This is a genomic window from Pseudoalteromonas sp. SR41-8 (assembly GCF_014163915.1).
Taxonomy (GTDB): domain Bacteria; phylum Pseudomonadota; class Gammaproteobacteria; order Enterobacterales; family Alteromonadaceae; genus Pseudoalteromonas; species Pseudoalteromonas rhizosphaerae.
The window spans coordinates 57,672-152,146 of record NZ_JACJEE010000012.1; the positions used below are offsets into that span (position 1 = coordinate 57,672).

Here is a 94,475-nt window from a genome sequence, read left to right on the forward strand (position 1 = left end):
AACCGGCTTCAAAGCGTGGTAAATCGCGTTCTTGATAGCCAGATTCACGTTCGCTATCAGGTTTTTGTTGCTCATAAGCTAGGCGATATAAGCTACGTGCGGTACTGATCATTTGTGAGCGGTGCACATAGCCAAGCATACGATCACGCTCATTGTGCTGTTGCGATTGAGCGACTAACGCCGACAATTCATTTAACACTTTACCGTATTGTTTTTTACGCTTACGGTCACTGTTTATCCACGCGGTTAGATCTTGTTCAAATTGCTTTTTACGTTCATACATCGTGCCTTTATTAAAGCTTTCGATCATTGAACCGTAGTTTTTAATATAGTTATTGTAGCCCGCTATAGTACTTTCGTAGGCGATGCGCGCTTTGCTGCCATCTTCTGAATTTTCTTCAATCAAAGCGACATATTTTGAATTATGCTCGCGTGATTTTGGATAGCTGGTATTAAATACATAATCAACTTCAGCAGCAATGCGGTAACGGTTAGTGCGCCCAGGATAGCCTGCTACCATAACAAAGTCGCCATCTTGGACCCCTTTGGCGCTGACACTTAGATATGAATCAGGCACATAAGGTACATTGTCTTCGCTAAATTCAGCCGGTTTGCCGTCTTTACCTACATATGCACGATAAAATGAAAAGTCGCCGGTATGGCGCGGCCACATCCAGTTATCGATATCGCCACCATACTTACCTACGCCCATAGCAGGCGCATATGCTAAGCGTACATCTTTAATTTCTAGTGATTTGATCAAATAAAACTCTAAACCACCGTGGAATGAATACACATTACAGCGATAATTGTCGTCAGCTTCACATGCTGACACTAACGCTTTTTCATTTTTTTCTAGCGCGTCGTAGCGCGCTTTTGCGCTGAGTTTTTCAGTGCCTTTTATTACTTTTTTGGTCACATCGGTAACTGTTTCAGTTACATACACTCTAGAGCCGGGTGCCGCTGGTAAGTCTTCAGCCGGTGTTGTTGCTAAAAAACCGTTTTCTAAAATATTGTTCTCTGGTGTTGAGTTATATTGAATCGAACCATAAGCACAGTGATGATTGGTAACCACCAGCCCTTTTGGCGATACGAAGGATGCGGTACAGCCACCAAGGCTTATCACAGCATTCATTGGGAACTCGGTTAATTTAGAAATCGATTTTGCGTCAATTTCTAGTCCTTTGGCTTTTAGAATTGATTCTAGATCAGGAAGTTGGTGTGGTTGCCACATGCCTTCATCAGCAAATGTTGTGCCCGATACTACAATAGCAAGTGATGCTATGAGTGGTTTTAAACGCATTTTTTTATCCTTTTTATTGTTTCTATAACAGGTTACGCGTGCAGCCTTAGCAAGGTCAATATTTCTGCGACAAAATAGCTGCACTATTGTGTAACAAAATACTGAAAACAAATACTTCTTCGAGCTCTATTGGCAATAAAAACAACACAACGATGCAATCATTTGGTCATTTTCAATAGCTAGGATTTAAATATTATTAATAATGCACGGCCTAATTATGACTGCTATTTTTTTGATCAACCTCGCTCGTTCAACGGAGCGATTAGCAAACAGCCAGCGACAATTAGCTGCACATGGGCTAAGTTTTGAGCGTATAGATGCAATTGATGGCGCCATGCTTTCACAAGCGCAAAAAGAAATTAATTACAGTCCTAGCCTCAACAAACAAAAATACCATTACCCGCTCAGTGCTGGGCAGATTGGCTGTTACTTGAGCCATCGCAAAGCATGGCAAACCATTGTCGATAGAAAACTTGATTACGCAATTGTGCTCGAAGATGACTTTATCTTAGATACGAGTATTAATAGTGCAATTAAAAATATTGAACAATTACCGCTCACTTGGCAACTGATAAAACTCTCAGCTTATCAAAACCGTACTCGCAAAATCGCCTATCAAGTGCCGTTGCAGTTTGAGCAAAAATTAGTGATCCATAAAAAGTTGATGACAGGATGTTGTGCTTCTGCAATCAGTTATCAAGGTGCGAAACAATTATTAGCAGCTACTAAGACATTTGCCCGCCCTATTGATTGTGACCTACAACATATATGGGAAACTCAAGTAACAGGCTATTCATTACTGCCGTATCCAGTCTCTCAAGATTGTGAGCAAGTAAGTGATATAAAGTCGCGTAGCAATGCCCGCGTAAAAAAATCGTTTTTAGCCCGTAAAGGTCAGCAACTCAGTAGCGCGGTAAATAATCACTTTGCAACGGCGGCATTTATCAAAAAGACTAAGCGTGCTTTACCCACTACTCCTAAATGCAAAAAAGGAGCCGCAGCTCCTTTTTACTCATAACCTAGAATCATTAAATAGTATTTATTTTTTAGCGAGGTTTGGGTGTTCTACACCCATCCATGCTTTAAATAATGCCATTTGCTGTGCAGTTGCCTGTTTGTCAGCAACCAGCTTTTTATCTTTATCAAAGCTTTGTGCTAGCGTTATCGTGGTGCTTTGCAGTGCATCACGGCGGATAAAATCAATGGTTACTTTATCCCCTGCTTTAAATGTTTCTAAGCTTGATTTTAAATCTTTACCAACATGCTTTTTGTTAATTGCCACAATTTTGTCATCGCTGGTCAAACCCGCTTGCCATGCAGCGCCATCGCGACGCACATGAGTTAAAGTTAATAACTCACCAGTATTTTTTGCCATCGCATCAACACTGGCAACGGCTTTTGCATCTTTTGGACGCTCTAACATTAAGCCTACTTTTTTAAACAGTGCGTCAAAATCAATATCTGCTGGTGCATCAACATTATTTGCCCACCACTGGCTGTAATCGCGGCCCGTTAACTGTTTTAAAATAGTTTTCACGTCTTTAACAGTGAAGCCATGCGGCATTTTATATTGATTGTAAAGTGCACGATGAACATCACGGTAGCTTTGCTTACCTTGGCTGTTCTCAAGTAAATCAATATCAAGAGCCATCGAAATCAATGAGCCTTCGGAGTAAATATTAGTACTGTAGTTACGTGCATGGTCACCACCTTGATTTATCCATTTATCAAAACTGGTTTCGCTGGCACTTTGTACTTCGCGCCCTGGCGATAATAAATGACGGTTGACGGTTTTCGTTAACACGTTTAAAAATTCATCAGTCGTGGCAATCCCTGACCGCACCATTAAATGATCTTCAAAATAACTGGTTGAGCCTTCAGCTATCCATAATAGTTTATCGTAATTAATATGCGTGTAATCGTAAGGAACTAAACCTTCAGGTCTATATGCTTTTACATTCCAAGTATGGATAAATTCATGTGCCGCGGTGCTAATAAAAGCAAGGTAATCTTCACGTGAACCAAAACGATCTCGCGGACGTTGGATAATCGTTGAGTTTAAATGCTCGGTGGCGCCACCTGCTCCTGAGGTTGCATGTACCATAAATACATAACGTTGATACGGGTAAGCATCCCAAATAATATTACCAGTAGCGACTAATTTTTTCAGATCGATAAGCATTTGCTCAACATCATAGTTGCCCTCTCCCCAAATCACTAATTCATAATCGCGGCCATCAACTGCAAAGGTGTGGTGTTGATTAATACCCGTTTCGATCGGCGAATCAATTAATACATCGTAATCTGCGGCTTTAAAACTATGCTTTGAGCCCGCACTATCCATACCTGATATTGAGCGCCATGCTTTCGGCACATCTAGCTTGACCGTTACTGGCTCTTGGCGAAATGATTCACTAAACATAAAAAAGCCTGATGCATCTATAAATGCGTGACTATCATCGATATGACGTGCGCGTTTACCTAACTCATTGGCATACACTTGATAATCAATTTTAACTTCCGTTGGTTTATCTAAATGTACTCGCCATGTACTAGCATCAATTTTTTCCCATCTTAATGCTTTGCCATTCTCACCTGTTGCTTCGAAAAAACGCACACCGTTTGCAAGGTTCAAAATTTCGTAACGGCCTGTTCGCCAAGCTGGCAACTTTACATCTAAATGTGCTTGTGCCGTTTGTGGGAATTCTACGCTAACGTTGCCTAAATGATGTTCAGGTTGAGTAACAGCGAGCGAATAATTAACATCGGCCCATGCCGAGTGAGATAATGCGGCTAATACCGATAATGCTAAAAACTTTTTCATTGCGGCTCTTAATTCATATATCAACTAATTTTATTGTGCCTGAGCGTAACAATGATGATAGAAAATGTGAATTAAAAGCGATAAATACACGTGCAGATAGGTTCAATGAATAAAAATCATCAACAAATGCTAAGTTTTTGACTTACTGACTACATTTGTGCGATTTTTGTTGTAAACTTACAGCAATGAAAGATTTAATCAATGGCGGTAACTATTAGTGTCACAACAGCTCGAAGTTTTAAACAAAAAACTTAAACAAGCCATTGATACTCGCATGGTCGTTGAACATGCACGTAAACATCAGGTAGACACATTGACACACTTTGCAGCTAAGTTATCGTTAAGCTGTAAAGGGATGGATATTGAACTTGATAATCGCTTAGCTAAGTTTCGTAGTGCACTGGCTAAAGGGGTGGATTTTGAGTTATTCGCGCCACTCATAGACGAGATTCTCACACTACTAAAAAACCAAGAAGCACAACAGGCTACACATCAGCGTGAACTTCATAACAGTGTGCTCGATGCTGGCAAGTTACTACAAAAAACCAAAGGGTTACCGGATGATGCACGCCGAACGTTGCGTCATTTACTAGACCATGAACTGAATAATGTGCAATCGACACGGGATTTTATTCCGCTACTTAATCGTTTAGTGACTATTTATCATCAAGCATTACAAGTAAAACTAACTGTTGCAGATGGTCAACAAAGTGCTGTACAACCCAGTTTAGCAAAAGAGTTATTAAATTTAGCTAATGATCTAGTGTTTGAAGATGAATCCGCAGATCAAGTAAAAACTATCAAAAATAATATCTCTGAAACAGATTCAGTTGATGATTTATTGACCTCAGCAATCGATATTATTCGCATCATTGCCAGTAATATCAGTAAAGAGCGACAATCAGCACAAAGTTTTTTAGTGTCATTGAACCAAACGCTCGAAGAATTACATCACTCGATTGTCTCTACAAGTAAACATTCAGAAGCAATGGGAGCTGAATTTACAGCATTAAATAAGCGCATTGAAGGTAAAATTAATAATCTGACGGCACAAACCCAAAATGCCACTTCAATCTCATCATTAAAAGCCTTAGTTGATAACGAATTAAAATCGTTAAGCGAAGACTTAATTGAAAAAGAGCGCCTTGAACAGCAAGACCGTGAAATGCTATTAAGCAGTTTCCAAGAAATAAATCAACGTATTGGCAGCCTCGAAACAAAATTATCTAAATACAAAAAACGCCTGCATGAGCAACGTTTTAAAAGTTTGCTTGATGGACTTACAAAACTGCCAAATCGAGCTGCATTTGACGAACGTTTTCATCACGAGTTTCATTTGTTTGCAGTACAAGAATCAGATGTCACCTTAGTGGTGATTGATGTTGATCACTTTAAGTCTATCAACGACAAATACGGTCACAGCGCTGGAGATAAAACGTTACAAGTGATTGCTAAAGCATTGCAAATGTCAATCCGAAAATCTGATTTCATTGCTCGCTACGGCGGTGAAGAATTCGTTTTATTAATGCCAGGTATGCCCTTAGAGCATGCTAAAAGACCCCTTGAAAAACTAAGAAGAGCGGTGAAAGGAATTCCGTTCAAGTTCAGAGATAAACAAGTAGAGATAACGGTTTCTATCGGTGCCACTCAGTTTAAAAAAGGTGATACCCCATTGGGCGCTTTTGACCGCGCCGATGATGCCCTCTACAAAGCAAAAAATACCGGTCGTGATCGCTTGTGTATCAATGAATAACTACGACCGACCCAGTGCTTTTTATAGCAAGGAGAACGCCTATGTTAATACAGTTAAACCCGACAGGTGTGTTAGATTTACTGTCGCAGCTCGAAGTTGATTTATTAGAACAATCGTCTAACAGTGAACGCTATAAGTTATTTAGAAACTGTGCGCTAGCTGTTCTTAATGTTGGCAGTCATACTGACTCAAGCTCAGAGATTTACAATAAATATCAAGATTTTGATATTCGCTTACTAAGCCGTGAGCGAGGCATAAAAATTGAGCTACTGAACCCTCCGACTACCGCTTTTGTTGATGGTGAAATAATCACCGGAATTCATGAACATATTTTCTCAGTTATACGTGATATTTTATTTATTTGTCAAAAATACGAAAAAGATTTAACCGAACAAAAAGCCATTACACATATGGTTTTTGATATGTTGCGTAATGCCGCAGCGCTTCGCGTAAATAGCGATCCAAGTATGATTGTCTGCTGGGGTGGTCATTCAATTAATGAAAACGAATATAAATACACTAAACAAGTAGGCTACGAGCTTGGTTTACGAGGCTTAAATATTTGTACTGGCTGTGGCCCCGGTGCCATGAAAGGCCCGATGAAAGGCGCAACCATTGGACATGCAAAACAGCGCAACACCAACAACCGTTATTTAGGTTTAACAGAGCCTAGTATTATTGCCGCAGAGCCACCAAATCCGATCGTCAATGAACTAGTTATTTTACCAGACATTGAAAAACGCCTTGAAGCCTTTGTACGCACCGCCCACGCTATAATTATTTTTCCTGGCGGCGCTGGCACTGCCGAAGAGTTATTGTATTTACTTGGCATTTTACTTCACCCTGATAATGCCAAACAGTCGTTACCGGTTATTTTAACTGGGCCGAAAGAAAGTGAAAATTACTTTAGCGAATTATGCCAGTTCATTGAAATGACGTTAGGTAAAGAGGCGCTTGATAAATTTGAAGTTATTATTGATAACCCAGAATTAGTTGGGATCAAACTCAAATCTGCAATGGCAAATGTGCGTGATTACCGCAAGAGTCAGGGCGATGCATATTACTTCAACTGGACGTTAAAAATTGAAAATGAATTTCAGCAACCTTTCGCGCCAACTCATGCCAATATGGCTGGGCTTGATTTACATTTAGACCAAGAAAAGCAATTACTAGCCGCTAATTTACGCCGTGCATTTTCTGGTATTGTTGCTGGTAATGTCAAAGACGAAGGCATTCAAGCCATTAAACAACATGGCCGGTTTATCATCAGCGGTGAGCCGACTTTAATGAACGCCATGGATAAACTGCTGCAAGCATTTGTTGAGCAAGGAAGAATGAAACTCCCAGGCAGTCAATATGTTCCATGTTATGAAGTCAAAGCATAAGGGTTAATGTATTCGTGTCAGGTCAGTTACTTTTAATCGATGCGCTTAATTTAATTAGGCGCATTTATGCAGTTGATAGTAATCAAAATAAAGGCAGTGATGAGCAAATGATAAATACCTGCTGCGCGCGGGTAGCTCACGCTTGTGAAAAACTTATAAAGATCACCCAAGCAACACATGCTATTGCTGTATTTGATGGTGATAAAAGCTGGCGTTATCATTATTACGCTCAATATAAAAGCAGCCGTGCCCCCATGCCTGAAACTCTGAAAAATTCATTAGATAAATTTAAACAGGCAATTGAGCAAACGGGTATTGTGGTGTTTGCCCCAGTAAATGATGAAGCTGATGATATTATCGCCACGTTAGCCCATAAAATGGCGCAAAATCAGTTGTATTGTACAATTGTTTCCACTGATAAAGGGTTTCTACCTAGCTTAAATAATTATATTAATGTGTATGATTATTTTAAAAAAGAATATTTAGATCATCACTCTATCGTACAACGTTTTGGTGTTGAGCAAGCTCGATTAATTGATTTTTGGGCAATGGCTGGTGATAAAACTAATGATATCCCTGGTATTAAGGGAATTGGTACTAAAACAGCACAAGAGATTATTAGTAAGCACGCAGATATAACATTCGCAATAGAGGATGAAACGCTCTCTGCAGCAGTACGTAAAAAGTTAGCAACAGGAATGGCTGACTATATTACCTCGAAACATTTGGTTGGTTTACGTACAGATATTAACTTAGGCTTTAGTTTAAAGCAGTTAAGACTCAATTAATCGCATTCACGTAGCACTGAATTTGAACTATGCGTATACTGAATTTAAGTCTCAGCGTAAGAGTGCACAATGTTTAAGAAGTTTTTTCGCTATCTCATATTAGGTTTAGGTGTATATGCCTTAATCGCTACTTTGGTCATTACTTTTTATAAAGATGATCCGCAAGCGATGATATGGCAGGACCGAGAAGCGTTCAATAAACGTTATATCGCTAAATTAAGTATCGAAACACCGACTAACTTAAACACTGTATTAGAGTATTTAGGCAGTCCAGATCTAACATTCGCTAAACGTGATAACGAAGAGGTATGGCAAATTATTTTTTACCGTACTCAACATATCAAATCAGATGGGATCACGACTATGGATGAGTGTACTGGTTTACTGTTTAAAAATGGCGAATTGATTTTGTGGGGACCAAGTGCATTTGATGCATTTGAGCAACGCGGGTAATTGATTATTTATGGATGAACTCTGCGCACAAGATCTTGCCAGCCTATTTGAAAAGACTGACAAATTATTAAGGTTTTATCATAATAGAAGTCAGTGGCCACAAATTTATCCGCTGTTAACACAACTGGCTGAGCAATATTATAAACTCTATGATTCACATCCAAATGCAATGCAAGCCCAACTTACTCTATATGCAGAAACACAAGGTTATACAACCAACTTAGTAGTCAATCAATGTGTCATTGTCGCCGCATTTTGTCGCAGTTTAAGTTACGACAGTAAAATCAGCCAATTGCTTATTTGTGTGTGTTTAACTAACTATTTATGTGTGCAAACACAAACCAATAAGTTGGCCCTGCGCCAACCTCTTACCCAACAAGAAAAAAAGCAATGGCAGTCGCGTCATCAGCTAGCAGTTAAGTTACTGCAATCAGCTAACATTGCCACTGATCATATTGCGGGTATTTTAGCGCGCTTAAATAAGTATAAGCAGGCCTTGCTAAGCACGCCAAAAATCATGATCTATGATGGACCAACGACGTTAGTTGCGTTAGCAAATATTATTGCGATGAACATTACTTATCGTACCCAAAATGATCATATCGACATCTATAAAGCAGTGGCTGATATTTATATCCGTACTCCCAACCTGTTTGCCCAACAAGCATTAAAAGCATTAATCGGTCATTTTGGCCCTTACCTGCCAGGCTCTTTAGTTAATTATAGCGATCAGCAGCTTACGTATATTGGTAAAAACCACCAGCAACGGGATTTATTAATTGCGTTGCATGAGCAGCAAAAAACCAAATGGTATAGTGTTAAGGCAAAGCTAGAATCGCATTCAAAACAACGCCCAAGTAAAGACAAGCGATTATTGTTTAGCGTATGGTTCAATGAACACATAGCTCCCGCTATTGAAATTGTAAACGTTGAAAAACAACAGTTACTAATGTTGATAAGCCAAGTTAAAATACAAAAGGAATACTCATACAGTGCCCTTGCTAAATTACTCAACAATCATCCAGCGACAATAGAGTTACTTCGTGAAGCAGTGAAGCCTTATAATAAAGAGCAGCTAGCAGGCAAAGATTTACGCCATTGTTTATCAATGGTCGGCTTATATAATGCGCCAGCAATCATTCAACGGGTGCTCTTTGAGCAATTAGTAAGCCACCAAGCGCATCCATTAATGCAACATATACAATTACGTTTACAGGCAATAATAAGTTTATTAAACCAACTGGTAAGTCGTGATCAACACAACCAGTTCGAGCACCTAGCTCTGCCTATTTATGGTTACGTTAATTATTTGATTGAATACTGTAGCACCACAATTAGCCGTAAGACAGTGTATGAACACTCACCTAAAAGTGATGTAAGTATGCCCTTTGCGTGGCTATTTGGTGTCACGGTTCATGACAGTGGGCATTTATCGGCTTATTTACTTGAATTGCTTGGTGACAACCCATGGACACAAGCGCTTTTAGATGCTGAGCAGCAAAAAAAACAACACTTATCTGCAGAAGCACAATTATGGGTTGCAATAAAACTCGTCGTTATTAAGGTATATCAACCCAACGCAATACAAAGTAGTTGGCAAACACACACTTTTGACCAAGTATTAAAACGCTTAGATTGGCAGTCCAGCGAGGATTTTTATGCGCAGCTTCCAAGCCTAGGTTTAAGCAATAGCGTATGAATATTTATTAGACATAGTGACTAATTTAGTGCGTTTTCGTGGGTTTTACTGGCAAAAAGTTGAATAAATTGCTATAAAAGCCGCTTGTATTTTCAAACTCATTCACGTAAATAATCTAACAAGTTATCGCAGTTTAATAATGCGTCACATTTACGTGCATTTCTAACTCGTAATAGGAAAAGTTCATGGCCAAACAAACCATCACAGTGATCAAAGGCGACGGCATCGGTCCGAGTATTATTGATTCAGCCCTTGAGATCTTAACAGCCGCAGGGTGCGATTTTGATTATGAATTCGTTGATGCAGGTCTTGCTGCCTTAGAAAAAACCGGTGAATTATTACCACAAGATACCATTGATACTATTGCGCGTAATAAAATCACTCTTAAAGGCCCACTAACAACTCCTGTTGGTGAAGGTTTTACTTCAATCAATGTAACATTACGAAAGCAGTTTGGTTTATACGCCAATGTGCGCCCAGTAAAATCATTTGTTGGCACCAAAGCTCGTTATGAAGACATTGATATCATCACGGTACGTGAAAATACGCAAGGTATGTATTCAGGTTTAGGCCAAGTGACATCAGAAGATGGCAACGAAGCACAAGCAATGTCTATGATCACCCGTGAAGGTGCTGAAAAAATTGTTACTTTTGCCTACGAACTAGCCGTGCGTGAAGGCCGTAAAAAAGTGACAGCGGTTCACAAAGCTAACATCTTAAAATCAACTTCAGGTTTATTCTTAAAAGTAGCTCGTGAAGTTGCGGAACGTTATCCTGAAATTGAATCAACTGAAATGATTGTTGATGCAACCTGTATGAAACTGGTAATGAGCCCTGAAGAGTTTGACGTTATCGTTACGACAAACCTGTTTGGTGATATTTTATCTGATCTATGTGCTGGTCTAGTAGGCGGCTTAGGTATGGCACCTGGCGCTAACATCGGTGAAGATGCAGCAATCTTTGAAGCAGTTCATGGCAGCGCACCTGATATTGCTGGTAAAAACTTAGCAAATCCAACCTCTGTTATTTTGGCATCTATTCAAATGTTAGAGCATTTAGAAATGGGCGAAACTGCAGAGCGTATTCGCAGTGCTGTAGCTGACGTAATTAAATCGGGTGATCGTACCACTCGCGATTTAGGTGGCAGTCACGGTACTACTGACTTCACACAAGCTGTTATCGACCGTTTATAAACCAAATCTAGATTATTAGCATTATAATAAAAGCCAGTATTTACTGGCTTTTTTGTCACTTAGTTTATGCTTGCCTCTTTGTTCGAAAACTGAGCGGTAGCAGTAACAATAACCAAAATAGACTTCCACCGCTGGAGCCTGAACTGGCAACTTGTTTTTGCACTGTTACAGTAAGCTTGCTAGCAGGTAAGGTGTTTTTTATGCCATTTTCAGAGGTATCAGTCACGATCAGTGTCACTGTATAACTTCCCGCTTGGCTATAAGTGTGTGTAGGATTAGCCTGTTGGCTTACAGCATTGCCATCTCCAAAATCCCAGCTGTAAGTGTAATTATTAAACCCGCCTTTGGTATCACTGTTAAAATTAACCAGCAAATCTTTTGCACTGTAACTGGCCTGTGTTGTAAGTAATACATCTGCCGACACTTGGGTTGCAAAAGACTGCATAGCGCCATTTGCATCAGTTACAATAACGCTCAAGGTATAATCGCCACTGTATTCATAGCGGTGGTTAATGCTCTGCCCTTTCGCAGTTGAGCCATCACCTAATTGCCATGCATAGTCATAAGGTGCTTGACCACCTGATACAGTGACTTTTGCAGTTACATTGCCTTTCTCTATATTGGTATCCACACTGGAAATTGATAGCGGCGCAGTAAGCACAAAAGTCATCGATTCTTGAAACTGCTGCCCTTGTTCATTAGTACGAGTAAAACCCACAGTGTAACTACCATAATCGGCAAATGTATGACTTGGATTCAATTCATCACTGCTTTGGCCATCCCCAAACTGCCAGTTAAAACTATCGGTTGGGGTCAACGCCATTCCTTTAATTTCAAAACTCGCTTCGAGATCATTAGTAATTACATTGATCCCAGACTGTGGTGTATAGCCTAAATTCAATTCAATTGAGCTATTATTAATCGCTTGCTCAACAATAGAAAAATTAAAACCAAACGTTGAAACTTTTACACCAGAGGCCGGTTGCGTGGCAAAACTGTAATCATTATTATCATTAAACTCAGTGATTGCTGTTAACTGCGTATCGCCTAAACCTTGGCGCTGATCATAAAGACTAAAAGCAGCATCTCTTAACTGAATCGTAGTACTGGCAGGTGCGCTGCTATTACCTTTTGCAATGGCATTTTGATCGGCATCAACAACCAATATAAACCCTTCACCAATATGCTCAGGAGTATTATTATCTGTATACTGTTCATTAGCAGACCAAAGTAATAAACCCGGTGAATACTGCTCAACTTGTAAACCACTATCTATTCCTAAATAACTACGTAACTGTAAATAGTAATTGTGTGGTTTTGCATAGATGTGATCCCCCACTCGGCTAAAGCCATCAAGTTGTGCTTGTGTTGACTGCTCTGCGTTATCTTGCCAAACGAAAGTATCACCTTGGCTAATGGTCATATCATCAACCACTAGACCAAAATAATGAGTATAAGTGTCCGTTTTATAGTTAAAACTAAGTGTGATTGTTTGACCAGCATAAGCTGATAAGTCAAAACGATGCCGTAAATAATTATTCGGCTGCTGAGCGTCATTTACTGAACTTGAAGACCCTGTTATATATGGACCAATGTCTCCATAAAATGGATTAACCGCTTGGGTATATTGCGACGCAATAGGTTGGGCGTTTACTAATACTTGAGCATAATCATAATCCGTTTCAATGCTGTAATAAGCACTTAAATCAAGATAAGTAGGCTGCGTACTTGCAGGTATATTAACTGTAAATGTCATACTTTGTGAAACATTATCGCCACTGCCAGAGTAATATTGCAAGTGCCCTTCTACCGCTTGATAAAACGGCTGTAAATTAGTTGGCAGGGTGATTTTCAACTGGTTTAATTCAGTTGATACCCCACTACTATGGCGAAGTATTTGCTGTTGATTGGTATCGATTTCGTCTAACGATATCGTCGTTTGATTAAGCCAGTTTCCTTGATAACGGTTTTGTAAATATTCGAGTGCATAAGGACTGAACATCACCGGCTGTGAACCGCTAGGTGAGCCTGCCCAACTACCACCAGACATAACTGACCATAATGCCACAGGCTCACCAAGCGCACTGCCGGTTAAATCATATTCATCAGGCAAACCTAAGTCGTGACCAAACTCATGTACCACCACGCCAATACCAGCGTCGATAGGATTGATAGTATAACCAAATAAACGAATACTACTGCCATCAACCGCACTTGGCTGATTGTTTTGATCGTACACATAAAAACGATGTGACCAAATTGCATCAGTACCCAATATACCACCGCCGGCTTCCTCACCTATACTCGAGTGGAAAATCATAACATGGTCAATAATGCCATCAGGTTCATTGGTGATCCCATCACCATCACGATCATCCAAATCTGTTAAATCATAATCGGCTAAATTAATATTAAATTTGGCTACGGCTTTTTCTACCGCTTCATGCACTAAACTTGGTGCATCAATATCATTATTTCCCCCTTGGCGAGCCCCATAACTTTTCGCATCATTATCGGCTGTTACCCAGCCATAAACTTGACCCGTAAATGCTAAGCTTTCCCCTGAGGCTTGCTGATAATATTGATATGCTGTTTGCAAAGTTTGCTGCTGAGGTCCTGAGTAACCATCAGTAGCGAATAACATTTGTTGGTAATGCTGCTGACTATAGCTTGAGTAGTACATATCGCTGTCAGCTGCGGCTAAGCCATTATCATCATGAGGTAAGTCAGGAAAATCAACCAATATAGCCAACACTTTTACGGTATTTTTTTTCGAATTAGGTAACTGCGAAGACACACTCGCTAAGCGCTGAGCCATTTTTCGTTGTTGAGTTAAAACTTGAGGGTTTAGTTGCCGACGTGAATGCACTGATCCACCACGGCCAATATAATCAGATAATAATTTGTCATTCGCTATTTTATCGTCAAGCTGCCCGCGTTTATCTAACCAATATAAAATTCGCTCTTTATTAACGACACCAATATCAGTTGGGCTACTATTTTGTGGTATTGCCACACTATGTTGACTTAACAATACCAAAGTCAGTGCACATAACAATTGTGAGTATTTCACAGGATCACCTATCAACAACTTCATAAAGATAATAATAGCTAATAATTTATATACTTACATTACAGTTATAGGTACACCTTGAATACCCCAACAAATCAAAAAGCATAATTTCTTTATTTTCCACGGCTAATAATGCGATTTAAAGCAATTTTTAAGTAGAAAAACAATTAATTTGGAATTTTAATGCAACATTGCCGTTTTGGCTGTTGACATTAGCTGGCAAAACCTTTAAAAATAAGGCTATTGAATTAGTAGACTTAGTGTGTATTTGGCTATTACGGCGCAATAACTCATTAAAATTTACATAACAAATACCGAGAAGAAAAATAACATTATGAAATATCAATTTCACCTAGTCACTGTACTCGTACTGGTCTTAGTTTTAAGCCCAGCGGGGATGTATTAGAAGGTGAAGTAGCTTTTTAAAAACCCCCGCCCTAAGCGGGGGTTTTTTTATGCATTTAAATTATACGGTAATTGCACAAAATAAATGGGGAGTGCGTGCAATAGCACATTATTACTCATGATAATAATCAATCGGTAACTGGCACACAGAGGAATGAGGATGAGTACACAACAATATAATGGCTCCGAACTAGTTGTTCAGGCATTAAAGGCATTGAAGGTAAAATATATATTTGGCTACCCCGGTGGCTCAGTATTAGATCTTTATGACGCATTATTTCAGCAAGATGATGTTGAGCATATTTTAGTTCGTCATGAGCAAGCAGCAACCCATATGGCTGATGGTTATGCACGTGCCACAGGTGAAGTGGGCGTAGTATTAGCAACATCAGGTCCAGGTGCGACAAACTGTATAACGGGGATCGCTACAGCCTATATGGATTCTATCCCTATGGTAGTGCTATCCGGTCAAGTGCCGACTAACTTAATTGGTGATGATGCATTTCAAGAAACCGATATTGTTGGTTGCTCTCGGCCAATCGTAAAACACAGTTTTAACTGTCGTAGCGCAAAAGATATTCCTAAAATTTTGGCTAAAGCATTTTATATTGCAAGTACTGGACGCCCAGGTCCTGTGGTCGTAGAACTGCCAAAAGATATGTTAAACCCTGCACTTAAATTTGATTTTGAGTTTCCAGCAACCACAGAGCTGAGAACCTATAGTCCAAATACCAAAGGCCACCCAAAGCAAATTCGCAAAGCCGTTGCCGCTATTTTAGAAGCTAAAAAACTGGTCATTTACTCAGGCGGCGGGATTATTATTTCTAACACTTCAGAGCAACTGACTCATTTGGTTGAATCACTCAATGCACCAATAACTAATACCTTAATGGGATTGGGGGGTATTTCCGGTGTTCACCCTAATTTCGTTGGTATGCTAGGTATGCACGGGAGCCTTGAAGCAAATAAGGCGATGGCAAATGCCGATGTGATCTTAGCTCTGGGCGCCAGATTTGATGACAGGGTAACCAATAACGTGAAGAAATTCTGTCCCAATGCGACGATTGTTCATGTTGATGTTGATCCAACCTCTATTTCAAAGACGATCAAAGCTCACATTCCAGTCGTCGGTTGTTTATCAACCGTACTTGAGCAATTACAAACAGCCATAGATAAAAGTCCAATCAAAATTGATCGTAGTGCTCAAGAAGATTGGTGGCGTCAGATCATTAGCTGGCGTGAACAAAAATGTTTAAGCTACAGCACTGCGGGCGATAAAATAAAACCTCAGGCCGTCATTGAAGCAATTTATAAAGCCACCAATGGTGATGCCTATATAAGCTCTGATGTAGGTCAGCATCAGATGTTTGCGGCGCAGTACTACCCGTTTAAAAACCCGCGCCAATGGATCAACTCAGGGGGTCTTGGCACTATGGGCTTTGGTCTGCCAGCGGCAATGGGAGTGAAACTTGCGTTCCCGGATAAAGAATCAGTGTGTGTCACCGGTGATGGTTCGATTCAAATGAACATTCAAGAACTTTCGACATGTTTACAATATAACTTGGCTGTAAAAGTGGTGTCACTGAATAATCGCTCTCTGGGTATGGTGCGTCAATGGCAAGATATGGTCTATGGCGGTCGTCACTCATCGTCGTATATGGAATCGTTACCTGATTTCGTCAAACTTGCTGAAAGTTATGGCCATGTCGGTATTCGCGTTAATACTCTTGATGAACTACAGCCCGCAATCGATAAAGCCATGTCGATCACTGACCGTTTAGTGTTTTTAGATATTCTTGTTGATGAAAATGAACATGTATACCCAATGCAAATTAAGCTTGGAGCAGTTGATGAAATGTGGTTACGTAAAGGAGTGAAAGCATAATGCGTCGTATATTATCTATTTTACTTGAGAATGAACCAGGGTCATTATCGCGTATTGTTGGCCTATTCTCACAACGAGCTTATAACATTGATAGTTTAACAGTTGGCACAACAGACGATCATTCTTTATCACGTATTACTATCACTACCATGGGTGATGACCGTGTGGTTGAGCAAATCACTAAACAGGTAAATAAATTAGTTGATGTATTAAAAATTATTGATCTAACTGAAATGGCGCATATTGAACGTGAGCTGCTATTAGTAAAAGTATTCGCTCAAGATGAAGCTAAGCGAGCTGCAGTAACACGGGTGGTAGATGTATTCCAAGGTGCTATTTTAGACATGGGTCGCAACAGCTACACATTGCAGCTTGTTAGTAGCACAGATAAAATTGAATCGTTTTTAGATACCTTACGCCATGAGACTGACATAATTGAAGTTGTACGCTCTGGTGCGGTAGGTATTGGCCGCGGTGATAAAGCACTAAAAGCTTAAACCTTAGATTAATGAGCAGATACAAAAAAAGGGCTAATCAGCCCTTTTTTATTTAACCAATCTAATTGATTAAGGATTAACTTGATCTTTAAGACCTTTACCTGCTTTAAAGCTTGGGATAGTTGCCGCTGAAATTTGGATTTCGGCACCAGTTTGTGGATTACGGCCAGTACGTGCAGCACGCTCTTTTACAGAGAAAGTTCCAAAACCAACTAGTGCAACTGAATTACCTTCTTTTAAAGAAGAAGTAACAGCACCAGTGAATGCGTCAAGTGCGCGTGTAGCTGCTGCTTTAGAGATTTCTGCATCAGTAGCGATTTTTTCAACTAATTGAGCTTTATTCATTTGTTAAATTCCTATTCGTTATTATTTTGCCTTCGCAAAACCTATCTTTATGCATTTTTTAAGTATTGGCAACAGCAAAATGCTTTTTTCACGTAAATTCTTAAAAAATGAGTAAATTTTAAATAATTGCCGAAATAAATATTGATTTAAAGATTAACCAACAATGAACTTAAGCACTATTTAGTAAATCAATATGGTAATTTGTTGATCAATCAACTTTTTCGATAACTAAGGTTACTTCCCCAACCTCAATGCCAAACTTATCAATTGCTGTACGGTTAATCAAGCGTGATTGTGTTACCAGATACATCCAATCATCTAAATTAACTTCAATGGTGTCATCTCCATAAGGTAGTTTTAGGGTATATTGCCAATGAAAAACACTGCCATTACTTTTCCCTTTCGCGATACCTATGACATCACCTGCAGTGCCAGTTAAAGTATTGTCTGCATTGAGTGTTATGTTCCACACTCGACGTTGAGTTTCACCGTCATCGTAAACAAAATCTTCCTCTATAACACCGTTATTGCCATCCCAGCTCGCATTCATGTCAACAACCATCTTACGGGTTAATTCACCTTTATAATCTTGGACAACGCCGTAGGCTTTCAATTTGCCACTAAAAAATTGTTTAAAATTAAATTCTGGCTGACTTCCTTGGTAATACTCAACATCTGGCGCAGCACAACTGCTTAATAAAAATGTGCAACTAAGTAAAAATAATGTAGTAATTCGCTTCATGTTATTGCCCTATTAGTTGTTTTCGCATTTGTGGCTCAGAGGTATCGGCGTCAAGCCAAATAGCTAAGAAGTTATCCGCAAAACCATTTTGCTCTATAGCCCCTAACTTTTTACCATTAAAATAAAATGTGCCAATACCATTTTCATCCGTAATGAACGATAGCGATTCACCTTTTTTGATATCTGGCCAAAGCGCAGCTAACTGTGCATCGTATTTACTAATAATCTCTTTTTTACCCAAATGCTGCCATTGTTCGTTTGTCGCTTTGATTATGTCCTTTGCAGCAAAATCGCGTAAATAGGTCAATGTCAGTTTAGTGGGGTGATTACCAAACTGATAGGTCCCAGATGGGGTTGCTAACTGCGCCTGATAGACATCCCAAAATAGATACTCAAAACGAGCCTCACCGACCACTTTAAAATCAGCTGCAAAGCTTCGGCTGCATATCAATACAATTAAAATGATTAGCCCTTTAGTTAATCTTGCTATCATTACCGGACTCCAAATTTCTAAGTTAAATAGTTACACCTGTATGCTCATTTGTGTTCAGAAACTAACAGGTACTTTTTGCTATATGTGTTTATCATCCTGATAAAATTGAACATAAGCGACCAAGCAAAACCATATATAAGCCAAAATTGCCAAACTACAGGATGAACCTCTAACGCCCCAAAGCGTGCACCAGCAATATAACTTGCGGGGGCAAAAACAGCACAGAGCAACATCGCTAAATACCAAGGCGTGCGATGCAAAAATTGCATTGACGTATTGATGGTTAAGAGTAAGGCACACCAAAGTAATATAAACCACAATGGAAAAGGGGATATACTAAAAGATAAAAAGCCAACCTCAACCATCAAATATTCAAAGCTTAACGAGATCATTAAGCCATAGCACAATAACAGCATATCTTGTTGCTTTTGCTGCGACAGGCATAGCATTAGTATGATGATTAATAAAATCGGTATAATAGCGCGCTGCTCAAGGAATAATGCTAAAAACCACACTCCTTGAAACAGCAAAAAATTAATAACTGAGCGCAATGTCATCACTTGAATGGTTAAAACGCGGTTTACGAGCAACTAAATGCACTGTACTGGTTACTCGCGCCCTAAATGCGCCTTCACAGTAAGCTAAGTAAAATAACCACAATCGATAAAAACGCTGGTCGAACTTAACTTTGTCGATTTCTGGCCAGCTTGCAATAAACCGTGTGCGCCAATCAGCTAAGGTTCTTGCATAATGAACGCCGATATCGCTAATACTGTGTACCACCATGTCTGATTGATTTTTTATTTGCTTATTCATTTCATCAATACACGGTAAACAACCACCAGGGAAAATATACTGCTGAATAAAATCAGAATTTTTCAGGTAATGTTGATAGCGTTGATCAGCAATTGTGATTGCTTGGATCAGCATTGCACCACTGTCTTTGAGTAAGTCATTACATTTTTTGAAAAAGCTGGGTAGGTATTCATGACCAACCGCTTCTATCATTTCTATTGACACGAGCTTATCGTAACTGCCTTCGAGTAAACGATAATCTTGTTTCAATAAGGTTATCTTATCTTCAAGCCCCAACTGGGTAATTTTTTCTGCCACAAACGCATGTTGCTCATCAGAAATAGTTGTAGTAGTAACGTGGCAGTCATAATGTGTTGCAGCATGAATGGCAAACGCTCCCCACCCTGTGCCAATTTCAATAACCGTTTCACCGGGTTGTAAATCTACTTGTTGGCAGATTAAATCAAGCTTATGGCTTTGTGCTTGCTCAAGAGAAGCATCTTTTGATGGGTAGACAGCACTTGAGTAAAGCATTTCAGTGCTTAAAAATGATGAATACAACTCATTGCCTAAATCGTAATGAGCAACAATGTTTTTCTTTGAACCTTGCTCAGAATTTTTGTTTTTACGGTGGTTTATTCGATTGTAAAGATTACTAATAAACGCAAACTTACGTTCAAATTGGTCCAGTTGAGCCTGATTAATGGCAAAAATTTCAATCAACTGAGTTAAGTTAGTACATTCCCACTGGCCTAAAATATAAGCTTCGCCAGCTCCGACACTGCCAGAGAGCGCAAATGCTTTATACATTGCCGGATTATTAACAACTACTTTAGCCTGCAAGTGACTTTGAGGATCACCAAAGTGTTGAACGTCGTTACCATCAACTAGGGTAATCGCGCCGACTTCAATGCTATCAAACGCACCAATGACTAACTTTTTATACAGCTTACTTAACAAGCTACTTGATGCGTTATCAGCTAAACTGGATACTTTTTCCATCTCATGACCTTCATTATTTTAGCTTATCAATTCTTGCCTGAGTGACCTAAAAAAGGCACTCGCTTACAAAATAGTTTAAACGCCTGTACGTAAATTCCTTTCATCACAGTGATTGTCATAGCAGGAAAACGTTTCAGTAACGCAGTAACCGCAGCACGACTGAGTGACTGGCGTTGTAAACGCAAACTGGCAGTAAATAATAGCGTATTATCTTTTTTATTTTCTATATGGATCATAGTATTGTGCTTTGTTAAACGCACTTTCCAGTGGTAATCCATATCTAAATTCATAAATGGTGATACGGAGAAAGCCTTTTTAAAGTTCACTTTCTTGTGTAAATCAACCAAGTAATAGTGTCGCTCGTTCCAGGGGGTATTACTCACTTCAGCGACCATATAGGGAAAATCGCCATCAGCCGTTTCATAGAAGAAAAAGTTAACTGGGCTAAAATACACCCCAAAACAGCGCAGCTGTCCGAGCATATAAACATTACTAAACGGAGCAGTAATCCCCAGCTCGACAATTTTATCAATTGCTCGTTGTTTGATTGGTTGTTGAGTATCTAAATCACGATTAAGATAATCTGATTGTTTAAATTTAAGTGCTTTAAAGCCTGTTGTTCCAAGCCAAGGGTGAACACCATCAAGTTGCTGAGGAGCATTAAGATCAACCCACATCATGTACAACTGATAATTAAAGCTATGCGCTTTAATTGCTAATCGGTGATGACGAACATCACCGATTAAAAGTGCACTATTCAAATTCAACCCCAAGTTTGCGAGCAACATCTACAGCGCTTTTCACGCCGTCTTCGTGAAATCCGTTATACCAATAAGCGCCACAAAAATAACTGTTGTTGGCTCCATCAATAAGCTGTTTCTGTTGCTGAGCAGCAATAGACGTTTTATTGAATACTGGATGATGATACGTAAATTCTCGGAGTATTTTAGTTTTATCAATTCCCTCACGGTGATTAAGCGTGACACAAAATTGCGTTTTACTTGTTATGCCTTGCAAAATATTCATTTGATAAGTCACAACAGCAGCTTTATCAAGATTATCGGTAAGTAGATAATTCCAACTGGCCCATGCGGCTTTACGTTTTGGCAGCAAAGCAGTGTCAGTATGCAAAATCACTGAATTTTCAGTGTAGGGAATGGCTGATAAAATTGCTTTTTCATCAGTGCTTGGGTTTTCAAGTAAAGCGAGAGCTTGATCAGAATGACAAGCAAAAATAACTTTATCAAATTGCTCAACGGTACCATTTTTCAATCGGATCAACACCTGCTCTGGGGTGCGAAAAATAGACTGTATATCCGTGTTCAATTTTATTTTATCTTTAAAACCACTGATCAATGGATTGATATATTCCCTTGAACCACCGGGAATAACATACCACTGCGGACGATTAGTAATATCTAATAAGCCATGATTGAAAAAGAATTTTACAAAAAACTCAACCCCTACATTACTCATTTCTTTAATACTTGTTGACCAGATAGCCGCGCCCATTGGCAAAATATAATGGTAACGAAAAAAATCATTAAAACCGTGTTGGTCGAGCAACTGACCTAACATCTGCTCACTTTGGTAGTCGTTGTCATGATATAGTTTTTTACACAACGTGTTAAAACGCACAATATCACTGAGTAACTTCCAAAAGCGCGGACGAAATATATTGCGCTTTTGAGCAAACAAACTGGCAAAAGTGTGGCCATTGTATTCAAAACCAGTTTGCTGATTATGCACACTAAAACTCATTTCTGTCGGTTGTCGTTCAACGCCGATGCGCTTTAACAGCTTTTCAAAATAAGGGTAAGTGCGATCATTAAAAACAATAAAGCCAGTATCAATAGCATGCTTAACACCATCAACCTGTATATCTATCGTTGCGGTGTGCCCACCAATGTAGTTGTTTTTTTCAAATACCGTAATATCATACTTTTTGTGCAACAAATGCGCGCAGCTTAATCCTGCAATTCCAGAACCTATAATTGCTATTTTTTTCAACGACTTAATCCTTTTGCAAGCATGAGCCAAATTGGCAGCGGCAACATGCGTAAACATTTTAAAATAAGGGTGAAACGATAAGGAAAATGCACCTCTTTGCGGCGCTTAGCGACACCTTTGATAATATAATTTGCCGCTTTTTCTGCAGTAACTGCCATTGGCATTGGAAAATCGTTTTTTTGAGTCAACGGTGTTTTAACAAAGCCTGGGTGCACTAAGGTTACGTCAATATCAGCTAAATCAATGGCTAAACTTTTTGCTAAGTAACTGACCCCAGCTTTTGATGCGCCATATGCTTCAGAGCGCGGTAACGGTAAATAAGTTACGCTTGAACTGACAATCACCAACTGACCACCGGACTTTATCCTCGGTAGTAAAGCCTCAAGACAATAACCCATCGAAAGCAAATTAGTAGTAACAACGCGGGTAAACAATGCACTGTCAAAATTATGCGCATCATCGATATACTCACAATTGCCAGCATTAAGAATAACGCGATCAAATTGCGTATAAGCAACAGTGCTACTTCGTATTGCTTGTAAATCAGTAGCGTCAAACTGACAACTTTCAATATTCGTTAGTTGCGCAAGTTCGTTTAGTTTTTCTTGGTTACGCCCACAAGCGATCACTGTATCCCCGGCTTGCGCATACAGTTTCGCAAGTTGTTCACCAATACCTGATGTTGCACCTGTTATAAGCGTGATCATTATTCCGCTGCCTTATTATCTATGTATTTAATAATTGAACCGAGAATAGGGATATGTCGATAAAGTAATGCACCAGCATCAAAGTAGTCTTTATGAAGGCTGATTTTGTCACCAGTAAATGTTAACTTGCTATGGCCTGCTACGGCTATTTGCTGGCCATTGCTAAGCTTTGGATGGCGATAATACATAGTCCAGTAAACAAAAGCATTATCGCCTACACTAACAGTGTCACTGATATCAAACGTGCATTCAATAACATTACTATAAAGTTTAGCAAAATATTGATGTAAGTCAGCTAAACCATCGACTTCATGCAATGGATCAGAAAAGTGAATGTCTGCAGCATAAATATCACTCAGTAAATGTAGATTTTCTTTACTTAGCTTTTGGTATATCGCGATAAATTTATCTGTTCTGTGGTTGCTCATATCATACCTTAAATGCATCAAGCGCTCGTAAGCGAGCCGTTTTATGATCAACGATTGCTGGCCAATAAACCGCTTTTGCTTTGCCGCTTTTCGCTAAATATTCATGTGGAAAATGAATTTGCTTATTCGGCACATTTTCCAACTCCGGTATATACTTACGAATAAAATGACCATCAGGATCAAATCGCTCACTTTGAGTAATCGGGTTGAATATTCTAAAGTATGGCTGGGCATCGCAGCCGGTACTTGCAGCCCATTGCCAACCGCCATTGTTAGACGCTAAATCGCCATCGATCAAATGCTGCATAAAGAAACGTTCACCTTTACGCCAATCAATTAACAAGTGTTTGGTAAGAAAACTGGCAACCACCATTCGTAAGCGATTATGCATCCAGCCAGTTTGAATAAGTTGCCTCATAGCGGCATCAACAAGCGGGTAGCCTGTTTTACCTTCACACCAAGCAGTAAAATCAGCCTCATCAGTTCGCCACTTTACTGGGTCATATTTCTCATTAAAGTTGTTATATTTATTAAGTTTTGGATAAGCCACAATTAAATGACGATAAAACTCACGCCACACTAACTCGTTGACCCAAGTAAATAAATTGCTTTTAGAGCTACTTAAAGCATCGACATATTGTTGCTGTACAAGAGCAATTAATTGCTGAACGCTGACAATTCCTAAAGCTAAATACGGACTTAAGCCTGATGTGCCTTTAATACTTGGAATATCTCGCTGATCTTTATAGCTGAGTAATTTATCGCTGATAAAACGGGCACAGATTTGACTTAATGACGCATCATCAACTGGCCACTTATGTGAGGAATCGTCACCGGTAAGTAACGCTGAACCTTGCCAAGGTATTGGGCTAAACATTGTCGGGGGGGCTTGAAAATAAAAATGAGTATCTTGATATTGCTTTAGCCAGGCATTTTTAAAAGGGGTGAACACCTTAAACATCTCACCACTTTGATTCAGTACCGTTCCAGGCGGTGCAACCACGTCACCATCAAACAAGGTAACTGATACTTTAAGTTTATCAGCATGATGTAAAAATGCGTTATCGCGCTCAACTTCATTAATTTCATATTCTTTATTGGCAAATAACTGCGTTACTGAATGTCGCTGGCAGAACTCGCTTAACTGCTGCACACATCCTGCGTAATTACCCGCTTCAATGATATGCAAGGTGATGCCATTATCAGCTAGTAACTGACCTAAGAAGTTTAACCTTCGTTTTAGCAAATCAATTTGTATTGAAGCAACACCATGGCGTTGCCATTGTTGCTCAGTGATAAAAAATATAGCGTCTTTACAACCATTGTCGATTGCTTGATAAAGGGCATGATTATTAAAAAGGCGCAAATCGCGCCTAAACCAAAATACAGTGTTCATTAAATTCCGTAGCGTAATTTTAGTTCGTGAGGATAAGGGTTGAAGTAAACTTGCTTTGCTAAGTATTCGTTTGGATGTACTTTCAAATGATGTTTTAAGAGTGTCAGCGGTACATACAGCGGCACTAAACCTGAGCGATATTCATCAATTGCATCTCGTAGCTCTTCTTTTTCAATTTTGGATAAATGTTTTTTAAAGTAGCCTTGTAAGTGCATTAAAGTATTGCTGTTATTTTTGCGTGATGCAGGTCTTTTCAGCGCTCCCATTAAACCTGCAATATAATCGTCAGCAAGCTGCTCAAAATCATCGCCAACATAGGTGCCCAGTAAATTACCAAGATCTTTATATGCCTGATAATTGTGAGCCATTAACAAATACTTATATTGCGCATGAAACTGCGTTAACCTATGCAGGGTTGCTGGTTGTTGACGCAACAATTGCCAGTTTTTATAAGTAAACACTCGCATCACAAAGTTTTCACGCAAGTGCATATCATTTAAACGACCATTTTCTTCACACGGTAACAATGGGTTGTGAGCCATAATTTGCGCAGCAAAAAAACCCACGCCTTCAGATGTATTACCTGTGCCTGCTTCATTATATATTTTGATCCGTTCCATGCCGCAGCTTGGACTTTTAGCACAAAAAACAAAGCCGCTTAATTGTGCAGCCTGCTCTGTGGCAACTTTTTTACCATATTCTGTCAATTGTGGGCCAACATCACCACTGCCGTCAGGACGGCACACTTTAATAGTTGTGCCTACTTTAACTTGTCTAATTGTCGGTCTTGGGATCGGTAGACCTACCGCCACTTCGGGACAAAAGCGTTTATATTCAACATGTTTTGCGAATTCATCCATGCAAAAATTTGATTTTTTATGGCCACTATCAAACCGAACTTTCTCACCTGCAAGGCATGCACTTATGCCTATTTGAATAGTCGATTGCTGCATATACACTCCTAGTAAATCAAATTGCCAATTGGATTGAGTAACTTACTCAGTCCCTTCTTAAAGTGTAGAGCACTACTGACTACTGTGTAACATAAACAACCTTTTTCTGTGATCGGGGTATGTTGATGACGACCGTCGAGCCACATAAAGTCGCCAGGCACATATTGACCCTCTTCATCACTAAACTCGCCATCAAGTAATAAAGTCAATTCGAAACCAGTGTGAGTATGTTCAGGGATTTCTCCACCAGCATCAATGTGCAATAAGCTAGAACGTAACGCACCATCATCTAGATCGATACGAGAACGTGATAATTTCCCCATTTGCATAAATTTGCTATGTGAAATACGGGCAAGAGCACGGGGCAATTGATAATTTTGCTGATTAACAAGGATAGTTTGAGGCGCGACCTTGTATACCTCATCAGCAGTTACATCTGCTGTAATTGCATCAATTAATGATAATTCATCAATAGCTAAATCTGTAGTTTGAGGATGCTCATCATCAGTGCCAAACACATCTACGGCATTGTTTGCTTCAATGCGTTGCACTTTTTCTTTACAGCAACTACACATATCAAGATGAATAGCGACGGCGACGTTTATACTTGCCGGTAATGACGCATTACAATACTGCGCTAATAGCGCATCGCTTGGGTGATGTTTAATCATTGCGGTCTCCCATTTCATTGCGTAATTTTTGTAACGCTAAACGTAAACGTGACTTCACGGTACCAATTGGAATGTTCAATTGTTCTGCAAGTTGCTCTTGTGACATATCTTGAAAATAAACGCCTTTAACCACATCGCGTTGAGCTTGGGGTAATTTATCTAGGTAATTTTTTATTTGTTGATTTTCAAGATGATCACTAAATTCATAGTCAGCATTATCATGTTGCTCAACTAGCGGCCAAATATCTTCGCTAATATTATCTTCTTTATTACTTTTCATTTTTCTGAGCATATCAAATGATGCGTTTCGCATTACGGTATATACCCACGTTGTAGCAGCGCCTTTATCATTATTATAGAGATGTGCTTTTCGCCACACGGAAGTTAGCGTGTCTTGTACTAATTCCATCGCTTGTGCTTCTGAGTTAAATTGCTTGATACCAAAGCGTTTTATTTTTGGTGAAAAGTACGCAAATAAATAAGCGAATGCTTGTTTATCGCGATTAGCTGCAACCGCAGATAATGCATCAGCAAGTTCTTTGCTTGGCGTTTGTGGCATGGCAGTGTAATTACCTGTGTTAGGTTCACAACGTGTTGAAAGTTGTTGACTCACCATCATAATATTCCCATTAGTGTTCTTGCTTATTCAATACGCAGGGCAACTAAATTAAGATCATATTAATTAGGAAAATTCGTTATTAATCACAGTATGAAGGAAAGAGTGAATATTCGCAAAGTCTGATTTAAAGGCAAGCTGTTGTTTTTTATCAATTGAAATAGGTAATAATTCAAGCCATCTAGCAATAACCCAGTTCAAATCATCAAAGTGTGTCTGGCGATATAAATCGGTTAATTCTGTATTAACATCAAACAACTGCTCTAAAGCAGTTACTAAATATGTATCATCGCGATCTAAATTATGGGGTTGTTCAAACCAAAAAGGCATTGTAGGTGCTGATAGCTGACCGAAACGTAGCTGCTGCTTATCTTCAGTTACATCAGTTAACTCAACTACAGATTTAGCTACCACATCAATCAGTAATTGCCCTTGTTGATCTTGTGAAAAGTCAATAATATCCACTAAGCATCCATACTTAGGAACGTTGAGATGACTATCAACATCATACTGGCAAAGAACAAATCCATGATCATTTTTAAGTGATTCTTTTACCATATCAAGATAACGAGGTTCGAAAATTCTTAACCGCGTATACCCACTTGGTAAAATAAATACAGGTAATGGAAAGATTGCACGTTTCATAAGGCTCACTACATCAGTTTAACTATGCATTACGTTACGTGCACTGCAGCAAACAAGATCAATGTTACTGATTATTACTTATCGGTATCCCCTTAGCCTATGTTTAGCCACTGCCCTACATTACGTAACAATTCAACTGATGCATACGCACTTAACAAGCTTACAACGGGTGCTAACATTAAAGCTAATAATCCTAATTCGCTGCTCATTACTTTAACCCTCAACTTTTACTGCATTGCTAGTTGCAACGAGTTGTGATGTATTTTCAGCTACACCTACTTCAGCTGATTGCTCGCTTTGCTGAGAAAACAGTTCGGTTAACATTTTTTGCGAATCACTAAACAATGACTGTTTTAATTTGCTTTGTAATTCATTACTCGTACTTTCAATGTATTGTGCAATGCTGCTTGATAGCGTTTGAGTAATATCTAATTGACCGTCATTTGCACTTGCTTGTGTAGAACCAACAACCAAAAGTGCTGCAACAGATAGTTTAATAATGCTTTTCATGATGGTATTCCCTATTGTGTTATTAAGTTAGTCGCTATTACTTAATCAAAGGTTGTGCCAACCACGAAATAAATTTTAACTAATTGTTTTTTATGCACTTTAAATCACACAAGTGCATAACCTATTGATGATGTGAATTTTAAAACCATTCAAATTGGTTAAAAAAACCAAAATATAGTCAATAAATAAGCATTGAAAGTTTCAGCGTACACTTGTACACTCAAATCCAAATTAATGTTTTATGATGAGTATGTCATGTCGGTTGAACCCGCTTATTCTAAAAAAGAAGAGCAACTTAATAGCCTGTCTCACGGCGCAGGCGTTATATTTTCATTGTTTGTATTGTGGGAGCTGATCAGCAAGACACACACGATTGAAGCAACGGTCAGTGCAATTGTTTATGGCGGTAGTTTATTGTTGCTGTTTTTATCATCTACGCTTTATCACAGCAGTAGCAGCATAGGTGCGCGGGCTTTTTATAAAAAATGTGACCACTGTGCTATTTATATTTTGATTGCAGGCACTTACACCCCTTTTTTAGTACTCTCATTAACCGGAATTTGGTCGATTTTAACGCTGGTATTTATATGGTCTTTAGCACTTGGCGGAGTGTGCTATAAATTAATGGTGAAAAAACAAAACAAAAAGGTGTCTTTATCAACATATTTATTAATGGGTTGGTTTGCAGTTGCAATTGTCTACCCGCTTTATTTAAATGTGCCAGTAAACGCACTATGGTGGTTACTCAGTGGAGGGATTTTGTATAGTCTCGGCACACTCTTTTATAGTGCTAAAAGTCGTCAATATAGCCACGCACTTTGGCATGTATTTGTGATTGCAGGCTGTGTTTGTCACTATATTGCAATCAGCCGCTATATTATTACGGTCGGTTAAATTTTTTAATTAGTCCCACTGAAATTGACGCATATTAACACGACCATTTTTAAAAATTACGCCTTCACTTTGCAGTAATTGATATTGCTTTTGGTACTGCGCTGTCCCTTCAGGAAAAGAAATTTTACCTTGGCTGTTGATCACTCTATGCCAAGGTATGCTTGAATCTTTTGGCATTAACTTTAATAACCGCCCTACTAGCCGAGCATTATTTAGCAATCCTGCCATTGCCGCTACTTGTCCATAACTGGCTACTTTTCCTGGCGGTATATTCGCCATCACAGTATAAATTTTGTCTTCTTTACTGGCTTGCATTTACGACCCTAAAAACGTTTTACTTAACTGCTTAAAATCTTGCCACACGGCTCTTGCCACGGGTCCATGATGAGTGGCATTTTGTCGGAATACTCTGATCTGTGCGCTAAAAGTATTTTCTCTGTCTAGTATTTTAATTTGTTGTAATACACCACTTTCAAGTTCATTTTGACAATGCGCTAAACTCATCATTGCCCAGCCAGCTCCCGATAATAAAAACGATTTTAAAGTTGATATATCATCAATTTTCATCATGGTAGAGCCTTTTGAATACGATAAACGATCAGAGTCAAAACTCATATCACTTTCAAACATCGCTAAACAAGGAAAGTTCTGTAATTGTTGATAAGTTACTTTATCTGGCACTAATCCTGTCACACTAACAATACCAATATCGAGCTTGCCAATCGGTAAACTTTCTAAATCGCCTGTAGCATGAAACAAATCAAACCACGGACCAATCCCTAAGTCTGCTTGTCCTTTATTAACTTGCTCAAGAGAAACAAAGCGTTTTCCGCTGGTTACACTAAACTCGGTGCTGGTATGTTTAACAAAAGCATTGCAAATAATATCGTTATACAGTGCTTGGTGACATAACTGCTCATAACAAATTTTGTAATTTGCTTCATTACCAAGTGCAAGTTCACTGGCCAGTTGTGCTAAATGTGCCTGAGCATCTAATAATAATGCTGCTTCGCGATGATAAATACGACCCTTTTCAGTTAATTGCAATCGATAATGGCTACGATCTAACAATTCAAAACCAAGCTCAGCTTCAAGTTTCTTAATAGCTAACGTTAAAGCTGGTTGCGATTTATACAGTGCTAAAGCAGCTTGCGACAAGCTTTGAGTGCGAACAATGGCATCAAGCATTTTTAACTGCACTAAGTTCATAATGGTCCAACTTAAAATCATAAATTTTATTTATGATCTTTTTAAAATTTAATAATTTTTATTTTATATGTTCGCGGCGTATGCTGCATCTAATTTATGTTTTCATAGCCACGGAGAAGACCATGAAACTGTCGCCAGTTTTAATTATATCAACATTAATACTGAGTTTAGTCGCCTGTAAAGAATCAAATACCGACACTCACGTCGAACAAGCTATTCGTCCAGTAAAACTATTTGAAATTGATACTAACTCAGATCAGACAATACGCAGTTTTCCGGCAGAAGTAGTGGCAAATCAAGGCTCTTATTTGGCGTTTAGAGTTAACGGTGAGTTATTAGAGTTCCCGGCATTGGCGGGTCAACATGTTGAAAAAGATCAACTCCTTGCCAAGTTAGACCCTGAAGATTTTCAACTGCAATATGATGAGCGAAAAGCACGTTTTGAATTGGCGCACTCGCAACTTGAACGCGTACAAAAACTATTTAATAAATCAATTACCAGTCAATCCGAACTTGATCAGGCACTTGCCAATAAACAGGTAGCTGAGTCGGCATTAAAAATTGCAAAAACCAACTTAGATAATAGCGAATTACGTGCCCCTTTTAGCGGCACCGTTTCCAAAGTGTTTGTTAAAAACTTTGAGAATATCCAAGCAAAACAAAACATTCTTCGCTTAGAAACCCGTGATTTAATGGATGTGATCATTCAAGTACCCGAAAAACTAATCGCCCGTATTGATAAAGACATTGACTATCAGCCAAGCGTGGTTTTTGACGGTTTTCCAAATAAATCATATACCTTAATGATTAAAGAATTCGACACCCAAGCAGATCCAGCCACATTAACTTACAAGGTGGTATTTTCATTACCAGTGCCTAAAGATTTTAACCTGTTGGCAGGCATGACCGGCAGTGTAGATATTGATCTAAGTAAAGTTACTCACTCGCAATCACACTATATTTTACTCCCTGTTGAAGCTGTGTTCTCTGAACCAACACAGCCTACTAATAACAGCTATGTCTGGCTATACGATCCACAGACTGGCAAGGTGAAAAAGCAAGCTGTTGAAGTTGGCCAATTACATCGACGTGGTATTGAAGTGCTTGCTGGTTTAGAGCAAGGTCAAACTGTGGTCGTCGCTGGTGTTCACTACCTTAAAGAAGGCATGCAAGTACGTCCGTGGCAAAAAGAGCGAGGCTTATAAAATGAGCATTGCTGAACTTGCCATAAAACAAAAGGTCGTCAGTTGGATGTGCGCGCTATTACTATTAATCGGTGGCGTAGTATCTTATTTAGGACTTGGTCAGCTTGAGGACCCTGAATTTACAATAAAAAAAGCCATGGTGATCACCTTATATCCTGGCGCTTCACCACAACAGGTAGAAGATGAAGTTACTTTTCCGATTGAAAATGCAATTCAACAATTGCCGTATGTGGATTACGTAACCAGCATTTCATCTCCAGGGAAATCACAAATTACCGTTGAAATGAAAAGCAACTATCGCAAACAAGACTTACGACAAATTTGGGATGAGCTACGGCGCAAGATTAACGATAACGCTTCATCACTGCCAAGTGGTGTATACCCAAGTACCATTTTAGATGATTTTGGCGACGTATACGGCGTAATGTATGCCGTCACTGGCGATGGTTACTCTTATGACGAACTAAAAAACTATGTTGATTACTTAAAGCGCGAACTGGTACTCGTTGACGGCGTAGGTAAAGTGACCGTCAGTGGTGAACAACAAGCACAGGTGATGGTTGAAATATCGACGCGTAAGCTGGCGCAGCTTGGTATTGCACCAACTAGAATTTATCAATTATTGCAATCACAAAATACCGTATCGAATGCAGGTAAAATACGCGTAGGCGATGAATCAATTAGACTGCACCCAACAGGCGAATTCAAAGACGTAAAAGAGCTCGAAAATCTACTGATCTCAAAACCAGGTGAAAATGAACTGATTTACCTCGGTGACGTTGCAACGGTGTTTCGTGAATACGCCGAAGTACCTAATAATGTAATCCGTTTTAACCAGCAGCAAGCCTTGCTCGTTGGCGTATCGTTTAGCAGTGGTGTAAACGTTGTGGATATAGGCGATAACATTAAAGCGCATTTAGCATCGCTTGAATATCAGCGCCCCCATGGCATGGAAATAAATACCGTTTATAACCAACCTGTTGAAGTCGAAAAATCAGTCAATGGCTTTATCATCAGCTTACTCGAAGCTGTCGCTATCGTTATTGTTGTCCTGCTTGTCTTTATGGGCTTTAAAAGTGGCGTACTGATCGGGGCAATTTTATTGCTGACCGTATTAGGTACATTCATTTTCATGAAACTGTTTGCGATTGATTTACAACGTATCTCTTTAGGTGCACTGATCATTGCATTAGGAATGTTGGTTGATAACGCCATCGTAGTCACTGAAGGTATTTTAATAAACCTAAAGCGAGGGCAAACAAAGATAAAAGCAGCGGCTAATATAGTGGAGCAAACAAAGTGGCCTTTACTTGGCGCAACCGTGATTGCTATTACTGCATTTGCGCCAATTGGCTTAAGCTCTGACGCTAGTGGGGAATTTGCCGGCAGCTTATTTTGGGTATTATTTATCTCATTATTATTAAGCTGGATCACTGCCATCACCTTAACTCCTTTCTTTGCTGACTTAATGTTTAAAGAAACAGAGCTCAAGCAGCAAAGCCATGATGAAGACCCATATCAAGGTGTGATCTTTAATCTATATAAAAGTTTATTAAGCACCTCGATGCGTTTTCGTAAAACCACTTTATTGTTGATGGTCGTTTTATTAGCTAGCTCTGTTTTTGGCTTTAAGTTTATTAAACAAGCGTTTTTTCCAGCTTCTAACACGCCAATGTTTTACGTAGATTATTGGCATACACAAGGAGCTGATATTCATGCCACTTTAGATGGCGTCGCCAAACTCGAAGCATTCTTACAAAAAGATGAGCTGGTCGAAGAAGTAACATCAACGATAGGCCAAGGCGCACCACGGTTTATGTTGACCTACGCACCTGAAAAATCATACCCAGCTTATGGTCAATTAATTATCCGTGTAAAAGACCGCGAAGCAGTGGCGACGATGATTGCAAAAGTTCGCGACTATGAATACAACCATGTATTTGATGCCAAGCTTAAAATAAAACGTATGGAAATAGGCCCTTCTACTGATGCTAAAATAGAAGCGCGTTTTTCGGGGGCTGATCCAGTAGTGCTTCGCCAATTAGCTAAACAAGCAAAAGAAGTGTTAGCAAAAGATGCCGGTGCTTATAATATTCGTGATGATTGGCGTGAACGCTCAAAACTCATTCGCCCGCAACTTAACGAACAAAAAGCACGGCGTCTGGGTATCGCTAAAACAGACTTGGACCAACTATTATTAACCAGTTTTTCCGGTAAAAAAGTCGGCATTTACAAAGATGGTACTCAACAGATCCCCATTATTGCCCGCTCACCTGCACAAGAGCGTCTTAATGTTGAAAGCCTCCGTGACCTACAAATATACAGCCCAGTATTAGGCGTATTCGTGCCAATTACTCAAGTGGTGGATGAGTTTGTTGTACAGTGGGAAGACAGCCTAATAATGCGCCGCGATCGCAAACGTACTATTACAGTAATGGCCGATCATGACGTAATAGGCGATGAAACACCCGCTAAACTATTTTCAAGAGTCAGGCCAGGTATTGAAGCAATTAAACTCCCTAATGGCTATGAATTACAATGGGGCGGTGAGTTTGAATCATCAACAAAGGCAAAAAAAGCTATTTTTGGCTCGTTACCTTTGGGCTATTTAGCGATGTTTGCAGTCACTGTGTTGCTATTTAACTCAGTAAAAAAACCACTGGTTATTTGGGCCACAGTACCTTTAGCAATCATCGGTGTCAGCGCCGGCTTGCTAGTGATGAACGCCGCATTTAGTTTTATGGCGCTACTTGGGTTATTAAGCTTAAGCGGTATGTTGATTAAAAATGGCATTGTGTTGGTAGATCAGATCAACCTTGAGCTCAGTGAAGGCAAAGAGCCTTATCAAGCAGTATTTGATTCCGGTGTAAGCCGTGTGCGCCCCGTTGCGATGGCAGCAATCACCACCATTTTAGGAATGATCCCATTATTATTTGATGTGTTCTTCCAATCAATGGCGGTGACGATTATGTTTGGTTTAGGCTTTGCAACCGTGTTGACATTAATCGTAGTGCCGGTGCTTTATACCGTGCTATTTAAAATTGAGGTGCCAAAAGCAAAATAACTGAGGTTTAAATAAAACCAGGAGCACAATTTATGTTGTTCCTGGTTTTACAATTTGATCTTATTTTTTAAGGCTTAATGTGCCTGTGCGAGTGGTGCTATTTCTTCTTGCAGGTTTGGCGTTAGTTTGGTCATTTTTAGAATCAAAACGGCCTTGTTTGACATGCTTAGCAAAATCACGCTTTTTATCGTTTTCTTTGTAAGGCGTGCGTGCTTGTTTCGGCTTGCTGATATTCGCAGATTGTTTGTTCTCATCCACTGATAACTCTTCGGTTTTGCCCGAGTCGGCAATCGAATTATTAATCTCAGCCATTTCTTGCTCAGTTAAATGGCGCCACTGGCCAACATTTAAGCCTTTTAACGTGACATTCATAATACGTACGCGTTTTAAGGTGACCACTTCATAGCCCAAGTACTCGCACATACGACGAATTTGACGATTCAAACCTTGCGTTAATACAATAGTAAATTGTTGCGGTCCTGTTTGTGTAACTTTGCATTTTTTCGTGACTGTATCTAAAATTGGTAAACCACCTGCCATCTTATTCACAAACTGACGATTTAATGGCTTGTCGACTGTAACAACATATTCTTTTTCATGATTATTGCCAGCACGAAGAATTTTATTGACGATATCCCCTTCATTTGTCAGAAATATCAACCCTTCTGATGGCCGATCTAAGCGACCAATTGGAAAAATACGATCTGGGTAGTTAACCGCTTTGACGATATTACTTTGAATTTTACGCTCAGTTGTACAGGTTATACCAACGGGTTTGTTGTAAGCGATGTACGCCCGTTTCGGCACTTTCTTCAGCGGCTTACCATCAATCAGTACCGTGTCAGACAATGCTACTTTGACACCCATTTCCGGTCGTATACCATTGACAGTAACACGACCATCTTCAATATATTTATCCGCTTCGCGTCGTGAACAAAAACCGGTGTCACTAATAAATTTATTTAATCGTTTTAAGTCTGTCATGAGCCAAATTCACATTAATTTTAAAGGCCGATATTGTATACCCAAACCACCTTAAGATGCGAGCGCAGTTGAATTTAAAAGCGATTTAGACAAGGCACAGATTGCAAACAATAGAAGCCACTTGTTAAAATTAATCACGCAGTATAAAGCGCTGTTAAACCAACTATTAGCCTTTTCACAGCAAGCACCTAATTGGTTTGTTTATACTTAAACGATTGCTCTGTTTTACGGTATGTAGGTTTGCGCTAATTTTAACCTACAGTGACAGAGAAAAAATTACCACACTATTTACAGTAGCTTCAACTCAAGCAGCATTTGTATACTTTCGCCAAATAAATTCCATTGGACCTTGCTTAAAATAACGCGAATAAATCACACTAAAGCTAAGTTGAAAAATGACTAAACCACTCACTAATACGTAATATTCTAAATGATTAAAGCTGAGCACCCAGTGCGGATAAAAAACTTTAAACAACACTAACAAGCAAATAGTTTGCATTAGATATAAAGTTAATGCGAGCCTTCCTGCACGCTGCAATGCAATAAAGTGAAAGTCATGTTTTGTCGTCAGCCTTACCACAAAATGAATAATTAATAGGGCTGTGAATAATGCTGCAAACCAGCTTACGGGTTCTTTTAATGCACTAATAAATAAGCTAGATTGATATTCAAAACTGATCCTAATCGCACTTAACAGTAGCGCAATTGCCAATACTCTGATTTTGCTTAATTTAGTTAAACCAGTCTCAAACAGTTTATTTTTATAGCCATAAATACCGAATAGCATTAATCCTGCAGCCATCCACAAAGTGATCAGCGGAAGTGCAATGAGCATCACGATAAACATCACACTATTATTGACAAAAATAGTTAATGCCGATCCTCGTGAAGCATTATAACTTGCTAAAAAATCGGCCGAATCTCGATAGATAGTCAGTGTGGGGTCAACTAAGGCTATCAAAAACGTTATCGCTGCGGCTAGTGATAGAAATTGCCAACCGCGTTTTAATAACATCTCGTCACTCGCATCAAGGTATTGTATGACCAACCACCCTGCGCATGCATAGATAAACAAAATATCACCAGCCCACAACAAAAAGCCATGTAGTAAACCAAACACGGCTAATACTTTTAAGCGTTTTTGCAATTGCTCAACCTGCTGGTAACGCTGCCACTGAATATATAATCCAGCACCAAAGAGTAAGCAAAATAAGCTGCGAAAGCGGCCGTCAATAACACTAAGGCTCACCCATTGAATAACATGATCCGAAAAAGGCGGGGACTGTAATGGTACGTAACCAAATTCAAATAAACCGAAGGAATAGGCATTCATGTACATTAAGCCGAGCACAGCAACACCACGAATAACATCCATATTTTGATTACGCATTATTGAGCTCGACTTGTTAGTTGTGCTTATGTATGTTTGACCAGTCTAGCGCATCTCTATAAAACTTCGGTAGTAAATCACTATTTATGTTAATAAATACAACTGCTTGCTCCATAGCCCACCAGCTACCTGATTCATACGCTTTTACTGTTGCAAGGATATAATACAGGGTGTTTTTTTCTTCCATTAGAGCGTCTTTGATTGGTTCTGGAAATGGTAAACGAAGGAGTAATTGCTCCATTGGGCGATCTAATATTGCATCCAACAACGAAAAAAGACCGGTTAAAAAGGCACTATTCGCTTGCGAAGGCGCTATCTTTTTCGCTATCAGCTCACAAAATCGGGCCCGAATGATACACATTTTGATCAATTCGTTAGGTTTCGTTTGTGCAACGTGAGCGGTGATAATCAAGCTAACAAACTTCTTTATATGATCATGACCTAAATAAACTAAAGCCTGTTTGAGTGACTCTATTTCTTTTTGGACAGGAAACACACCGCTGTTGATCAATCTTAATAACTTAAATGCTAACGCTGTATCTAATTGAAACAATCGCGCAATCGCATTGATATCAGGATGCTCTTTCATAACTTGTGCATAGATGGTCAAGGCTAATGCATAGTTTATATCAATGTCTCTTTGTTGAATGACTACCGGCTTGGCAAAAAAATAACCCTGAAAATAATCAAAGCCCATCTTATGAGCTATTTTAAAATCATCAATAGTTTCGACTTTTTCGGCAAGCAACTTTAGCTTTTTGTATTTTTGCAGCCGTCGAATAAGCGGTTCAATTTGCTGCAAAGGAGTTATTTGAATATCAAATTTGATTAATTTAACAAGTTTTAAAAACCTTTCCCACTTAGGCTCATATACAAAATCGTCAAGTGCTAACACAAAGTTTTTATGAAACAGCGCACGACATAGCTGGTAGTTTTCTTCAGTCGGCTCAATTGTTTCGAGCAACTCAAGTACCACATCTTGCGAAGGCAAAAATGCACATAAATCCATTTTTAAAGAATCAGGACCGATATTTATCAGTGCTTTTTTACCAGAAGTAATATGTCGAGTGCCAAAATTAAGCTGATTTTCCATGATCAGTTTCGCCGTTGCGACACTTTCTTCAATATCCGGAAAATAATTATCACTACTATTACGAAACAACAATTCGTAGGCAACTACATGTTGACGACGATTGAATATTGCTTGGCGCGCAACAAATACTTGCACTTTTTCACCCTTAAACTCGACTATTGATGGTTAGTTACAAAATAAAAAACAATACTAAGTAACTAAATCATAATGTTATTACAATCCATTATAGCTAGTAAGATGATAAATAGCAGTATTAATTATAAAGTTTACTAATATAGTCCTTTGCTACGTGGGACCATGTAAAGCGAGCAGCCTTTGCATTGCTGACAATTTCGACCCATTGTTTAGGTTGTTCTTGTTTCAGAGTAAGAGTATTAGCAAAGCACGTTACTAGCGCCTCGCTTTGTGTTTGTAATGTGTCACCACTAAAACTAAAACCATTTTCCATATGTGTAATGGTATCCTTTAAGCCACCAACTTGGTGCACTAAACAAGGCTGTCCAGCTCGCATAGCTAGCATTTGGCTAATACCGCACGGTTCAAAGGAGCTTGGCATCAAGAATAAGTCTCCTAACTCATACAGTAATTCGCCAACGTAATTACCATAACCCTTTAAAAACAATAGGTTACTATTACGCGCCATGGCGGCTGTCATGACATCTTCAAGAGCCGTGTCACCGGAACCTAAAATTATCATACGTCCTTGCTGTTCATTTAACTTTTCACACAATGCATCAAGCACTTGCTGGTTTTCGTAGGGTTGGCGCAGTAACAAAGCTTTTTGATCGGTTAGGCGTCCAACACTGGTGACTAAAGGCCCTTTAACTGGCTGCTCAATAAACTGCTGTAACCGCTGATGAGCTATATAGTAACTGCTTTGCAGGTTAACTTCTTTAGCCATCCAAGCAAACAATGCCTGCTCTATTTCAAAGTATAATTGTGATAACGTACTGCTTATCTGCGCATTTTGATTGTGCTCAGTGTACTCACAGCCATTTAATATTCCGACGACTTTATTGTTTGCCATCGCATTATTCAAATCGCGCTCTAAACCTTCGCCACCAAAAAAGCCGTTATGCGGTTCACTGGCTTGCAATACTTCTAGTGCGTAGCTTGGAGATACTAAATGTATCTTATCAACTAAATTGATAGCGCTGCGCATCGGATTAAAGCAATGAGGATAACGCGGATCGCATAATACCTCGCCGTTATAACTTAACGCCGGAAACCATGCTTCTAAACTTGAATCATCTCCTTTGAATGGGCGGATCCCTTGCAGTGCAATATTGTGTACTGTAAATATACTACGCAAAGAAGAAAAAGATGCAAACCGATGATCAAACTTTAACAATACCGCCACACACGCACTGTGCCAATCATGCAAATGCAACACATCGGGACGGGTGATAACACCTTGCAATAGCGCTTCACACACTGCAGCATTAAATAATGCAAACTTAGTGGCATCAGTGGCAAAAGGTCGGTCACCATCATCATTACAGTATACAGCGCCATGGTGCTGGCTAAATAACGGATGTGACATTACTAATTGCCTGACTTGCTGCTGATCTACATATACTTGCGACACTTGAACATCATAAATATATCCTGCAAAGGGCACATGGAGCGTGCCTAATTGCACACGCTCTAACGCGGTAAAACCATAATCTGGAATAACCACGTCAACGGTTAAGCCAAGCTCCGCTAATGCTTTGGGACAATCTCGTAGTACATCTGCAACACCACCCACTTTGGCATTTGGTAAAGCGTCATTTTCGGCCGCAACCATTAATACATGCATCTTTTTCTTACTTCCTACAACTGTATGATATTTAAGCTAACTGTTTACTCTCACGCTCTTGGCGCTCAAGCTTTTTGGAAAGTTCTGTGAGCATTTCACGAGTCACTAATACTATGCCCTTTTTAGACACTCTAAAACCATTTTCCTCGTCGACTTTACGATCAAAACCGATTTCAACACCCGCAGGCACTTCACAACCGCGGTCGATAATAGCACGACGAATGCGACAATTACGTTGAATAATTGCACCTGGTAATATCACCGACTCTTCAATTTCACAGTATGAACGAATGTGTACATTAGAAAATAACAGTGATTTACGAACCACCGAGCCTGAAATGATACAGCCGCCTGATACGGTTGAATCTACAGCCATGCCACGTCTGTCGTCATTATCAAAAATAAACTTAGCGGGTGGCAGTTGTTCTTGGTAGGTCCAAATAGGCCAAGTTGGATCGTATAAATCCAGCTGTGGTTCTGGCATCACCAGCTCCATGTTTGCTTCCCAAAATGAGTCCAGTGTACCCACATCGCGCCAATAAGGTTGGCCGTCATGACCAGGCTCTCGAAATGGAAAAGCAAATACATTATGCTCTTCAATAATTGCCGGAATAATATCATGGCCAAAATCACGGCCTGAACCTTCGTTTTCTGCGTCTTTTTTTAGTTGTTCAAATAAGAACTCAGTATTAAATACATAATTACCCATTGATGCTAAGCAAGTCCCCGGACGACCAGGAATTGAACTTGGCATTTTCGGTTTTTCGTCAAAACGACGCACTCGCTTTTCTTCATCTACCGTCATCACACCAAATGTTTCTGCAGCTTCCTCGCAGGGAACTTCTATACAGCACACTGTCATGTCCGCACCAGTTTCTACATGTTTTGCCAATAAGCCACCGTAATCCATACGGTAAACATGATCGCCAGATAAAATCATTACATATTTAGGTAACTCATGACGGATAATATCCATATTTTGGAACACCGCATCAGCAGTGCCGCAATACCATTCGTCACCATAACGCTGTGATGCAGGTAATATCTCTACAGATTCACCCAGTTCCTTTTTAAAATGACCCCATGCACGGTTAACATGGCGGATCAGCGAGTGCGATTTATATTGTGTTGCAATCCCAACACGACGAATACCTGAATTAATACAGTTTGATAGCGGGAAATCGATAATACGATGTTTGCCACCAAAATAAACCGCCGGTTTGGCCCGCCAATTTGTTAATTCATGTAAGCGTGAACCTCTGCCCCCTGCTAAAATCAGTGCGTAGGTTTCTCGTGTCAGACTACTTATGTAGCGATTTGCATAACTTGGCATAATTTATCTCCGTATTAATCTTTGCTATTGCTTACGGCTGTGTCGGCCGAACTAGATGTTGTTAATGCTTCTAAATGCCAAATATCATCACTGTATTGGCTGATCGTTCTATCACTTGAAAAAGTACCACTGGCCGCAGTATTTAAAATACTCATTTGCGTCCAATGCTGTTGATCTTGATAAGCGTGTTCAACAGCTTTTTGAGCTTGTACAAAACTATCAAAATCGTGGGCAACCAACCAAGGATCATGAGGACTTTTGATTGCACCAATAATGTCGTCAAATAAACCAGGTTCGAATAAATTAAAGTGCCCACTTTCAAGTAATTGCATAACATTCAGTAAGTCAGGTGTATTATGAATAATATGTAATGGGTTATAGCTTTGTTTTATTCCTTCAATTTGCTCAGCTTGTGCACCGAATAAGAAGAAGTTATCAGCTCCTACTGCATCGCGAATTTCTATGTTAGCACCATCTAAAGTGCCAATTGTCAGCGCACCATTCATCATAAACTTCATATTACCAGTACCAGATGCTTCTTTACCTGCGGTTGAAATTTGTTCAGACAAGTCTGTTGCGGGGCAAATAGTTTCCATTGCTGTAACATTATAATTTGGTAAAAATGCCACCCGTAAATAAGGCTGAGCAAGTGGATCTTTGTTGATCACATCTGCAACATTATTAATTAGCTTAATAATGCGCTTAGCCATGTAATACCCCGGTGCTGCTTTGCCTCCTAGTAATACACAGCGTGGCACTAAATTGGCGGTATCGCCACGACGAATACGGTCATATAGGTGAATAATGTGTAATACATTCAGTAATTGGCGCTTATACTCATGAATTCGTTTAACTTGCACATCAAATAGCATGCTAGTATCAAATTCAACACCACAACGTGCTTTGACTAAATCAACTAGCCGTTGTTTGTTTTCAAGTTTGACGCTTTGCCATTGTTTATGGAATTTAACATCATCATAATAGCGACGCAGCTGGCTAATTTGCGCAAAATCCCTCACCCAATCTTGACCAATTTTTTCACCAATCAACTGGGTTAGTTTAGGGTTACAATGAGCTATCCACCGCCTTGGCGTTACACCATTAGTTTTATTGTTGAATTTTTCAGGCCACAATTCATAAAAAGTTTTAAACAAACCTTCTTTAAGTAATTCTGTGTGCAATGCTGCTACGCCATTAACTGAAAAACTGCCAACAATGGCTAAATACGCCATTCTTACTTGTGGATCTGAGCCTTCTTCAATTAAAGACAACGCTTGTTGTTTTGCAACATCACCCGGCCATGCCAACGCAACTTGAGCAAGAAAGCGCGCATTTATTTCATAAATTATTTCAAGAATACGCGGTAATAAACGCGCAAATAATGACACAGACCACTTTTCGAGCGCTTCTGGAAGCAACGTATGATTGGTATAAGCCATGGTTTTTGTGGTGATCTGCCATGCAGCATCCCAATCCAAGTCATAATCATCAATCAGCAATCGCATTAACTCTGCAACAGCAATACTTGGGTGGGTGTCATTAAGTTGAAAAACATGAAAATCAGCAAAATCACTAAACTTTTCACCATGCTGTGATACCCATAGACCAACAATATCTTGTAAGCTCGCCGACGATAAAAAGTATTGCTGCCTTAAACGTAGCTCTTTACCATTTTCGCTGCTGTCATTAGGATAAAGTACCATGGTGATTTGTTCGGCAAGGTTTTTATGCGCGACGGCTTCTGAGTAACTACCGGCGTTAAACTCACCTAAATCAAACTCATCAGTGGCTTCTGATTTCCAGAGTCTGAGGGTGTTAACTATGTCATTTTTATAGCCAGGGATCGGCACATCATAAGGGACAGCTAATACATCTTCAGTGTCTAACCATTGTCGATGAATGCGTCCGTTCTTATCAGTATAACTTTCAACATGGCCAAAAAACTTAACACGCTTGGCTTGCTCTGGTGCGCTCAACTCCCATGGATGCCCTTCACGTAACCAATTATCAGGCTGCTCTATTTGATGGCCATTTTCGATTGACTGGTTAAACATGCCGTATTCATAACGAATACCATAACCGGTTACAGGTAATGCTAAACTCGCACAACTATCTAGAAAACACGCAGCTAAGCGGCCTAAACCACCATTACCTAACCCAGCGTCATGCTCTGCTTGCGCAACATGTTCAATGTGAGCGCAATAATTATTAAGTGCAAGTTTGACTTGCTCTTCTAAATCTAAATTTAAAATGGCATTACCTAGTGCTCGGCCCATTAAAAACTCAAGTGATATATAAGCCGTTTTACGACGCTTTTCACTGTGCATTTGCTGTTTTGTTGCTCGACAACGAGCGACTAATCGATCGCGAATTGTCAACGCTAGTGCGTTATACAAATACAGTTGAGACTTTCCGACCTTATCGCGCCCAAGGGTATAATAGAAATGGCGTGATAAATCATCTTCAAGCGTACTTTCATCTATTAAAGGGGCATCTTGCCAACCTTTAGCAACACACATTTGTTCACCATTATTCGCCATTACATTCGTCCTCTAAATTGGCTGTAAAAACCCAACTGCTTTGTGCAGCAACCTCAAACTGTTCTGTATTTTTAACCATTGCTTGATCAACACTGCTAAGCGCTAAACGCCATACCGATAAATCGTGATTAGCAGGTAATTGACATTTAACTGCCACATTACTGGCATTCAAAATAATGAGTAATGCCGTATTTAGTTGTGTATCTTTTAAGCTATACATCAAAAACTGTTTTGAACCATCATGCCAGTCACTTTCTTGCATGGCTTGGCTTTGCTCGGTATACCAATCAACACTAAATCGCTTATCGCTATCGTGTAAAAATACACTGTGTTTAAACACACAGTGTTGCTTTCGTAAGGTCAATACATCGTCAATAAAACGAATGAGGCTGTGGCTACGCTGCGAGTCTTTCCATGCCAGCCAACTAGTGCGGTTATTTTGACAATAAGCATTGTTATTCCCTCCTTGCGAGTGCCCCATTTCACTGCCTGATGACAGCATAGGCACCCCTTTGGAAAGTAGTAAGGTAAGTAAAAAGTTTTTTTGTTGTTGTAACCGCATGGAGGTAACTTTTAAATCATCAGTAAAGCCTTCAACACCGCAATTAAACGAATAATTAGCACTGTGCCCATCGCGGTTTTGTTCACCATTTGCTTCGTTATGCTTTTGTTCGTAACTCACTAAATCGGTTAAAGTAAAGCCATCATGACTGGTTATAAAATTAATACTATTTAATGGCCCACGGTGATTATGATCAAACAAATCAAAAGAGCCATGTAAACGTTTTGCAAGATCAGCCAGCATATTGTGCTGCCCTTGCCAAAAGCGCCTAACAACATCACGGTATTTATCATTCCACTCACGCCAAGGCGCAGGAAATGCTCCCAATTGATAACCACCAGGGCCTATGTCCCAAGGCTCAGCAATTAATTTCACTTGGCTTAACACTGGATCTTGATTGATTGCTTGTAAAAAACTATGGGTTTGGCTAAAGCCATGCGGCGTCCGTCCAAGAATAGTTGCTAAATCAAACCTAAAACCATCAACACCCATTATTTCTACCCAATAACGTAAGCTATCGAGTACCATTTTCAAGCTAAATGGGTCGTCTATATTTAAGGTATTACCACACCCAGTGTCATTGATATAAACTTCAGGGTTATCGTTAACACTACGGTAATAACCAGGGTTATTTAGGCCGCGCCAAGATAACAAAGGACCGTCGCTACCAGCCTCTGCGGTGTGGTTGTAAACCACATCTAAAATCACTTCAATACCCGCTTGATGAAGTTTAGTAACCATTTGTTGAAATTCACCAATTTCATCAGTTACTAAGTAATCTTTATTTGGTGTAAAAAAATTTAATGTATTGTAACCCCAGTAGTTTTGCAGGCCTTTGGCGGTTAAAAACTGTTCGCTAATAAAACTATGTACCGGTAACAATTCTAAAGTGGTTACGCCAAGTGTACGTAAATGCTCTATAAAACTGGGATGGCTCAAGCCCAAATAGGTACCTTGTAGCTGACTTGGAATAGAGGGATGTCGTGCTGTGGCGCCTTTAACGTGACATTCATAAATAACCGTTTCTCCCCAACTATGGCCCGGTTTTTTACCTTGATAAGGCTGCAGCTGTGTGACTTTAGATTTAGGGATATCAATGGCGTTATTTACCGTACTCAAAGTACCTTTAGGCATTTGCCCATAGTGGCGTTCACTCCAGGTAAACTCACCAAATAAATCTTTTGCATAGGGATCAATTAACAATTTTTGGCTATTAAAAAACAATCCTTTTTTAGGTTGATATTCACCTTCTGCGCGATAACCATATAAAGTGCCCATAGCCAGTGGGGTTATATGTAAACTCCATATCCCCCCTTCATTATTATTCATTGCTAACTTTAAAACTTCGGTATGACCACTGGCATCAAATAAACACACATACAACTGTTTAGCCAATGGCGCATAAACGGCAAAATTTACACCGTTTGTTAATACACTGGCTCCCAGCGGAAAAGTTTGCCCTTTATTTAATTCAATCGATAAACTCATCAGCCACCCTTTTTAAATAAACCGTCGCAAGCGCTGGCAGTGAGAGTTTAATACTATGTTGATGCCCGTGGCATGGAGTTGCTGTACTAGTTGTTTTAGCTGATTGCCCACACACTTGTACTCCAGAACCAAATAACTGTTCATCATCGGTATTTAAAATTACTTCAAATTCACCTGAGCTTGGCACACCAATACAATAATCATGATAAACCGTTGGTGTGAGGTTACTTACCACAACCACGTAATTACTGGCTTTCTTAGCAAAGCGAATAAAACTAAAAATACTCTGTTGAGCATTTTGATTATCGATCCAGCTAAAACCTGACGGTTCAGTATCTAGCTGATGTAAAGCTGGAACTTCGCGATATACTTTATTGAGCTGCGCGATAGTTCGTTGCACACCTTGATGCGATAGATGCTCAAGCAAATGCCAATCAATTGATTGATCATGATTCCACTCGCTACGCTGGGCAATCTCACCGCCCATGAACAGTAATTTTTTGCCCGGATGCGCCCACATAAATGCATAGTACGCGCGTAAATTTGCAAATTTTTGCCAATCATCACCAGGCATTTTTTCAATTAATGAGCCTTTACCGTGCACCACTTCATCGTGGCTCAAAGGTAAAATATAATTTTCACTATAGGCATACACCATCGAAAAAGTTAATTCATGATGATGATGTTGGCGATATAATGGATCGCGTTGCATATAGTGAAGGCTGTCGTTCATCCAGCCCATATTCCACTTGTAGCCAAATCCTAAGCCATCATGATTCACCTGACGGGTAACACCAGGCCACGCTGTTGACTCTTCAGCCACCATCATAATGCCGGGGTTATTAGCATAACAACGTAAGTTAACTTGCTTTAAACACTCAATAGCACCAAGATTCTCGCGCCCGCCAAACTTATTCGGGATCCACTGTCCATCTTCACGACTGTAATCAAGGTACAGCATTGAGGCAACAGCATCGACACGTAATCCATCAATGGCAAATTCTTCTAACCAATACATTGCATTAGCAACTAAAAAGCTGCGGACCTCTGGGCGATCATAGTTGTAGATATAGGTATTCCAATCTGGATGGAAACCTTGACGCACATCGGCATGTTCAAATAAATGTGTGCCATCAAAACGATGCAAGCCATGCGGATCACTTGGGAAGTGGCCTGGAACCCAATCAATGAGTAAACCAATGTTAGCTTGGTGACATTGCTCTACAAAATAACGAAAATCATCCAAACCGCCAAACCGACTCGTTGGTGCAAATAAGCCAACTGGCTGATACCCCCAAGAACCATCAAATGGAAATTCACTGATCGGCATAAGTTGGATATGCGAAAAGCCTTGTTCAGTGACATAATTAATTAACCGCTGTGCTAATTCTTGATAAGTTAAATAACGATCTCCCTCTTCTCGCTGCCAAGAACCTAAATGCACTTCATAGATAGAGATAGGTGCATCAATCGCGTTGCGTTTAACACGCTGACGTTGCATTTTATCAGTTAGTTTAATTGCTGCGGGCCGAGTTTCAAGTACTGAAGCAGTGCCTGGTGCTTGCTGCATTTTAAATGCAAATGGATCAGCCTTTTCGAGCACTTCGCCACTGAGAGTTGTTATAGAAAACTTATAACACTGACCTTCACTGAGCTCTGGAATAAATAAGTCCCAGACTCCAGACGCAGGGTTAAAACGCATAAAGTGTTGGCTTTGCTGCCAGTGATTAAATTCGCCAATAACTGAAACACTGCTAGCATTAGGTGCCCAAACACTAAAACGTACACCTGAAACACCTTTAAAATCAATAAAGTGGGCACCAAGATGGCGATATGCGTGCTCTAATGTGCCTTCATTAAATAAGTACATAGCACTATCATCTAGGCTGCTATCAAAACTATACACATCTTCACAAATAACCTGACAATCGCTGTAATCTACCACTAGCTGATAAGCTGAAATATCTTGATTATCAAGCTGTGCTATAAATAAATCTGAATCACCATAGCGTGTGCTAACAATCATTTGCTGAGGCAGTTTTATCGTTACTTTTGTTGCCCCGGGCATATAACAGCGTATTTCACTGTGCGTGTCAGTAATTGCATGTACGCCTAAAAAACTAAACGGATCTTTAAAACAGCCACGCTTTAAAGCATTAACTTGTTGATCATAGTGCTGTGACTTTGCGGTTTTACGAACAATACTGTTCATTTAATTAGTCCTTATGGAATTAATAGCACTGAGGAATGCACTGTGACGTGTGAATATTTGTTCACTTGAATGCGTTAATACCCGACGCCAATTAGGGTATTCTTGATCCGTTCCAGGAATGTTTACAGGTAACGTTTGCTCATCTAAATCATCGAGCTGGATAGTAAATAACCGCGCTGGTGCAGCGGCCAAGCCTAAGGTCAGCGCCTGATAAACATCACTTGCTGTACTATCTAAAAACAAGGTGTGTGCTGCACATCCTGACAGAAAACGCAGTAGTCGTTGTTTTTCAATATCTCGGTCTGCACGCAGTTGAGTTAACTGTTGTTCATCAATTAATTGATATTTTAATTTCAAAGTAAGATCAAGCCCCTGCCACCAACCAAAGAAAGGCGGTACATCATGGTTTGCAACCATTAACAATGATTGTGGCGCAAATGACTGGGCCGCTAAAAATTCACCTTGATAATCTTTTTCAAAATAGAATAAGCTATTTGAAAATATTGCTTTATCTGCAAGTGCAGCTTTCACCTCTGGTGGAACAACCCCAAGATCTTCACCAATGACAATACATTGATTCAAATGGGATTCTATTGTCAGTACCGCTAATAAATGCTCAAATGGATAATACACATAGCAACCATCTTGTTGCTGTTGATGCTCGAAACACCACCATAAACGGCGAATTGCCATAACATGATCGATACGCAAACCACCGACGTTTTCCATATTTGCACGGATCAATGCTCGGTAGTAGCTAAAATTATTATCACTGAGCTTAATCGGATTCAGTGCTGGCAATCCCCAGTTCTGGCCATGCTCTGCCCATGGATCAGGCGGTGCGCCTACATAAGCAGAATCGGTAAATAACGATTGTTGATTGAGGAATTCGCTACCATCGCCGGCGCAACCCACCGCTAAATCATTGATCAAACCAATACTCATTCCCTGCTCTCGGGCGGTAGTTTGGCATAATTTTAATTGCACATATGCTTGCCATTGCAAGTAGTAAGCAAAGTCGCTGTCAGTAACTTTTAAGGTCGCAAGTGTCGCACCATGTTGTTGACAAAAATCACTAAAGTGTTGTTTGCGGTGCTTACTCCCATGCATACAAAAATGCTGGTATAGCAAGTTAAAGGCTGCGTATTTGAACTCACTCACTGCACTGTAATTAATATACTGCGACTGCAGAGTCCGCTTTTTAAAGTCACTCGCATAGTTGCTTTGTAAATACGCAGTGATATTGGGGTTATTAATGCTGTCATCGCATAAATCAATTGATATATAGAGTGGATTTAATAATGCACGATTATTCGGGCTATATGGACTTGCTCGCTCTGGTTGCTCAGAAAATAATAAATGCAGTGGATTGAGTAAAATATAATCCAGTTTATGACTTGCTGCTTGCTCTGTCAGCGATAATAAATCGGCAAAATCGCCTATCCCTAGTGCTGCATTATTTTTTAAACTGTAAAGTTGAATTGAAAGCCCACTTTGTTTTTTATCCGTCACTTGAAAGCTATATTTAGGTGTCACCCACAGTTGAGTTTCAGCCGTTAAACCTGCAACGTTAATGCTTGCATCATGATAACCAGTAGGCAATGCTGGAAGCGGGAAAATGAGCTCTAAATAAGTGACGTCGTTAAACAAATAATCGCCACTGCATTGTAAATCAGCTAATTGGTGAGTAATGCTGGGCAAATCAAGCTGCGCAAATGAGACTGTACATTGTTGCCCTAACATACGCTTATCAATACGCACTTTAACGGCTGGTTGTTCAGCACATACCAAACTACAATCGGGTACTAATTGCAGCCATTTATTGGCATCTAAGCTGATATTTAAATGAGAAATTTGGGCGTGATCCGTAACATCAACACCACAACAACTGAGTGCCGCACTGCGGGTTGCATCGCTAAAAACCACGTGTTCACCAGTATACTTGGTGTATTCATAGCCAATACCATGTAGATAAAAAAGCTGTGAAAGAGACTCCATTTACCACGCCTTAAATACGTTGTGTATTGACTATGCTATTTTCTGTACCAAAACTGTTTGCTATGTATCCATCGGCATGATGGTCATTGTCCCAAATAGTACCATTAACTAAATACCGAAAATGAAACTGTTGATCGTTCGGTAATCGCTGCTTGAGCTTAAAACATTGTTCTTTTTTATTAAACTTCATTGCAACAGGTTGCCAATCAGTAAATTCAGCGACTAACTGAACTTGCTCAGCCTGAGGATGCTGAAATTCAAATGTTACTTCAGCTTCGTTTTTAGTTTTAAAAAATCGTTTACTTAACATATTGGGCTCCAAACTAAACCTTAAGGTCAATTAATCCTTGCCACAGAAGTGCGTTCAACTACTCAACATACGCAGGGCTGTAAAATATTATTAGTGCGTGTTGACCTTTCAGAGTCAAAATCTTCAACCTTTAGGCTGTGTGTTCGATCGGTATACTACGTTATCGCACAATTTATGTAGATAAAACACTACTATGTGCTCTGTCTAGCATAAAAACCAAACATACTGCGGTAAAAGTAAACTCAAAAAAATAAACACGCTCTAGTTAAACAAAGTTATATTTATGCTTTATGACAGTGCGATTAAATAAACATTGCACCAAATGTGTGCAAATAAAGCAAAAAACACTCACTTTATGATTACCATCTTAATGACAGCAAGAACTAAACCAAGTTAATCACTGTCTGAATTGTGACCTTTAAAGTAGTTAACAAATAACCACTGGTAAAGTGAATTTATTTAATAGTTGAATTGAGTAAACGCTCAAAAAATACTGATAAAATAACATCTAACTGAAAAGACGTTCCTTATTCAGGGTCGTTATTAAAGAAATGTTTTGTCAGTTAGTCTTACAAACTATATACTGAAAAAAATGTGTAATACCTAATAACAAATTCATATAATTAGGATAAAATGGTTTAATGGAATGACTAAACTTTTTCGCTTACTCAGTATTGCCTTTATTGCTATATTTATTTTTTGCTTTAGCATGAATATTTTATTAACGAAACAAGTCAATACCATTAATCCGCAACAATCTAGTATTGCCACTCGCGCTTTTGATACTGCTACCACCCAACTAACGATGCCCTCTTGGTATAACCCGATATTAAATGGCCACTATATAGTTAGCAAAGACGGTACTGATTACTTACTAATTAGAGCAACAGATACACAGTTTATTACCGCTCAAGCATCATCCATCATCAATGCCACTATTTTATCACCTGTAAACTTTATTCTACTGATTTTAATAGGTTTATTTTTAACATGGTATTTTGGCAAACAATTAAACATAAAGCGTGAAAAACAGCTGATAGAACAACTTAATATACAAACAAAAAAAGTTATCGAATCATTTAATATTCAACTTCCTGAACTTGAGCATGCGACAGAAGTAACTCGTTTAAGCCAAGCAATTAATGCATTAACCAGCCATGTAGCTAATTATGCCCGTGAAACTCAAACCAGCATTTGCCAAGATAAATTGACTTTGTTGATTGACCGTCATGCTTATATCGAGCACCTAGACCGCCAACTCAACGGTGCTGAACTAAAAAATATTCACTGTGCCTTGTTATTTATTGATTTAGATGGCTTTAAGCAAGTGAATGACTCTTTTGGCCACAGTTTTGGTGATGAAGTATTGATTCAAGTAGCCGAACGCCTGGCTAGCGTATTACGCCATCATAAGCTTAATGATATCAATCCCACCAGTCTATTAGAGCAAAATTTAGCGCGTTTAGGGGGCGATGAGTTCTCTATTTTCATTAATAATATTGATTGCAACTCTAAAAGCTTAGATGTGGCACAGCATGTACTAAACGAAATAGAGCGGGACTTTGTTCTGGGTAATAAACTAATTAAGATCAGTGCCAGTGTCGGTATTGCTGTTTATCCTGAAAGTGCATCAACTCCCCATGCTTTGTTGCAAATGGCGGATGTTGCTATGTATCGTGCTAAAACCGATGGGCGTGGTATTTTTAAAGTCTATTCGCCAGAAATGGGTAATAAAATGCGTCGCTACCATTACTTACTCGAAGAGCTGCGTTTAGCCATTGCGTGTCATAATTTTCATTTATCATTTCAGCCTATTGTGCATGTTGAAGATTGCGCCATTGATTACTTCGAAGCGTTAGTGCGCTGGGACCATCCTGTTGAGGGGGCTATTTCTCCAGTGGAGTTTATTCCGATTGCAGAAGAATCAAACCTTATATTAGAGCTTGGTGATTGGATAATGCTAGAATCATGTCGACAAATGGCAGCTTGGCACAATGCTGGTATGCGCAAAGTTAAAATCTCAGTTAATGTCTCTGGCATTCAACTCAAACATCGCCCAATTCATGAATGGGTAATGAAAAAACTAGCCAAGACAGGGCTACCGCCCACTTCATTGATGTTAGAGATCACTGAATCGACATTGATCACCGCTAGCAACACTATCATTAATGAATTAGAGAAATTGCGTAAAGAAGGCGTCACTATTGCAATAGATGACTTTGGTACCGGTTTTAGCTCATTAAGTACCTTAGCTGATCTACCTATTGACGTAATCAAGATTGATAGATTATTCATAGCGCAAGCTAATGAAAACCCGAAATATAACAAAATATTAAATTCAATCAGTGAATTAGGTACTAAGCTTGGGCTTAAAATCGTTGCTGAAGGAGTTGAAGAAATCGCCCAGTTTGAATTAGTGAAACGCATGGGAATTAGCAGCGTACAAGGGTATTTAGTTAGTCGTCCGCAGTCATCTGTGAATGTTGGCAGTAAGGTACTACAAGGGAATGTTAATCATATAGCCGCGACGGGCACTGGCGTTTGGAACCTCGAAACTTAACGATTTGTCATTTAAAATTTTATTACCATGGAAATCTAGCTAAAAATAGATAATAATACTTAATAATTAGTATCCAATCCCCCATCTTACATGCTTAAAAAAAGTCTCTTTTCCTTAATCTCAATCGTAATTTTAGTTAGTGTTATTCTTACTAGCATGTCAATTTATACCTTATACAGCAAAAAGAAACTCAGTGTTGATCCTAAACTAAAAGAAATATCGGGGATCGAATTTGATAAATTCAAGCGCTTATGGGCAATAAATGATGGCGGTAATGAAGCAAAACTTTATCGTCTCAACGAGGACGGCTCTATCGCCAAAGAGGTACTGGTTACTAATGCAAAAAACATTGATTGGGAAGATATGACTCAGAATGATTTTGGGCACTTCTTTTTAGGAGACTTTGGTAATAATAATCAAGAACGTAAATGGCTCACTATTTATAAAATAGAAAATCCCATCGACATTAAAACTGATACCACCGAAGCTGAAATTATCAAGTTCACTTATCCAGAACTCGACGGTAGCCCTATCACTCCAGATAAACGAAACTTTGACCTAGAAGCATTTGTAGCCTTTGGCCGCCACTTATATTTGTTTACTAAAAACCGTACGGAACCGTTTGATGGGATTACAAATTTGTATAAAGTTGGCGATCATGCAGCGAATTTTGATGCGCAGTTAATAGATTCCTTTAAAACTTGTACAACGATGGAAAAGCTCTGTTGGATAACTTCAGCGGCACTTAGCCCCGATCGTACAAAGTTAGTATTACTAGATTCAACAAGCATTTGGTTATTTGAAAACTTTACTGGTGATAAGTTTTTCTCAGGAGACGTATCGCGGATAGATTTGGGTATTGTGACTCAAAAAGAAGCGATTACATTTTATGATGAAAATACCATTGTATTTACCGATGAAGAATTTAAAGGAATTGGCGGTAACGCCTATGTCATTAAACTCGATGAAGTAAAAAAAACCATCATTAAGAAAATACCAACGGCGTCAGATTAAAATAAATCTATATCAGTGCTTTTGTCGTTTGAGTTAATTAAGTTATTTTCCATTAACTGTTCATAAAAGCACAGCCTATTGCGACCATTTTCTTTTGCATAATAAAGTGCCTTATCCGCATTTTCCAATACAGTAATAGGGAAATCATAAGGACTGATACGACACATGCCTATACTTACAGTCATATTTTCAACAAATGGAAAATGAGTGTCTCTGATCATCTCCATAAACTCATTCATTTTCTTTTCGATAGATTCAAAGTTAGTAGGTTCAAACACTATCACAAATTCCTCACCACCAAAGCGAAAAATCAAGTCTGTTGAACGCAGGAAGTGACGCATTTTTTGTGCAAGTAACAATAAAACCTCATCACCACAAACATGACCAAAGCTATCATTAATTTTTTTGAAATGATCAATATCAAGCATTGCTAACCAAGATGTTGAACTGAGCTTTCGCTTGCGATTATCATCCGTTTTAACCGTTTTATGCTGTTTAATTACTTGCTTTTCAATTAGCTGCTTTATTTTTTTATCAAATGTTTGCCTATTTAACAGACCAGTCAGTTGATCCCGTTCATTCTCATGCAAGATAAATAAATAATTTTCATAAATACGGCAAAAGGCATTAAGCAAAACCTGATCCGAGCTTTTTAAACCTTTGCAAACAACAGCAATTGCACCTATCGGCTTTTCTTGCAAAGATATTGGTAACCAACGTTTCTCGATACCATCAGCAGACTGTACAGTAATAATGCAAGCTGAGCGCAAACATGACAACAGTTCAGGCTCTGGTGAATCAACAACTTGACGTTGCGCCCACTCAAACTGATTACCATTGATTACTTTTAACGATATACTGCGCTCAATCGTTAAATCACTTTGCACGTCTAAATCCTTATAAACTACAATTTCTGTACAACCAACAAATTCTTGGATCGTCGAGATCAAGCTATATTCCAATGAATCTACATCACGGTTTTTGGTTATTTTAATTAGTGAATTTAATAAGTTTTCTTCCATAAGGATCCTGTATTCAAATAACTGAACATTCTTATTATGACTAATTACCCGTATAAAAGATTATAAAAATATAAATCAAACAAAAACGTCAATAAAGTTTGCTCTCATAATTACATTAACGAGTAAGAAAACCCAGTGCTAGTCGTAAGTGTAGTGTGTAAATACTGTTTAGTCACAATAGAAAGTATGACATTCTGTATTTATCGTCAACTTAGCGTTTAAATTTTGTTTCTAAAATAACAGAAGAAGTCGTACGTTCAACTCCATCTAAATTACCAATATCATCGAGTAAATAGCTGAGTTTTTCTAGATTTTGTGCTTGCACAACTGCAATTAAATCAAACTCACCACTGATAGCATACAATTGTGAGATGGCATCAATCTGCTTGAGCTCGAGGTTAGTTTTAGTGGTTAGTTTTTGCTTTACCTTAATCGATACATGGGCCGATACCATGGCACTTAAGTACGCATCGCCATAGTCAACACTGTAGCCCTTTATCACTCCAGTCTCTTCTAGCTTTAACATCCTACTTTGTACAGTTGAGCGTGATAAGTTAAGTGCCCTGGCAAGATCAGAAATACTCGCTCTGGCATTCGTGCGAAGTATAGAAAGTAGCTTTTCGTCTTGTATAGTTATCATATTGATTATTAACCTCGTCATTTTGTATTTTATTTTAATCATTTTTCACAAAATAGCACTGCAAATTTAAGCTTTGAACTCAGATAATAGCGGTAGTAAATAAGAAAAATTATTAAAGCACATTATTGCAGGGTAATAACGGCTTGATTAACCCATCAAATGCAATTTGTTTTTTTTCATATTAAGCCAGAATTAGGTGTAACAAATGCAAGTAACAAGAGAATTATTCAACGACGTAATGGTCCCTAACTATAACCCATCAGAGGTTATTCCGGTGCGTGGCCAAGGTTCTCGTGTTTGGGATCAAAACGATAAAGAATATATCGACTTTGCTGGCGGTATTGCGGTCAACTGTTTAGGTCACTGTCACCCAGCCCTTGTTAATGCGTTAAAAGAGCAAGGCGAAAAAATCTGGCACTTATCCAATGTCATGACTAATGAGCCAGCACTTCGATTAGCTAAAAAAATCACCGACGCAACATTTGCAGACAAAGTTTACTTTGCAAACTCAGGCGCAGAAGCAAATGAAGCAGCGCTAAAACTTGCGCGTCGTTTCGCATTGGATGTACATGGTGCTGATAAAAGCCAAATAATCGCATTTAACAAAGGCTTTCATGGTCGTACCTTTTTTACCGTAACTGTGGGTGGCCAAACCGCATATTCTGACGGTTTTGGTCCTAAACCAGCCGCAATTGATCATTGTGACTACAATGATTTAGCTGCTTTTGAAGCACTGATCAGCGATAAAACCTGTGCCGTAATGATGGAACCTCTGCAAGGTGAAGGCGGCATTATCTCTGCAAATAATGAATTTATCAAAGGTGTGCGTGCTTTGTGTGATAAACACAATGCATTGCTTATTTTTGACGAAGTACAAACGGGTGTAGGCCGTACAGGCTCACTATACGCATACCAAGAATTAGGCGTGACACCAGATATTTTAACAACAGCAAAAGCGTTGGGTGGCGGTTTCCCTATTGGTGCGATGATCACCACTTCTGATATTGCAGCACATCTTAAAGTGGGCACGCATGGTTCAACCTATGGCGGTAACCCGTTAGCGTGTGCAGTGGCAGAAGCGGCATTTGATACCGTGAATACCGAACAAGTGCTAAGCGGCGTTAAACAGCGTGAACAGCTTTTCCGTGATGGTTTTGCAGCGATCAACGCAAAATACGACGTATTTAGTGAAGTACGCGGTAAAGGTCTATTATTAGGCGCCGTACTAAACAGCAAGTTTGAAGGGCGCGCTCGCGACTTCTTAGTAGCAAGTACTCAACAAGGGCTAATGAGCTTAGTTGCTGGTACTGATGTTATTCGTTTTACGCCTTCGCTGGTGATCCCACTTGAGGACATTAAAGAAGGTCTAGTGCGCTTTGAAAAAGCCGTAGCAGACGTTGTAAACGGTTAACCTAATTTAACGCCCTGTTTAGGGCGTTAATGGAGCACTTTTAAATGCAAGTATTACGTCCTATAACCGCAAATGATTTTGACTCACTAAAACAAATAGCAATAGAGTCAGGCCATGGTTTTACATCATTACCTGTTGATGATGCCTTGTTGCTAGAGAAAATTGAACGAGCAGAAAGGAGCTTTGCAAAAAACATTAATAAGCCTCAAGACGAGGGCTACCTATTTGTATTAGAAGACAGTGAAACAGGTCAAGTCGTTGGCACTACCGCGATTGAAGCGGCGGTCGGTATGAACGTTCCTTTGTATCACTATCATTTAGGTAAAACGGTTCATCATTCACGCACTCTCAACGTATATAACACCGTTGATATTCTCAGCATGTGTAATGATTACACCGGCTGCTCAGAGATATGCACACTATTTTTACGTGAAGATAGCCGCAAAGGGCTAACAGGACGTTTCTTATCGCGTTCACGCTTTTTGTTTATGGCTCAACACAGTGAGCGTTTTGCCGATACCATCATTGCAGAAATGCGTGGCGTTAGTGACGAAAACGGCCATTCTCCATTTTGGCAATGGCTTGAAGAACATTTTTTCAGTATTGAATTCCCACTAGCCGATCATTTAGTCGGCTTAGGCGATAAAGTATTTATTAGTGAATTAATGCCCAAGTACCCTATTTACGCCAACCTGTTAAGCAAAAAAGCGCAAGCTGTAATTGGTAAAGTACACGAGCACACTAAACCTGCACTAAAATTGCTTGAAAAAGAAGGTTTTGAGCATCGAGGTTACGTTGATTTATTTGATGCTGGGCCAACAGTTGAAGCCAAACTTGGCAATATACGTAGCATCCGTGAATCTCAAGTATGCCCTATTACCATAGGTGAACTTGATCATATTAATCAACAAAGTTCCGACACCTTAGCTATTTGTAATCAAGGCGTGAATGACTTCAGAGCCACTTTCACAAAACATGCACATTATAATCATGCTAAACATACCTTGATTATTAGCAGTGAAGTTGCAAAAGCACTTAAATTAAAACAAGGAGATGCAGCGCGGTTTTTCCGTCTGTAAACCTCTGTAGGAGTTTCCATGAGCGTTAATACGCACAACATCCAATTAATCAATAACCAATGGCAAACTGGCTTAGGTCATGATTTCTGTTCAATAAACCCAAGTAACGGGGATATTGTTTGGCAAGGTAAAGCAGCAAGTAAAGAACAAGTAGACGCAGCGATTAAATCAGCTCGTCAGGCACACATTACATGGGCAAATACCCCAATTACAGAGCGTATTGCGGTTCTTGAACGTTTTGTCAGCCAGCTAAAAGAAAATAGCGAAGAGTTTGCGACTATCATTGCCCGCGAAACAGGTAAACCACTATGGGAAACACGTACCGAAGTGGGTGCTATGACAGGCAAAGTGGCGATCTCAATAAAAGCTCATAATGAACGAACAGGCACTACTGAAAATCCAATGCCCGGCGCTAAAGCTTTTATTCGTCATAAGCCGCATGGCGTAGTGGCTATTTTTGGCCCTTATAATTTCCCAGGCCACCTCCCTAATGGTCATATAGTACCGGCAATTTTAGCGGGTAATACCGTCGTATTTAAACCATCTGAGCTAACCCCACTTGTTGCTCAATACACACTTGAGTTATGGTTAAAAGCAGGCCTGCCAGCTGGGGTGATCAACCTTATTCAGGGTGAAGTTGACACCGGTATTGCACTTGCTAGCCACCAAGATACCGATGGGTTGTTTTTTACTGGCAGCTCAAACACAGGTCATTTATTACATAAGCAGTTTGCTGGACATCCAGGTAAAATTTTAGCGCTAGAAATGGGGGGGAATAACCCGCTCATAGTTAAAGATGTGGCTGACGTAAATGCTGCCGTGCATGATATTATCCAATCCGGCTTTATAACTTCTGGCCAGCGCTGTACGTGCGCCCGTCGGGTATTTATTGCAAATACAGCTAATGGTAATGCTATTTTAGAAAAGCTGATCACCGCAACTAAAAGTATTAAAGTTGCAGACAGCTTTAGCGAAGAACAACCTTTCATGGGGGCTATGATCAGCGAAAAAGCCGCGCTTGGGATGGTCGCCGCTCAGCAACAATTGATTGATATGGGAGCTGAACCTTTAGTTGAACTAAAACACTTAAAACCAGGCACAGGTTTTGTAAGCCCTGGTATTATCGATGTAACAAATGTGGCCAGCATCGCAGATGAAGAACACTTTGGCCCATTAATTAAAATTTATCGCTATAGCGACTTTGACAGTGCAATTGTGGAAGCGAACAATACCTCATTTGGTTTATCGGCTGGGCTTTTAAGTGACTCAAGTGAAGATTATGAGCACTTCTTAAAACATATTCGCGCCGGTATTGTTAACTGGAATCGCCCAATTACCGGTGCATCAAGTGCCGCGCCATTTGGTGGTATTGGTGCCAGTGGTAACCACAGAGCGAGCGCCTATTACGCCGCAGATTACTGCTCATACCCAGTAGCCTCTGTTGAAGCACCAAGCGTTAGTTTACCAAGTACCCTTGCGCCGGGCTTAATTATTGAATAATCAGTCTGCAGCTTAACGGCTGCAGAAATTAAATTAAGGAATTAAAAATGCACACAGATGTAAATGCCCTTTTTGACAACTTATGGCAAAACTACCTAGCGGTAACACCGTCAGCTGTAAAAGTTCATGAGCTATTAGGCTCGACACAACAAGATGATGTGATCAACGACCATATTGCACTACGCACTTTCAATCATGAAAAAATTGGTCTGGAAAAGTTAGCCGCCCATTTCTTAGCCGTCGGTTATAAAGAATGTGGTGAATATCATTTTGAAGCTAAAAAATTGTATGCTAAACATTATGAGCATACCGATCCAAAGCAACCAAAAGTATTTATTTCTGAATTACTTGTAGAGCAATGTTCTGAGCAACTGCAAGCCATCGTTAATGAGCTGGTTGCCAGCATAGATGCAGATGCCGTAACCGCAGAAAACTTCTTATACTCAGGCACCCATTGGCAAGTAAGCTCTGAAACTTATAAACAGTTACTCGCTGAAAGCGAATATGCAGCGTGGATGTCAGCATGGGGTTACCGTGCTAATCATTTCACCGTGAACATTAATGAACTTGCCAAATTTGATAAAATTGAAGACGTTAACCAAGCGCTTAAAGATGCCGGTTTTGCCCTTAATATTTCAGGCGGTGAAGTAAAAGGCTCACCTGAGGTATTACTTGAGCAATCATCAACCCTTGCCGATGACTTTGCCGTAGAGTTTAGTGACACGACGATGAGCGTACCTAGTTGTTTTTATGAGTTTGCCCTGCGTTATGCGAAACCTGATGGTGAACTATATACCGGTTTCGTTGCTGCATCGGCCGATAAAATCTTTGAAAGCACCAATGCACGTTAATTAATCTAGATTCAGATCATAAGTGCATGTGTTTAAAGCTGGGTGCTTACTGGCTGATTTCATAAAGTACTTAGCTGTACGATAGAAAAAACGCAGTTGTTCATTACAACTGCGTTTTTATTGTTTTTATACTAGGATTATGAGTCACTATATAAATAGTGGTTTATAGTCGTTTTCTAACTGTTCAAATGACAAATCACCAATAAAACGGCCAAAACTAAGCCACGTTGCTAAACCACGTAAATCTTTAAAATGTGGTGGAACAAACTTAGGGTCTTCAATTACACCTAAATCATGTAATTGCGATATTAGTCTAAAGTCATCAATCGAGATTTTACCCACTAACAGCAAAGGTAATTGATCGATGCGGCCAAGTTGTATCGCAACCCGAATTAAATTGTAAACCAATACAAACCCTTTGATATAAGCGATATCTTTAGTAAATGGCAACCCTGTTGCGGTACTGCCACGAAAAACTCGCTGTGCCAATGTATAGCTCTCATCTTTACTCAAGCCTTGAGCAACATAATCACGATATATATCAACAAACTCAGCCCCATCAATTACCTTAGTCACCGCTTGAATACGATTTACTAACTTCGCTAAACGTCGAGGTGTTGATTTAAGGGTGATGATTTCGGTTAGTACTGCCAGCCCCTCTTGTGTCACTGTTGAACTTGGCGTGCCTTTACTTAAACAGGTTAAGTATGGCTGAGCTAAACCATTTTGCGTTGTACCGACGTGGATCCAGCCCTCATGTACTTCTAAAATATCAAGCTCTCGTTGAGAAAACTTTACATCTTGATTTAGCTTAATATTATTAGCACCAGCAGCTGCATCACTGACGATCCCATCACTAATGACCACTTCAACATCGATACCTGGCATGCTTAAACGTACTTGTTCAGCTAGAATCCGAACGGCTTCATCAGCATCTATATTTTTAGGATCATCAGGTAAAATATCGGCCGCTAATAGATTTTTGAGCGGTAACTCAAGCATATTTGCAAGCTCTGATAACGATGGCTCACCGGCATGAAATAAATCTTTTGGATGACCAAACAACTCTACAGATAAATCATGAAATTCAGCAGTGCCACGGTATTCAAGCATACTTAATACTGTTTTGTACTCGCTGCACATTTTACTCATATATTGAGCGATAGGATTGAGTTGCCCAAGCTGGCTAATGATATTACGGTTTAGATCAGAAAATGCTTGGCGTAGCTCGCTAGGTACAAAACCTAGATCCCGTTGCTGATAATAGGCTTTATCAACCAGTGGATTTTTTTGACATTTTTGTCTAAAAAACTCTTCTTTTATGCTTTTATCCCAATTTATCGCATCTAAGATACGGATCGGGGTTTGTAGGGCGATTAATCGATCTGATAACTCGCGAGTTTTAAGTAATAACGCCTTATCTATCATGCTCTAAGCTCACTGATGAATGAGCCTAGAGGATAGGCTAGATTTGCTCATTTTCAAAGCAAATTATTACTTACTTTGCAAATTTACAGGGCTAGAAAAATCGCTGATACGATTGACCATGTGTCCATTTTTATAAATGACCAAGGTAGGCACACTACTGATTTTATTATCAATAAATAAATCATTACCGTGATCAATGTACACCGGATGTATGACTTTAAATTTTTCGATATATTCATCAACAGCGGCTTGATCTGTCCATAATTGGCTAACCCTAGCTTCAGTATCAATTCCCTGATTGGTTAATAGATTGATTTGCTTTTGAGCTGCGGCACAGTTTGTTGCCATCTTCGGGCGAGTGTCAGCTAAATACCAATCACACCACGTTGCCGTATATAATATTGCCTTTAAGCCATGCTCTGGAATAACTAAAGCAGTCGCAGCTTGCTTATTACCTTCATCTAATAAGTGGGCCTTTGCCACCATGCCGTCATGTGATAATAATCGCAGTGTATTATCAAGTGCTTTATCTGCTTCATGGCCTTGAAAAATCACTTTGCCCGTTTTATCGAGTAATACATGAAAAGGAGTGCCTATAAATTGATAATGCTGAGCAACTTTTGCGGTATGATCACTCATGATAGGCATGGTTAAATTAAACTGTTTTTTAACAGCTGCAACAGCAGTAGGATCATCATTTAGATCAATGTTAATCGCTATTGTATCAATTGTATCTCCATACTGTTCATAGGCCTGCTGAAAGTGTGGCATTTGCTCCATACAAGGCTTACACCACGTTGCCCAAAATTTTAAATACACAGGCTTTTTGCCAACGATTTTATTCAGCTCGAACAGTTCGCCCTGTTGGTTTTTTAAAACCAAATTTGACTCATTTGCTAACAAATGTTGACTGCTTGAAAAGTACAAAAAGACCCACAACAGCGTAATATATTTAGACTTCATCATTGTTATCCCTAAAATAAATACACCTTAGCATGGTCGCTTTCTTAGCTGATTGTAATTTTGCGACATCGGTGAACTTTTCGATCATTTATCATTACATGGTATAAACTAAATAGAGTTAGGTTTCGTATCAATTTAATTATCAAAGCAACATTTGGAGTAGTGATGAAAAATGACATCGAAGGAAAACAAATATTAGCTGTCTATGAGCAGATCATCCAACATGGTGAGATAAACGATGAAGGAAAACACTATAAAGGATTAACCGCATTTTCAGATATTGATGGTTATACCATTTATCTTAAAGGCAGTGGCGTATTGCTTAGATTTGGTTTTCATAACACCTATCATCTCGATTATGAACATGAAAAGCATAAAGATGACTTCCTTAAAAAGCTGGAAAATATAATCAATGAGGTGTAATTGTGTATAACAGCAAACCGCGAATTCGCCCAGCTAATAAGCACAACCAACATACAGATTTTATAGCCAAGGTTGTGCAACAATTACGCGACGATAAAAGTAAGCTTGCCATAATTAAAGGTAATCTCGAGGAGTATCGGCAACAACGGTTCCTAAAGCGAGGATTTTTAACTGCAATTGAACGATTCGACTGGGTGTTTGAAGCTTCTGATAATATTGAAGATATTTGCCAGCAAATCTTAGCGGATGACTATATTGGCCAGCGATTACGTCGCTATCCGTTACTATTCAAAGGAATTCTATAGCCTAATTAACAGTTTATCGTACCCATCTGGTAAACCACCGTTTATTAATGATAATCATGCTTAAAAATGATAGATTGCGGAAATTTTTCAATTTTAAGAGCCTTGCTATGTCAAAAGCCGTCGACACTGCCGACTCATCGAGTGAAGAAAAACAATCGGGATTATTTAACCGATTTTTAGCCTCGGTTGAGTTTTTGGGGAATATGTTACCCCACCCAATCACCTTGTTTGCCCTATTTTGTGTGGCCATTATTGTTTTCAGTGGTATTGCTGATTGGTTTGGATTAAGTGCAATTGATCCTCGCCCAATTGGCTCCGCCGGTCGTGAACCTGACGGCGTTATCGAAGTTGTGAGTCTATTAAGTGCTGAAGGCTTACAACGTATCGTCACCGGTCTTGTTACTAATTTTACCAGTTTTGCCCCTTTAGGCACTGTGCTTGTTGCACTATTAGGTGTCAGCGTTGCCGAACATTCAGGGCTATTATCTGCTGCAATGCGTGGCATGGTAATGGGGGCATCTAAACGCTTAGTTACCTTTATGGTGGTATTTGCCGCTATATTATCTAATACCGCATCTGAACTTGGTTATGTTGTATTAATTCCTTTAGCCGCAATGATCTTCCATAGTTTAGGCCGTCATCCATTAGCGGGCTTAGCCGCAGCTTTTGCCGGTGTATCGGGCGGTTACAGTGCTAATTTATTGTTAGGTACGATTGATCCATTGCTTGCAGGTATTACGACTCCGGCAGCACAAATGATTGATCCAACTTACCAAGTTGGCGCTGAAGCAAACTGGTATTTTATGATGATTTCAGTTTTACTGATTGCCGTATTAGGCACCTTCGTGACTGAAAAAATCGTTGAACCCCGCCTTGGAAAATACAACCCCGATGATGCCAGTGCTGATCTGGCGCAAAATAATATAGAAGGCTTAACAGCTAAAGAAAAATCAGGCTTAAAATGGGCTGGATTTTCTTTATTGTTAGTATCGCTACTACTTGCTTGGACAATCGTGCCTGCAGATGGCATTTTGCGCCATCCTGAAACAGGCTTATTTGCCCACTCGCCTTTTTCTAAAGGGATTGTGGTATTTATTTTTATTACCTTTGGTATACCCGGTTTCGTTTATGGCCGTGTAGTAGGCACCATGAAAAATGATAAAGACGTGATCAACGCAATGAGCAAAAGTATGAGCTCAATGGGCATGTACATTGTATTAGTATTTTTTGCCGCGCAGTTTGTCGCCTTCTTTAAGTGGACTAACTTAGGGACTATTTTAGCTATAAATGGCGCTGCTATGTTACAAGCCCTCAATCTGACTGGTCCTGAAGTATTTGTGTTATTTATATTAATGTGTGCATTAGTTAATCTAAGCTTAGGTTCTTCATCTGCACAATGGGCAATCACTGCGCCTATCTTTGTACCTATGCTCATGTTGATTGGCTATGCGCCAGAGACCATTCAGGCGGCTTATCGAATTGGTGATTCTGTCACCAACTTGATCACCCCAATGATGAGTTACTTTGGCTTGATCCTCGCCGTTGCCACTAAATATAAAAAAGACATGGGAATAGGCACTTTAGTCGCCACCATGCTGCCTTATAGTATGATTTTCTTTGTCGGTTGGGTTGCTCTGTTTTATTTGTGGGTGTTTGTATTTGGTCTGCCAGTAGGGCCTGGCTCACCAATTTATTACACACCTTAATAACCGATAAATAATGCCAGCTGTTGCTGGCATTATTATTGAGTGACTCTAACGTGTTTGAAAAACTAAACTATCTGCTTTAATAATAGTAACTACTTATACAATTGTCACATTACTAGCAACTTCAACGAGATCTAATATCATGAAAATAGTATGTTTTATTATCACTTTAGCATGTTCTTTGATCAGCATAACAAGTTATGCGCAGCCACTCCCATCAGTAAATATAAAGTCCGTTGCATTAACTAATTATGCGAACCCGCAACAACACATCTATACTGCAGGACAACCTTCTAAAGAGCAATTTCAGCAGCTTGCAAAGCAAGGTATAAAGTATGTGATTAATTTACGCGGGGATGGGGAAAATAATTGGGATGAACAGGCTTTAGTGACCAATTTAGGACTGCAATACTTTTCACTGCCCATTTCATCAAGAGCCGATATCAATATTGAAAATGCAAAAAAGCTGCAGCAATTATTAGCGCAAGCATCTGAGAGCCCAACATTACTGCATTGTGCAAGTGGTAACCGAGTTGGTGCACTGATTGCACTTTATAACGCAATAGAGCTTAACCAACCAATTGAAAAAGCGATTGAAACAGGTAAGCAATGGGGCTTACAAGGTCTTGAACCTGTGGTAAGAGACGCCATAGCAACCTATAAAATAAAAGAGCATTAAAATAATACGTTAGCTATGTTAAAATGTTTAACTATTTTGTTTAACTTTAAATGGATTTAACAATGAAAAATATCTTTCTGTTACTCAGTTTATTCTGCACTTGTAGCTACGCGATAGAATTACAAAAATATCCTCTTGTACTTGAGTCATCAAGTGGCGAGCAAGTGACTATTATTAATACCCTTGATAACAGCCAAGCATTGGTCAAAGTCGTTGGCGTAAATAGTCCTATTGACGAAGTGGTTTTTTTAACCGCTCTGAAACCTCACGGAAGTATACAAGCTTACAAATACACGTTTGACGGGGAACAGCGAGCACTCGTCACGAAAGAGCAAGGTTATAGCTGTTGTAGCTACACACTATATTTGCCAAATAGCCGCCAAGCAATTTATTTGAGTGAACTAAAAGATAAGCGAGCAAAAGGAATAAGCGAAGATACCTATGCACAATATATAAGCCAACTTGAGCAAGGTATTCAGTTAAAACTAGCTAAGTTTGATCGCGATAATGCAATTAAACAATCACAAATCGCACTTACTGACGCTAGTAAAGAGCTAAATTTACAGTGTGAGAAAGACATAGCCACCTCAGTAAATTGGCAAGCACTTGATGATAAAACCTTACAAACTTATGCCGTTGGCGCATATTGTGCACAAGTAGCCAACTCATTAGCAAAGCAATGCCAACAATCAGCTAAATTTAAAGCTAAAGTACAACAATTTAATCAGGTTGATTGTGAATTTAGTAATGAACTAAAACTGCGTCATACCGACTCATTAATCAAATTTACTACAGCGCCAAAAGCACCAAACCAACAACAGTTTGTTGATGCATATTTTCGTAATTTATAGCAATAAAAAAGCCCTTAGTTAAATACTAAGGGCTTTTTTAAAATGTAATTTAAAGCTGCCATGCATAACTTAATTTAGTAAAGAAAGTACGTTGATCGCGTTCTATACTTTTTAATGAGTCATCTTGATAGCCTTTATCTGAATAACCCAAGTAAAATAATGTTTGTGCGTTAATTTTATATGAGTAAACAAGCTGACTGCCATAATCTCGGTTGATGTGATTTACAGCAAAGTAATAAGCATTTTGATTTCGGTCGATATCTTCAAACTGTAAAATCAGTTTCAGCATCGAGCGCATATTAAATTTATAATAAATTCGTAAATCGGTTAGATTCGCTGTAAATACATTTTCACCTTGTGGGTTATCTAAACGGCTATAACTGTGTTCAAGCTGTAGTTGCCAATGATCATTGATGTCCCAGGTAAGTTCTGGCTCTAGAGTAAATAAATCACCTAACTGCTCATTACTGTAATCTATTTTACTACCAAACTCACTATAGAGCGTAATACGTAAATCTTTGCTTGGGTTAAAACCACCATAAATAAAGCCGATATTTTGATTATAAAAATCATCTTTATAGCTCTCATTACGATGGATCAAACCAAACTCTAAGGATGACTGTAATTGGCCTTTTAAAAAAATATACCCTTCGTACTCTTCTTCAAGCAAGCTACCATCTTGCGCCCAGGTTTTGTCCCAATCAACATTATAAGAATATTCGGTTATCATCTCACTTGCGTCTAAGTACCAAGTTTGCCCGCCGCCTAGTAACACTTTTTTATAATCTACTTTTCCTTGATAGCCAACATCGGTACGATAATCCTCACCAATATCTTCGTAACTGGCAAGTAGCTTATAATCCCGTTTCTCGCGAGCAAACTCGATCTTATAAGCTTGATCAGATTGATTTTTCTCCAAGCCATAATTATCAGTTAAAAAAGCGGAGTTTTTAGTATCAGAGGTAGCAACTTGATACAACACACTATCTGTTTGATTAAACCAATAACTACCATCTACCGACAGTACGGTATTGTGATAGTCATTCGCTTCACGGTGGGTGCTCATCACCCCAATAGTGCCCTGCTCGCCAATGTCGTATTGATATCGGCCAACCGCTGACTTTGATTTTTCAGCTAAATTAGCAAAGCCAGAACCTTGGTTAGTCGGTAAAAAAAGACTGGTATTTTCATCATCGGCATACATAAAAGCATAACTATGTGCATCTGTTTTACCGGTTATTTTGGCGCCAATTTCAGGCTCGGCAATTGTACGAGTATATAAAAGCTCAAATAAACTGCTTTTGAAATACGATGCACCATCTAAAAAGAACGGGCGTTTCTCAGCATAATAAATAGAGTATGTGGTATTGACATCCAACTCTAAACTATCGGTCTCTACTTGCGAGAAATCGGGATTAATTGTGGCATTAATAACCGCATCTTGGCTGATCCCCCAACGTAAATCGAGTCCAGCTTCAGTCTCAATATCACCATTTTGCCAATCCCCTGGTACAGCCTCTTTCACATCATTGCGAAGAGCGGTCAAGGTCGGTGTTAATTGAATATTTTTGCTCGGCTCCATGGCATTAAAGCCTGTTATTTTATCAAACTGGCAAAAACTGCATTTCACGTCGCGGTCAAAACCTACATTGGATAATTGATATAAAACATCTCGAGGATAATTACGCCACAGCGCAAACCCCCATGTCATATCGGCTTTATTTTTAGGAAAACGCAATGCAGTGAACGGGATGCGCATCTCTACGGTATAACCTTTGTCAGTTATTTGCCCTGCACTGTCCCAAATCGCATCCCACGATGGGTCTTCAGTCCAGCCATCGGTATCGGTCATGCGCATATCACCTTGTGCACCGAGTGGATTTACGTAAAACTCATAACCTGTTCGCTCATCGTTAAAAGTATCAATCATCAATGCGACATTATCATCCGACCATAATGTATCGCGATCTCGAAGTGCTGCACGTATTTGACTGGGATCATTATCATAAGCAACAAAACCAAGATATAAATAGTTGCCATCTTCATAGATATAAGCGTCTGTTTTTACAGGTGGTATGCCTTTTTCGTTGGGTTCATTTTGATAGCGTAAAGGGATTAAAGTGGCTTGTTGCCAGTGCGGTTCGCTCAACTCACCATCAAGATCAATACCTTGACCAATGTGCGCTAAACTAAATTGTTGTTGCTCAGCGTGTGCAAACGTACTACATAAAGCGAAAGCTAAAACCCAGACAGGTGACGTTATTAATTTTATATACTGCATAAACATCCATTTAATACTCAGTTACTCGGATGAGTAAGTTAAGTAGCAATTGTAATTCACGCAGGTACATTTGTTAATAGTTTGATTGTAAAAATGTTATTTTAATTAACTAATCAAGACAAAAAGCTGAGATTTTAGGTCTCAATTAACTTTAATTTATCGGCCACACCATTCCAGGTATCGGCATCTTCAGGGGCTGGTTTTACATCAGTGATACGCGGCCAAATAAGAGCAAGTTCGGCATTTAGTTCGGTGAATTCTTGTTGCGAATCAGGTAATTCATCTTCTTGATAAATTGCTTCAGCGGGGCATTCTGGAACACATAAACCACAATCAATACAATCAATCGGACTGATCGCCAAGAAATTAGGGCCTTCATAAAACGCATCTGCTGGACACACTGCTACACAGTCAGTGTATTTACACTTTATACAGTTTTCAGTGACTACAAATGCCATTTTAACGTTTGCCTAACATATCTTAATACAGCTGGAGATCATACCCAACCACAGCCAAAATACAATAAATAATCGCTGCCATCGAGGCATAAATTAACGTAAAATAGTCCGTTATTGTGAGCAACTCGCGTCAGCGACTGCTAAGACACCTAACAGAGACTAAATATGATACGTTTAACAGAAATTAAGCTGCCACTTGATCATGGCGAAGATGCCATAAAGCAAGCAATTATAACTAAACTTGGCATTGATAACAGCCAACTCCATAGCTTTAATGTCTTTAAACGTGGTTACGATGCCCGTAAAAAAACCGCCATTTTACTTATTTATACCCTCGACATTGAGGTTGATAATGAAGCGCAATTATTAATTCAGTTTGCTAAAGACCAACATGTAAAACCAGCCCCTGACACCAGCTATAAATTTGTTGCTCAAGCATCAGCAACAATTCAAGAACGTCCTGTGGTAATAGGCTTTGGCCCTTGTGGACTGTTTGCTGGTTTAATACTGGCGCAAATGGGATTTAAACCCATTATTTTAGAACGTGGTAAAGAAGTACGTGAACGTACCAAAGACACTTTCGGTTTTTGGCGAAAACGTACTCTAAATACCGAGTCAAACGTGCAATTTGGTGAAGGTGGCGCAGGAACATTCTCTGACGGAAAACTTTACAGCCAAGTTAAAGATCCAAAGCATTATGGTCGTAAAGTAATCACTGAATTTGTAGCTGCGGGCGCACCAGAAGAAATTATGTATGTCAGCAAACCGCATATTGGTACTTTTAAGCTGGTTACGATGATTGAAAAAATGCGTGCAAGTATTGAAGCGCTCGGCGGTGAAATTCGTTTTAGCACCCGCGTTGATGACATCCTACTTGATGATGGCCAAGTAACAGGACTGAAATTATCCTCCGGTGAACAACTTGATACCCGTCATGTTGTGCTTGCGGTAGGTCACAGCGCACGTGATACATTTAAAATGGTATACGATAAAGGGATTTACGTTGAAGCAAAACCGTTTTCAGTTGGTTTTAGAATTGAGCACAAACAATCTATGATCGATGAATGCCGTTTTGGTGATAATGCTGGTAACCCGATTCTTGGCTCTGCAGATTACAAACTGGTTCACCATTGTCACAGCGGCCGTACTGTTTACAGTTTTTGTATGTGCCCAGGCGGTACTGTGGTTGCAGCAACCTCTGAAGAAGGTCGCGTGGTAACGAATGGCATGAGTCAGTATTCTCGCAGCGAACGCAACGCTAACAGTGCCATTGTTGTGGGGATTTCTCCTGAAGAAGATTTCCCAGGTCATCCATTAGCCGGTATTGATCTGCAGCGAAAACTAGAAGAGCAAGCCTTTGAACTAGGTGGTAGTAATTACGATGCACCAGCACAGTTAATTGGCGACTTCTTAAAAGGTAAAGATTCAAGTGACTTAGGCGATGTAAAGCCTTCATACACACCAGGTATCAAACTCACTGATCTAGCAAATGTGTTACCTAAATATGCAATTGATGCCATTCGTGAAGCAATTCCTGCATTTAATAAGCAAATTCGTGGTTTTTCATCAAACGATGGCTTATTAACTGGCGTTGAAACCCGTACTTCATCACCAATTTGCATTAAACGAGATAAAAGCATGCAAAGTATCAATACCCAAGGCCTATACCCTGCCGGTGAAGGTGCGGGTTATGCAGGTGGTATTCTTTCCGCAGGCATTGACGGTATAAAGGCCGCTGAAGCATTAGCGTTATCTATGCTTGAGAAAAATAGCTAAGTAGTTTTTCACTGTTCACAAAAAAGCCTCATTTATTGAGGCTTTTTGGTGTTAATGACTTAACTTATACCATTATTTCTTTAACGAAAGTTTGGCACCTTTGAGGGTTTTACGTACGTTTGAGATACGTGAACGGTTTTTAGCTCGCGCTTCACCAGTTGCTTGACCTGATGGTTTATTTGAATGGCTACGACGCAAATGCGATGGTTTTTTGCCAATTTTATCAATCAGTACTTCACGGTTACTTACTTCATAACCCGGCAAGTATTCACGCTGAATTTTTTGACCGATTAAGGTTTCAATTTCAAACAACATATTTTCTTCTTCGCGGCTAACAAATGAGATTGCTTGACCTTGTTTACCGGCACGACCTGTACGACCAATACGGTGTACGTAATCTTCAGCAAGCCATGGTAAGTCAATATTAATTACACGTGGTAGGTCATCAATATCAATCCCACGAGCGGCAACTTCTGTAGCCACAAGCACACGTACTTTACCCGCTTTGAAATCACTTAATGCACGACGACGGTTACCTTGGGTTTTATCACCATGGCACACAGCAGCCGGGATACCATCTAAGTTTAATTCTTTAACTAGCTCATCAGCCGTTTCTTTCATGTTGACGAACACTAACACTTGCTGCCAGTTTTTCTTACCGATCAATTCAGAAAGCAGCTCTTGTTTACGGCGCTCTTCAACTGGATAAACCACGTGATGAACGGTTGCAGCAGTGCTGTTGGTTTGATCAACACGGACAATTTCAGCTTGCTTGAGTACTTTGCTAGCAAACTGTTTAATTGCCGCTGGGAATGTTGCAGAGAACAACAAAATTTGGCGATCTTCAGCACAGCCATTGATCACTGTTTGCATATCACCAATAAAGCCCATATCAAGCATACGGTCAGCTTCATCGAGCACAAGATGTTGTACGTCAGCAAGGCTTAGATTACCTAAACGAATATGATCCAGTAAACGACCCGGTGTTGCGACTACGATATCGACACCCGCTTTTAAGCCATTAGCTTGACCTACCGTACTAACACCGCCAAATAAACTCACAGTTTTAAGCTTGGTGTACTTTGCAAAATCAGTAAAATTATTTGCAATTTGCTCTGCAAGCTCACGGGTTGGTGCTAGCACTAAGGCACGTGGTGCATTAGTTTTTGTGTATTCAACTTCAGATAATTTTTGAATAATTGGTAAAGCAAAAGCAGCTGTCTTACCGGTGCCTGTTTGGGCACTGGCTAAAACATCTTTGCCTTTACGTACTGCTGGAATAGCATTACGTTGAATGGGCGTAAGGGTGTGATAGTTAAGTTCATCTAACGCCTGAAGAAGTTCAGGGGCAAAACTAAAAGATTTAAAATTCATGCTGTATAACCTGCGGCCACATTATCAAGGGTCGCAAATTATACAGCAATTTAAGGCAAACAGTTAGTTTTTAAATATATAAACCAACTAGAATTACCTTTTCTCTTCTACAGCCATTTTTGTGTTTGACCTTTTCAAAGCATACTTTGCTAAGCAATAACAACAATGGTTGGCGATCTTTTAAAGCCCAAACTAAATTATGGCAGAATAATTGTATTTTCTAAATTTAATGGTGTGGCTTTAGAGCCACCTACAACAGCAACATCATCAAGTTGATTGATCAACGTAACCCCTTGCGCTTGCTGCTGCTCATTTAATGGCACATAAGGTAATCTAAATACAGGCTTGACTGCACCTGTCATCATCAATGCAGTATTAATTGCAATTGGATTTGGCTCACAGAACAACCAACTGATCAAAGGTTGTAATGACGCGTTCAGCGCATCGCTTTTGCTGTCCATTAATTGACGATACAAGCCAGGAATTAAATTAGAGGTTACCGAGATCACGCCATGCGCTTTATAAGTATGGCGAGCATCATGTGCTTCATCGTCATTACCAGACCAACAAGCAATGCCTTGTTGCTCGTAGTGCTCAATGCGTTCATTACCACCACACTCTTTAACACCTATAAAATTTTCGTGTTGTGCTAACGGTTCAATTATATCAGGGGTTAAATCTTGCCCCGTGCGCCCTGCTACGTTATAGATAAACGCAGGACCAATTGCCAGCACTCGTTTGAAGTGTTCAATAACACCGGCAATCGATGTGCGGCCATAATAAGGGTTAATTTGTAGTGCTGCGTCCATACCGCTGGCAAAGCCATACTCAGTCGCTTTAACGGCTTCGCGGGTATTGTTACTGCCAGTGTTACCAACAATCACCAACTTATCTGCATACTTATTAACGCTGTGCGCAATCAGCATTAAATGCTCTTCCCAGTTCATTAACTGGCCTTCACCTGTGGTTCCACCGACCACAATACCATCAACACCGGCGGCGATTTGCTGTTCAACTAAATAATCATAGGTGGCTAAGTCAATTTCACCACTGGCTAAATAAGGCGTTTTAATTGCTGTGATGAGGCTTGCTTGTTTAATTTGTTCTAGGGTGCGCATAAAAAATTAATCTTAAAAAAACTTGCCGTAGTTGTAACATAAAAGCAGGCGTTTTCCGAGTGTTGCATAACTAATTAATTAAATTACTTGTGTTGTAGAGGTGCTTAGTCCAAAATAAACAACTGTATAAATAAACAGTATATTTATTTTCTAACCTTGAGTGCACTTTTATGCGTTTATCACGATTTTTAGCAACCCATTTTTATCACAGCGAAGAGCTTTGTCATGCCTTAGCAATCGATGAAGATACTCTTGCAATTTGGCAACAAAACGGGTTATTTCCAAAACCCAGTTACTGTATTAAAAATCAGCTTAGTTGTAGCTCTTACTCTGGTTTATATGAATGCGAAGAATACGACGACTTCTATCCAAGAGGATGCGTTAACTGGGGACAAGGCTTAGCCAAGCAAAAAATTGATTCATCCAGTCAAGCCTTCAACTACTTTGCACAACAATACAGTGCAAGTTTAACGAAGCTAGCTCAACAAGGATTTGAATTTAACGAAGAGCTATTTGGTTGTGAATTAGAAGAGCACCTACAACAAGTATGGCAACAATTTTTATGCAGTAAATACGGTGTGCTAACTCAAAATGGCTTAATTGAAGAAATCGCCGCCGTTGATATTGGTCGCTTAGTTGTAGATGATATAACCGAATTACGCACAAAGCCAAACCTCACACAAGCAGAGCGAAGCAAATTACACCCTGCTTTAAAACTATTAAATCGCGCGCTTAGTCATGGTGCCGAACACGAAAAACAACATACCCTTCGTGCCCGTTATATTGATGCACTAGTGCTTAAATATGATTTATCAGTAAAGTGAGCGACAACTAAAAACTCGAGGATTGCTCAAGCCCCTAAGAAGGGCTTAATTTAGTATACACAAAGGCCGCAAGGCGACTTACTGAAGCTTGCATGTAATGTATTGCCTTTATCTGTAAAACATTACAATACCGAGAAGCGCCAATTACATACTAAAACAGTCGCTTCGCTTGAAAATTTAGCACTTTAAAAAACGACTTTTTGCTCTACTATTGATGCTCAAACTGACCGCGATATACTTCAAATACTTTTAAAACCGTATGTTGCGCTTTACTAAGGCCATCAAACCAGGCATCAAAAATTTCATCATCTTCTTGATCACTTAATGCCAAATACTGTGCAAGCAATTCAACAATGTCATTATGGGTGCAGCTTAATGGGTCTATTTGTTGTGCTAGGACACTATGATCACGACTACGTAATGTCTCCATGACGCCCTGATCTATTTCCTGACTTTGTTCACTACTATGCTGTTGCTGGGCTGATCCACTCATAATAATCTGACTCCTATTCTTGATTACTTATTATTTATAACAGGCTAATTCCCAATAGCTAGTTTTTTTAAATCAACTGCTGATTTTTTAACTTGTTTGTGTGAATAAACATCAAATCAGCTACTTTACCAACAACTCAAAAATAGTATTTGCAAAGAATTCTTATTTACTATAAATTATAGTGATAATATCACATAACATTAATTTCCAGTAAAAGGCTATTTATGAAACCTAATATTCACCCTGATTACCAAACGGTTGCTTTTCATGACACGGCCGCCGATAGCTACTTTATTATTGGTTCAACAATTAAAACTGATCGAACCGTTGAGTTAGATGGCAAAACATACCCTTACGTACCTATTGATGTATCAAGTGACTCACATCCATTTTATACCGGTAAGCAAAAATCTGTTGCAACAGATGGTCGAGTTGCAGCGTTTAATCGCCGCTTTAAAAACTTAGGGAGCAAATAATCATGAAAGTCTTGAGTTCATTGAAAAGTGCTAAAAACCGCCCGGGATGTCAAATTGTTAAACGCAAAGGACGCGTTTTTGTGATCTGTAAAGACAATCCACGCTTTAAAGCCGTGCAAGGTATGAAAAAGAAAGGAAGAAAATAAACAACTATCACAGACTGTACGCATTGATATAGGCGTACAGTCTTTAAGGCTAAACTTAAATACAATCTGACATTACTTACCGAACAACAACTCCCAAAATCCTGGTGGCTCATGCAGTTTGTGATATTGCTTACGTAGCCCATCAATGGCTTTTAACGGTCCTTTGGCTGCATCGAGTCCTTGCTCATTAGCTAATTTTTTTGCAAGTTCAGCTTTTGCGATCACTTTATCTAAACCTTGCAGTGACTGCTCAGCCTCTTTGTGAAAAGTGGCTGTTTTACTTCGCTTAACCAATATCATAAATTCATCGATCGCGGTATTAAACTCCTGTAGTTGTGTTGCTTCAGCAGTATGCTTGAACGCAAGCCCCATATTCTTCATGTTGGCTTCAAGATCTAAATCGTCGTTAGCAAATAAACTCGGAACAAACAGCAGTGCCACAAGACACAGAAATACTTTCATAATAATCCCAACAGTTACAACTCAAAAAATGAAAAATCATTATACACCTCAGCGGCAATGAATATAACCTTACGCGGTGTAAGGATAACAATGATTTTATGTTATAATCGCCGCTTAACGGCGTGACTCTTTTTAGGTTTAGGTTTAATGCAACTATTAAAAATTTATTGGCTGGTCTTATTATTGTGTTTAATAGTTAGCCCTGGTAGCTTCGCCGCATTGAATATTACATTTATAAATCCTGGTTTTGCCAAGCAGCACGATACTTCAGCGAATAGTACCGGTGAATTTTGGTATAAAGTAGCCAGCTCAATGCAAGCTGCTGCAAATGATTTAGATATTAACCTCACCATACATTTCGCAAGCCGTAATCATATCGAAATGAAAGCCTTGATTGCTCAAGCAATAAAATCAAAACCCGACTATTTAATCCTCGTTGATGAAAAAAAAGTACTCAGCGATTATCTGGTCAGCATTAAGACCAATAATATTCCTATCTATTTTTTATTAAACAGACCCGATGAAGTAAAATTACGCATGTTAAAGCAACATAACATTGATGTTATTGGTAGCGTAGTACCCGGTAATCGTGATGGCGGTTATAAATTAGCACAAGCGCTGTATCAGCAACATCAAAAGCGTCATGTGGGTAAAATGAATATCCTCGCATTATTAGGTGATCACACCACATCCGCAGCAATAAAACGACGCGCAGGATTAGATGACTTTTTAGCTACACATCCTGACGTAACAATTGTTGCCGAAGATGTTGCAAACTGGTCTATGGAGCAAAGCTTTTCAAAAACATTAGCTTTTCTCAATGCAGTTCCTAATGTTAATGCTATTTGGTGTGCAAATGATGCAATCGGCTTTGGCGCAATTAATGCTTTAAACACACAACAACGAAGAGAAAGTGCTGTAGTCGGCGGTTTCAACTGGGATAAAGCACCGTTAACTAATATGAACTTAGACGTCTCTATGGGCGGACATGTATTACTAGGGGCGTATGCCATGATAGCTATTTCTGACGAAATAAAAAAACCGCAGCAGTTTTCATTAAAGCATGAAGACCTGACCTTTTTTACTGAAAAAACCCCAAAAGCCCAACAACTAATTGAACACATTAACCAAGGGAAATTACATAAAATAGATTTTTCAAAGTTTTCTCGCAGCCAAGCACACCCATTGAAATTTACTGTAGATAACCTAGCCAAAGAGATCGAAAACGCACTGTAAAGCCCCTTTACAATGCGCTTACAAGTCAATAATTTACAATACTTGCATCGACTTAGAATCAGTACTTACAAGCTTTCACTATTACAATATACTGCCATGATACAAATTACTCAAAGCAATACAGTAACATTACGACTCAAAGCCGACTATTTTTAGGTGATAAATTTAAGTCTGATTAGATAACCAAAGCGCCTGATAAGGTAGGAGCTCAATGCTTTGTATATCGTCCATTAATTGCACACCCATAATCAATTCATACCAATATTCAGTGTTGATTAAATTTAAATCCGCTAATCGCAAAGTTTGCGGTACATCACTGACGTTATAGACACAAAATATACTTTGGCTTCTATCAATACTTTGCCGCCAAAACCCAAACAGCGCACCACTTAAATGCAAAGTAAACTGGGTTGCATTAGGATGAAAAGCTGGCTGTTTAATGCGTATTGCTAACAGTTTTTGCATGCTATTAAATACCTGCGCATAATGACTGGTTTTGTCAGCTAGTTTATTGAGTAGATCGGCTTCTTGCCAGCGATGACGGTTAATAGAGCGATTATGCTGGGTATTTTCTAAACGAATATAGTCGTTAGTAGTGCCCATTAAACTATGAATATACAGTCCGGGGATCCCTTCAAGGGCCAACATAATTGCATGAGCACACAAAAAGCGTGACACTCCCCATTTATCAAGGCCTTTATGAGTACCCTGCAAGGCATCGAACAACGCTATATTTAATTCATACGGTGAGCTGGTGCCATCTTCAGCGGTGCGCATCGATATTTTTGCCCCAAAATGACTAACCGTACTGACCATCTTAGCCACTTCATTATGATCTAATAATCCCTCAATTGGTCTCAGTCCAATGCCATCATGTGATGCTATAAAATTGAAGTACGCCGTGCCGTTTTGTGCCGGTGGCATGCTCATCATCCAATTCTTTAGTGCTGCACTGTCACCACTGAGCAAGGTATGCAATAACAACGGCGGCAACGAAAAGTTATAAATACAATGGGCTTCATTAGCGTTACCAAAGTAAGATAAGTTTTCCCTGTTAGGTATATTAGTTTCAGTGATTATCACAACACTGGGCTCAACATGCTCAATTAAGGTCCTCAGTAAACGGATCACTTCATGTGTCTGAGGTAAATTAATGCATGAGGTATTTAGCTGCTTCCATAAAAAAGCCACTGCGTCTAGGCGAAAAATGCGTACTCCGTTATCAAGATAGTGACGGATGATCCCCACAAATTCATTTAACACCAACGGATTTTCAAAGTCTAAATCCACTTGATCATGGCTAAACGTACACCATACATGACGCTCTCCCAAAGCCGTTTGCACTGTATTTAATAGTGGCGAGGTACGAGGCCGAACAACTTGTGATAAATCATCTTCAAGCGCTGCGGTTTTAAAATAACTGGCACCAGGTTCCTTACCCTGTAAAAAGTTTTCAAACCAACGACTACGGCTCGAGCAATGATTAATCACTAAATCAGCCATGAGTTTCACATCTTTAGTTATGGCTTGAATATCTTGCCAACTTCCCAAAGACTCATTCACCTGCACATAATTCATCACCGAAAAACCCTCATCGGAGCTGTAAGGATAAAAAGGAAGAATATGTAAAGCGTTAATATACCCCGCACATTGCGTTTTAATAAATCGATGTAAAGTATGCAGTGGTGGCTCACTCGGGCTTGGTACAGCATCAGTAACATCATTAAACTGCATGATCGAATCGCCATACGCAATTAAAATAATATCCTGCTCATCCCAGCGATTTTTATGCGGCGTAGGATCTCGTACCGCATCCTCTTTTAGCATGGTAGAAATTAGCTCTTTGGCAAGCCGAGTTATATTTACCCCAAGATCCGTTTTTGCGTAAATCGTCTCTAAATGCTGCTCAACACGTTGTTGTAATAACTCTCTAGTCATTTAAGCTCCCCAAGTTCACGACAAAAAGTCTTTATTATCAAGCTCTACTGCTTCTTCTAAACGCGCAAACACATCAGGCATTGCTGAGGCTACACGGTTCCAGCTAGGCACAAATGGCGCTTCCATTGGATACTGTAAAAAATGCTCACCTGCGTTCATAATGTTTTGTGCAAACATTTCGACTGCTTTTTCTTCTTGATGAATATCGAGTTTTAAGCCGTTCATCATGGCATCGTTATGATAAGTTTCAATAAAATCCAGTGCGATACGATAATAAGTTGCTTTAAGTGACCGAATGGTTTCCGTGGTAAATGTCACTCCTTGCGTGGCTAACTTACGAAACAGCGCTTTGGTGATATCTATCGACATTTTTGATAAGCCAGCCGCTTGATTATCCAGTGACAGCGCTTGGTGTTTATGATCATAGTTATCTGCAATATCTACTTGGCACAAGCGATTGTGTGAGTAGTTTCGGTACATTTCAGACAGTACGCCAATCTCTAAGCCCCAATCGCTAGGAATACGAATATCGTTGAGCACATCACGGCGAAACGAAAATTCCCCCGCCAGCGGATAACGAAATGAATCCATATATTCAAGGTAGTCAGTGCTGCCTAAAATGGTTTTAAATGAACGCAATAAAGGAGTAACGAGTAAACGCGATACACGGCCATTGATCTTGCCATCAGCAGTACGAGGGTAAAAGCCTTTACAAAATTCATAGTTAAACCGCGGGTGAGCAACTGGATAAATTAATCGCGCTAATAAACTACGGTCATAAGTTAAAATATCACAATCATGCAGCGCTATTGACTCAACTTTTGCCGTTGCCAATTTATAACCCATGCAGTACCACACATTACGGCCTTTGCCGAGTTCACGCGGCGCGACGCCTAACGCTTGCAACTCTTTATCGAGTGCTTGCAAACGTGGCCCTTCGTTCCAAAGCACGCGATGATGTTGGTCAAGCTCTGCAAAAAATTGTAATGCATGACGATACTGACTCTCATCGGCCCTGTCTAAGCCAATCGTAATTTGCGACAAATAAGGAACATGTTTTAATTCTTGCACAATATTTTGTAATGCAGGGCCTTCCAGTTCACTGTACAGGGAGGGTAAAATCAAGCCCATTGGCCGTTGTTTTGAAAAGCTAACGAGTTCAGCTTCTAGATCAGCCAGCGGACGGTCGGCAATATTATGTAATGTTGTTATGATGCCATTTTGGTAAAAATCAGCCATGTGATTGCTCCTGTTTAGACGCTAATTGCGCTTTGATAACACTTAGATCTGCTACTTCATCGAGCCAACCTTGTGGGGCTGGGTGTTCACTAACACGCCATGGTTTGTGGGATAGTTTTGCCTTGGCTTTACTGGCAGGATTATTAATTAAAATCGCGATATCTGCGGCATCCAACATCGCCATATCATTTTGGCTATCACCCAGTGCAATAGTAGTGAAAGCATGACGACAATGTTTTTTAAATTGCTCTACTAACCAGTTTTGCGCTTTACCTTTATTGGTGCTGCGATTTAAATGAATAAAACGCCCGCCTATTAACACTTCATAACCAAGCGGTTTTATTGCCTCTAAAAAGTCAAGCAGCTGTTGCTCTGTGCCTTGCCAAAAAAGCGGATCTGAATATTCACGAATACGGGCAAGTTCGCTTTGTGCTAGGCTCAAGTCTGTTATCTGACTGACTTCTTGCGCTGATAATTGACTGAACAAACGGTAATAAGCACTAAACTCGCTACCGTATTCAAGTAATTCACTGTACAACTGTTTATTGGTTGGCGACAGCGCATAACGCCAATATTCATCCAGCTCTTCGCAGCCAATTGGTTTTAATGAAAAATAATTTTTTGGGATATATACAGCCCCGCCATTTTCAATAATAAACGGCTGGTTTAGCCCAAGTGATTTTTGCAGTGCGATTACCTCTGCAAACGTTTTGCTGGTATTAAATACTACAGCGATACCTGCGCGACTCAATTGGCTTAAAAACGGAGCAATCTCAGTACATTGATAATCGTTATGATCAAGTAACGTACCGTCTAAATCAGTGAAAATAAGTGGCATTGCAACATCATCTGCGCGTAGTTTCATAGCACTAATATCACGTACTTTATCTAAGCTCAGTAATGCATCGACCTGCTCTGGTAACTGAGTTAAATTTTCTCGCGTAATACGTTCAAAATGAGAAATAAATCGCACTAATTGTTGCTCATCGAACGTTCCTTGGCCTCGTCCTTTATGCGACAGTAATTTTTGCTCTTGCTCTAATCGCCACCCATATACATCGGCAAATGACGGTGCTTTTAGCATCACGGTATAATCAATCATTGCAAAAATATCTTGGTATTCATTCGCTAGACAACTATTTACACAGCGTCGCCAAATACCTTCAGGATCCTCATATTGTTCTAATTGATTAACTGATTGATGTAATTGATAAGGTTGTTGCGCTATGCTGCCAACACACCAACCTTCAAAAAAAATGATATCAACAGGCTGTTTATTAGTAGGCCATAACGCTTGCGTAACTGGATCATCGGTTTGTTTATCAAACTGTGGCAAAGGCACCCCTACTTTACCTGCAAGTAACGCGGTAAAAGTCTGCTGCATAAGCGCTGTATCATGGGTACCTGGCACACCGCGCGTTGCAAATAACGGATGTACATCTTTACTTAGTTGTTGACGATGCGCTTGGCTGTGATAAAAATCATCAATCGAAATCGCAATACTGTTAAACGCTGTATTACAGTTGATCCAAGTAACTAAAAAATCAGCTAATGTCGTTTTACCGGAGCCTTGGCAACCATTGATTGCCACCAGCATTGGACCATCGGTTGGTTTGCTGTGGAGAATATCTTCAGCGAGTGGGACGAAGTACTGTTCACTCAAATACTGATATTTGAGTGGCAGCTGATGTTTTGCTAAAAATGGGGTGATATCCACAATATTTGTCTCTTGCATTAAACGCTCCTGATCAGTATGACACTGTTAATGAGGTAAATGCAGTTACTAGACCAGTTTTATAACTTTATATTTTTTAGTTAGTTAAAAAAATAGCGCATATTAAATGCGCTATTTTGGTGCAAATTATTAGCTGAATGTGCAAAATATTACGTTGGCTTATCAGCCTTTGGTAACACTAAATTAAGCACTATGCCTAAAATAGCGCATAGGCTCACGCCTTGTAAGCTAAATTCGTTGCCACCGATATGCATACCACCAATGCCACACACTAAAATCAGTGCCACAATACTGAGGTTACGTGGAGCCGTTAAGTCTTCTCCACTTTTCACTAACGAATTTAAACCCACCACAGCAATTGAGCCAAACAGCAAAATCATGATCCCCCCCATCACAGGTACTGGTATGGTTTGCAAACCAGCGCCCATTTTAGCCACAAACGCTAAAATAATGGCGATAATGGCAGTCCACATCATCACTTTAGGATTAAAGTTACGCGTAAGCATCACTGCGCCGGTGACCTCTGAATAGGTGGTATTAGGTGGCCCGCCGAATATAGACGCTGCAGTAGTAGCTAATCCATCACCAAACAAGGTGCGATGTAAGCCCGGTTTTTTCAAATAGTCTTTATTGGTTACTTGGCTAATCGCCATCATATCGCCAATATGTTCAATAGCGGGGGCTATTGCCACCGGCACCATAAATAACACCGCTTGCCATTTAAACTCAGGCCAAGTAAAAGCTGGCATTGCAAACCACGGTGCATTAGTAACAGCATCAAATTGCACGATCCCTAAATATAGCGATAAACTGTAACCTGCGATGACTCCAGCTAAGATAGGGATCAGCTTAAATACACCTTTGCCCCATACCGCGAAAATTAGCGTCACTAACAACGAAAATGCCGCCACCCAAATGGCTTGTTGATACGCAATCAACTGAATTGAACCATCGCCGCTTTTACCCATTGCCATATTAACTGCAACAGGTGCCAGTGCTAAACCAATTACCATGATCACCGGACCGACCACAACTGGTGGTAATATTTTATGCAGGGTAGCTACACCTTTTAATTTCACTAATAGACTTAACAACATATAAGCCCCGCCGGCAGCCATTAAGCCCCCCATTGTGGCAGGCACACCCCATAGCTGCACGCAGGCAATAATAGGGGCAATAAACGCAAATGATGAAGCTAAAAATATCGGCACCTGACCTTTAGTTACCAAATGGAACAGCAAGGTACCAATACCAGCCGTAAAAAGTGCCACATTTGGATCAAGCCCCGTTAATAAAGGAACTAACACCAAGGCACCAAAGGCGACAAATAACATTTGCGCCCCAGTTAAAATTGTTTTGATTGAAAAGGTAGAGTTATCCACTGTTAGACAGTACCAAAAATTTTATCGCCAGCATCACCAAGACCAGGAATTATATAGCCTTTCTCATTTAAGTGGCTGTCTAATGATGCGGTAAAAATCTCTACATCAGGATGAGCTGCAAGGGTTTTTTCAACCCCTTCAGGTGCGGCAACCAATACAATCACTTTAATTTCTTTACAGCCCGCTTTTTTCAGCATATCGATAGTCGCAATCATCGAGCCCCCGGTTGCGAGCATTGGATCAATAACGAGGCTCAAGCGCTCATCAATTTTACCGACTAACTTTTCAAAGTAAGGGATTGGTTCTAACGTTTCTTCATTACGCTGCAGGCCCACAACACTTACTTTTGCAGCAGGCAGTAATTGCATAACACCATCCATCATGCCAAGGCCAGCACGTAAAATTGGCACAACAGTAATTTTTTTACCTTTGATGTGCTCAACATCTAATTGATTACCATCCCAACTAGTGATTGTTACTTTTTCCAGTGGCAAATTTTTAGTCGCTTCGTAGGTTAATAATGTACCGACTTCAGACGAAAGCTCACGGAAACTCTTAGTACTTATGCCGTACTCTCGCATAAGACCAAGTTTATGTTGAACAAGTGGGTGATTAATTACATGAATAGTCATAAAAACGCCTAAAAGAAAAATAAATTGCGCTTATTTTAGCTTAAAAAAAACCATCAGACTTTAAAAAAGCATGATCTGTGCAATAAAAGTATTATTTTATCACTCTGATACAGTGCTTTTATTTCATTTAACGCAATTATTATTATTTTTTAAAGTAACTAAACTATAATAATGGCTATAGAAGATTTGCTCACAAAGGTTTTATGTCAAAGTTTGCTGTTGGGATCCTGATAGGTATTTTATTTGCAATAATGCCTTCATTTGCGATGGCTAAAAAACCATTAAAGGTGCAAATAATGACCGACTTTGCACCACAGATTAATGACGATTCACAAAACATAGCCACTAGATTTATGCTTGATATTGAAAAACAGCTCAATGGTGCCATCGCGTTAAACTTTATCCCAGCGAGTAGATTAAGAGAATGGCAACAATTGCACACAATGAAAAATGTGTGTTTGTACAATAAAACCAAAACACCTGAACGCCTTGAAAATGCATTATTTAGTACATACCCAATTATGGCTTTTCCAGCTAATCGCTTAGTGGTGTATAATCATCCAGAACTACCTGAAAATATTAGTTTAAATGATGCGGTAAATAAATATGATCTCACCATCGGCATTGCTTCAGGACGTTCATATGGTCACAAAATAGATGACTATATTGCCAAGCATAACGAATCATTTATGGTTTTAGGCGGCACAACGAGCGCTTATCGCCTTAGCCAAATGTTATTTCAAAATAAGTTCGATGCCATTATTGAATACAGTGCGGTGTTTATTTCGCGTCACTCAGAAGATACCAGAATCGCCAATATACGTTATCTTAGTGTTGATAAAACCCAACAAGCTGTGTTTGGTTATATTGCATGCTCGAAATCGGAGCTAGGCAAACAAGCAATTACGCTATTTGACCAAGCATTGCAAACACAGGCAGTCCAGCAAATTATTCTTCAGAGCCACGCACAAATATTTGCACCGCCAGAGCAGGCGCTAATGCTAAGCGCATTGCAAGATGCTTTTAACGTAGCAATACCCGCACGCTGATTTAGTTATTTAAAATTTGCTCCATCACCCAACTAGTATGTGCGGCCGAATGACCTGTTGACGGATGTGTAATATTTTCAAGTAATGACGCCGCCATATTTTGCACATGATATTGTTGAACATGAGGCGGATTTTCGATACTTAGTTGTTGCTGACCACTTTCGTTAATAACCGTAATTGCTTGTTCATCAAATACGCTAAAGCTGATCTCGCCCTTTTCACCGTATAAAGTAACAACATCAAAACGAGAAAAACCACCAAAGTTCCAACTTCCTGAGCCAGTAATACCGTTTTTATGCTGCCAACACGCTGTGATTGCATCAAAAGCGCCATATAAGTTTTGCTGGTTTGTCGCCAGTCCTTTCACTTGTTCATAATCACCAAATAAGTAACCAAATAAATCGAGACCATGGCTGGCTAAATCATCAAAATAACCTCCTGGTGCGATAGTTTTATCGGTACGCCAATTGTAGGCACCTGATCTATCTTGCTCGCTGGAGGCTTTACTCAAGTGCCAATTAATATGCCGTACTTGGCCGATTTCACCGGCATCAATCAAGCTTTTCACTTTATTAAAGCGCGGTAAAGAACGTCGATAATACGCGACATACAAAGGAATATTTTTACTACTGAAAGCTTCAAGAATAACTTCACTGTGAGCCAATGTAGGCGCCAGTGGTTTTTCAATACAACATGGTTTGCCCGCAGCAGCAACTTTTAGCGCCAGCTCCATATGGCTATCGGGAGGAGTTGCGATATACACGGCATCAATATCAGAACTTACAATCAATTCATCGGCCGTTTTAAATACCATAGGTACGTTATGGCGTTTTGCGTAATCTTCAGCAAGTGCGGTATCTCGTCGAGTAACGCCTTGCAACACAAAACCTTTCGTATTTTTATACGCAGGGCCACTTTTCACCTCGGTTACAGCGCCACAGCCAATCATTCCCCAACGGATCTGTTTCGTCATTCTACGTTACCCCAAAATTTGTTTTTGTAATTTGATATTGCATATAAGCATTAATTTTTACGTGTTCTGGACTCCAGCCCATTAAAAATCGGTAAAAGTCAGCCCATACAACTGGCCATAAGGTTTGCCATTCGTTAATAGCAGCATGGCTATATGCGCTTTTATCAAATATGTGCATGGCGTTGGCAAAATATTTAAAGTAATCGGCTAAGTAATCATCAGCTCTTTGTTGTAATTGCTGTTCATTTAAACAACTACCCAAAAAGTACATAACGTCAATAACACCTACTCCAGCGCCAACATATTGAAAGTCATATCCGACAACATTTAGTGTCGCGTTATTAATAGCAAAATTCGCTATTTTTGCATCACCATGAATAAGCGTTTGATACGGACATGCCCTAATAGTTTGATCGATGCTGTGTGCTTGTTGCTTGATAGCACAATCTGCCATTTTCTCATACTCATCTGGTCGAGTGGCTAAATGCCAATAACCCCCCTGCGACCATAAGCCATCAGCTTTGACTTGAAAATGAAAAGCATGAAAATTCGCCAACCACTTAATAATGGCTGTAACATGTGTATGGATTGGTTTTGCGTTTACAAAGCCACACTCTGTAAAATCAGCAAACACTAAGACTTTGTGCTGCTCATGTTCTATGGCATTAAAACACCTTAAAGCACCTGCTCTAGATGGTAATCGCGACGCATAATACTGATACCAATAAAATTCGACTTCATAAGAGTGACGCTTTCGGTTAATTGCAAACTCAGTTTGCGAAATTCGCGGATGATTTATGTGATCGGGCACACTAATCGCTTTAATGACGCAGACTTTACCGTCTAAACGACAACGCACTATTTCACCACAGCCACTCCATAAAGCAGTGATTGTTTCAGTGATTTTAATATTTTTATAATGAAGACCAATTAATGGCAGATAAAAAGACATACGCACCAATATTCATAAAGCCAGCGCCTAGGGTCTGTTGACCTTTGCGGATTAATATTTGTTCAAACTAGGGGCAATTTAATCGCGGCGCGAGGTTTGTAACCTAGTGGGCTAAGTAAAAACCGAGCAAAGCTTCCGCGTCCTGCTCACGCCCCTTACTTACATCCATGTAAGTAACAAAGAGTTAATTACCCCTAGGAAGAACCCTTCGGGCAGCTCCTGTTTGGCATTGATGCTGCGTTATCGCCTATTTATGGGGAATGACCACACCACATAGGCTCTGCCTTGCCTAAACACCAAACAGACTGCTGCAAATTTAACCTTGAAAGGTCAACAGACCCTAGTATGACATAAACATTTTAAGATTAAAGCGCTTATAGACAACACAGCTCACTACTTAACTACATGTTAGCAATCATTATCTTTTGCCAGCTTACTATTTCAACATAATGTAAACCAATACATTAATTGAAACGTATCAATCTGCACCAGTTACCATACGAGTAATATATGTTTTCATTCTTTAAGAAAGACCCAACTAAAAAGTTACATAAGCAGCTTTCTATAAAACTAGAACAAGCAATGCATGCCCAACGTAACGGCGATATACGCAAATACTCAGAACTCTCCTTTGAAGCCGATCAAATAGACAAACAAATAATAGAGATAGAAAAACAAGCGAAACAAGATGGTTAATTTAAATTCTTAGGCATTAAATTAAGAACAAGTAGCGAATTACGTAAAAAGCCCATACAAAACTGTATGGGCTTTAAATATAAAAGCGCCCGAACTTCTGGGCGCTTACATTGTTGAATTAAAAAATATTACTGATTAACAACACTTTTCAGTGGGTTTATCGGTTTTGCATTTTCGTCTAATAAGTTCATATCAAAATCAAACTCATCAACACGAATTGCGCGTTCACGTTTTTTGTTGTAATCAATCAGTTTAGCGTATTCTTCTTCAGTGATTACATTTGCTACAAGTGCATTATCAAGAGTAAGTGCAAAACGAATACCTGGTTTGATTGTTTTAGCACGCAAGGCTTTTTTCACTTTTGCGAGTAAATCTAAACAGCCTATTTTCGCTTTATACGCTTGCTCGTTAATGTAATGTCCATCACCTTCAATAGGTTTAACTAAGTGTGTGATTTGCTTTTTAAATGCCGTGTCAAGTTGCGCCTGTGTAGCTAATTCGCGAATTAAGTCATCGCTAATTTTTGGCATTTTAGTCGAATAGTTCATGGTAATAAAACGCATAAACTTACGTGTGCCACTTGCAGGGAAGTTGTCTAAAAACTTATGCAATGCTTGTTCGGCGCTTTGTAATGCAAAACGTGTTGCGTAGTGGAAATATGGCGCTGCTTGCTCGCGTTCACTGCTTGCCACTTTTTGCTCATAATATTTAATTGATGCCATTGCCGCATATAAGAAGCTCATTACATCGCCTAAACGGGCTGATAGCATTTCCGCTTGTTTAAGTTTTCCGCCGAGTACCAGTAACGAAAAATCTGCATATACTGCTAATTTAGCTGATAATTTATGAGCTGCTTTTTCATATTCACGTACTTCTGGAAGTGGTGAATTAGCACCTGCTGTAAATGGTAATACGCCTAAACGAAATGCACGTAAACTGTTTGCTACGCTATAACCCACTGTTTTACGCAGAATGCGGTTAAATTCTTTATCTGCATTTTTATTTTCGCTGTGGATTGATTCAACCATCGATTGTAAATATGGGTGACAACGCATTACACCTTGACCAAAGATCATCAAGTTACGTGTAAGAATGTTGGCGCCTTCAACCGTGATGGCAATTGGCTGTGCAACATAGCCGCTTGCTAACGTATTTTGCGGGCCGTTCTGAATTGCTTTACCAGCTTGAATATCCATTGCTGAGTCAAGCACGTCGCGACCAATTTCAGTCATGTGATATTTTGCAATTGCAGTCACAACCGATGGCTTTAAGCCCATGCCTAAACCTTCGGTTGTAAGTACACGCATTGCTTCTTGTAGGTATGTTTTACCAGCAATATCAGCGAGTTTTTCTTGAATACCTTCAAATTGACCGATTGCTAAGCCAAATTGCTCACGTACCGCAGCATATTCAGACGCACCTTTAAATGCTACCTGAGATGAACTAACACCTAATGCAGGTAATGAAATACCACGGCCAGCGCCTAAACAGCTAACCAACATTTGCCAGCCACGGCCGATGTTCTTTTGCCCACCAATAATGAAGTCCATTGGTACAAATACTTTGTTGCCACGCGTAGTACCGTTGTAAAAACGAATCCCCATTGGATCATGGCGATTACCAAGTTCAACACCTGGGTGCTCTTTTGGAATAAGTGCACACGTAATACCGAGGTTTTCCTTACCACCTAGCAAGCCATTTGGATCAACCACTTTAAATGCTAAACCAAGTACGGTGGCAATTGGCGCAAGGGTGATATAACGCTTGTCCCAAGTGATCTCAAGACCAAGTACTTCTTCGCCGTTGTACATGCCTTTAGTCACAGTACCTAAATCTGGAATGCCACCGGCATCAGAACCAGCCTCTGGGCTTGTGAGTGCAAAACATGGAATGTCACGGCCATTGGCTAGGCGTGGTAAATAATGTGCTTGCTGCTCTTTAGTACCAAAGTGCAGTAGTAACTCACCAGGGCCTAACGAGTTAGGAACCATAACGGTTACTGCAACAGCAGAACTTTTAGTGGCGATTGTGCCAACGATAGTTGAGTTTGCATAAGGGCTAAACTCTAAACCACCAAATGATTTAGGAATTATCAGTGAAAAGAAACGTTCCTTTTTCAGAAAATCTAAAATGTATTCAGGTAAATGAATGCCATTTTGAATTTCTGTATCGTCGATCATACCCAATAGCTCTTGTAATGGGCCGTCGATAAATGCTTGTTCATCTGCGCTCAATACAGCAGCAGGGACTGCGCGAAGTGCGTTGAAGTCAGGCTTACCTTGGTAAATAGAGCCTTCTAACCACACATCACCCGCATCAAGGGCTTCTTGTTCAGTGATAGAAATACTTGGTAATACTTTTTTTAATTTTGTACGTAAACTCATAATCAACTCATCCGACCAGACAATAATACCTACATTACGTCATAAAAAATGGTTTAGATCAATTACTCTAAGCAATTTTTTAACAGTTTTTTCAATTTATTTATTTTTAGGCTATCTAAGCCATTGAATAAAAAGAGCTAACACTTGTACGCTGAAAAGTATTTAGTTGATTTTTTTTTACTAAAAAACGCTAAAATAATTAAACCTCAGCAACAATAGAAACAAAATGAGGGAAAATAAAGATATGTTAAAGTTTGTGCAAGGTAAGTAGTGTAAGCTTATCGACTGTTAACTAACACTGTTAATCACCACTAAAAGTCGGCTAATTTGCCATTACACAGTTTTATTAATGTATTGGGATCAAGTGCAATTTCAAGGCCGCGTTTACCAGCGCTTACATAAATAATATCAAACTGCTTTGCGCTACTATGGAGGTAAGTTGCTAAGCGTTTTTTTTGCCCTAATGGACTTACGCCACCAAGAATATATCCGGTGCTATTTTCTACCTTTTGTGCAGCGGCCATATGTACTTTTTTAACACCACATGCTTTTGCTAAGAGCTTTAAGTTAACTTGTTGACTCACAGGCGTAATTGCCACTACTAACTGCAATTCATTGGTTTCAAATACCAAGGTTTTGAAAACCTGCTCAGCGGCTAGATTTAACTTTTCAACAGCTTCTAAACCAAAGCTATGTGTACTTGAGTTATGCTCATAACTGAGCAGCTCAAAAGTGGCCTTGTGTTTTTTTAATAATTGTGTGGCTGGCGTCATGACTAACTCCATTGAATTGTTAACTGCTTTAAAATTAACAAAAAAAAGAGTACCAAGGTACTCTTTTTTAAACTATATTCACTCGCTAAATTATATTAACAATAGGGATTAAACGACTCTTTGCAGCCATTTTATTACCATAAATCCGCATAGAGCTTATTGCCAATGCAATAACGACAGCGCACCCGAGTAACCAAAATGCCGAAAACATCGGAGATTGCTTAAAGTTACCCACTTGATACACCACAGAGGCTGTGATGTAAGCAAGCCCTGTTGACCAAGTTGCAACAAATAGCATCCATTTCATTCCAGCTTCTCGGTACATAGCGCCCATCACCGCCACACACGGTGTATAAAGCAATACAAAAACTAAATAACTGAATGCAGCAAGTTGACTGCTAAATAGGTTTTCCATGGTTGCGAAGGTCGATACATTCACTTCTTGATCAATGGCCGCACTACTTTGATCGCTCACATTAGTGACATTTAAACCCAGTGGATCGAGTAAATTACCGAATACGTCTATTAGGTTTGCAGGAATACTCGCGAACGCCTCAGCCAATTTATCGATGACATTAACTGGCTCTTCATTCACAGCCGCTGCGCCATCTAAATTTGAATATAAACTATCTAAAGTACCAACTACTGCCTCTTTAGCAAATACGCCAGTAAAAATACCGACCGTGGCAGGCCAGTTATCTTGCTCTACCCCGATAGGAGCAAACACCGGTGTTGCAATTTTTGAAATTTCACTGAGCATCGATTTATCTGTGTTGTCATTGCCAAAGGTAAAATCAGTACCTATGGAGCTTAATATTTTTAAAATAACAAACACCACAATTATAGTTTTACCGGCGCGCATACAAAAGCTTTTTAAGCGCTCCCATGCTTTGTAAAGTACGCCTTTTGCCGTTGGCATATGATACGCAGGTAATTCGAGAATAAACGGGGTAAGCGTTGGACTAAACAAGGTATTTTTAAGTACCAAACCGGTTAATACCGCCATAACAATACCTAAAATATACAGTGCAAATACTAAGTTTTGGCCATTAGTGGTAAAAAAGGCAGCGACAAACAAGGCATACACACTTAAGCGCGCGCCACATGACATAAATGGTGACATGGCAATAGTCAGTAAGCGATCTTTATGGGTTTCTAAAGTACGAGTTGCCATTACTGATGGCACGTTACAGCCAAAGCCAACAATTAAAGGCACAAACGCTTTACCCGGTAAACCAATGGCGCGCATTAATCTATCCATGATAAAAGCAGCACGCGCCATATAACCTGAATCTTCAATAAAGGCTAAACAAAAGTATAAAAAGCCAATCACCGGGATAAAGGTGGCAACAAGCTGAATACCACCACCTATACCGTCCGCAAGCAATGCGCGTAGCCAATCAGGTGCGCCTAATGAAGTTAATATTTCACCAAAGCCATCGACTAAAATCGCGCCTACAGCAATATCGAAAAAGTCTATAAATGCGCCGCCAACATTTACCGCAACAGTAAACATTAAATACATGATCCCTAAAAATATTGGGATCCCTAAAAAACGATTGATCACTACCGCATCTATTTTATCGCTAATGGTTTCAGAGGCGATGCCTTTAGTATTTTGAGCAAGTTCAGCCAGTTGATGGGCAAACTCATAACGACCATTGGCAAAAAGCACATCAAGTTCATGGTGATCGGCAAACTGTTCAAATTCAGCTTTTGCCACTGCCAGTGTTTGTTTACCAGCATAGCCAAAACAGCTTTCATCTTGCTCTAATAACCGCAATGACAACCAATCAGTGTCGATGTTTTCTATCGGTTTATTATTGGCAGTAAAACTGGCTGCAATGTTGTTGGCCGCTTGCGTTATTTTTTGCTCATAACTAGGGGTATGCATTGATACTTTTTTAAGTTTAAGCCCTTGTGCAATAAACTCTTTTAAACCTGTAATGTCTGTTTTATTATTTGCACTTAAGGCAATCACAGGGCATCCAAGTTGCTTTTCTAGCGCCTTTGGATCCGTTACTAAACCATTTCGTTTTGCCACATCGACCATATTTAGCACGACAAGTAAAGGTACTTTCATCTCAAGCAGCTGAGCGGTGAGGTATAAATTGCGTTCAAGATTTGATGCATCAAGAATATTGATGATCAGTTGTGATTCACCACTGAGGGCATAGTCACGCGCAATTTTTTCATCTAAAGGGGTTTGTGCATTTACATCTAAAGAATAAGTGCCAGGCAAATCAACTAATTCGACAGTCTGATCAGCCACTTTAAATTGACCAATTTTCTTATCGATGGTCACCCCTGACCAGTTACCTACTTTCTGTTTGCTACCGGTTAACGCGTTGAATAGTGTAGTTTTACCACAGTTTGGGTTACCTATTACGGCAATGTTTGGATTCATACTGCGAGTTCCAAATTAATTGATTGTGCCTCGGATTTACGAAGACTAAGCACGGTACCGCGAACTTTAACAATCATCGGATCGCCAAATGGAGAAAAGCGCAATACGTGGACAGGAGCGCCTGGCGTTAAACCCATTGCAAGTAATTTCTGGCGCAACAAACTCGCATTAGGATCGATGCTTACAACAGAGCCATGTTGGCCAATTACTAATTTGTCTAACGTTAACATGCCATCTCATTTCATTTAATACATCAATGGCGCTGATTTTACGCCGATTATTCAATCATGCAAGTGAGACTAATTATCATATCGATAAGTAATGCAAAATAAAGCAGCAATGGCAGAATTATACCTATATTGGATCCTAAATCTCATTTGATAAGATAAAAATAGCCGTTTAGTGACAAGTGCTTAAGAAGCCTAATCGCTCTGTAAAGGTAGCATTATGAATATGTATTATACCAATCGTGTTAAGTTACTGACCATTTATAGCGACAGATAAATACAGTGATAACAAGGCGTAAATTTTGACATGTAGTTGTTCTACTTGAAAAAATTATAACGCAGTTAGCGCTTTATTTAG

81 protein-coding genes (1 of these 81 only partly in view) are annotated in these 94,475 nt (G+C 39.6%); 30 read left to right on the forward strand and 51 right to left on the reverse strand.

Going from position 1 to position 94,475, the window contains the following annotated elements:
• Positions 1-1,303, reverse strand: the 5' portion of a protein-coding gene (locus tag H5162_RS10135; RefSeq protein ID WP_182778420.1) for a S46 family peptidase. The gene continues 857 nt to the left of window position 1, outside the view; 1,303 of the gene's 2,160 nt are visible here — the first part of the coding sequence; its start codon is at positions 1,301-1,303; its stop codon lies beyond the left edge, outside the window.
• A 217-nt stretch (positions 1,304-1,520) separates the two neighbouring features.
• On the opposite strand from H5162_RS10135, the gene H5162_RS10140 reads away from it, so the two are divergent.
• On the forward strand, positions 1,521-2,321 hold the full coding sequence (locus tag H5162_RS10140) for a glycosyltransferase family 25 protein (protein WP_182760052.1): 801 nt from the start codon (positions 1,521-1,523) through the stop codon (positions 2,319-2,321).
• Between the two features lie 21 nt (positions 2,322-2,342).
• On the opposite strand, the gene H5162_RS10145 is transcribed toward H5162_RS10140, so the two are convergent.
• The gene (locus H5162_RS10145; RefSeq protein ID WP_182778422.1) at positions 2,343-4,127 is read right to left on the reverse strand and encodes a M61 family metallopeptidase; all 1,785 of its coding nucleotides are present in this window, start codon (positions 4,125-4,127) and stop codon (positions 2,343-2,345) included.
• 217 nt (positions 4,128-4,344) lie between these two features.
• Between H5162_RS10145 and H5162_RS10150 the strand changes: the two genes are divergently transcribed.
• The 6 genes from H5162_RS10150 to H5162_RS10175 all read left to right on the forward strand — a co-directional run bounded on the left by H5162_RS10150 (position 4,345) and on the right by H5162_RS10175 (position 11,398).
• A complete protein-coding gene (locus H5162_RS10150; protein ID WP_337119163.1) occupies positions 4,345-5,880 on the forward strand; it encodes a diguanylate cyclase in 1,536 nt (511 codons plus the stop codon).
• 41 nt (positions 5,881-5,921) lie between these two features.
• Positions 5,922-7,265, forward strand: coding sequence for a nucleotide 5'-monophosphate nucleosidase PpnN (gene ppnN, locus H5162_RS10155; RefSeq protein ID WP_182731600.1), 1,344 nt, complete (start codon positions 5,922-5,924; stop codon positions 7,263-7,265).
• Positions 7,266-7,279: 14 nt separating this feature from the next.
• Positions 7,280-8,053, forward strand: a complete 774-nt coding sequence (gene xni, locus H5162_RS10160; RefSeq protein ID WP_145235810.1) for a flap endonuclease Xni — start codon at positions 7,280-7,282, stop codon at positions 8,051-8,053.
• 69 nt (positions 8,054-8,122) lie between these two features.
• The gene (locus H5162_RS10165; RefSeq protein WP_145235813.1) at positions 8,123-8,506 is read left to right on the forward strand and encodes a DUF3192 domain-containing protein; all 384 of its coding nucleotides are present in this window, start codon (positions 8,123-8,125) and stop codon (positions 8,504-8,506) included.
• Positions 8,507-8,516: 10 nt separating this feature from the next.
• Positions 8,517-10,205: a hypothetical protein gene (locus H5162_RS10170; RefSeq protein WP_145235816.1), complete on the forward strand. Its 1,689-nt coding sequence runs from the start codon at positions 8,517-8,519 to the stop codon at positions 10,203-10,205.
• 185 nt (positions 10,206-10,390) lie between these two features.
• The gene (locus tag H5162_RS10175; RefSeq protein WP_182718661.1) at positions 10,391-11,398 is read left to right on the forward strand and encodes an isocitrate dehydrogenase; all 1,008 of its coding nucleotides are present in this window, start codon (positions 10,391-10,393) and stop codon (positions 11,396-11,398) included.
• Between the two features lie 64 nt (positions 11,399-11,462).
• On the opposite strand, the gene H5162_RS10180 is transcribed toward H5162_RS10175, so the two are convergent.
• Complete coding sequence (locus H5162_RS10180) at positions 11,463-14,495, reverse strand: immune inhibitor A domain-containing protein (RefSeq protein WP_182778425.1); 3,033 nt, start codon at positions 14,493-14,495, stop codon at positions 11,463-11,465.
• A 541-nt stretch (positions 14,496-15,036) separates the two neighbouring features.
• Between H5162_RS10180 and H5162_RS10185 the strand changes: the two genes are divergently transcribed.
• Complete coding sequence (locus H5162_RS10185) at positions 15,037-16,761, forward strand: acetolactate synthase 3 large subunit (protein ID WP_145235824.1); 1,725 nt, start codon at positions 15,037-15,039, stop codon at positions 16,759-16,761.
• Complete coding sequence (gene ilvN / locus H5162_RS10190) at positions 16,761-17,258, forward strand: acetolactate synthase small subunit (protein WP_149980181.1); 498 nt, start codon at positions 16,761-16,763, stop codon at positions 17,256-17,258. Before H5162_RS10185 ends, ilvN begins: the two co-directional genes overlap by 1 nt.
• A 69-nt stretch (positions 17,259-17,327) precedes the next feature.
• Here ilvN and H5162_RS10195 read toward each other — a convergent pair whose 3' ends face one another.
• The 15 genes from H5162_RS10195 to H5162_RS10265 form a co-directional block, all read right to left on the reverse strand.
• Positions 17,328-17,603 (reverse strand): HU family DNA-binding protein, encoded by a 276-nt coding sequence (locus H5162_RS10195; RefSeq protein WP_145235830.1) that lies wholly within the window; start codon positions 17,601-17,603, stop codon positions 17,328-17,330.
• A gap of 208 nt (positions 17,604-17,811) precedes the next feature.
• A complete protein-coding gene (locus H5162_RS10200) occupies positions 17,812-18,345 on the reverse strand; it encodes a DUF3833 domain-containing protein (RefSeq protein ID WP_145235836.1) in 534 nt (177 codons plus the stop codon).
• A gap of 1 nt (position 18,346) precedes the next feature.
• Positions 18,347-18,838 carry a chalcone isomerase family protein gene (locus tag H5162_RS10205; RefSeq protein ID WP_145235840.1) on the reverse strand — a complete coding sequence of 164 codons (492 nt, stop codon included), beginning with the start codon at positions 18,836-18,838 and terminating at the stop codon, positions 18,347-18,349.
• A gap of 44 nt (positions 18,839-18,882) precedes the next feature.
• A complete protein-coding gene (locus tag H5162_RS10210; protein WP_145235843.1) occupies positions 18,883-19,395 on the reverse strand; it encodes a DUF2878 domain-containing protein in 513 nt (170 codons plus the stop codon).
• A complete protein-coding gene (locus H5162_RS10215) occupies positions 19,373-20,635 on the reverse strand; it encodes a cyclopropane-fatty-acyl-phospholipid synthase family protein (protein WP_145235846.1) in 1,263 nt (420 codons plus the stop codon). The genes H5162_RS10210 and H5162_RS10215 overlap by 23 nt, the downstream gene beginning before the upstream one ends.
• Positions 20,636-20,661: 26 nt before the next feature.
• Entirely contained in the window at positions 20,662-21,396 is a 735-nt protein-coding gene (locus tag H5162_RS10220) for a DUF1365 domain-containing protein (RefSeq protein ID WP_145235849.1), read from the reverse strand.
• On the reverse strand, positions 21,389-22,645 hold the full coding sequence (locus H5162_RS10225) for an NAD(P)/FAD-dependent oxidoreductase (RefSeq protein ID WP_182734158.1): 1,257 nt from the start codon (positions 22,643-22,645) through the stop codon (positions 21,389-21,391). The genes H5162_RS10220 and H5162_RS10225 overlap by 8 nt, the downstream gene beginning before the upstream one ends.
• Positions 22,642-23,352 carry an SDR family NAD(P)-dependent oxidoreductase gene (locus H5162_RS10230; protein ID WP_169018644.1) on the reverse strand — a complete coding sequence of 237 codons (711 nt, stop codon included), beginning with the start codon at positions 23,350-23,352 and terminating at the stop codon, positions 22,642-22,644. Before H5162_RS10230 ends, H5162_RS10225 begins: the two co-directional genes overlap by 4 nt.
• A complete protein-coding gene (locus H5162_RS10235) occupies positions 23,352-23,780 on the reverse strand; it encodes a nuclear transport factor 2 family protein (protein WP_182734157.1) in 429 nt (142 codons plus the stop codon). The genes H5162_RS10230 and H5162_RS10235 overlap by 1 nt, the downstream gene beginning before the upstream one ends.
• A 1-nt stretch (position 23,781) precedes the next feature.
• Positions 23,782-25,176, reverse strand: a complete 1,395-nt coding sequence (gene phrB / locus H5162_RS10240; protein WP_182760060.1) for a deoxyribodipyrimidine photo-lyase — start codon at positions 25,174-25,176, stop codon at positions 23,782-23,784.
• The gene (locus H5162_RS10245) at positions 25,176-26,129 is read right to left on the reverse strand and encodes a DUF523 and DUF1722 domain-containing protein (RefSeq protein ID WP_182731593.1); all 954 of its coding nucleotides are present in this window, start codon (positions 26,127-26,129) and stop codon (positions 25,176-25,178) included. The genes phrB and H5162_RS10245 overlap by 1 nt, the downstream gene beginning before the upstream one ends.
• Positions 26,130-26,137: 8 nt before the next feature.
• Positions 26,138-26,800: a ChrR family anti-sigma-E factor gene (locus H5162_RS10250; RefSeq protein ID WP_145235871.1), complete on the reverse strand. Its 663-nt coding sequence runs from the start codon at positions 26,798-26,800 to the stop codon at positions 26,138-26,140.
• Positions 26,793-27,416, reverse strand: a complete 624-nt coding sequence (locus tag H5162_RS10255) for a sigma-70 family RNA polymerase sigma factor (RefSeq protein WP_145236307.1) — start codon at positions 27,414-27,416, stop codon at positions 26,793-26,795. Before H5162_RS10255 ends, H5162_RS10250 begins: the two co-directional genes overlap by 8 nt.
• Positions 27,417-27,482: 66 nt before the next feature.
• Positions 27,483-28,061, reverse strand: coding sequence for an LON peptidase substrate-binding domain-containing protein (locus tag H5162_RS10260; RefSeq protein WP_145235874.1), 579 nt, complete (start codon positions 28,059-28,061; stop codon positions 27,483-27,485).
• A 213-nt stretch (positions 28,062-28,274) separates the two neighbouring features.
• Positions 28,275-28,571: a hypothetical protein gene (locus H5162_RS10265; RefSeq protein WP_145235879.1), complete on the reverse strand. Its 297-nt coding sequence runs from the start codon at positions 28,569-28,571 to the stop codon at positions 28,275-28,277.
• A 255-nt stretch (positions 28,572-28,826) separates the two neighbouring features.
• Between H5162_RS10265 and trhA the strand changes: the two genes are divergently transcribed.
• On the forward strand, positions 28,827-29,465 hold the full coding sequence (gene trhA, locus H5162_RS10270; protein ID WP_145235882.1) for a PAQR family membrane homeostasis protein TrhA: 639 nt from the start codon (positions 28,827-28,829) through the stop codon (positions 29,463-29,465).
• A 9-nt stretch (positions 29,466-29,474) separates the two neighbouring features.
• Here the strand turns inward: trhA and H5162_RS10275 are convergent, their stop codons facing one another.
• Both H5162_RS10275 and H5162_RS10280 read right to left on the reverse strand, forming a co-directional pair.
• The gene (locus H5162_RS10275; RefSeq protein WP_145235885.1) at positions 29,475-29,780 is read right to left on the reverse strand and encodes an MGMT family protein; all 306 of its coding nucleotides are present in this window, start codon (positions 29,778-29,780) and stop codon (positions 29,475-29,477) included.
• Positions 29,781-30,674, reverse strand: a complete 894-nt coding sequence (locus tag H5162_RS10280) for a LysR family transcriptional regulator (protein WP_145235888.1) — start codon at positions 30,672-30,674, stop codon at positions 29,781-29,783.
• A gap of 122 nt (positions 30,675-30,796) precedes the next feature.
• On the opposite strand from H5162_RS10280, the gene H5162_RS10285 reads away from it, so the two are divergent.
• Together H5162_RS10285 and H5162_RS10290 are read left to right on the forward strand one after the other, a co-directional pair.
• Complete coding sequence (locus H5162_RS10285) at positions 30,797-31,879, forward strand: efflux RND transporter periplasmic adaptor subunit (protein ID WP_182778427.1); 1,083 nt, start codon at positions 30,797-30,799, stop codon at positions 31,877-31,879.
• A 1-nt stretch (position 31,880) separates the two neighbouring features.
• On the forward strand, positions 31,881-34,943 hold the full coding sequence (locus H5162_RS10290; RefSeq protein ID WP_182758264.1) for an efflux RND transporter permease subunit: 3,063 nt from the start codon (positions 31,881-31,883) through the stop codon (positions 34,941-34,943).
• A gap of 60 nt (positions 34,944-35,003) precedes the next feature.
• Here H5162_RS10290 and rluF read toward each other — a convergent pair whose 3' ends face one another.
• The 10 genes from rluF to H5162_RS10340 all read right to left on the reverse strand — a co-directional run bounded on the left by rluF (position 35,004) and on the right by H5162_RS10340 (position 50,654).
• Complete coding sequence (gene rluF / locus H5162_RS10295) at positions 35,004-35,927, reverse strand: 23S rRNA pseudouridine(2604) synthase RluF (RefSeq protein WP_182731591.1); 924 nt, start codon at positions 35,925-35,927, stop codon at positions 35,004-35,006.
• Between the two features lie 304 nt (positions 35,928-36,231).
• Complete coding sequence (locus tag H5162_RS10300) at positions 36,232-37,317, reverse strand: DUF418 domain-containing protein (RefSeq protein ID WP_257326559.1); 1,086 nt, start codon at positions 37,315-37,317, stop codon at positions 36,232-36,234.
• 16 nt (positions 37,318-37,333) lie between these two features.
• Positions 37,334-38,545 carry an EAL and HDOD domain-containing protein gene (locus H5162_RS10305; RefSeq protein WP_182731590.1) on the reverse strand — a complete coding sequence of 404 codons (1,212 nt, stop codon included), beginning with the start codon at positions 38,543-38,545 and terminating at the stop codon, positions 37,334-37,336.
• Between the two features lie 118 nt (positions 38,546-38,663).
• Positions 38,664-40,211, reverse strand: coding sequence for a glycogen synthase (locus H5162_RS10310; protein ID WP_182760063.1), 1,548 nt, complete (start codon positions 40,209-40,211; stop codon positions 38,664-38,666).
• 31 nt (positions 40,212-40,242) lie between these two features.
• Complete coding sequence (gene glgC, locus H5162_RS10315) at positions 40,243-41,544, reverse strand: glucose-1-phosphate adenylyltransferase (RefSeq protein ID WP_145235911.1); 1,302 nt, start codon at positions 41,542-41,544, stop codon at positions 40,243-40,245.
• A gap of 14 nt (positions 41,545-41,558) precedes the next feature.
• Positions 41,559-44,084 carry a glycogen/starch/alpha-glucan phosphorylase gene (locus H5162_RS10320; protein ID WP_145235914.1) on the reverse strand — a complete coding sequence of 842 codons (2,526 nt, stop codon included), beginning with the start codon at positions 44,082-44,084 and terminating at the stop codon, positions 41,559-41,561.
• Positions 44,074-46,134, reverse strand: a complete 2,061-nt coding sequence (gene glgX, locus H5162_RS10325) for a glycogen debranching protein GlgX (protein ID WP_145235917.1) — start codon at positions 46,132-46,134, stop codon at positions 44,074-44,076. The genes H5162_RS10320 and glgX overlap by 11 nt, the downstream gene beginning before the upstream one ends.
• Positions 46,118-48,346 carry a 1,4-alpha-glucan branching protein GlgB gene (gene glgB / locus H5162_RS10330; protein ID WP_182778429.1) on the reverse strand — a complete coding sequence of 743 codons (2,229 nt, stop codon included), beginning with the start codon at positions 48,344-48,346 and terminating at the stop codon, positions 46,118-46,120. Before glgB ends, glgX begins: the two co-directional genes overlap by 17 nt.
• The gene (gene malQ / locus H5162_RS10335) at positions 48,347-50,344 is read right to left on the reverse strand and encodes a 4-alpha-glucanotransferase (protein ID WP_145235924.1); all 1,998 of its coding nucleotides are present in this window, start codon (positions 50,342-50,344) and stop codon (positions 48,347-48,349) included.
• Positions 50,345-50,354: 10 nt separating this feature from the next.
• A complete protein-coding gene (locus tag H5162_RS10340; RefSeq protein ID WP_145235928.1) occupies positions 50,355-50,654 on the reverse strand; it encodes an isoamylase early set domain-containing protein in 300 nt (99 codons plus the stop codon).
• A gap of 646 nt (positions 50,655-51,300) precedes the next feature.
• Here H5162_RS10340 and H5162_RS10345 point away from each other — a divergent pair.
• Complete coding sequence (locus tag H5162_RS10345; protein WP_145235932.1) at positions 51,301-53,214, forward strand: bifunctional diguanylate cyclase/phosphodiesterase; 1,914 nt, start codon at positions 51,301-51,303, stop codon at positions 53,212-53,214.
• A gap of 90 nt (positions 53,215-53,304) precedes the next feature.
• On the forward strand, positions 53,305-54,228 hold the full coding sequence (locus H5162_RS10350; RefSeq protein ID WP_145235936.1) for a hypothetical protein: 924 nt from the start codon (positions 53,305-53,307) through the stop codon (positions 54,226-54,228).
• Here the strand turns inward: H5162_RS10350 and H5162_RS10355 are convergent.
• Positions 54,225-55,250 carry a GGDEF domain-containing protein gene (locus tag H5162_RS10355; RefSeq protein WP_182758259.1) on the reverse strand — a complete coding sequence of 342 codons (1,026 nt, stop codon included), beginning with the start codon at positions 55,248-55,250 and terminating at the stop codon, positions 54,225-54,227. The genes H5162_RS10350 and H5162_RS10355 overlap by 4 nt on opposite strands.
• 211 nt (positions 55,251-55,461) lie before the next feature.
• On the reverse strand, positions 55,462-55,890 hold the full coding sequence (locus H5162_RS10360) for an Lrp/AsnC family transcriptional regulator (RefSeq protein WP_182778431.1): 429 nt from the start codon (positions 55,888-55,890) through the stop codon (positions 55,462-55,464).
• A gap of 205 nt (positions 55,891-56,095) precedes the next feature.
• On the opposite strand from H5162_RS10360, the gene H5162_RS10365 reads away from it, so the two are divergent.
• The 4 genes from H5162_RS10365 to H5162_RS10380 are packed head-to-tail and all read left to right on the forward strand — an operon-like array spanning position 56,096 to position 60,731.
• Entirely contained in the window at positions 56,096-57,301 is a 1,206-nt protein-coding gene (locus H5162_RS10365) for an aspartate aminotransferase family protein (RefSeq protein ID WP_145235948.1), read from the forward strand.
• 44 nt (positions 57,302-57,345) lie between these two features.
• A complete protein-coding gene (astA, locus tag H5162_RS10370) occupies positions 57,346-58,380 on the forward strand; it encodes an arginine N-succinyltransferase (protein ID WP_149980153.1) in 1,035 nt (344 codons plus the stop codon).
• A gap of 18 nt (positions 58,381-58,398) precedes the next feature.
• Entirely contained in the window at positions 58,399-59,880 is a 1,482-nt protein-coding gene (astD, locus tag H5162_RS10375) for a succinylglutamate-semialdehyde dehydrogenase (RefSeq protein ID WP_182760067.1), read from the forward strand.
• A gap of 47 nt (positions 59,881-59,927) precedes the next feature.
• On the forward strand, positions 59,928-60,731 hold the full coding sequence (locus H5162_RS10380) for a DUF1338 domain-containing protein (RefSeq protein WP_182734133.1): 804 nt from the start codon (positions 59,928-59,930) through the stop codon (positions 60,729-60,731).
• Positions 60,732-60,878: 147 nt separating this feature from the next.
• Here the strand turns inward: H5162_RS10380 and H5162_RS10385 are convergent, their stop codons facing one another.
• Complete coding sequence (locus H5162_RS10385) at positions 60,879-62,159, reverse strand: flavohemoglobin expression-modulating QEGLA motif protein (protein WP_145235968.1); 1,281 nt, start codon at positions 62,157-62,159, stop codon at positions 60,879-60,881.
• A 66-nt stretch (positions 62,160-62,225) separates the two neighbouring features.
• Positions 62,226-63,125, reverse strand: coding sequence for a redoxin family protein (locus H5162_RS10390; protein ID WP_182778433.1), 900 nt, complete (start codon positions 63,123-63,125; stop codon positions 62,226-62,228).
• 162 nt (positions 63,126-63,287) lie between these two features.
• Between H5162_RS10390 and H5162_RS10395 the strand changes: the two genes are divergently transcribed.
• From H5162_RS10395 to H5162_RS10415, 5 genes are all read left to right on the forward strand, one after another.
• Positions 63,288-63,545, forward strand: coding sequence for a DUF3081 domain-containing protein (locus tag H5162_RS10395; RefSeq protein WP_182778435.1), 258 nt, complete (start codon positions 63,288-63,290; stop codon positions 63,543-63,545).
• A gap of 2 nt (positions 63,546-63,547) precedes the next feature.
• Positions 63,548-63,850 carry a hypothetical protein gene (locus H5162_RS10400; protein ID WP_182778437.1) on the forward strand — a complete coding sequence of 101 codons (303 nt, stop codon included), beginning with the start codon at positions 63,548-63,550 and terminating at the stop codon, positions 63,848-63,850.
• A gap of 107 nt (positions 63,851-63,957) precedes the next feature.
• On the forward strand, positions 63,958-65,556 hold the full coding sequence (locus tag H5162_RS10405; RefSeq protein ID WP_149980148.1) for an AbgT family transporter: 1,599 nt from the start codon (positions 63,958-63,960) through the stop codon (positions 65,554-65,556).
• Positions 65,557-65,698: 142 nt separating this feature from the next.
• Positions 65,699-66,235, forward strand: a complete 537-nt coding sequence (locus H5162_RS10410; RefSeq protein ID WP_182778439.1) for a fused DSP-PTPase phosphatase/NAD kinase-like protein — start codon at positions 65,699-65,701, stop codon at positions 66,233-66,235.
• A gap of 62 nt (positions 66,236-66,297) precedes the next feature.
• On the forward strand, positions 66,298-67,086 hold the full coding sequence (locus H5162_RS10415; protein WP_145235993.1) for a hypothetical protein: 789 nt from the start codon (positions 66,298-66,300) through the stop codon (positions 67,084-67,086).
• Positions 67,087-67,135: 49 nt separating this feature from the next.
• Here the strand turns inward: H5162_RS10415 and H5162_RS10420 are convergent, their stop codons facing one another.
• Together H5162_RS10420 and fdxA are read right to left on the reverse strand one after the other, a co-directional pair.
• Positions 67,136-69,373 (reverse strand): DUF5916 domain-containing protein, encoded by a 2,238-nt coding sequence (locus H5162_RS10420; protein WP_409076811.1) that lies wholly within the window; start codon positions 69,371-69,373, stop codon positions 67,136-67,138.
• A gap of 128 nt (positions 69,374-69,501) precedes the next feature.
• Positions 69,502-69,825, reverse strand: a complete 324-nt coding sequence (gene fdxA, locus H5162_RS10425; RefSeq protein WP_145235999.1) for a ferredoxin FdxA — start codon at positions 69,823-69,825, stop codon at positions 69,502-69,504.
• A gap of 165 nt (positions 69,826-69,990) precedes the next feature.
• On the opposite strand from fdxA, the gene H5162_RS10430 reads away from it, so the two are divergent.
• Positions 69,991-71,601, forward strand: a complete 1,611-nt coding sequence (locus tag H5162_RS10430; protein ID WP_182778443.1) for an NAD(P)/FAD-dependent oxidoreductase — start codon at positions 69,991-69,993, stop codon at positions 71,599-71,601.
• 72 nt (positions 71,602-71,673) lie between these two features.
• Here H5162_RS10430 and H5162_RS10435 read toward each other — a convergent pair whose 3' ends face one another.
• Together H5162_RS10435 and dapA are read right to left on the reverse strand one after the other, a co-directional pair.
• Positions 71,674-72,975, reverse strand: a complete 1,302-nt coding sequence (locus tag H5162_RS10435) for a DEAD/DEAH box helicase (RefSeq protein WP_145236005.1) — start codon at positions 72,973-72,975, stop codon at positions 71,674-71,676.
• Positions 72,976-73,172: 197 nt separating this feature from the next.
• Positions 73,173-74,093, reverse strand: a complete 921-nt coding sequence (dapA, locus tag H5162_RS10440; protein WP_145236009.1) for a 4-hydroxy-tetrahydrodipicolinate synthase — start codon at positions 74,091-74,093, stop codon at positions 73,173-73,175.
• A 170-nt stretch (positions 74,094-74,263) separates the two neighbouring features.
• Here dapA and H5162_RS10445 point away from each other — a divergent pair, with 170 nt between their 5' ends.
• Positions 74,264-74,917 carry a DUF6058 family natural product biosynthesis protein gene (locus tag H5162_RS10445; RefSeq protein ID WP_145236013.1) on the forward strand — a complete coding sequence of 218 codons (654 nt, stop codon included), beginning with the start codon at positions 74,264-74,266 and terminating at the stop codon, positions 74,915-74,917.
• A gap of 208 nt (positions 74,918-75,125) precedes the next feature.
• On the opposite strand, the gene H5162_RS10450 is transcribed toward H5162_RS10445, so the two are convergent.
• The gene (locus tag H5162_RS10450; RefSeq protein ID WP_182734122.1) at positions 75,126-75,410 is read right to left on the reverse strand and encodes a hypothetical protein; all 285 of its coding nucleotides are present in this window, start codon (positions 75,408-75,410) and stop codon (positions 75,126-75,128) included.
• Between the two features lie 224 nt (positions 75,411-75,634).
• Between H5162_RS10450 and H5162_RS10455 the strand changes: the two genes are divergently transcribed.
• On the forward strand, positions 75,635-75,886 hold the full coding sequence (locus tag H5162_RS10455; protein WP_145236032.1) for a type B 50S ribosomal protein L31: 252 nt from the start codon (positions 75,635-75,637) through the stop codon (positions 75,884-75,886).
• Positions 75,887-75,888: 2 nt separating this feature from the next.
• Positions 75,889-76,032, forward strand: a complete 144-nt coding sequence (ykgO, locus tag H5162_RS10460) for a type B 50S ribosomal protein L36 (protein ID WP_149980141.1) — start codon at positions 75,889-75,891, stop codon at positions 76,030-76,032.
• A gap of 72 nt (positions 76,033-76,104) precedes the next feature.
• Here ykgO and H5162_RS10465 read toward each other — a convergent pair whose 3' ends face one another.
• The gene (locus H5162_RS10465; RefSeq protein WP_182760070.1) at positions 76,105-76,494 is read right to left on the reverse strand and encodes a cytochrome b562; all 390 of its coding nucleotides are present in this window, start codon (positions 76,492-76,494) and stop codon (positions 76,105-76,107) included.
• 147 nt (positions 76,495-76,641) lie between these two features.
• Here H5162_RS10465 and H5162_RS10470 point away from each other — a divergent pair, with 147 nt between their 5' ends.
• Complete coding sequence (locus H5162_RS10470) at positions 76,642-77,730, forward strand: ABC transporter substrate-binding protein (protein ID WP_182778445.1); 1,089 nt, start codon at positions 76,642-76,644, stop codon at positions 77,728-77,730.
• Positions 77,731-77,895: 165 nt separating this feature from the next.
• Here H5162_RS10470 and H5162_RS10475 read toward each other — a convergent pair whose 3' ends face one another.
• The 5 genes from H5162_RS10475 to upp form a co-directional block, all read right to left on the reverse strand.
• Positions 77,896-79,668 (reverse strand): sugar phosphorylase, encoded by a 1,773-nt coding sequence (locus H5162_RS10475; RefSeq protein WP_182760072.1) that lies wholly within the window; start codon positions 79,666-79,668, stop codon positions 77,896-77,898.
• A 15-nt stretch (positions 79,669-79,683) separates the two neighbouring features.
• Positions 79,684-80,907, reverse strand: a complete 1,224-nt coding sequence (locus H5162_RS10480; RefSeq protein ID WP_182778447.1) for a glycosyl transferase — start codon at positions 80,905-80,907, stop codon at positions 79,684-79,686.
• Entirely contained in the window at positions 80,900-82,642 is a 1,743-nt protein-coding gene (locus tag H5162_RS10485; protein WP_182778449.1) for an HAD-IIB family hydrolase, read from the reverse strand. The genes H5162_RS10480 and H5162_RS10485 overlap by 8 nt, the downstream gene beginning before the upstream one ends.
• A 149-nt stretch (positions 82,643-82,791) precedes the next feature.
• Positions 82,792-84,024, reverse strand: coding sequence for a uracil-xanthine permease family protein (locus H5162_RS10490; RefSeq protein ID WP_182778451.1), 1,233 nt, complete (start codon positions 84,022-84,024; stop codon positions 82,792-82,794).
• Between the two features lie 2 nt (positions 84,025-84,026).
• Entirely contained in the window at positions 84,027-84,656 is a 630-nt protein-coding gene (upp, locus tag H5162_RS10495; protein WP_145236059.1) for a uracil phosphoribosyltransferase, read from the reverse strand.
• A gap of 203 nt (positions 84,657-84,859) precedes the next feature.
• Between upp and H5162_RS10500 the strand changes: the two genes are divergently transcribed.
• On the forward strand, positions 84,860-85,705 hold the full coding sequence (locus H5162_RS10500) for an ABC transporter substrate-binding protein (RefSeq protein ID WP_182734116.1): 846 nt from the start codon (positions 84,860-84,862) through the stop codon (positions 85,703-85,705).
• 1 nt (position 85,706) lies between these two features.
• Here H5162_RS10500 and H5162_RS10505 read toward each other — a convergent pair whose 3' ends face one another.
• Both H5162_RS10505 and H5162_RS10510 read right to left on the reverse strand, forming a co-directional pair.
• Entirely contained in the window at positions 85,707-86,678 is a 972-nt protein-coding gene (locus H5162_RS10505; RefSeq protein WP_182778453.1) for a Gfo/Idh/MocA family protein, read from the reverse strand.
• Position 86,679: 1 nt separating this feature from the next.
• On the reverse strand, positions 86,680-87,630 hold the full coding sequence (locus H5162_RS10510; protein WP_182778455.1) for an oxidoreductase family protein: 951 nt from the start codon (positions 87,628-87,630) through the stop codon (positions 86,680-86,682).
• 510 nt (positions 87,631-88,140) lie between these two features.
• Here H5162_RS10510 and H5162_RS10515 point away from each other — a divergent pair.
• Positions 88,141-88,326, forward strand: coding sequence for a DUF6435 family protein (locus tag H5162_RS10515; RefSeq protein WP_145236073.1), 186 nt, complete (start codon positions 88,141-88,143; stop codon positions 88,324-88,326).
• 128 nt (positions 88,327-88,454) lie between these two features.
• On the opposite strand, the gene H5162_RS10520 is transcribed toward H5162_RS10515, so the two are convergent.
• From H5162_RS10520 to H5162_RS10535, 4 genes are all read right to left on the reverse strand, one after another.
• The gene (locus H5162_RS10520) at positions 88,455-90,710 is read right to left on the reverse strand and encodes an acyl-CoA dehydrogenase (RefSeq protein ID WP_182778457.1); all 2,256 of its coding nucleotides are present in this window, start codon (positions 90,708-90,710) and stop codon (positions 88,455-88,457) included.
• A gap of 311 nt (positions 90,711-91,021) precedes the next feature.
• The gene (ybaK, locus tag H5162_RS10525) at positions 91,022-91,483 is read right to left on the reverse strand and encodes a Cys-tRNA(Pro) deacylase (protein ID WP_145236081.1); all 462 of its coding nucleotides are present in this window, start codon (positions 91,481-91,483) and stop codon (positions 91,022-91,024) included.
• A gap of 85 nt (positions 91,484-91,568) precedes the next feature.
• Positions 91,569-93,890 (reverse strand): Fe(2+) transporter permease subunit FeoB, encoded by a 2,322-nt coding sequence (gene feoB / locus H5162_RS10530; RefSeq protein ID WP_182778459.1) that lies wholly within the window; start codon positions 93,888-93,890, stop codon positions 91,569-91,571.
• A complete protein-coding gene (locus tag H5162_RS10535) occupies positions 93,887-94,120 on the reverse strand; it encodes a FeoA family protein (protein WP_145236087.1) in 234 nt (77 codons plus the stop codon). Before H5162_RS10535 ends, feoB begins: the two co-directional genes overlap by 4 nt.
• Between the last annotated feature and the right edge of the window lie 355 nt (positions 94,121-94,475).

Coding starts and splice junctions, on each gene's coding strand:
- fdxA (WP_145235999.1), bottom strand. CDS start 69,825: ATGGCATTTGTAGTCACTGAAAACTGTATAAAGTGTAAATACACTGAC.
- glgC (WP_145235911.1), bottom strand. CDS start 41,544: ATGCCAAGTTATGCAAATCGCTACATAAGTAGTCTGACACGAGAAACC.
- H5162_RS10510 (WP_182778455.1), bottom strand. CDS start 87,630: ATGTCTTTTTATCTGCCATTAATTGGTCTTCATTATAAAAATATTAAA.
- H5162_RS10180 (WP_182778425.1), bottom strand. CDS start 14,495: ATGAAGTTGTTGATAGGTGATCCTGTGAAATACTCACAATTGTTATGT.
- H5162_RS10320 (WP_145235914.1), bottom strand. CDS start 44,084: ATGGCGAATAATGGTGAACAAATGTGTGTTGCTAAAGGTTGGCAAGAT.
- H5162_RS10205 (WP_145235840.1), bottom strand. CDS start 18,838: ATGATAGCAAGATTAACTAAAGGGCTAATCATTTTAATTGTATTGATA.
- glgB (WP_182778429.1), bottom strand. CDS start 48,346: ATGAACAGTATTGTTCGTAAAACCGCAAAGTCACAGCACTATGATCAA.
- H5162_RS10175 (WP_182718661.1), top strand. CDS start 10,391: ATGGCCAAACAAACCATCACAGTGATCAAAGGCGACGGCATCGGTCCG.
- H5162_RS10480 (WP_182778447.1), bottom strand. CDS start 80,907: ATGGCTGATTTTTACCAAAATGGCATCATAACAACATTACATAATATT.
- glgX (WP_145235917.1), bottom strand. CDS start 46,134: ATGAGTTTATCGATTGAATTAAATAAAGGGCAAACTTTTCCGCTGGGA.
- H5162_RS10380 (WP_182734133.1), top strand. CDS start 59,928: ATGCACACAGATGTAAATGCCCTTTTTGACAACTTATGGCAAAACTAC.
- astA (WP_149980153.1), top strand. CDS start 57,346: ATGCAAGTATTACGTCCTATAACCGCAAATGATTTTGACTCACTAAAA.
- H5162_RS10310 (WP_182760063.1), bottom strand. CDS start 40,211: ATGCATGTATTAATGGTTGCGGCCGAAAATGACGCTTTACCAAATGCC.
- trhA (WP_145235882.1), top strand. CDS start 28,827: ATGTCGGTTGAACCCGCTTATTCTAAAAAAGAAGAGCAACTTAATAGC.
- H5162_RS10140 (WP_182760052.1), top strand. CDS start 1,521: ATGACTGCTATTTTTTTGATCAACCTCGCTCGTTCAACGGAGCGATTA.
- H5162_RS10410 (WP_182778439.1), top strand. CDS start 65,699: ATGAAAATAGTATGTTTTATTATCACTTTAGCATGTTCTTTGATCAGC.
- H5162_RS10195 (WP_145235830.1), bottom strand. CDS start 17,603: ATGAATAAAGCTCAATTAGTTGAAAAAATCGCTACTGATGCAGAAATC.
- H5162_RS10345 (WP_145235932.1), top strand. CDS start 51,301: ATGACTAAACTTTTTCGCTTACTCAGTATTGCCTTTATTGCTATATTT.
- H5162_RS10445 (WP_145236013.1), top strand. CDS start 74,264: ATGCGTTTATCACGATTTTTAGCAACCCATTTTTATCACAGCGAAGAG.
- H5162_RS10430 (WP_182778443.1), top strand. CDS start 69,991: ATGATACGTTTAACAGAAATTAAGCTGCCACTTGATCATGGCGAAGAT.
- H5162_RS10395 (WP_182778435.1), top strand. CDS start 63,288: ATGAAAAATGACATCGAAGGAAAACAAATATTAGCTGTCTATGAGCAG.
- H5162_RS10520 (WP_182778457.1), bottom strand. CDS start 90,710: ATGAGTTTACGTACAAAATTAAAAAAAGTATTACCAAGTATTTCTATC.
- ybaK (WP_145236081.1), bottom strand. CDS start 91,483: ATGACGCCAGCCACACAATTATTAAAAAAACACAAGGCCACTTTTGAG.
- H5162_RS10165 (WP_145235813.1), top strand. CDS start 8,123: ATGTTTAAGAAGTTTTTTCGCTATCTCATATTAGGTTTAGGTGTATAT.
- H5162_RS10285 (WP_182778427.1), top strand. CDS start 30,797: ATGAAACTGTCGCCAGTTTTAATTATATCAACATTAATACTGAGTTTA.
- H5162_RS10465 (WP_182760070.1), bottom strand. CDS start 76,494: ATGAAAGTATTTCTGTGTCTTGTGGCACTGCTGTTTGTTCCGAGTTTA.
- H5162_RS10185 (WP_145235824.1), top strand. CDS start 15,037: ATGAGTACACAACAATATAATGGCTCCGAACTAGTTGTTCAGGCATTA.
- H5162_RS10390 (WP_182778433.1), bottom strand. CDS start 63,125: ATGATGAAGTCTAAATATATTACGCTGTTGTGGGTCTTTTTGTACTTT.
- H5162_RS10405 (WP_149980148.1), top strand. CDS start 63,958: ATGTCAAAAGCCGTCGACACTGCCGACTCATCGAGTGAAGAAAAACAA.
- H5162_RS10235 (WP_182734157.1), bottom strand. CDS start 23,780: ATGAGCAACCACAGAACAGATAAATTTATCGCGATATACCAAAAGCTA.
- H5162_RS10275 (WP_145235885.1), bottom strand. CDS start 29,780: ATGCAAGCCAGTAAAGAAGACAAAATTTATACTGTGATGGCGAATATA.
- H5162_RS10420 (WP_409076811.1), bottom strand. CDS start 69,373: ATGTTTATGCAGTATATAAAATTAATAACGTCACCTGTCTGGGTTTTA.
- H5162_RS10415 (WP_145235993.1), top strand. CDS start 66,298: ATGAAAAATATCTTTCTGTTACTCAGTTTATTCTGCACTTGTAGCTAC.
- H5162_RS10250 (WP_145235871.1), bottom strand. CDS start 26,800: ATGATTAAACATCACCCAAGCGATGCGCTATTAGCGCAGTATTGTAAT.
- H5162_RS10470 (WP_182778445.1), top strand. CDS start 76,642: ATGCAACTATTAAAAATTTATTGGCTGGTCTTATTATTGTGTTTAATA.
- H5162_RS10535 (WP_145236087.1), bottom strand. CDS start 94,120: ATGTTAACGTTAGACAAATTAGTAATTGGCCAACATGGCTCTGTTGTA.
- H5162_RS10255 (WP_145236307.1), bottom strand. CDS start 27,416: ATGGTGAGTCAACAACTTTCAACACGTTGTGAACCTAACACAGGTAAT.
- dapA (WP_145236009.1), bottom strand. CDS start 74,093: ATGCGCACCCTAGAACAAATTAAACAAGCAAGCCTCATCACAGCAATT.
- H5162_RS10505 (WP_182778453.1), bottom strand. CDS start 86,678: ATGACGAAACAGATCCGTTGGGGAATGATTGGCTGTGGCGCTGTAACC.
- H5162_RS10210 (WP_145235843.1), bottom strand. CDS start 19,395: ATGACATTGCGCTCAGTTATTAATTTTTTGCTGTTTCAAGGAGTGTGG.
- ppnN (WP_182731600.1), top strand. CDS start 5,922: ATGTTAATACAGTTAAACCCGACAGGTGTGTTAGATTTACTGTCGCAG.
- H5162_RS10170 (WP_145235816.1), top strand. CDS start 8,517: ATGGATGAACTCTGCGCACAAGATCTTGCCAGCCTATTTGAAAAGACT.
- H5162_RS10265 (WP_145235879.1), bottom strand. CDS start 28,571: ATGAAAAGCATTATTAAACTATCTGTTGCAGCACTTTTGGTTGTTGGT.
- H5162_RS10475 (WP_182760072.1), bottom strand. CDS start 79,668: ATGACTAGAGAGTTATTACAACAACGTGTTGAGCAGCATTTAGAGACG.
- ykgO (WP_149980141.1), top strand. CDS start 75,889: ATGAAAGTCTTGAGTTCATTGAAAAGTGCTAAAAACCGCCCGGGATGT.
- H5162_RS10450 (WP_182734122.1), bottom strand. CDS start 75,410: ATGAGTGGATCAGCCCAGCAACAGCATAGTAGTGAACAAAGTCAGGAA.
- H5162_RS10360 (WP_182778431.1), bottom strand. CDS start 55,890: ATGATAACTATACAAGACGAAAAGCTACTTTCTATACTTCGCACGAAT.
- feoB (WP_182778459.1), bottom strand. CDS start 93,890: ATGAATCCAAACATTGCCGTAATAGGTAACCCAAACTGTGGTAAAACT.
- H5162_RS10350 (WP_145235936.1), top strand. CDS start 53,305: ATGCTTAAAAAAAGTCTCTTTTCCTTAATCTCAATCGTAATTTTAGTT.
- ilvN (WP_149980181.1), top strand. CDS start 16,761: ATGCGTCGTATATTATCTATTTTACTTGAGAATGAACCAGGGTCATTA.
- H5162_RS10290 (WP_182758264.1), top strand. CDS start 31,881: ATGAGCATTGCTGAACTTGCCATAAAACAAAAGGTCGTCAGTTGGATG.
- H5162_RS10355 (WP_182758259.1), bottom strand. CDS start 55,250: ATGGAAGAAAACTTATTAAATTCACTAATTAAAATAACCAAAAACCGT.
- H5162_RS10455 (WP_145236032.1), top strand. CDS start 75,635: ATGAAACCTAATATTCACCCTGATTACCAAACGGTTGCTTTTCATGAC.
- rluF (WP_182731591.1), bottom strand. CDS start 35,927: ATGACAGACTTAAAACGATTAAATAAATTTATTAGTGACACCGGTTTT.
- H5162_RS10245 (WP_182731593.1), bottom strand. CDS start 26,129: ATGCAGCAATCGACTATTCAAATAGGCATAAGTGCATGCCTTGCAGGT.
- H5162_RS10340 (WP_145235928.1), bottom strand. CDS start 50,654: ATGTTAAGTAAACGATTTTTTAAAACTAAAAACGAAGCTGAAGTAACA.
- H5162_RS10365 (WP_145235948.1), top strand. CDS start 56,096: ATGCAAGTAACAAGAGAATTATTCAACGACGTAATGGTCCCTAACTAT.
- H5162_RS10280 (WP_145235888.1), bottom strand. CDS start 30,674: ATGAACTTAGTGCAGTTAAAAATGCTTGATGCCATTGTTCGCACTCAA.
- H5162_RS10230 (WP_169018644.1), bottom strand. CDS start 23,352: ATGATCACGCTTATAACAGGTGCAACATCAGGTATTGGTGAACAACTT.
- H5162_RS10300 (WP_257326559.1), bottom strand. CDS start 37,317: ATGCGTAATCAAAATATGGATGTTATTCGTGGTGTTGCTGTGCTCGGC.
- astD (WP_182760067.1), top strand. CDS start 58,399: ATGAGCGTTAATACGCACAACATCCAATTAATCAATAACCAATGGCAA.
- H5162_RS10500 (WP_182734116.1), top strand. CDS start 84,860: ATGTCAAAGTTTGCTGTTGGGATCCTGATAGGTATTTTATTTGCAATA.
- H5162_RS10260 (WP_145235874.1), bottom strand. CDS start 28,061: ATGAAACGTGCAATCTTTCCATTACCTGTATTTATTTTACCAAGTGGG.
- H5162_RS10385 (WP_145235968.1), bottom strand. CDS start 62,159: ATGATAGATAAGGCGTTATTACTTAAAACTCGCGAGTTATCAGATCGA.
- H5162_RS10435 (WP_145236005.1), bottom strand. CDS start 72,975: ATGAATTTTAAATCTTTTAGTTTTGCCCCTGAACTTCTTCAGGCGTTA.
- H5162_RS10515 (WP_145236073.1), top strand. CDS start 88,141: ATGTTTTCATTCTTTAAGAAAGACCCAACTAAAAAGTTACATAAGCAG.
- H5162_RS10485 (WP_182778449.1), bottom strand. CDS start 82,642: ATGCAAGAGACAAATATTGTGGATATCACCCCATTTTTAGCAAAACAT.
- H5162_RS10145 (WP_182778422.1), bottom strand. CDS start 4,127: ATGAAAAAGTTTTTAGCATTATCGGTATTAGCCGCATTATCTCACTCG.
- malQ (WP_145235924.1), bottom strand. CDS start 50,344: ATGGAGTCTCTTTCACAGCTTTTTTATCTACATGGTATTGGCTATGAA.
- H5162_RS10200 (WP_145235836.1), bottom strand. CDS start 18,345: ATGAAGCGAATTACTACATTATTTTTACTTAGTTGCACATTTTTATTA.
- H5162_RS10215 (WP_145235846.1), bottom strand. CDS start 20,635: ATGGAAAAAGTATCCAGTTTAGCTGATAACGCATCAAGTAGCTTGTTA.
- upp (WP_145236059.1), bottom strand. CDS start 84,656: ATGACTATTCATGTAATTAATCACCCACTTGTTCAACATAAACTTGGT.
- phrB (WP_182760060.1), bottom strand. CDS start 25,176: ATGAACACTGTATTTTGGTTTAGGCGCGATTTGCGCCTTTTTAATAAT.